Raw genomic sequence first — 114,719 nt, forward strand, 5'->3', positions numbered from 1 at the left:
GCGGGTATCGATCCCCTGGTAGTGACGGCTCAGGTCGATCACGCCGCCCGCATGGGTCGGATTGAGCTGCGGCGCACGCGGAATGGACTGGTACTGGGTCGTTTCACGCTGGCCTGCGTACATCATCACGCTGAGGTCATCCTGCTCGCTCAGCTGGCGCTCATAACGCAGTCCGGCCTGGGTCTGCTTGATAGTTTTGCGGGTGTTGTACTGGTCGGCACGCGGAGCCTGGTGTGGATCCTGTTTCCACTCCTGCTGCGTCAGGCCGCCCGGATCGTCCGCTTTGATATCAACGCTGTTAAAGATCAGGCTCAGCTTGCTAACGTCATCGATGCGCACACCAAGTTTGGCATTGGCCAGGTTCTTACGCGCACCGCTGTGGTCGCGATAGCCGCTGGTAATAAAGCGGGTAGAGGAGACGGTGTAGTCCACGTCACCTGCCTGAGTACCGTCTCCGGTTGCACCGGTGGCTTTCAGGCCGTAGCGCCAGCTACCGTAGCTGCCGTAGTAGCTGCTGGCTTCGATAGTCGTGGGCTGCTGACCGGTTTCGGTAGTGACGTTAACCACGCCGCCGGAGGCGTTACCATACAGGGCAGAGAAGGGGCCGCGCAGCACTTCGACGCTCTCGACGCTGTTGAGATCGATATTGGAGGTCTGTCCCTGGCCGTCCGGCATGGTCGCCGGGATGCCATCGACGTACATGCGGATGCCGCGCACGCCGTAGGTAGAGCGGGAGCCAAAGCCACGCATAGAGAGCTGCAGATCCTGCGCATAGTTCTGGCGATTCTGGATCTGTAGCCCCGGCACGCCGGTCAGCGACTCGGAGAGGTTAACGCGCGGAGCGGCATGACGCATCTCCTCCCCGTTGACTACGCTGACGGCGGCAGGGGTATCCAGCTCGGACACGGTCTGCGGCGTAGCGCTGACGATCAGGGTCTGTTCATCAGCGGCAAAAGCAGAACCGCAGGCCGCGGGCAGCAGCAGAAAAGGGAGGGTCGCGTGCGTGATAGCGATGATTTTCATTAAAGGAACCGGTTAAATAAAAAACGAACCAAATGGAACATGTGTGCACATGTTACTGTTTTTGTAAAAATTATGAAAACGTTAACGGCACGTAGTGTTAAGTGCTGTATCCAAGTGTGTATGGAGAAAGTATGAAGATTATGGACGACCTGGCAAGAAAGGCTCCACATTTTATCAATTAATGATTATTATTCTCATTCGCAACACGCGAATGTATTAATCAAAGGGAGTCGTCATGTTTTTACGTCAATTAAGCTCGCCGCGCCTGCGTGGTTCACTGTTCCTCGGCTCACTGCTGCTGGCGGGGGCGTTTAACGCCAGCGCGGCGGAGGAGATGCTGCGTAAACCGGTGGGTAAGGGCGCATACGAAATGGCGTTCAGCCAGCAGGAGAACGCCCTGTGGGTCGCCACGACCCAGAGCCGCAAGATGGATAAGGGCGGGGTTATCTACCGCCTCGACCCTGTTACCCTGGATATCACCCAGGCCATCCACAACGATCTTAAGCCGTTTGGTGCGACCATCAACCATCAAACCCAGACGCTGTGGTTTGGCAACACCACCAATGGCGCGGTGACTGCCGTTGATGCGAAAACAGGCGAGGTCAAAGGCCGTCTGGTGCTGGACGATCGCAAGCGCTCCGAAACGGTGCGCCCCTTGCAGCCGCGCGAGCTGGTGGTGGATGAAACCACCAATACCGTTTATATCACCGGCATCGGCAAGGAGAGCGTGATCTGGGCCGTGGATGGCGAAACGCTGAAGCTGAAAAACACGATCGCTGACACGGGCACCTTTAGCACCGGGCTGGCTATCGATGCGGCGGCAAAACGTCTCTATACCACCAACGGCGACGGCGAGCTGATTACCATCGATACCGCCAGCAATAAAATCCTCTCCCGTCAGAAGGTGCTTGACGATGGCAAAGAGCACTTCTATCTCAACCTCAGCCTCGATACCGCAGGCCAGCGGGCGTTTATTACCGACTCGAAGCAGGCGGAAGTGCTGGTAGTAAATCTGCGCGACGGCAAGGTGCTGGCGAAGGTTACCGCCCCGGAGTCGCTGGCCGTGCTGTTTAACCCGGCGCGTAACGAAGCCTATGTGACCCATCGCAAGGCGGGCAAGGTGAGCGTTATTGATGCGAAAAGTTATAAGGTGGTGAAGAGCTTTGATACGCCTACCTACCCGAACAGCCTGGCGCTCTCTGCCGATGGTAAAACGCTGTACGTTAGCGTGAAGCAGGCCTCGACCCGCGAGAAAGAGGCGACCGATCAGGATGATGTGATCCGTATTGCGCTGTAAGACTTAATGAAAAATGCCCGACAGAGTTGCCGGGCATTGTTTTAAATAGTTCTTCGGCGGAGATTAGCTGGAGGTTTTCTCAACCAGCACGGCGCTTTCCGCCGTCTCTTCACTATGCACCGGCGCGGTGCTGTGGATCTCCTGCACCCGCTTACGCACGCCATACCAGCCTACGACCAGCAGGAGTGCAATCACCGGAATCGAGGCGATGGTATAGGTCCCGTTCGGATAGTCGAACGCCATCAGCACCAGCACGCTCAACAGGAACAGCAGCGTCAGCCAGGAGGTGACCGGCGCGCCCGGCAGCTTGAAGCTGACGTCAGCCGCTTTGCCCTCTTTAATAGCTTTACGCAGGCGCATCTGGCACACCACGATAAACGCCCACGAAGCGATAATGCCCAGCGCCGCCACGTTCAGCACGATCTCAAACACGCTGGCCGGAACCAGATAGTTCAGCACCACGCCGAAGACGTAAATCGCCAGCGTCGCCAGAATGCCCGCGTAGGGAACATGCTGCTTGCTCATTTTGGACATGAACTTCGGTGCAGAGCCGCCCATCGACATGGAGCGCAGAATACGGCCCGTAGAGTAGAGGCCTGAGTTCAGGCTGGAGAGCGCGGCGGTCAGCACCACCATGTTCATTACGTCGCCAATGTAAGGCACGCCCAGCTTGCTGAAGAAGGTCACGAACGGGCTCTGTCCAGCCTGATAGGCATTCCACGGCAGCAGCAGCACCAGCAGAACCACGGAGCCAACGTAGAAAAGGCCGATACGCCAGATCACGCTATTGATGGCTTTTGGCACCATGGTCTGCGGATCTTTACATTCACCCGCCGCCGTACCCACCAGTTCGATAGAGGCGAAGGCGAAGACCACGCCCTGCACCAGCACCAACGCAGGCAGCAGGCCATGCGGGAAGAAGCCGCCGTTATCGGTAATCAGGTGGAAACCGGTAGTGCCGCCGTCCAGCGGTTTGCCGGTGCCGAGGAAGATAGTCCCCACGACCAGGAAAACCACGATAGCCAGCACCTTCACCAGCGCAAACCAGAACTCCATTTCGGCGAACCATTTCACGCCGATCATGTTCATGGTGCCGACGATAGCCAGCGCGCCAAGGGCGAAGACCCACTGCGGCACGTCGCCAAACGCGCCCCAGTAGTGCATATAGAGCGCAACGGCGGTGATATCCACAATGCCGGTCATGGCCCAGTTGATGAAGTACATCCAGCCGGCAACGAATGCCGCTTTCTCACCCAGGAACTCACGGGCGTAGGAGACGAAGCTGCCGCTGGAGGGGCGGTGCAATACCAGCTCGCCAAGCGCGCGGAGAATAAAGAAAGAGAAGATCCCGCAAACCAGATAGACGATGGCGAGCGAAGGGCCTGCCATCTGCAGGCGTGCGCCCGCACCGAGAAATAACCCTGTACCAATCGCACCGCCGATAGCAATCATCTGCACCTGACGGTTACCCATCGCCTGCTTATACCCCTCTTCATGCGAGTTAAGCCAGCGGCGTTTTGCAGCCTGATGCTCTGCTGCGCTGTTGTTGCTGTTTTTCATTGCGTTACCTGTTGACCTGTCTGAATCATCGAGGATGTTTGCATTCGCCCAGTACGAAACAAACGTTTGCCCTGGCGAATAAACATGCTGTCTTTCCCGCTATTTTGCGCATAGATAAGACGAAACATGGCGCAGCATCCTACCTGCAATTTATAAGCGACGCAAAAGATACCCGGCGAAAATTGAGCGCTGTCGCGTGAATTCGTGTGGTCGGATGAGCAGCTGTGTCGATACGATTCAGCCCGATGAAAAGGGTTAGGGTACAGAGGAGGCAAGAGAGCTGCGACTTAGCCACTTTTTAGCTAATTAAATGTAAATTAATTGTTTCACAGGCGTTTCCTGACCTCTTACTAATAGGGGCATGTTTCCTCATCTGAGCGTACGCATGTCATATCGAATTAGTCTGCTGGATAAAAGTCCCATCGCCGATGGCGAAACGGCAACGGAGGCGCTGGCCCGCACCCTGCACCTGGCGCAGCGAGCCGAGGAGTGGGGCTATCACCGTTTCTGGATCGCTGAGCACCACAACACCCCGCAACTGGCCAGCCCATCACCGGAGCTGGTAATCGCGTGGATCGTCGGCCAGACCCGGCGCATTCGTGTCGGCTCCGGCGGCGTCATGCTGCAACACTACAGTCCCTACAAGGTCGCGGAAAACTTTAACCTTCTCGCCACGCTGGCACCGGGACGTATCGATCTCGGCGTAGGTAAAGCCCCTGGCGGCCTGCCGCTCTCCACCCGCGCGCTTCAGCAGGGGCTGGATCAGGAACGCGCCGGCACCTTTGCAGACAAACTGGCGCAGCTCGACAACTGGCTTTCACTCTCGGTAAACGATCGCCAGCAGGAGAGCCTGCTGGCAACGCCGGTACCGCCTCACCGCGCCGACGGTTTTCTCCTCGGGGCGAGCGTCGAGAGCGCTCGGCTGGCTGCCGCCCTTGACTGGAACTTTGTCTTTGCTGCCCACCTGAACGGGGATAAAGCCCTGCTGCGCGACGTGCTCACGGCCTGGCAGGCGCATAGCCAGCGCAGCACGGTGGTGGCGGTGCAGGCGATTGTGGCCGACAGCGATGCTGACGCGCAGGCGCTGGCCCAGGAGGTTGAGCTGTGGGGCGTGGAGCTGGAGAACGGCCAGCGCGTCACGGTAGCCAGCCAGGAGCAGGCGCAGGCGTTTGCCCGTCAGGCGGGCAGCCCGGCGAAGCAGATTGTTCGCCGGGACTCCTCGGCGCTGGTGGGCACGGCAGAGACGGTGCTGGCCGGGCTGAACGCGCTGCACCATGCATGGGGCATTGACGAATTTATTATCGACACGCCCATTACCGGCGGCGCAGCGCGGATTACCTGCCTGCGCCTGCTGGCAGAGGCGTGGTCGCAGGAGCGGCACGTGATGGAGGCAGCGGAATGCAGTTTTCACAACAGCTGATTGAGTGGCGACGCGAGCTTCATCAGTACCCGGAGCTGTCGCTTCAGGAGTTTGAGACAACGCGGCGGATCCGCCAGTGGCTGGAAAACGCCGGGCTGCGACTGTTGCCTTACGATCTGCCCACCGGCGTGGTGGTAGAGATTGGCAGCGGCGAAAAAATAATTGCTTTGCGCGGTGATATCGATGCTCTGCCTATCGACGAGGCCAGCGGCGTGCCGTTTAGCTCGAAAAACGCTGGGATCATGCATGCCTGCGGCCATGACGTGCACACCACCGTGATGCTTGGCGCGGCGCTGCTGCTCAAGGAGCACGAGCACCGGCTGGCGGGCAGGGTGCGTATCCTGTTCCAGCCTGCCGAAGAGAATTTTGGCGGTGCGAAACGGCTGATTAACGCAGGCGTCCTGAATGGCGTCAGCGCGATCTTCGGCATGCACAACGAACCCGGTCTGCCGGTGGGCGTCTTTGCCACACGCGGCGGCCCGTTCTACGCCAACGTCGATCGCTTTGTCATTGGCGTGAAGGGCAAGGGGGCACATGCCGCCCGCCCGCACGAGGGCAACGACGCCATCCTGCTGGCGAGCCAGCTCGTCAACGCCCTGCAGAGCGTCGCCAGCCGCAACGTTAACACCCTTGACTCGGTGGTGCTCAGCGTGACGCGGATCGCCGGGGGCAATACCTGGAATGTGCTGCCGGAGACGGTAGAGCTGGAGGGCACTCTGCGTACCCACGACGTTGCGGTTCAACAGCAGGTGAAGAGGCGCGTAAACGCCATTGCCGCCGGGCTGGGTCAGGCGTTTGGGGCGGAGATCGCCGTCAGCTGGTACGACGGCCCCACGGCGCTGGTTAACGATGAGCGCTGGGCCGCCTTCGCCCGTGACGTCGCTGACTGGCACGGGTATGAGACGCAGCACGCCGGGCTGCATATGGGCGGGGAGGATTTTGCCGTCTATCTGCAACATATTCCCGGTGCTTTTGTCAGCATCGGCAGCGCCAGCGAGTTTGGCCTGCATCACCCGGCATTTAACCCCGACGAAGCACTGCTTGAAGGCGCGGCGCGCTACTTTGCGCTGCTGGCTGAAAAAGCGTTACTGCAACCTTAAAAGGATCATTTATGGCGACTGAAAAACTGGCGACGACACGACAGTTACGGCTGGGCACGATTTTGCAGGGCGCAGCGGGAAATATGTCTGCCTGGCGCCATCCGGCAGCGGTGGCAGATGCCAGCATCAACTTTGAGTTTGTAAAAGAGACCGCGCGTAAAGCTGAACAGGGGAAGCTGGACTTCCTGTTCGTCGCCGACGGCCTGTACATTAATGAGAGATCAATTCCGCATTTCCTGAACCGCTTCGAGCCGCTAACGGTGCTCTCCGCGCTGGCCAGCCTGACCACCCACCTTGGGCTGGTGGGAACGCTCTCTACTTCCTACAGCGAGCCGTTTACCGTCGCGCGCCAGTTTGCCAGCCTCGATCACCTTAGCAATGGCCGGGCAGGGTGGAACGTTGTGACCTCGCCGCTGGAGGGCTCGGCGAAAAACTTCTCACGGGACAAGCACCCGGAGCACGCGCTGCGCTACCGCATTGCCGATGAGTACCTGCAGGTAGTGAAAGGGCTGTGGGACTCCTGGGAGGAGGACGCCTTTGTGCGTAACAAAGAGAGCGGGCAGTTTTTCGATCCGCAAAAGCTGCATACGCTCAACCACAGCGGGACGTTTTTCCAGGTCGCCGGGCCGCTCAATATTGGTCGTACGCCGCAGCATCGTCCCATTATTTTCCAGGCCGGGGCCTCAGACGATGGCAAAAAGCTTGCCGCCCGCCACGCCGACGCCATTTTTACCCACCATGACAAGCTGGAGGAGGCCAAAGCCTTCTATCGCGACGTTAAGCAGCAGCTGGAGGCTAACCATCGCCAGCCTGACGATCTCAAGATATTCCAGGGAGTGAGCATCATCGTCGGGGATAACGACGCCGACGTCGAGGCGCAGTATCAGACCACCGCCGCGCTGGTATCGATAAACGATGCCCTGAACTACCTTGGCCGCTACTTCGAGCACCATGATTTTAGCCAGTATCCCCTCGATGAGCCTTTCCCGGACGTGGGGGATTTGGGGCAGAACAGCTTTCGCAGCACGACCGATGAGATCAAACGTAACGCCCGGGCGCGGAATCTGACCCTGCGCCAGGTAGCGCTGGAGAGCGCCTCGCCGCGGCCGCGCTTTGCCGGCACCCCGGAGCAGGTGGCCGATGGTCTCCAGCGCTGGTTTGAAGAGCGGGCCGCCGACGGATTTATCATCCAGGGCGGTACGCCGGAGAGCTTTGCCCACGTTGTGGATCGGGTAGTGCCACTCCTTCAGGCGCGGGGAGTGTTCCGCACCGACTATCCGGGCACCACGCTGCGCGAGACGCTGGGTTTATCCGCGCCTGATAATCAATTTATAAAATAATAATTTAATAAGAGAATACGCTATGCAGAAATCAACGCTACTTCTGGCCATTTCGCTTGCCTTTACGCCGCTGGCGTGGGCTGACAGCGTCACCATTAACGGCACCGGCGTGAGTCTTGAGGCCAACAAAGCACCCATTAATACCGCCAAAAATGCCCAGGCGGTGGCGGAGCTGCCAAAGGGCTACCGCTTCGCCCAGCCGGGCAAGTTTACCGTGGCGGTGGCGGCGTTGAATTCTCCTCCGCTAACGGTCTTCTCCGATGACAATAAAACGCTGCTGGGCAGCGAGGTCGATATTGCCCGGCTGGTGGCGGATAGCCTTGGCCTTGAGCTTAACGTCGTGCCGACCTCGTGGGAGGATTGGCCCCTGGGCGTCTCGTCCGGCAAGTATGACGCCGCCATCAGCAATATTACCGTCACCAAGGAGCGTAAAGAGAAGTTCGACTTCGCTACCTACCGCAAAGATTCGCTGGGCTTCTATGTGAAGTCGACCAGTTCGATTAAATCCATTGAGAAAGCCGAAGATATCGCCGGGCTGCGGATCATTGTGGGATCGGGAACCAACCAGGAGGCGATCTTGCTGGCGTGGGACAAGGCCAATCAACAGAAGGGGCTAAAGCCGTTTACGCCGGTCTATACCAAGGATGATGCCGCCCAGACGCTGGCGATCCAGTCCGGCCGTGCCGACGCCTTTTTCGGGCCGAACGTTATCGGCGCGTGGAAGGCTGCGCTAACGAACAGGACCAGGCTGGTGGGAAGCGTTGACGGCGGCTGGCCAAAGGCGGCGCACATTGCGGTAACGCTGAAAAAAGGCAGTGGACTGGTGGAGCCGGTGCAGACCGCGCTTAATGGTGCAATCCAAAGCGGCGACTACGACAAGGTGCTGGCCCGCTGGGGCGAAGGGGTGGAGCGCATCTCCACATCGGAAATTAATCCGGAAGGTCTGGGTGACTGAGGAGAGAGCCATGCGCGAACGCTTTCGTGATGTCCCAATGGATGCCCCCGAGCTGCAACCGATTATCGAGGGGCTGTTTGGTGAATACGCCGCCCGCTATGGGGACTACTTCGCCAAAGACGCGGAGGTGGAGCTCAACGAATGGTATCTGCCGCCGCAGGGACTGTTTTTAGTTCTTGAGCGCGACGGGGAGATTATTGCCACCGGGGCCTACAAGCCATTCGATGCGCAGACGGCGGAGATCAAGCGTATCTGGACCCAGCGCACCCTGCGTCAGCAGGGCCTGGCCGGGCGTATGATGCAGGCCCTGGAGCAGAGGGCCTCTCTCGCTGGCTATCGGCGGATCTTTCTTACCACCGGTTTTCGTCAGCCGGAGGCGGTCAAGCTCTACCTGAGCCTGGGGTATGAAGCCCACTTCGATCTGCACCGCGATCCAGAGGAGTACAGCCTGCCGCCCTATGACGGACGGCTGCGCTTTACCAAAACGCTGGACGTTGCTCTGCGCCACTCAGCCTGAGGAAAAAAGATGACCACACCTGAAACTATTAAAGTGATCCCCGCCCGCTATCCGCTGCGCACCGTAGGCGCGTTTGTCGCGCTGTTTGTGCTGGCGATAGTGGTTCAGTCCGTTGCCTTTAATCCGCGCTGGGAGTGGCACGTGTTTGCCCGCTGGTTTTTCGATCCGACGATCCTGTATGGCGTAGGCCAGACGCTGCTGCTCACCCTGCTGGGGACGGTACTCAGCGTGCTTATCGGTGGTCTGCTGGCGCTGGCGCGTCTGTCATCCTCCTGGCTGTTGAGCAGCCTCGCCTGGGGCTATATCTGGCTGTTCCGCTCCCTGCCGCTGATTGTGGTGCTGATTATTCTCTACAACTTCTCCTATCTCTACGACACGCTGACCATCGGTATTCCCTTTACCGCCATTAGCTGGGGGCAGTTTGAGACCATCAACGTGCTGGGTCAGTTCTCAACGGCGGTGGTGGGGCTGACGCTGGTTCAAAGCGCCTACACCGCTGAGATTATTCGCGGCGGATTTTTGGGCGTCGATCACGGTCAGTACGAGGCCGCTGCCGCCCTCGGTCTACCGGCGTGGCGGCGCACCCTGCGCATCATCTTGCCCCAGGCGCTACGCACCATTCTGCCGTCGGGCTTTAACGAGATCATCAGCCTCGCCAAGGGAACGGCGATGGTCTACGTGCTGGCAATGCCGGAGCTGTTCTACACCATTCAGATGATCTACAACCGTACCCAGGAGGTGATCCCTCTCCTGATGGTCGGCGCGGTCTGGTATCTGGCGATCACCAGCGTGTTGTCAATCATTCAGTACCTCGTCGAGCGCGCCCTGGCCCGCAGCGAGCGCCGTTCGGCCATCAACGCCGCGCCGCGTGTTTCTCGGGTCTCCTCTTCCGCAACCCACGTCACCGCTCAGGAGCCTGTCCATGCCCACCTCTCATAATGGTCATATCTCGATTACCGGCGTCAGCAAATATTTTGGTCGCCACAAGGCGCTGGACGGCATCTCGCTGGAGCTGCCCCCCGGATCGGTAACGGTGATCCTTGGTCCCTCCGGCTCGGGTAAATCGACGCTGCTGCGCGCCATCAACCATCTTGAACGAGTAGACGAAGGCTTTATCCAGATCGACGGAGAGTACATTGGCTATCGTCGGGAAGGCGACCGGCTCTACGAGCTGAAAGAGAAAGAGATCCTGCGCCAGCGCATCAACGTCGGCTACGTCTTCCAGAATTTCAATCTCTTTCCGCATCTGACGGTGCTGGAAAATCTGATTGAAGCGCCCATCGCCCATAAGCAGCTCAGCCGCAAAGCCGCCGTTGAGCGGGCTTACGAACTGCTGGACGTCGTCGGCCTGCGCAATAAGGCCGACGCCTGGTCGCGCCATCTCTCCGGCGGTCAGCAGCAGCGTATCGCCATTGCCCGCGCGTTGGCGCTGCGTCCACGCGTTATGCTGTTCGATGAGCCCACCTCGGCCCTCGATCCTGAGCTGGTGGGCGAGGTGCTTGACGTCATCAAAACCCTGGCCCGTTCCGGCACCACGCTGGTGGTCGTTACCCATGAGATCGGCTTTGCCCGCGAAGTGGCGGACACGGTGGTCTTTATGGTGGATGGTAAGATCGTCGAGCAGGGCAGCAGCGAGGCGGTGTTAAACCGCCCGCAGCATTCCCGCACCCAACAGTTTTTGTCAAAAGTGCTGTAAAAAAACACTATGGCCGCTTGCCAAACTCAACGGTCTGCTGCGTCCAGCGCCGCGCCTGCTCGCTTAACGTAAAGCCAAGGCCATGACGGTCGGAGACGTACATCCGGCCATCCCGCAGCTCAAGCTGCTCGTTAAACAGCGGGTTCAGCCACTCAAAGTGCTCTAGCCACGGCTCCAGCGGGTAGGCCGCCGCGAGGTGGAGATGGACCTCCATCGCGAAGTGCGGAGCCAGCTTGCGCCCGTGCTTCGCTGCCAGATCCATAATCTTCAGGAACGGCGAGATGCCGCCAACCCGTGGCGCATCGGGCTGGACGAAATCGCTGGCGTTGCCGAGGATCAGCTGTTCATGCTCGCGGAAGCTGGTCAGCATCTCGCCAGTCGCAATGGGCGTATCCAGCGCGGCGGCAAGCTGGGCGTGGCCCTCGACGTCATAGGCATCGAGCGGCTCTTCGATCCAGATCAGGTTGAACTGCTCCATTTTACGTCCCATGCGGATGGCGGTTTCGCGATCCCACTGTTGGTTAGCATCCACCATCAGCGGGAAATCGTCTCCCAGCGCCTCGCGTACGGCAGTGAGGCGACGGAGATCCTCGGCTGTATTGGGCTGGCCGACCTTCAGCTTAATGCCGCCAATGCCGTTCTCTCTGGATATGGTCACGTTTTTCAGCACCTGATCCAGCGGGGTGTGCAGGAAGCCGCCGGAGGTGTTGTAGCACTTCACCGAGTCGCGATGGGAGCCAAGCAGCTTCGCCAGCGGCAGGCCCGCGCGTTTGGCTTTCATATCCCACAGGGCGATATCGAAAGGGGAGATGGCCTGCACCGCCATGCCGCTGCGGCCGACAGATGCTCCCGCCCACAGCAGCTTGCTGTAGATCTTATCGATATCGTTAGGATCTTCACCCAGCAGGTTATCGGCAATCTCTTTGGCATGGGCGTAGATCCCCTGGCCGCCGGCGCGCTTGGAGTAGCTAAAGCCCACGCCTTCGAAACCGTCGTGGGAGCGGATCTCCGCCACGATAATCGCCACTTCGGTCAGCGGCTTTTGTCGACCGGTAAGCACTTTGGCATCGCTCACCGGCGTCGCCAGCGGCAGGAAGGCAAGGGAGAGCTTCACCCACTCAATACGATCGCCGGTTTCCGCTGCCGTTTTGACACCTTCTGCTTTGGCATAGGTGACTGAATCAGAATTTGCGCCAGAGGTCATCGCACTCTCCATAGGTTATAAAATGTTTGCGCTAACATTTATAGTGCAACCATCAGGCCGCTGCTAGAGGGGAGTGGATAATTTGTACAGTCGATCACAGTTTCTGCCCGCCTGGGACACAATAGCGTGTGGATTAAGCGCGCCGCTTGATGAATAATGGCAGAAATGCTTTTTAGAACAGGTTGATACTGCGTGACCACGCCTAAGATCTCTCGCCCGCAGCCGCCCCGGGCCCCCACCCTGGATGACGTTGCCCGCGTCGCCGGCTTGTCGTCAATGACCGTCAGCCGGGCAATTAACACGCCAGAGCGGGTACGGCCTGAAACAGTTGAGCGGGTAATGAGTGCCGTTAAGGCTACCGGCTATATTCCCAATGCGCTGGCAGGGGGGCTGGCTACCCGACGCAGCAAACTGGTTGCCGTTGTGGTACCGCAGATCAATAACAGCATGTTCGTCGACACTATTCAGTCCCTTAACGATGCGCTGGCGGCGCGGGGCTACCATATGCTGCTCTGCATGTCGGGCTACACGCCGCAGACCGAAGCCGAACTGGTAGCAGCGCTGCTGTCGCGCCGTCCGGACGGAATGGTATTAACCGGTATTCACCACTCGGCGGAGCTGAAAAAGATCGTGCTTAACGCCAGCGTGCCGGTGGTGGAGATATGGGATTCAACCCCAACGCCGCTCGATATGCTGGTGGGTTTCTCCCATGAAAAAGTGGGCCAGGCGCTGGGGCACTTTTTACAGCGCAAAGGTTACACCCGTCCAGGGCTGATCTGGGCTGAAGATCGCCGCGCCCAGCAGCGTAAGGCAGGGTTATGTGAAGCGCTAACATTGTACGGTTTTCCTGCGCCGTTACAGGTTGATGTGCCGCTTCCCGCCAGGCTAGCGCTGGGCCGGGAAGGGCTAGGGGCATTGCTAACGCAGGGAGAGTGTGACGTGGTGGTGTGCAGCTCCGATACCCTTGCTCAGGGAGCGATTATGGAGGCCGAAAGTCGGGGACTGCGGGTGCCGCAGGATCTGGCCGTCGTCGGTTTCGGCGATCTCGATTTTGCCGCTTCCAATCGACCCGCTATTACCACCGTTAGCGTCGACCGTCACGAGATAGGCCTGCGCGCCGCGACGCTGCTTGCCGATCGCATCGAGGGCATTGAGCCTGATAATGTTATTCTGGACGTTGGCTTTACGCTTATTGAACGCGAGTCGGCTTAAACAGATTACAGGAGGGTAAGTGATAACGTTTCGATCCCCATCCCGGCATGAATTTCAGGCCTTTGTTGACTATTTTATCCCGGATTATGCTGCCGAGATTGTCAGTAACTATCTGCTCTCTGAGGAAGATGCCCTTGCGCAGGCGCGTCGCGAGCTGGAAGCCAGTTTCCCCGACGGCGAGAAGAGTGCGGGGCAGATACTACTGTGTATTGTTCTTAACGACGCTGAGAAAGAAAATCATATTGGCTACCTCTGGTACAAGCCGGATCCGCAGCTGCATTCAGCCTTTATCAATGACTTCTATCTTTTCCCCGCGTTCCGGGGAAAAGGTTTTGGCAGCGCGGCCATGAAGCAGCTTGAACTGCGCCTGGTGGAAGAGGGCTGTAAGCAGATTAAACTGCGGGTGGCTGCTGGAAATCCGCAGGCCAGACGAGTCTATGAGAATAACGGTTTTAACGTAACCGGCATCAATATGAATAAAGTACTGGGCTAACAACCCGGACAGACGCTAAATAAACGAGGAGTTTGCTATGCCGCATATCGATATTAAATGTTTCCCCCGCGATCTGAGCGAAGAGCAGAAAACGGCGCTGGCGGACGATATTACCGCTGCAATTGTCCGTCATCTCAACAGCAAAGACGATTCTGTGAGCGTTGCCCTGAGCCAGGTTCAGCCTGAGGACTGGAAAGCCCAGGTGTGGGACACAGAGATCGCTCCGCAGATGGAAAAACTGATCAAAAAGCCGGGCTACAGCATGTAGTTTGTGCCTCCTGCCCTTCGGGGCAGGGTAAGCATGGGGTGCTGTTGTTTTCCCGCCTAGATTAAATATTATACTTGATGCCGCCCTCCCGGGTACGCCAGATCGTCATCAGTATATTCTTATCAATGCAGTTACTGGGAGGTTCAACATTGGGAAAACAGAGCCGATCTTCTTTACCTTCCTCTTGATACCCTTCACCAAAGGCGTATATCGTTATGAGAAACGGACCTTGAGCGCCAGTAGGAATATGATACTTACTTCTAATTTGATCCTGATTATGCTGCCACCAGTCAATTTTTTTCGCATCTGTGAAGGGCAGAGAATCTACGATAATCCGTGCAGTGCTACCGTCATAATAACCGTTTACTACTGTAACCTTTTGATCGCTAAAAAAATAATAGGAGATGCAACCTAGCATTATCGTCAGAACAGCAATAGTCAGCGCACGCATCAGCGATTCCTGTTTATCTTATTTAAGTTCGGGTTTAATAACTCCATCACCAGAGATAACATAACTTGAGTCTGAGAAAGTAAACCTCTCTAATCCCTCTCTGGTTCGGCTTATAGTCATTAAGATATCTTTGTCGATGCAGTTAGTTTCCGTATCCATGTCATCAAAGCATAGCCGATCTTTCTTTCCTTCTTTTTTATAGCCATCGCCAAATTTATATATTGTTATATAGTCAGGGCCGCCATTTTTGAATGATGCTATACGGTATTTACCCTCAATTTCTTTTCGATTACCCACCCACCACTCTATACGAGACATCTCAGTTAAAGGTAGTCGATCAACAAGTATTGCTGCCGTGTATTTATTTTGGTGAATAGCTATAATATTTACGGCGCTATTTTCATGCCAAAGATAAAAACCTACTAATACAATGCTGATAAGGGACAGGAATATGATTTTTTTCATTGTCTAAAACCTTCTGCGTAGATAAATATTATATCTTGATTATCAATATTTGCAATGGAAAATCCTTAATGGGAGCCTACTGCAAGGGCTGATTTTTCGTTGCTCTGATAACTTACAAATAAGTATAATTTTCGGGTGCGCTTCATGTATACTTGTTGTAAAATATGGAGATTCTTAGCGCGCAGGGGGAAGAGGTTATGAAGGTCAGTGAAGAGGCGCTTTTAAGGGCAGGGTTTACCCATGCAGAACTACAAAAAATTAAAAATAATATTGAAATTTATGGTGGCACACTTGAAGAAGCTATTCATGACTTGAGAAATAGATTTAGAGTTCTTTTATGGATTATTTCAGGGTGCTTTTGCATTTTTCTTTTCCTTTTTTTATTCTCCTCAGAGCCAATGATTGTTGGTGGCGGTTTTTCTCTATTGATAACAATAGCTATAGTTACTTTTATTCAGCCACCAATCCTGGCGTATAAATCTTGGCGTTACTGGCTCCAGAATTAAAAACTAGTGTTACTGCTGTCGACATCAAGTAAATCAAATATGACTTTTGCCTTTACACCATACCCTATTATTTTCATTGTTAATTTTGGGCGGCTTATTGTGTCTATCTCTCTATAGTAATCCATGGGTAACCATCTAAATAGCCTCCATGCTGCGGGTTTCGTTGACAAACCCCAAATGCTATAAATATTTGCGGTTAATGTAATTGTGTTATAAAAAGCAAGTCCAGACTCAGGTTTAAATCCCATGAATTTAGCGGCTACAATTGTACCATCAGCAAATATACCCTCTGTTTTTTGTTGCTCTCCATATAAACGAGGAATAATTTCTTTTGATAGTCCATTAACACCATCTATAACAAGAATGGCACCTGACAATACACCAAGAGGAGTCATGGTCGATATCATTAGCGCGCCACCTACAATAGCAAATCCAGAAATAATAACCTGTACAGCAGAAATGACATAACCCACTACTTTATTATTTTCCCTGACAAACTCTACTTTTGCATAAAGTTTTGCTGTCTTAATACGCAGCATTTTATCTTGTAGTTGAAGGTTCTCATTTTCTGCTCGGAGATTTTTAATGCAAACCATGCACTCTGCATCTGATTTCGCACGGCGAGCCGCTGCAAATTGTAGTTCAATAAAATCTTTTATTTCCTGGACGAACTTTAGCCGGGTTAAACCATCTTTAAGATGGAAAGAGGACAACGTATTGGCTGTATTAATTAGCTTTCTGGCTTCGAGGTTAACCATTGTTTCCGCCCAGTTCCTGTTTCTCCCTGAACGTATCATGTTAAGTAAAGCTGCATCCATTTCCGTGCCCTATATATTAAATTGACAGAAAAACATCATACAACTCTGATGAACTTGCGCAATAGTTCACCATTTAACAGCAACCTGTAATCTTCACTGCGTTCATTTAATGAAAGGGGGCGTTTGTGAGCCTGATTCGTCTTTAAGAAGGCTAAACCTTAAAAATGTAAAAAAATGCAAGAATATAATTCATTGGTGAAAGATTCAGACATGAGGTACGTAAATTAACCCGTAATGAAAAGAGATTAGCATAAAGCCGGACTACAAAACGTTGCCTTATCTCCCCACCGCTAACGGCAGGGAGCACTTCTCTACTTATCGTTAACGCTCATCTGCCTGCCGCTGGTGACAAAGGTTCCGCCGCCCAGGTGGTGCAGGGTATTGAGTTTGTCATCATCAAACTGCCAGCGTCCGTTAATAAATGCGCGTTCGTCGGCCGCAGCGGCGACTACCTCGCCAAACAGGGTATCGTATTTCTCCTGCGCGGCGGTGGCCGGCAGCAGACGACACTCCATCCATGCCAGGCAGCGCTCCTCAACCACCGGCAGGCCTAACACCGGACCTGAGATAGCTGGGATACCGTAACAGTTAAATTTATCTTCATCCCGCCCGGTGACGCTCCCTACCGCATAGGTCCAGTTTTTGGCCGCAACGCCGGGAACCACGATGCCAAACATGCCGCTGCGCTCAATCAGCTCTCGCGACCAGGCGCTCTTATCGATCACGATGGCAATACGCGGCGGGGAGAACTCCACCGGCATCGACCACGCAGCCGCCATAATGTTGCGGCGATCGATCTGGTCGTCCCGACTGGTGATCAGGACGGTTGGGCCGTGGTTTAGCAGACGGCTGGCGTGCTCCAGCGCAACGGGGCGGAAATAGCGCATTGTGACTCCTTCTAGTGACCTTGCTGCATTAAAGGCTGCATGACGGATTAAATCAAGCCGCAATAAATGCGTCATCTCGATGTAACAAAGCCTGCCTATAGTCGCCAGCAACTAAGTCCCAAAGAGGATAACAATATGTTTGCTCCCCTGTCTTTTGTACAGGTGAGTGCGGCCCGTCTGCATTTGGCGACGGGGCGTTGTCGGCTTCCTGTAGCAGGAGGGCGATAATGCACGCACTGACCCGTATTCGTCTCGAAGGTGTTTCGTACGCTTTTGCCGACCATACCGTTCTTCATCAGATCGATCTGCATATTGAACCCGGCAGCATCGTGGCCCTGCTCGGACCCTCTGGCTGCGGAAAAAGCACGCTTTTACGCCTGCTGGCCGGGCTGACGCACCCTGCGGAAGGGGAGATCTGGTTCGGTGAACGACAGGTCGCAAAGGCAGGCTGGGCGCTGCCGCCAGAGGCTCGCGATATCGGCATGGTCTTTCAGGACTATGCGCTGTGGCCACATATGTCCGTGGCGCAGAACGTCGCCTTTCCCCTCAAAATGCGTAACCTGCCGCGTGCCGAACGTGATCTCCGCGTCGCCGAAGCCCTGGCAAGGGTAGGGCTGTCGGACTTTGCCGAACGGAAACCGTCAGGGCTCTCCGGCGGACAGCAGCAGAGGGTGGCCCTCGCACGCGCCATCGTCGCCCAGCCTCGGGTTCTGCTCTTTGATGAGCCGCTCTCCAATCTCGACAGTGAGCTGCGAGAGTCGCTGAGCCTGGAGATGTCACGGATCCTGCGCCAGTCCGGAACCACTGCGGTCTACGTTACCCACGATCGCCGGGAAGCAGAGTTGATTGCCGACCGTATTGTGCATCTCTCCGCCGGTCGCGTGGCGGCATCTGATTTAATTACGAATACTTTAGTTACAACATACAATGGAGCATTATCATAAAAGCAGTGTCGTCTGTAATAAAAGGAGTTGCATTAACTATGGCATTGTCTGCTATCAGCGTCTCAAGCGCGCAGGCGCTGACTGTCTATACCGCAGGTCCTGGGTCGCTGGCTAAAGGCCTCGCGGCAGGCTATGAGAAGAAAACCGGCGTCAAGGTCAACATCTTTCAGGCTACGACCGGGAAGGTAATGGCGCGCCTGGAGGCCGAGCAGGCTAATCCACAGGCCGATATTCTTATCTCTGCGTCATGGGATACGGCGGAAGATCTGCACAATCGTGGTTGGCTGCTGCCGTATCAGAGCCAGAATGCAGAAAAGGTGCCTGCTAACCTCAAAACCAGCGACTATGTTGCTCAGGGTATTTCGGCATTGGGTATCGTCTGGAATAGCAAAAGCGGTACGCCTGAGCCAAAAGAGTGGCAGGATCTCACCGCCACAGACTTTAAAGATAAAATCACCACGCCTGACCCGGCGCTCTCTGGTGCATCTCTCGATCTGCTGATTGGCCTGCAAAACGGCATGGGTGATGCGGCGTGGAAACTGTTTGAGCAGCTGAAGCAGAACGGTATGGTGGTCAGCGGCCCTAACGCCCAGGCGGTAACGCCGGTCATGCAGGGGGCGAAAGCCGCCGTGTTTGGTGCGGTGGACTATGTCTCTTACGGCAATATCGCCCAGGGTGAGTCGCTGAAGGTGATCTTCCCGGCGAGCGGGACGGTGATTGCCCCACGCCCGATGATGATCCTGAAAACCACGCAGCATGCTGACGATGCTAAAGCTTTTGTTGACTATGTGCTCTCGCCAGAAGGGCAGGCGTTGGTCGCCGATGCCTGGCTGATGCCGGCCCGCACTGACGTTACCGCTAAGCGCCCTCTGCTAAACGACCTAAAAATCCTGCCGACCACCAACGACGGCAACAGCGAGCGCAGCGATGTGTTGAAACGCTTTAATACCCTTTTCGCGCAGTAATCACCCGGCGGGGGCAACCCCGCTTTCAGGATAGCCGTTGTGAAACAGAGATTAATTACCCTCACTACCGTGGCGCTGCTGGCGATCCTGGTCGCGCTGCCGTTGCTATTTATTATTCTACAGGCCATTTTTCCGCAGTTTAGCGCCGGCTCGTTGAGCGGGGCGTTAACGGGGATTGCCCCGCAGTTTCAGGATCCGCAGCTGCCCGCTATGCTGGGGGGAACGCTATGGATTGCCGCAGGCGTCGCGCTGTTGAGCGCTCTGATTGGTCTGCCGCTCGGCGTAATGCGCGGATTATTCAATCTTCCCGTACCCAGGCTGTGGGATCTTATCTTTCTCATCCCGTTTCTGACCCCGCCCTATATTGCCGCGCTCTCCTGGATGCTGGTCTTACAGAGCAATGGTTATCTCGATCAGCTGACCGGTATCGACCTTAACAATCTGCTTTTCAGCCGCAGCGGCATTGTGCTGGTCATGACCCTGAATATTTTTCCGGTGGTCTATTTTGCCGTCTCACGCAGCCTGCTCGCTAGCGGACAGCGGCTGGCGCTGGTTGCGCGAGTACATGGCGCGACGGCGTGGCGGGCATTTTGGCATATCACGCTGCCCATGGTCGCGCCCGCCCTGGCAGCGGGGATGCTGTTAGCCCTTACCCTGGCCATTGAGGAGTATGGCGTTCCGGCGGCGCTGGGAACGCGCTCAGGGGTAGTGATGATGACGGTGGGTATCGAGAAGAAACTCGCCGACTGGCCAATTGATCTGCCCGGCGCGTCGCTGCTCTCGATGGTGCTGATTGTCATTGCCTTAACTGGATGGTGGTTACAGCGACGCCTGGTAGGGGATAAAGAGGTGACCAGCGTGACCGGCAAGCCAACGGAGAACATGGGGGCCACGCTGGGCATCGCCGTCGTTCCGGTGGTGACGGTAATGGCCTTAACCGGATTTTTGGCGGTTGGACTGCCGGGATTATCCATGGCGGTGACCGGTGTGATGTCGACGCTGTCAGGCGGACTGGCCTGGAATAACGTGACGCCTCAGCACTATTTAGCGCTCTTCTCCCAGCAGGGGGATGCGCTGTCGGCGTTGGGCACCAGCCTGTCGCTGGCGCTCGGCGCGTCGCTGATCACCGGTCTCCTTGGCCTGCTGATTTCGTGGCTGGTTGTGGTCAGGCAGATAAAAGGCCGCAGCGTGCTGGATGCCCTGTCGCTACTGCCTGCGGCGCTGCCGGGCATTGTCGTTGGTGTAGGGCTGATTCTGCTGTGGAACCGCACCTTCTGGCCGGTTTCGCCCTACAATACCTGGGCGATCCTGCTGCTGTCATACTGCTGCCTGCTGATGCCCTGGCCGGTGCGCTATATCACCAGCGCGCTACGCCAGCTGGGTGGCAATCTGGAGCCGGCCGCGCGGGTTCATGGTGCAAGTGCGCTTCAGGCGCTGCGCTTTATCGTCATGCCGCTGGTCTTTCCAGCTATGCTGGCCGCGATGCTAATGGTATTTGCTATCGCGTCCCGCGAGCTGGTCACCTCGCTGCTGCTCTCACCAGCCGGCACGCAAACCGTGGCGGTCTTTATCTGGCGGCAGTTTGAACAGGGATCGGTCGGGCAGGGAATGGCGATGGCGACCTTAACGCTGCTCACCGGGCTGCTTCTTATGCTTACCGCGCTGGCAATCATGCAGCGTAAGGGACGCGGCTGATAATAAATCACGCAAAAGCGTTCAAATTATCGCCAATCGCAAGGGTGACTATTGCGGAGGAAAGCATTGCCGTCTACGTTTATCGCGGTAAGTATTTTCTCTCGATACGTAGAGAGGCCAGTAACTTAAATTTAAAGGCATATTGATGCACAGCGCAACAACTGAAGACACGCTCAACACCTGGTTTGATCAGGGTAGTCATGCTTTTGAAGCCGAACGTACTCTTATTAGGGGACTCGCTCAGAATCTCAAAAGTAATCGTATTGAGGTGAACAATAAAAATATGATTCTGGCCCTTATCAGGCTGCTTGAAACAGAAGATGATGTAATCAAGCTCGATGTCTATCGCAACGCGCTTGAACTCATCGTCCAGAAAACACCAGACGATTTGTAATGTTATTTAAAACGCCCCGTATCGCTTAGTCAGGATACAGGCGTTGACTTATAAAGGTTTTACCAGACGGGCCCTAAGGTAGCGAATACAGCTTTCCAGAATGCTTAGCTGCTGCTTCTCTTTTACCATCACACTACGGGCGCGTAGTACCATCATAAGATTGTCCGCATTTACCGGCAGACGTGAATTCATCAGCCAGGTTGCCGCCTCACCAATGACCTCTTGAATATTTTCAAGTAAAACGTGTTCATCTTCGTTCAATTGCACTCTCAATGCAGAAGGGGGTTTGTCTTCCAGGCTAAGTCGCCAAGATCAAATTCACAGAGAGCATTTGGGGGAACATGCTTAAAGCAAGTCTGATTAGAAGGGTAAAACAGCAAAAAACCTGTTAACCGTACCGATTAAACAGGTATTACTGACTGAAGCTAATGTTTATAAACAATAGTAGGGTGACTAAGAACAGCGTCGCGTCTGTGGAGCTTTAAGGATCGGGAGGGGCTGGAACCGCTGTCGGGAAGCATTCTGAACTGATGTACCCCATTGATGGCCGTACGAAAAGCTTCACGTCTGCCATGGTCATTTTCATCATGGAGACTCTCCTGCAACTGACTGAGAAGGGCATCGAAAGAGACGTTGTCATCAGCCTCAAGAAGCGACATTACGGCTTCACCCATCACTTTATCTACCAGCCTTTCCTTATCATTTTTGCTCATTGAGCCTCACAGTATTTATTTGGCGCTGGACTTCATATCATTCTAGCAGTATGCCCGCTTATGCCAGAGATAGATAGGTATATTACGCGTTTCGCCCGTCAGAAATGATTATTACGCAGAATCAAACGCATTAAATCGCTGAGATGCGCCTGCATAAGGGGACTATTTTCAGCCTCGATGCGCGCAACCAGTTTCAAACAGATCGTTCTTCTGCTGATAATTTGACCAGCACGCAACAGAGCGATGACGATATCTCCCAGCGTCTCTTCTCGTGAAGGCATATCCTGCATGACTACACACACGCCCGTATTGATATCGTTACTCTGTGTCGCTTTTACATCGTTCTCGCACATGTTGCGTTTCCGGTACCCGTTTAATCACGCACTTGATGAGGGGCTTTATCTGTCCGCCTCAGCCCGTTTATTTTGTTGCCTAATAATATCGATAAGAAACGGTAAAAGAAAAGAAAACTGATATTTTTTTACCCTACTCATACAAGGGGTAAAATGTAAGCTGTTTATTAATATAGGATATATCAAGTTTGTGATTGAACATAAACCTTCCTTAAGTAGAACTCCACATCACTTTTTACAGCATAGGCTATGATTTTATTTACATACGGTCAGGAGAGGTAGCAACCCGAATACCGTTTTACACCCTTTCGTCACGTCTGCGTTTATTGAGGTATCTGCATGGAGTCCAGATCTTTTCTTAAAAGCTGGGGGGCCGAGTTCGTGGCCGCTGACACAGTGCGTTTTCGTGTGTGGGCGAGCGGTCAGGAGAGCATTACGCTCAGGCTTTCAGGCAAGGAATTTAAGATGAACCCGGCCGGGGAAGGCTGGTTCGAATTTTCCGCTACCGATATCTCCCCTGGTACGGAATATCACTACGTTCTGGCTGATGGTACCGCTCTGCCGGACCCGGCGTCCCGGGGGCAAAAGGCCGATGTCAATGGCCCTTCGCTGGTTATCAATCCAGAAAGCTATCGCTGGCAAAACACGCAGTGGCAAGGGCGTCCCTGGGAAGAGACCGTTTTCTATGAGCTGCATGTTGGCACCTTTACCCCAGAAGGGACCTTCCAGGCCGCCATTGAGAAGTTGCCTTACCTGGCGGATATAGGAATTACCGCTGTTGAGATCTTGCCCGTATCGCAGTTTGGTGGCAACCGGGGCTGGGGCTATGACGGCGTGCTGCTTTACGCGCCGCACTCCGCCTACGGTACGCCGGACGATTTCAAAGCCTTTGTCGATGCCGCGCACGGCTACGGCATCTCGGTGGTGCTCGACATTGTGCTGAATCATTTCGGCCCAGAGGGCAACTATTTGCCGCTGCTGTCGCCAGAGTTCTTCCACAAGGAGCGCATGACGCCCTGGGGGCCGGGCATTGCCTATGATGTCGATGCCACTCGTCGCTATATTGCCGAAGCGCCGCTCTACTGGCTGAAAGAGTTTAACCTCGACGGGTTACGCTTTGATGCCATCGATCAGATTGATGACAGCGCTGAGAAGCATATCCTGATGGAGATTGCCGAGCGCATTCGGGCTGAGATTACCGACCGACCTGCACACCTGACGACGGAAGATTGCCGGAACGTCATTTTCCTGCATCCGCGTGATGAAGAGGGTTCGACGCCGCTGTTCAGCGGCGAATGGAACGATGATTTCCACAATGCCGTACACGTTTTTGCTACTGGCGAAACCCACGCCTACTATGAAGATTTTGCCGACCAGCCGGAGAAATATGTCGCACGTGCGCTGGCAGAAGGGTTTGCCTATCAGGGAGAGGTGTCCCCGCACTCAGGAGAGGCTCGCGGCGTGGACAGCACCGGGCAGCCGCCGGTGGCGTTCGTGGACTTTCTGCAGAACCACGACCAGACCGGCAACCGTGCGCACGGTGAGAGACTGATCTCCCTGGCTGGCGTCGAGCGTACCAGGGTGCTGCTCGCCGCGCTGCTTCTGTCTCCGCATATCCCGCTGCTGTTTATGGGAGAGGAGTACGGAGAGAACAATCCATTCCTGTTCTTTACCGATTTCCATGGCGATCTCGCTAAAGCCGTACGTGAAGGGCGCGCGAAAGAGTTTGCCGGGCATAATGGCTACGACGGTGACAGCGTGCCCGATCCGAACGCCGAGAGCACCTTTATGCAGTCGAAGCTGGATTGGCACAAACTCGAAAGCCACGAAGGGCGCGCCTGGCTGGAGCTGACCCGAGCGCTGCTGCGTCTGCGCCAGCAGAAGATCGTGCCGCTGTTGGCTACCGCCGGGGGCAATTCTGGCCGGGTAGTTAAAACAGACGAAGGATTCCTTGCCGTGAGCTGGACATTCCCGCAGGGAACGCTCTCTCTGGCGTTGAATATTGGCGAGCGTCATCAGACGCTGCCGGAATTACCCGGCGAAACCGTTTTTGCCTGGCCGAATGCGGTAGATGAACTGCCGCAGAACTCCATTGTTGTTCGCCTTGCATCAGGAGAAGCAAAGTGAAGATCCCAACCGCGACTTACCGTATCCAATTTCGTAACGGCATGACCTTTGACCGCGCCGCTGCCCTTGTGCCTTATTTGCAGCAGCTGGGCATCAGCCACCTTTATGCCTCACCGATCTTTACCGCCACCGCCGACTCAACCCATGGCTATGACGTCACGGATGCCAACGAGATCGAGCCCGCCATTGGCGGCCGCGAGGGTTTTGACCGCATGGTAGCTGCCTTGAAAGAGGCCGGCCTTGGCCTGATTCTGGATATCGTTCCGAACCATATGGCGGCCTCGCTGGAGAACGCATGGTGGCGCGACGTCATTGAACACGGTGAACAGAGCCGCTATGCCCGCTATTTCGATATCGACTGGTCGCGTCGCCTGACCCTGCCGTTCCTCGGGGATACCTTTGAGGCCGAGCTGGAGAAGGGCGATATTCGTCTGCAGGCCGATCCTAAAACAGGTAAACCTGCCTTTGCCTACTTTGAGAGCTTCTATCCGCTTTGCCCGGAGAGCTATCAGGGGCGTGAAGATGAGGTGCTGAATCTCACGGATAAAGCCGAGCTTATTGCGCTACACGAGCAACAGCCTTATCGATTGATGACGTGGCGAGATGCGCCGCGCGATCTCTCCTATCGTCGCTTTTTTGAAATTACCGGCCTCGTTGGGGTTCGGGTTGAAGATGAAGCCGTCTTTGACGATAGCCACCGCCTGATCCTGGATCTGGTGCGCAGCGGGGCGGTAGATGGCCTGCGGGTTGACCATGTAGATGGCCTTGCCGATCCCAAAGGCTATCTGAGACGCCTGCGCCAGGAGGCCGGCGCTGACTGCTACCTGACCGTTGAGAAGATCCTCGGCAAAGGCGAGCATCTGCCGGACGACTGGCCAGTATCGGGCACTACCGGGTACGAATTTATTGCCGCGCTCTCGGACGCCCTGGTCGATGACGATCGGCTTGCCGCGCTGCGCAAAGCCTACGACAAGACCATGGAGAGGCAAGTGGATATGCGGGCCGAACTGCGTTCGGCCAAGCTGCTGATGGTTGACCGCAACTTCGAGGGTGAATTTACCACCTTGCTGAAGCTGGCGCTCGGCCTTGCGGAAGTGGAGGGGTTTGTAACAGAGCAAGCGACAATGCATGCCGCTTTACGCGAGCTGCTTGTTGCCTTCCCGGTCTATCGTACCTACGGAACACAAGAGGGCCTGCCGCCTGCAGATGCTGAGCTGCTGCATAAAATAGTGACCAAGGTTAAAGCCAGCGACAATGCACCGGATCCCGAGGCGCTCGACTTTATTACCCAAATTCTTGCGGGTTTGCTGTCGAGTGCGGCATCGGATAAAGCATCTCTGTTCCGCACCCGATTCCAACAGCTCACCGGCCCGCTGATGGCAAAATCCGTGGAGGATACGCTCTTCTTCCGCCAGAACATGGGCCTGGCGCTTAATGAGGTCGGTGCCGAGCCGTTGCCGCGCATGTTCTCTCTGGATCGTTTCCACGCTGAGATGAAAACCCGTCTGGAGAAGCAGCCTGATGCGCTTTCCAGCACCTCGACTCATGATACTAAACGCGGGGAAGACACGCGTGCGCGCCTCTATACACTGACGGAAGCCCCGTCGCGCTGGGCGGTATGCGTCGGTCGCTGGCGGGAAATTAACCAGCATAAAGTGGTCGAGCTTGAAGATGGTCCGGCACCGAAGCCCGCTGGGAAGTGGATGCTGTACCAGGCGCTGGCGGGCGTGTGGCCCGTGACGCTGCAGCCCAACGATGCGGCAGGGCTAAAGGCGCTGGAAGATCGCTTCCTGGACTTCGTTGAAAAGGCGTTACGGGAAGCGAAGCTGCGCACCGACTGGGTGGACAATAACGATCCGTTTGAGAAAGCGATGCTCGACTATGCTCGACACCTGCTTTCGCCGGACAATCAGGTCTTCTTACAGGATTTCGTAAGTTCGCTTCAGCCGTTTATTCGCGCCGGACTGGTTAACAGCTTGACCCAGACCGCTATCAAACTTACCGCGCCGGGTGTGCCGGATATCTACCAGGGCAGCGAGGCGCTTAACTTTAGCCTTGTCGATCCCGATAACCGTCGCGAGCCGGATTTCGCCACCCTGACCCAGCAGCTGCCTGAGGATGACCAACCCGTCATCGTTACCGAAGAGAGCTGGCAAAGCGGTTTCCTGAAGCAGCAGGTTATTGCCAAAACCCTGCGCCTGCGTCAGCAAAAACCTGCGCTGTTCCGCTATGGTGATTATCTGCCGCTGACGGTAACGGGCGAGCGAGCGGATCACGTTATCGCTTACGCCCGGGTCAGTACCCGGATCCGCGGCGGCGATGCGCTTATTGTTATCGCTCCGCGTCTGGCGCTGCGGCTGCCTGACGATGCGGAAACAGCATGGTTTACCGATACCACTATTGCGCTCCCTGAATCGCTGGCAGGCCGCCGCTACCGCAACATTCTCAGTGGAGAAACGTTCTCCCTGAATGAACAGATTGATTTAATGCAAATTATCGGCGATGTACCGCAAATCTTGCTGGCTGAATAAGTATTCACCTGAATTTTTGCCGCGCTCAATCGCGCCTGGTTGCCTACTGCCTAAAGGAATGTGCTCTTAGAAGCCCACATTCTATGGAGAAGAATGAATGACACACCATAATACATACCAAATTTTGCCGGGGGATTATCACCTTCTCGGCGCAAACTACGATGGCGAGGGTGTTAACTTTGCCCTTTTCTCGGCGCATGCAGAGCGCGTGGAGCTGTGCCTTTATGACCCGAGCGGCAAGCACGAGATCGGCCGCCTGGACCTGCCGGAGTATACCCACGAGATCTGGCACGGTTACGTGCCCGGCCTGCAACCGGGTGCACTGTATGGTTTCCGCGTGCACGGTCCCTTCGATCCGGAAAACGGTCATCGCTTTAACCCCAACAAGCTGGTTATCGATCCCTACGCCCGTGAGCTGGTAGGCGATGTGGAGTGGAACGAAGCGCATTTCGCTTACGACATGCTGCACGAGGATAAGGACCTGACCTTTGATGAACGCGACAGCGCGCCGTTTATGCCGAAATGCCGGGTCGTTAACCCCAATGAGTTTGACTGGCAGGACAATAACCGCCCGAACATTCCGTGGTCACAGGCAATTATCTATGAAACCCATGTGAAAGGGTTTACCCAGCTTAACTCGGCGCTGCCGCAGGCGCTGCGCGGTAACTTCGAGGGGATGGGCCACAAAGCGACCGTGGACTACATCAAAAACCTCGGCATTACGTCGGTGGAGCTGCTGCCGATTCACTGGTTCCCGGACGATCAGCATCTCCTGGATCGTGGGCTGAAAAACTTCTGGGGCTACAATACGCTTGGCTTCTTTGCGCCAGCCTCTCGCTACTTTGGGCCGAAAGGCATTCAGGGCTTCCGCGATATGGTGCGCGCATTCCATGACGCAGGTATCGAGGTGATCCTCGACGTGGTCTACAACCACACGGCGGAAGGTAACGAGCTGGGGCCAACGCTGTCGTTTAAGGGTATCGATAACTTCTCTTACTATCGCACCATGCCCGATCAGCACCGCTACTACATCAACGACACCGGTACAGGGAATACGGTAAACACCTCCCATCCGCGCGTGCTGCAGATGGTGATGGACTCTCTGCGCTACTGGGCAGAATCGATGCATATCGACGGCTTCCGCTTCGATCTGGGTACCATTCTGGGGCGTGAGCCGGAAGGCTTTGACCAGCGCGGTGGCTTCTTTGATGCCATCACGCAGGATCCGGTGCTCTCTAAACTCAAGCTGATTGGTGAACCCTGGGATATCGGGCCGGGTGGCTATCAGGTAGGTGGGTTCCCGCCGGGCTGGGCAGAGTGGAACGATAAGTATCGTGACACGGTACGTGAGTACTGGAAAGGCGACAACGTCGCCCAGGATTTTGCCTCCCGCCTGCTGGGCTCTGGCGATCTCTACGACATCCGTGGCCGTCGCCCCTGGTCGAGCGTTAACTTCATCACCGCCCACGACGGCTTCACGCTTAACGATCTGGTTTCGTATAACGAGAAGCACAACGAAGAGAACGGCGAGGATAACAACGACGGTCATAACGATAACCGCTCTTACAACTACGGGGCGGAAGGTCCTACCGACGAAGAGAACATTAACGCGGTCCGCGAGCGGCAGAAACGTAACTTCCTCGCCACGCTGTTCTTATCCCATGGTACGCCAATGCTACTGGCCGGGGACGAGTTTGGCCGTAGCCAAATGGGTAACAACAACGGCTACTGTCAGGACAGCGAGATCTCCTGGGTTCACTGGGACGATCTCCCGCCCTCCAGCGAAGCGCTGCGCGAGTTTACCCGCAAACTTATCAAGCTGCGTGCGGAGCAACCCTTGCTACGCCGCGAAAGCTGGCGCGATGGTCTGCTCATCGAGTGGTTCAACGCCGAAGGGGGGATCCAGCAGCCTGAGCACTGGCATGAGGGATCGGCCCTGGTGGTCTACATCAGCCGCCCGGATTTAATACCCGAAGAGGGGATCTGGCACGACGTGCTGATGCTGCTGAACCCGTTTGAAGAGAGCATGCCGTTCCGTATTCCGCAGCCAGGGGAGAGCGGTTGGGTTCTGGAGCTCACGACCTTTGATAAAGAGTCCCACGGTATCGTTATCGATAGTGAAACGGACTTTACTCTGGAAGGGCGCAGCATCGCGCTGTTCAGAAGGCCATAGGGTAAATAGCTAACAGCGCTTACTCAGGCGCGGATCGATAATAAACGGCTCTGCTTTCACACTCAGCAGAGCCGTTTTTGCGTCTGGATGTTCCGGGTTGAACAGGGCGTTCCACTCCCCGGTAATTAATGACGGAAATCGATCACCATACGACCGCGGATCTTGCCTTGCTCCATTTCATGGAAGATGGCGTTGATATCCTCCAGCGGGCGAGAGGCGACTTTCGGCACCACTTTGCCCTCGGCGGCGAACTGGAAGGCTTCGGTCAGATCCTGACGGGTGCCCACCAGCGAACCGACGACCTGAATACCGTCCAGCACCAGGCGCGGGATATCGAGACTCATGGACTCCGGCGGCAGGCCAACGGCAACCACGCGGCCACCGGCCCGCACCGCATCGACGGCGGAGTTGAATGCCGCTTTGGCGACAGCGGTGACCACCGCCGCATGTGCGCCGCCGGTTTTCTGCTGAATGATCTGCGCCGCGTCTTCGTTACGGGAGTTAATGGTCAGGTCAGCACCCATCTCTGACGCCAGGCTGAGCTGCTCATCATTGACGTCGATAGCGATCACTTTGGCGTTAAAGACGTTCTTCGCATACTGCATCGCCAGGTTGCCGAGGCCGCCAAGACCGTAGATTGCAATCCACTGGCCGGGTTTGATATGAGAGATCTTGATCGACTTATAGGTCGTTACGCCGGCGCAGGTAATACTGCTGGCGGCGGCGGGATCGAGACCATCAGGCACTTTCACCGCATAGTCTGCTACGACGATGCAGCCTTCAGCCATACCCCCATCAACGCTATAGCCCGCGTTTTTAACCTCACGACAGAGGGTTTCATTACCGCTGTTACAGTATTCGCAGTGTCCGCAGCCTTCATAGAACCAGGCTACGCTGGCGCGATCGCCTGGCTTCAGCGACGTGACGCCAGGCCCGACTTCCTCTACCACGCCAATGCCTTCATGGCCCAAAATGACGCCGGTTTTGTCACCGAAATCGCCATTCTTTACGTGAAGATCGGTATGGCAAACTCCACAGCACTCCATCTTTAACCGCGCCTCGCCATGGCGAAGCGGGCGTAAGGTCTTTTCGGTGATCTCTACTTGATGATCGTGAGTGACAACAGCTGCTTTCATTGTTATCTCCTGAAGGTATGCAGTTGATTAATGCATAACGTAACGCGTGAGAAGTGAACGAAATTACTCCTTAAGGATTAATGACTTCTGGAAAACTTGCAACCTCGCAGACACATCCTGCAAAGATTTATGAGAATAATTCGCAAATGACTCGTCAGCAAGCACGAGGGAGGGTGAGGGGATGTAGGCCCGGCAAGCGTAGCGCCGCCGGGCAACTGATTAAATAGAAGTGCGACGGTAGCTGCGGTACTCAGGCCGCCAGAAGTTGTCGTCGATCGCCTGCTGCAGCGCCTCGGCGGAGGTTTTCACCGCCACGCCCTCCTGCTGCGCCACCTGGCCCACGGCAAACGCGATAGCGCGGGAGACGTGCTGGATCTGATCGAGGCCCGGCAGCACCATGCCGTTATCATTTGTGCGCAGCGGGGAGTGCTCCGCCAGGGTTTCGCTTGCCGCCATCAGCATCTCGTCGGTGATACGCGACGCGCCAGCGGCGATAACGCCCAGCCCGACGCCCGGGAAGATATAGGCGTTGTTGCACTGGGCAATCGGGTAGACCTTATCTTTCCACTGCACCGGCGGGAACGGGCTACCGGTGGCTACCAGCGCGTTGCCGTCGGTCCAGGTAATGATATCCTGCGGCGTTGCCTCTACCCGGGACGTTGGGTTCGAAAGCGGCATGACGATTGGACGCGGGCAGTACTTATGCATCTCCCGGATAATCTCTTCCGTAAACAGGCCGGTCTGGCCCGAGACGCCAATCAGGATGTCCGGCTTGACGTTGCGCACCACGTCCAGCAGGGAGATAGCGTCGCCGCTGGTCTCCCAGTGATGAATATTCTCCTGCTTCTGCACCAGCTTGCTCTGGAACGGCAGCAGATTCGGCATCTGATCGGTCAGCAGGCCGAAGCGATCGACCATGTACACTTTTTGCCGCGCGGCGGCTTCGCTCAGCCCTTCGCGCTGGGTCTGAGCCACAATCTGCTCGGCGATACCGCACCCGGCAGAACCTGCGCCGAGGAATACAATTTTCTGGTTGCTGAGCTGGCTGCCTGCGGCATGGCTGGCGGCGATAAGCGTGCCCACCGTCACGGCCGCCGTGCCCTGAATATCGTCGTTAAACGAGCAGATCTCGTTGCGGTAGCGGTTGAGCAGCGGCATCGCGTTTTTCTGGGCAAAGTCTTCGAACTGCAGCAGCACGTCCGGCCAGCGCTGTTTCACGGCCTGGATAAACTCATCTACAAACTCATAGTATTCGTCGCCGCTGATACGCGGATGACGCCAGCCCATATAGAGGGGATCGTTAAGCAGCTGCTGATTGTTGGTCCCGACATCCAGCACCACCGGCAGAGTATACGCCGGGCTGATACCGCCGCAGGCGGTGTAGAGCGACAGCTTGCCGATGGGAATGCCCATGCCGCCGATGCCCTGATCGCCGAGACCGAGAATACGTTCACCGTCGGTGACGACGATCACTTTAATATTGTGCGCCGAGACGTTCTGCAGGATGTCATCCATCATGTGGCGGTTTTCGTAGGAGATAAATACGCCACGCGCGCGGCGATAGATCTCAGAGAAACGCTCGCAGGCAGCGCCGACCGTCGGGGTATAGATTACCGGCATCATCTCATCGAGATGGTTTTCTACCAGACGGTAGAAGAGGGTTTCGTTAGTGTCCTGAATGTTACGCAGATAGATGTGCTTATCGATATCCGTTTTGAACCCCTGATACTGCAACCAGGCGCGCTCGGCTTGCTCTTCAATGGTCTCTACCACTTCAGGCAGCAGGCCAAGCAGGTTAAAGTTGCGTCTCTCTTCCAGACTGAAGGCGCTGCCTTTATTCAGCAGAGGAAACTCCAGCAGCACGGGGCCAGCATAGGGGATGTACAGCGAACGGTTTTTCTTATACTTCAGCAACATCTCGAAAACTCCTGGGTAAACAAATCCCGGCGATGGCACGGTTACCTGCGTGCAAACGGGGTAGGTAGTACGGCGGGAGGAAGTATAAAGCATGCGTATTGCAATTACTTGTTACTTTGCTGAAACATATTCATAAATAAAAACGCCACCGGAGCGGTGGCGCAGGAACTGTTTTGGGTAACAATTTGTATAACAATAATGACATTACTGGGCGCGGCGATGACGCCCGTGGCGGTGTGTGACCACTTTTTCGCTGCCGTCGTCGCTACGCACGACCTTTCTCTGATTCGACAGCTTATAGTCCAGACCTAAAATATGACGTGCCTGACGATTCGTTCTCATGCTAACTCCTTAATTCTGTTAATAGTTTCAAGGACCAACCCGCAACGGCGAGCCGGGCAAAGCGTATCCCATAGCTGGGTTAGCATACCGCCGCCAGTGAACGAAAAATGTGCTGCACCGTTGAATTACGTCAATTCCCTCCGCCAAAAACCTGAACGGCGCGTTGCAGACGTGCGGCACGCGTGGAGAGGTCGCCGGCGGCGTCGGTCACCTGCTCAACCATGCTGGTATTGTTGTGGGTCATGACACCGATACGCGACACGGATTCGTTGATAAGCGACAGCGCCTGAGTCTGCTCTTGGGTAGCAGTACCCATCTCTTTAATCATCGTCGACATCTGGATCACGTTATCAATCATCGCCGTCAGGTGCGTCTCGGTGTTCTCCACCATCTTCACGCCGCTGCTGACGTTAGCGACGTTCTGCTCAATCAGGGTTTTGATCTCTTTCGCGGCGGAGGCGGAGTGCTGGGCCAGGTTACGCACCTCGGCGGCGACCACTGCAAAACCTCGGCCGGCCTCCCCGGCGCGCGCGGCTTCAACCGCAGCGTTAAGCGCCAGAATGTTGGTTTGAAACGCGATGCTGTCGATCACGCCGATAATATCCACGATCTGCCGGTTATCCCGGGAGACAGACTGCATCATGGTGATGGTTTGTTTCATGATATTACCGCTGTTCATCGCGTTGCGGCTGGTCTCATCTGCCCGCGTCATTGCTTCAGCGGCGGTTTCTGCCGTCTGCTTCACCGCGCTGGCAATCTCCTCCACCGCGGCCGCCGTTTGGTGCAGGTCCGCTGAGGTCTCTTCAGTACGCTGCTGTAGCGACTCCCCCTCTTCGGAGATGCGATGGCTGATTTTGCGGATCCCCACCAGTTGGGTAGTGACGTCCCCAACCAGAGAGTTAAGATTCAGCCCGGACTGATTCACAAGGCGCAGCAGCATGCCGATCTCATCGACGCGGTTAAATTGAAAATAATCGGCGCGCCGTCCGGATACCACTTTCTGCATTTGCGTTAAGATTAATTTTAACGGATGCGAAACCTGCGCCTGTAAGAAAAGTGCAATAAGTAAAAACAGCATCAGCGCTGTGGCGGATTGCACCGGCGCAGGGAGAGAAATAAAGGGCAGGGCAGCGATCAAAATCGCGGGAATAGCCAGCGCCAGATTAATTCTGCGGGAAATAGCCAGCCACTTAAAAAGAGAGAGAAAAGAGAGCACACCCCGGCGCACCAGTACGCCTTTATAGAAGCGATAGCCTTTTAATTTATTGCTGTTAATTTGCGCGTAGCATTTTTCACTCGCGTCTATCTCCTCCCGATGGGGAATATTTCTGACGGAAATGTAGCCGGTGAGTTTTTCCTGCTGATAAACCGGGGTAACGTTAGCGCGAACCCAGTAGTGATCGCCGTTGCAACGCCGGTTTTTCACCAGTCCCGTCCAGCTCTCTCCCTGCTGGATAGTAAACCACATATCGGCAAAGGCGGCGGGAGGCATGTCAGGATGGCGGATAATATTGTGCGGCTCGCCAACCAGATCCCCCTCATCAAACCCGCTGGCAGCAATAAAGGCGGAGTTAGCGTAGGAAATATGGCTCTGCGTATCGGTTGTCGACATAAGCGTCGTGCCGTCGTTAAGTAAATACTCTTTCTGTGTAACGGGAGTGTTACGCTTCATCAATATCCCCACAATCAAGCGTCTGGCAATAAATAAATAGGAATTGTATTTTTCTTATAGCCCGCGCATTTTCCACGATCAATGCAATAACGGAAAGTAGCTTCAGGAAATATTTTTTTAGCCATACTGAAATATGCCTTTGGCATAAGTTATAAAAATGAAAATAGAACAAGTGGACGTTGTTAATACCTTAGTGCCCGGCAAAACCTTAAGGCAAATAGAGAGGGTATCGTGCTATATCGCGAAAATAATCTACCCTTTACACGTACCGTTAATCGCCGGACAGGCCCAGGAGATGGACATGCATACCCCCACCGCGTCAGGACGTTCGAGCTTTGCCGTAGCGCTGTATGAGCTACTTAACCCCATTCCACTCGGTTTTTTTACCGCCGCCTGGATCTTTGACATTCTCTATATCAAAAGCATGCAGATTATGTGGACCGATGCCGCCAGCTGGCTGATCGTTATCGGGCTGGTGATTGCCATTATTCCACGCCTGATTAACCTGGTGCAGGTCTGGGTAGGGCGTCGCTATACCTTCGGATCCCCCGTAAAGCTGCACTTCTGGCTTAACCTGCTCGCCATTCTGCTGGCGATCGTCAATGCCTTCATCCATAGCCGCGACGCCTGGGCCGTGGTCCCGCTGGGTGCGATCCTGTCGACGTTAGTGGTGATCCTGCTGCTGCTGGCAAATGTTCAACTCGCGCTGCGTCAGCGTAACGCTTAAGGAGAGCTGGTATGAAAAAACATAACCGAGCGTTACTCAGCGTGGCGATTGTCGCCCTACTGAGCGCCTGTGATAACGGCGCAACTGTCGATCCGCAAAAGCAAATGGGCCCCAACCCAGAGCTGCCGCAGGCGCAAAACTTCCTGCTGCCGCCGATGCAGGTCCCGGAAGGGGTGGCGTGGAAAGAGGGCGAGAAGCCCACCGTGCCCGCCGGGCTACAGATTGAAAAAATTGCTGATGGTCTGAAGCATCCGCGTCAGATCTACGTTTTACCGAATAATGATGTGCTGGTGGCTGAGTCAAACAGCACGCCGAAACCTACCACGCGACCCAAGCAGCTGATTATGGGCCTGGTGCAGAGCGCCTCCGGCAAGGCAGGAAAAGGCGGGGACACTATTACCCTGCTGCGCAACGTTAACGGTAAATGGGAGAAGCATACCTTTATTGAAAACCTGCACTCGCCGTTTGGCATTCAGCTGATCGGCAATACGCTGTGGGTGGCCAATGCCGACAGCCTGGTGAAGTTCCCCTATGAAACAGGGCAAACCTCCATCAGCGCCCCTGCTCAGGAGGTCACCGAGCTGCCCGGCGGCCCGATCAACCACCACTGGACTAAATCCCTGCTGGCCAGCCCGGACGGCAGCAAGCTGTACGTGGGCGTGGGATCGAACAGTAATATTACTGAAAACGGCATCGGGGCGGAGTATCGCCGGGCAGCTATTCTCGAAGTTGACGCTGCCAGCGGGGCGAGCCGCATTTACGCCAGCGGCCTGCGTAATCCCACTGGATTAGGATGGGAGCCGCAGAGCGGCAAGCTGTGGGCTATCGTCAACGAACGGGATGAGATCGGCTCCGATCTGGTGCCGGACTACATGACGTCGGTGCAGGAGAACGGTTTCTACGGCTGGCCCTACAGCTACTTTGGTCAGCACGTTGATGAGCGTGCCCAGCCCCAGCGTCCGGATCTGGTGGAGAAGGCTATCAAGCCCGACTACGCCATTAGCTCGCACGTCGCACCGCTCGGCCTGCTGTTCTATACCGGGGACAATATGCCGCAGTATCGCGGTGGCGCGTTCGTCAGCGAACACGGCAGCTGGAACCGTAAGCCGCTCAACGGCTACCAGGTGATGTGGGTGAAGTTTGAGAACGGTCAGCCGGTGGGGTTGCCGCAGCCGGTGGTCACGGGCTTCTTAACTGACGATCAGAAACAGGTCCGCGGCCTGCCGGTCGGGTTGGGGATGGATGCCCAGGGCGGGCTGATTATCGCTGATGATGCCGGCGATGCCGTCTGGCGGGTCAGCGCTGCCCAGTAGAGGAAAAGCAAAAAGGCTGCCAGCGGGCAGCCTTTTTTAACGCTTGCGCTTAGCTACCGAGTCCCTGACGATCAGCGAGCCTTCGTGCAGCGACTGTGGGGCGCTGTCAACGTTGCTATCTGGCGCGAGCAGAATGCGCACCGCATCGCGGATCATCTCATCCATCGGAATATGGACGGTGGTCAAGGTCGGGGTAAAGTAACGGCCAATGATGGAGTCATCGAACCCGGCAACGGAGATATCGTCTGGCACTCGCAGTCCGTGGTCGATCATCGCCTTAGTGACGCCGATGGCCATGTCATCGTTGGCGGCCAGAACACAGCTCATCGGTCGCGCTTTTTTCAGCAGGACGCAGCCCGCCTCATAGCCGCTTTCGGTGCTCCAGCTGCCGCGCACGATAAGCGATTCATCAGGCGTCAGACCCGCAGCGTTAAACGCATCGCGGTAGCCAGCAAGACGACTGTCACCCGTGGGTGACCCTTCGCCGCCAGCGACAAACGCAATATCGCGGTGGCCCTGGGCAAGCAGATATTTCACCATGCGCATGCTGCCCTGGTAGTGATCGACAAACACCGAGCTGCTGCGGTTGCGCTTTAGCTCGCGGTTGATGACCACGATAGGCACGCTGCTCTCATCAATAATGTCATCCAGCTCATCCACGCTGAGATACTTGGGATAGATCATGATCGCCTCGCAGCGCAGCTGCACCAGGAAGTTGATAGCGTTGCGCTCATCCTCCCGGCTGTGCTTGCCGTCGGCCAGCACCAGCTGACGCTGCAGATCTTCGCTGCACGTCGCCGCCTGGTAGATCATGGCAGAGAAGAACGGCCCGTTATACAGGCCGTTAGTGATCACCAGTCCTACCGAGTTGGAGCGGCTGGTCGCCAGGGTGCGCGCCAGCAGGTTAGGGCGATATCCCGTCTCTTCGATGGCTTTGAAGATCCGCGCCTTTACCTCTTCGCTGACCACTACTTTGCCGTTTAGCGCACGGGAGACCGTGGCTTTTGAAACGCCCGCTCGCCTCGCGACATCCAGTATCGTGACCATAACACTCCCCAGTTAGTTAACAGCGTATCAGGAGACGGTCATCAACGGCATCTCCTGACGAATAGTGCCCCCGGACTGGAGCTTCGTCAGTTGAAACTCATCGCTGTTGATCACCAGCACCGGCGTGGTCAGATCGTACCCGGCACGCTCGATGGCCTCTTTATCAAACTCCAGCAGCGGCGTACCGGCTTTAACAACGTCGCCCTCCTTCACCAGCGGACGGAAGTGCTCGCCTTGTAGATTTACGGTATTTAACCCAACGTGGATCAGCAGCTCAGCGCCGTTATCGCAGGCCAGGCCAATAGCATGGCGTGATTCGATCACCGTCTCCACCCGGGCATCGCAGGGCGCTACCACTTTACCTTCGTGGGGACGAATAGCAACGCCGTCGCCCAACACCTTTTGCGAGAAGGCTTCGTCAGCCACCGCTTCCAGGGCAATCACCTCGCCACTGAGCGGGCTGTTCAGCGCCAGGCTGGTCTTCGCCGCTGCGGTTGAGGTGGTGCCGATCGGGGCGGTCTCCGGCGCGTCGGTGAGCGTCTCTTCCGCCACCGGATCGTCAAAACCAACAAACTGCACCAGTATAATAGTCAGGACGATAGCCGTTGCGCTACCGGCAAGTTCACCGATAAAGGACATCGGCGCATCCGGGCTGATGGCGTTGACCAGGGTAAAGAGGCCCGGCAGCGCCGCATAGGCGTAATAAAGAGAGCCAAACAGGCTTGCGACCACCGCACCCACCGCACCGCCAATGCAGCCGCAGATAAAGGGCTTTTTAAAGCGCAGCGTCACACCGTAGATTGCCGGTTCGGTAATGCCGAAGATGGCCGTGACGCCCGCCGACAGGGAGGTGGTTTTCAGCTCGCGGTTGCGGCTTTTCAGGAAGACACCAAATACGGCGGCCATCTGGCCGATGACGGCAATGGTTTGATAGGCCTGGAAGGAGTCATACCCCTGGGTATCGAAGTTGGCCATGATCACTGGGGTGATGCCCCAGTGGACGCCGAAAATAACAATAATCTGCCAGATACCGCCGATGAGCGCAGCGGCGACCGCAGGCGCGGCGGCAAAAAGAGCATTGTAGCCGCTGGCGATGCCCATTGCGGCCCAGGTGGTAATCGGCCCGATGACAATCAGCGTCAGCGGAACAATGATCACAAAGCAGATCAGCGGGGTGAACAGGGCGCTGACCACGTCCGGCAGCGCCTTCTCGACACGCTTCTCAAGCCAGGAGAGCGCCCAGACCAGGAACAGCGGCGGCAGTACCGACGAGGTATAGACCGTTTTCGCCAGCGGAATAAACAGGAAGGTAATCGTCTCCCCGGTAGCAATGCGGCCCGCCATGGCCGACCACTCGGGGTTAATCAGTGCGCAGCAGCAGAGCACGGCGATAAACGGGTTACATTTGAAGTGGCGCGCGGCGGTGATCGCGATAAACACCGGCAGGAAGGCAAACGGCGTCCACGACATAAAGTTGAGGATCGCATAGGTGCCGGTGGTTTTAATGTCAGCATCGATCAGGCCGGCAACAATCAGCAGCCCCTGTAAAATCCCGGCGGCGGCAAGGATGTAGACAATCGGCGCAAACACCGCCGACATGGTGGCGATTACTGCATCCAGCCAGCGGGTTTTCGGTTTATTGCCCGTTCCAGCGTGGTCCTCGCCGATCAGTGCGGAGAGGGCATTAAACACGTCGGCAACGTGGGTGCCGATAACAACCTGGAACTGACCGCCGCTCTCTACAACGGCGATAACGCCAGGCAGGTTTTGGATGCGGCTTTTTGCCTGGGCAGGGGTATCGTTCAAAACCAGGCGTAAACGGGTGGCGCAGCGGGTAAAGCTGCTGATGTTTGCTTCCCCGCCGACCTCCTGAAGGATGTCACTGGCTAACTTATTGTAATCCCTAATAATGGCCATTCTGATGTACCTTTTTTATGGGTTATGAGTGTGTGACTTATATTTGAAACCGGTTTCATGCTAGCAGTGAAGCGCTCCCTTGCAACCGGTTTCATGGCTAAAATGTGGGCTGAATCACAGAGGTAAATGATGCCGATGGTCATAAGATTTTCGTATCGCGCGTGACATCTGTGAGAGTAAAGTGGATAGCTGTCTATCCTCCAACGGTCGGAACATGGGCAATGTGGGTATTGGGTCTGCTGGCAGGAGCAGCCATTGGCTATATGTTGATTAATCCACAACACATTCAGCCGGGCAATGAACCCCGAAGTCTGCAACGCCCAGGGGATTACACCGTCTTACCCATGATGATGATCGCTTTTTTAACCAAGTATGCCTTTGGCGTGCTCACTGCCATTTCGCCTACTGCGATGGCGCAGCCGGGACTCAGCGGGTTGGCGATTGTCTCTGGCGGCGTGTTCGCAGGGACGTTTATGGGGAAATTTATTCACTATGTCCGCTGCTATGCCGCTTTCAAGCAAAACTAATCATCATGCCGAACGGGAAATTCACACCTGTGTGATTTCGCTTGCCGGCAATCCTGACACCAATGAACAGATAAAAAAAGTTGAGCACTTTTGCGGCTTATATAACGCCATGAATCAGGAAGAGAAGAAGAGGGCTATCTATCAACACCTGACCGGCCATCTTCCGCCTGTTTCTGTGAATGAGGCAAAGGCATTAGCCCTGAGCGAGCGCCCCTTGACCGGAAGAGCGCTCGGCGAGGTTGCTCAACGGCAGAATGGTGAGATTGCCGCGTACCGCGCTGCCGTTAACGCCTGGTTTGCCGATTGCGATAATAATTGGGAGCATATTATTCCGCAGGAGACGCTGGTGCTTCACTACCGTGGGCAGAACGAACATGCAGCCCGGTTTGTTGCAAAAGTTAACGGCGTCGTCACCCATACCGCGTTGACCTACTTTGAGAATCAGCGTCGCCACCAGCGTCATACCGGCACCCGCTGGCTCATTATCGATAAGAAAAACCATAGGCACGCGCTCACCCTGCCTGTCGCTGCCAACGTTCATTTCCACGACTCTCTGAATTTTTATTATCAACATCAGGATGGCAATGAGCGCATCTATAACTTCATGGGCCAGCCGCTAATGAAGGTCAACTGCAGCCCGGAGACCTCCCTTGCAGCCATTCTCAGCCATGAAGTTGATCGCAAAGAGTATGAAAAATTGCAGTCAACTTTACTTCGAGAGCAGGGTGATGCGGGTTCGGCTATCGCGCTCAACCAGCGCTGCTATGCTGCCGATGCGCTGTGGCAGCAGGAGCGGCTGAATGGCCAGGTCATTAATAAATCCGATGCCGTCGCGGATGTCTCGTTTTATCACGCCATTGCCATCAGTGACAGTGTCACCTATATCAGCGATGCCAGCGTTGAAGGAGAGGAGAGTTTAACGATAACAAAGATTATTTTAACTCGCGAAGATAAGATTTCGGCGTTCGCTGCCAGACTGACGGCGACGCTGGGAAGAGATCCGACGCAGGATGAAGTGGAAGAGAGAGTGGCACGCTTCGGAATCGATTCGCGTTAACCGGGCAGCGTGAGGGCACTACCCGACGGTTCCAGCAACGCCTGATGGCGTTGCGCTTAACAAGACTACGCTAGCTGCTAATTAAATATCATCCATCGTATGGTCGACGACAATTTCCAGCGTCTTACGAATAATGTCGCTTTTCACCACGTTATCGGTGGTTTCGATCGCCTGGATGAGATGCAGGATAATGGCTTTATTATTGAGATGACCGCCAGAGGCAAGGATCGTTCTCACTACTGCACCCAGAACCGCTGATTCGTCTGCCAGAACGTCACCCGCATTGCGGAAGTAGGCGGAGAGGGCCGTATCGGGCAGCGTTTCGAATAGGTCTGATGATTGCTGAAGCGTAGCCTGAAGCATAGGATTATACCGTTAAAAAGTTAGAAAATGGATGCAGTCAGTGTTTTTTACTGGTGCTCTTTTGCTGGCTAGTGCCGAACAGTTGAAACACATTGTCCTTATGTTCGTTCTCAGAATCCTTCTGTTCACGTCCGGACTGGCGACGCATCGATACTTTTGCATTATTCGTTATTTCCGCAATAACGCGGCCAAGCGTTTCACGTCGTCGAATATCCTTCTCTTTTGCTTCCATAGACTGCAACCTCGTGATAAGTGCCCTGGTGTTGACCGGGCCATTTTCACTGAGGAGAGATAAGACGGCTTCTCCGATTAGCTCATCTGTAAGCTTTTCAATGTCACTTCTATTCATAACTACGTCTCTGATGCCACACTCATCCAAATAATGGAAACGTGGCATGAGTCTGCGCCAGGTTGAGGCCGTGTGTTCTTCCATGAATACCAGCCTACTCCAGGCGACTTTAAAAACTTAACTACCAGTTGCTGTGATTTTGCTAACTCTTAGCGGTCAAACAGCAGGCCAATCAACGTGTGGTAATGGCTCTCTTCTTCAGAGTCAGACGCCATTTCCAGACGGCTAAGCAGTTTGGTGCAAATTGCCTTGCGGTTCAGGCTCTGGCCACTGCTCAGAATTTCAACCACAATCTGACCCAGCGTCTCCTGCTGGCTTGGCAGTGCAGCTTTATTGAAATACCGGGTAATGGCATTAGCTGTGTTCGGAACATAACCGTTCTGCTGCATATGTCACTCCTGTAAAATTCAGTAATTTGTGATAACGAGTACAAAGTTATACAAAACCGGCAAACTTGTACATAGAAACTGTACAAATTTGCGTAATTATTTATAGATATTTCTAACATATCCTTATAATCAATGCCTTACGGAAAATTCCTATCTTGATCTGAGAATACTTGTACAGGTATGGCAAAAAGCTGTACTCTTTATGGAGCAGCATACTTATACACGGGAAAGATTGTCTTTAAAATCAGGCACAATCATTACAAGATCTGGGTGCTGACATTTGTTAATGTGGCTTTTCACACACCGATCCCCGGAATAATTATGCTTACAACCATTATTTACCGCAGCCATCTCTGCGACGACGTGCCGGTTAAAATGCTGGAAGAGATGGTTGCCGCAGCAAACCAAAAAAATGGTCACTCCGAGGTGACAGGCATCCTGCTTTTTAACGGGACCCACTTCTTCCAGCTGCTGGAAGGGCCGGAAGAGAGCGTGTTCAAAATCTACCGCGCTATTTGTCAGGATACTCGCCACTACAACCTCGTTGAGCTGCTGTGTGACTATGCGCCGTCGCGGCGGTTTGGTAAGTCGGGAATGGAGCTCTTCGACTTAAGAGAGTATGACCGGGATGATGTGCTGCAGCGCGTACTGGACAAAGGCACCTCTAAGTACCAGCTGACCTATGACGACCGTGCGCTGCAGTTCTTCCGCACCTTCGTTGAGGAGCGCGAGAAAGAGAACTACTTTGAAATTCCGCCCGCAGATGCATGGGATTTCATTCCGGACGACGGTGCTTCCCGCGCAGAGAGGCGAGAAGTGGATGAAACGGCAGAGTGCAGCTTTGCTTTTCAACCGATGATCGATCCCTTTGCTCGTGAGGTGGTTGCGATTGAAGCCTTGCTGCGTACGCCGGGGGGAGATTTCCCCGAAGCCTGGTTTGCCGGACTGGCCGGAGATGAAACCTACGAGGCCGATCTGCGCAGTAAAAAAGTCGCTTTTGGCATGGCGGCGGAGCTGAATATTGGCGAGCAGACGCTGTCGGTAAATCTGCTGCCGATGACGCTGGTGAAGATACCCGGCGCGGTCAATTTCCTGCTTCAGGAGATCGAGGCCAACGGGCTGATTCCAGAGCAGATCATCGTTGAGTTTACCGAGAGCGAAGTGATTTCACGCCTCGATGAGTTCACCGATGCGGTAAGGCTGTTAAAGGCAGCGGGTATCCGTGTCGCCATCGATCACTTTGGTGCGGGCTTTGCCGGACTGCTGCTGCTGGCGCAGTTTCAGCCGGACAGGATTAAGATCAACCGCGACCTGATCAAAGATGTACATAAGAGTGGCCCACGGCAGGCAATCATCCAGGCCATTATTAAATGCTGTAGCTCGCTGGAGATTCTGGTCTCCGCAGTGGGCGTTGAGCGGCCTGAGGAGTGGATGTGGCTGGAGTCAGCAGGCATATCACAGTTCCAGGGCTACCTGTTTGCCCGTCCCGAATTCGCCGGCATACCTGCTGTAGCGTGGCCAGAAAAGCGGGCGGGTTTATGAGATAATGATAGCGTTTGAATATGAGCATAGCAGCGTTGAGTTTAGGGGAGTTGATGGCTTTTTATAGTATTGGCGATGTAGCAGAAAGATGCGGTATTAACCCGGTCACGCTCCGTGCCTGGCAGCGTCGCTATGGCTTGCTCAAACCCCAACGCAGCGAAGGCGGTCATCGTCAGTTCGACGAGGAAGATATTCAACGCATCAAAGAGATCAAACGCTGGATCGAGAGCGGCGTCCCCGTCAGTAAAGTCAAGGCGCTGCTGGAGGACAACAAGGTGGTTGCCCATGATGACTGGGCAACGCTGCAGGAAGAGATGATGGGCGTGCTGCGTCAGGCCCGTCCGGCCAAGCTGCGCACTGCCATCACAACGCTTGGACGCGACCATACCGTAGATGACCTCATCGACCACATCCTCACGCCCGTGCGTCAGCGTCTGACCCTCGACCAATACACGGCACGCGTCATGTCCAGCCTGCTGGACGGCGTCATTACCGAGCATGCTGTCTTATGCGTAATCACTGCGCGTAAAAAAGCGGGCAGAGAAGCACTGCTCATGGGCTGGGGCAGCGAGGATCGCACCCGGCTGTGGCTGGAGGCGTGGCGGCTGTCGCAGCGGGGCTGGCATATCGATCTGCTGGCTGAGCCGCTGGAGGTGCCGCGTCCCGAGCTTTTCCCCGGCCAGCATATCTTTTTATGGACCGGCAAAGCGCTTACTCGCCGCCAGCAGGAGCAGCTGGAGCACTGGCAGGAGCAGGGGTTTACCATTTCGTTTCATGAGCCGTAACTGACTCGTTCTCGCGTTTTTAAACGCCTGAGTTCACCTATCCACAATTCCTGTACCAGGCTTACAGAGAAGGTAATAGTCATTGTGGAGCATTATGAAAGAGCAAAATCGTACTATCGGTATCAAACCCTATGGTGGTTCAGCTGGCGGTTGGGGAGCACTCAAAGCCGTCGCCGACGCGATACGCGGCCAGATGTCGGTGAAGCAGGACGTCATTGCCCTGTTCAAAGTTAACCAGCCCCAAGGCTTCGACTGTCCAGGCTGTGCATGGCCCGATCCGCAGCATGCCTCCTCGTTTGAGTTCTGTGAAAACGGCGCGAAAGCCGTCTCCTGGGAAGCCACCAGCAAACGTACCACCCCCGAATTTTTTGCCGCCCATACCGTGAGCGAACTGTGGGAGCGCAACGCTTTTGAGCTAGAGGGCGAGGGTAGACTTACCCATCCGATGAAATATGACCCCGCCAGCGATACCTACCAGCCCATTGAGTGGGAAACCGCCTTCCGAGAAATCGGTGAGCATCTGCGCAGCTACGACCACCCCGACAGCGTTGAGTTTTATACGTCCGGCCGCGCCTCCAACGAAGCCGCCTTTCTCTGGCAGCTCTTCGCCCGTGAGTATGGCACCAACAACTTCCCTGACTGCTCGAATATGTGCCATGAGCCCACCAGCGTCGGCCTACCCGAGTCAATCGGCGTCGGCAAGGGTACCGTTGAGCTGGAGGATTTTGACCACTGCGATCTGGTGCTGTGCATCGGTCATAACCCTGGCACCAACCATCCGCGCATGCTCGGCACGCTGCGGGAGGTTTCAAAACGCGGTGCCACTATTGTTGCCATCAACCCGCTGCGCGAGCGTGGTCTGGAGCGCTTTACCTCGCCGCAAAGCCCTATCGAGATGCTCTCCCTGAGTTCCACCGAGCTCGCCTCAACCTACTACAAGGTGCGGGTGGGCGGCGACGCGGCGATGCTGAAAGGGGTAATGAAAATTCTGCTGGCGATGCACGACGAGGCGAAAGCCAAAGGCGAGCCCGGCGTCATTGATGAAGCTTTCATTAGCGAGCACACCCAGGGGTTTGAGGCACTAAAAGCCGATCTTGATGCCACCGACTGGGCGCACATCCTCAAGGTCTCGGGTATGGAGCGCAAAGAGATCCAGAACGTAGCCCGGCTGTACGCCAACGCCGAGCGGACCATCATCTGCTACGGTATGGGGATCACCCAGCACCAGTACGGCACGCAGAATGTTCAGCAGATCGCTAACCTGCTGCTGATGCGCGGCAACATCGGTAAAAAAGGGGCTGGCATCTGTCCGCTGCGCGGCCACTCCAACGTGCAGGGCGATCGCACCGTGGGGATTACCGAGATCCCGCCCCAGTCGCTGCTGGACAATATCGAAAAAGTCTTCGGCTTCACGCCGCCGCAAAAGCACGGCCACGGCGCGGTAGCAGCGATTCAGGCGATGCGCGACGGGCAGGCCAAAGCGCTGCTCTGTCTCGGCGGTAACCTGGCGGAGGCGATCTCCGACCCGCAGGTCACTTTCCCGGCGATGCGCAACCTCGATTTGGTTGTGCATATGGCGACCAAGCTCAACCGCTCCCATCTCCTGCTGGGCAAGCACAACTATCTTCTTCCCGTACTGGGCCGTACCGAACGGGATGTTCAGGCCTCTGGCGAGCAGAGCATAACCGTTGAGGACTCCATGTCGATGGTGCATGCCTCTCACGGTTCGCTGGAGCCCGCCTCGCCGCACCTGAAATCAGAGCCCGCCCTGGTCGCCGGGCTGGCAAAAGCCACGCTGCCCAACACCGTTGTTGACTGGGATAAAATGGTGCGCGACTACAGCTTTATCCGGGATGCCATTGAGGCCACCATTCCAGGCTTCGACAATTTCAATGAACGGGTGAAAAAGCCGGGTGGTTTCCGCCTGCGCAATACCGCCTCAGAGCGAGTCTGGAACACGCCCTCCGGCAAAGCCGAGTTCAAAATCATGCAGGGTATCAATGAAGATCCGCGCTCGCTGAAGTGTCACGATCTGGTGCTGACCACGCTGCGCAGCCATGACCAGTACAACACCACGCTGTACGGCCTGAACGACCGCTATCGCGGGGTGACCGGCAGGCGGGACGTGTTGTTTATCAACGCCGACGAAGCCGAGAAGCGCAATCTGCGGGTAGGGGATCAGGTCAACATTGTGGCGCTCGATAGCGAGGGCAACGCTACCGAACGGCGAATGCACAATCTCACCGTAGTGGTGATCGACATGGCGCCGGGTTCGGTAGGGGCCTACTACCCCGAAGCCAACGTGATGGTGCCGCTGGATAGCCACGACACCAAAAGCGGCATTCCGGCCTATAAGAGCATCCCGATAGCGATGGAGCGCGTGGAGGCGGTGGCCACCTCCGGCGCGCTTCGTTAATCAGCCTTTGTTAATCAACTGCCCCAGCGGCTCCGCAGGTAGTTTACCGCCTGCTGAGCCTGGGGCTGATTGAGGTTGTTCTCCCGGAACAGAATGGTGCCGCCGATCTCAGGTAGCGCATCGTTAAGATCGAGCTGCTTTTTCAGCTCCGGCACGCCGCCGTTGACCGTCCAGTCCGGCTCGGTTTTCGACGGTTCGCCCACCTTATACAGCGCTACGCCAATATAGAGGCGCGTATGGGTGGGTTTCACCACGTCCGCCCACCATTTAGCCAACACATCATAGCGTGCCGCGTCTCTGGAGAAGGGCCAGTAGATCTGCGGGGCGATATAGTCCACCAGCCCTTTTTGCACCCACAGGCGGGTATCGGCGTAGGACTCATCATACGCCGCTGCGCCGCGCGTATCGGATCCGGCCGGATCGTGGGAGCGGTTGCGCCAGACGCCGCAGGGGCTAACGCCAAACTCAACGTTGGGGTTCAGCTGCTTAATGGTGCGCGACACCTGCTCGATCAGCTGCTGCGTGTTGTTACGTCGCCAGTCCGCTTTTGAGGCAAACGCGCTGCCGTATTTCTGGAAAGTTTGATTATCGTTCAGGGTCGAGCCGGGCGCTTCAGCATAGAAGTAGTCGTCAAACTGTACGCCGTCTACCGGATAGTGGGCCACCACCTCGGCGACGATGCTGGTGATCCAGTCCCGGGCTTCTGGAATACCGGGATCAAGCACGTAGCGATCGCTGGCGGTGCGAACCCAGTCTCGATGCAGCACAAAGACGCTGGCGGGATTGAGCGGCAGGGTGCGATTCAGCTCGGCAACGGTGCTGGGTTTGGTATTGGTGGAGACGCGATAGGGGTTGAACCAGGCATGCACCTTCATGCCGCGCTTGTGGGCCTCGTCCAGCATAAACTGCAAAGGATCGTAGCCCGGATCGGCCCCGATGGTGCCGGTAAGCATATCTGACCACGGGAGGATCTTCGACGGCCAGAGGGCAGTTCCGTCAGGCTTCACCTGGAAGAAAACGGTATTCACCCCAAGGCGTTTCAGGTTGTCCAGCTTATCGGTCAACGCCTTCTGCTGCAGGCTGACGCGCAGCGCCGGGCTGGCGGTAACCGACGACGCCGGTGGCCAGTCGAGGCGGGAGACCGTGGTCAGCCAGACCCCGCGCACCGGCTCATTGCTACGCGCAGATTTATCCGGTAGCGGCTGCTTCGCGACGGGCGGAAGCGGGGTGATCAATGATTTCGGTGGTTTAGAAGAGCAGCTGGCAAGTAAAAGCGCGCAGCCAACCAGTGCGCCTAACCGTGTAATGTGTCGCGCCATCTTTGTTTCAGCTCTTATTCAGGCGGCTATTAGCCCATGGGTTTAAAGCAGGCTCGTCCTGTGTTTCCGGGACGGCATCATCCAGTGAATCCAAATAGAGTGCTTCGACCTCCGCGCGCGCCCAGGGCGTGCGGCGTAAAAACTTGAGGCTCGATTTTACGCTGGGATCGTTTTTAAAGCAGTTGATATTAATTAGCTTGCCCAGCTCGCTCCAGCCATAGCGCGCAACAAGGGCATTCACCTGCATCTCAAGGGTTACGCCGTGCAAAGGGTCTTTAGATACGTGTGCAGTCATGACCAGTCCGATGGTTTAGGTTTTGCTGATTAGAATAGCGGGCGCGGAGTAAAAGAAAAGGGGGAAATGCGGCACGCATCTTGCTTTGTCATCGGTATGTTCCTTTTGTGCAGGTACCGATATGCCTCTTTCCGCTCTCGATTTTGTGCTGGCCGCCCGACAAAGTGAAATTATCGGTCTACAGCAGCTGCTGCAAATGAGCAAGCTGGTGGGGGCGGTTAGCCAGCTTATCCATGTTCTGCAGCGCGAGCGGGGCACGGTCAATATCTATCTCTGTTCGCGCGGCGATACGTGGGGCGACCGGCTTGAAGAACGCGCGCAGCAGGTCCAGCTTGCCGCAGATGCTGTAGATAGCCAACTCACGAGCCTGGATCTCAGCGGTCCAATGGCTAACGCACCGCGCCTCTTTAGCCGCATCGCCAACGCCCTGCATAGCATGAGCAATTTGCCTGCGTTGCGTGAGCAGGTTGCAGCTCTGAAGATTGACCAGCCGGAGGCGATGAACCGCTATAGCGAAGTGATACGCGCTCATCTGGCGCTGGTGTTCGAAGCCGCCGATACCTCCGGGGATCCTACGGTGTCACGGGCGCTGCTGGCTATGTTCAGCTTTATGCAGGGCAAGGAGCTGGCCGGGCAGGAGCGCGCCCTGGCGGCGGCGGGTTTTACTTCGCAGCGCTTCGACAATGCTATGCATCAGCAGCTGCTGGAGCTTATAGAGGGGCAGGAGCGCTGCTTTCACGCCTTTATGGAGTTTGCCGATGAGCGCTCTTTGGCGCTGTGGCAGCAACAGCTCCGCACCGACAGCAGCGAGCTGGAGCGCTTTCGGCGTATTGCCTGCACCTGCGTAACGCCTGCAGGCGTTGCGGATGACATCGCGCTGCGCTGGTTTGATATCACTACGGCACGTATCGACGGGATGAAAATCATCGAGGACCGGCTGGAGGAGCGGCTAATGGCCTGCTGCGAACAGAGGATCGGTGATGCACAACGCTGCGACGCTCTGCAACAGCAGGAGATTGCGCAGCTGCCGCTGCAGAACAGCGATTACGCGGCGCTGATCCCACCCCAACTCAGCCGCTCCGTACTTGAGCTTATCGAGCGTCAGTCTCGCCAATTGCAGGCGCAGGATGCCGAGCTGGCCGCGCTGCGTGCGACGCTTGCCGACCGTAAGCTGGTGGAGCGCGCCAAAAGCTTGCTGATGCAGCACCACGGTATGAGCGAGCCGCAGGCCCACAAAATCCTGCGTGACATGGCCATGAAGCAGAATAAGAAGCTCGCGGAGATCGCAGAGGCGATGCTCTCTGTCGCCGCTATTATGGGAACATCAGCGAATAAATCCGCATCGTAATCCTTACGGAGTAGCTGCACCGCCGGTGTGCAAATGGTCAACCGTTGCGGTGCAGACAACGCCATACCCGCCGTTGAGTTTAACGTATTTGACTGAATTTAAAGCGTATCCGCAGATTGGCACACAAGCTGCATTACCCAACGTACAGAAAGACTAAGCCAACGGCGGTTTAGTCAGCGTTTCGGATAAAGGCGTCCGTTAGCGTTCAGGAGACTGAGCGCTAACAGGACGCTTTTTTTTGCGCATTTTTCAGCTAACAGGAAGCCGCAATGAAGCAAGACGACAGCAACACCGTGGTGAGTCTCTCCCGACGCCGATTTCTGGCAGGTAGCGCGCTGCTGGGCGGCAGCATGCTGTTACCGGGTTTTATGAACAGCGTCTGGGCTGCGGGCTCTGATGCGCCAGAGAAGAAAGAGATCCGCGTGGGTTTTATCCCGTTAACGGACTGCGCCTCGGTGGTGATGGCGGCAGTGAAGAAGTTTGATGAGAAGTACGGGATTAAAATCATCCTCAGCAAAGAGTCTAGCTGGGCTTCGGTGCGCGACAAGCTGGTCTCCGGCGAACTGGATGCGGCTCACGTGCTGTACGGCCTGGTGTATGGCCTGCAGCTCGGCGTCTCCGGCCCGCAGCATGATATGGCGATGCTGATGACGCTCAACAACAACGGCCAGGCGATCACCCTGTCGAACCAGCTGAAAGAGGCGGGCGTGTCCGATGCGGCCTCGCTGAAAAAAATTATCGATGGCAGCGCAAAGGGAACCTACACCTTTGCCCAGACGTTTCCCACCGGCACGCATGCCATGTGGCTCTACTACTGGCTCGCCAACGCCGGGATCCACCCCTTTAACGACGTTCGCAACGTTGTGGTGCCGCCGCCGCAGATGGTGATGAACATGAAGATTGGCAACATGAGCGGCTACTGCGTCGGCGAACCCTGGAATCAGCGCGCCATTCTTGACGGGATTGGCTTTACCGCTGCGACGACGCAAGAGATCTGGCCCGATCATCCGGAAAAAATTCTCGGCACCACCTCGGCGTGGGTTGCCGCTAATCCCAATACGGCCCGCGCCCTGACCGCAGCAGTGCTGGAGGCCTCCCGCTGGATCGATACCTCTGACGCTAACCGTATTGAAACGGCGAAAACCATAGCCGGGCGCGCCTACGTCAACACCTCACCCGAGACCATTGAGGGGCGAATGCTTGGCGACTATGACAACGGGCTGGGCAAGAAGTGGAAAGATGCCCACGGCATGCGCTTCTTCAACGACGGCGCGGTGAACTATCCCTATCTCTCAGACGGCATGTGGTTCCTGACTCAGCACAAACGCTGGGGCCTGATCGAGGTCGACCCGGACTATCTGGCGGTCGCGAAGAAGATCAACCGCACCGATCTCTATAAGCAGGCGGCGACGGCGGTAGGCGGCATCACCCTGCCTGCCAGCGATATGCGCAGCAGCACCCTGTTCGATGGCAAGGTCTGGGACGGCAGCAACCCTGCAGACTACGCCAACAGTTTTGCTATGAAACGCTAAGTGAGGCCGACATGTCTATTAACACAAAAACGAATGTGGTTGCGCTGGCCGCCGAGCCGGAGAGCGCTGAGATCCTCCCCCTAAAGACCACTATCCCAACGCCGCCAGCATTAACAACACCGGCACCTGCCAGCCGCCTGCGTAAAGGCGTCCATGGCGCAGTGAAAAAAGCGGTACCCGGCGTGCTGGGGGCGATGGTGCTGATCGTCCTCTGGCAGATCGCCGCCTTGAGCAGCAGCGGCTTTCCAACGCCGCTGAAGACCTGGGAAGCCGCCAAAATCATCTTCGCTGAACCCTTTTATATCGCCGGGCCGAACGATATGGGTATCGGCTGGAACGTGCTGGCATCGCTCAAACGCGTGGCGCTGGGATTTGGTCTGGCGGCGCTGGTGGGGATCCCCCTCGGCTTTCTCATTGGCCGCTTTAGCTTTATTGCCAACATGCTTAACCCGGTTATCGCCTTGCTGCGTCCCGTCAGCCCGCTGGCCTGGCTGCCGATTGGCCTGCTGCTGTTCCAGCGCGCAGAGCCTGCCTCGGCATGGACCATCTTTATCTGCTCTATCTGGCCAATGATCCTCAACACCGCCGAAGGGGTGATGCGCATTCCACAGGATTATCTCAACGTTGCTCGGGTGTTGAAGCTCAGTGAGTTCACCGTGATGCGCAAAATCCTCTTTCCCGCCGTGCTGCCGCACATTCTGACCGGGGTTCGCCTGTCAATCGGTATCGCGTGGCTGGTGATCGTCGCGGCAGAGATGCTGACCGGCGGCGTCGGGATTGGGTTCTGGATCTGGAATGAGTGGAACAACCTCAACGTGGAAAACATCATCATCGCCATCCTCTTGATTGGCGTGGTGGGGATGCTGCTTGAGCAGGGCCTGATGGCCATTGCCCGCCGTTTTAGCTACGGCAGTTAGTCACAAGAACCCTCAGGAGCCTGATATGAAACACGAAAAAGCCATTATTCGCGTAGAAAACGTTACCCAGCGCTTTCACACCGCACAGGGGCCGTTCCTGGCGCTCGACAACGTCAGCTTTGAGCTAGCGCGGGGAGAAACCGTTAGCCTGATTGGCCACTCCGGCTGCGGGAAATCCACGCTATTGAATCTGATCGCCGGGCTGAGTCAACCCACCGAAGGCGTGCTGCTGTGTGATAACCAGGAGATTAACGGTCCAGGCCCAGAGCGCGGCGTGGTGTTTCAAAACCACTCTCTGCTGCCGTGGCTGACCGCCTTTGAGAACGTTGCCCTGGCGGTAGAGCAGGTCTTTAAAGGAAAGATGAGTAAGAGCGAGATGCAGGCGTGGATCGAACATAACCTTGAGCTGGTGCATATGGGGCATGCCATGCACAAGCGTCCTGGAGAGATCTCCGGCGGCATGAAGCAGCGCGTAGGTATTGCGAGGGCGCTGGCGATGAAGCCGAAGGTGCTGCTGATGGACGAACCCTTTGGCGCGCTGGATGCGTTGACCCGCGCCCATCTGCAGGATGCGGTGATGGAGATCCAGTCGCGCCTGAATACCACCATTCTGCTCATCACCCACGACGTTGATGAAGCGGTGCTGCTCTCTGACCGGGTGATGATGATGACCAACGGTCCTGCGGCAAAGGTTGGCGAAGTGTTGCATGTCGAGCTGGAACGCCCGCGTTCGCGGCTGACCCTGGCCAACGACTCACGTTTCCATCATTACCGCCAGCAGGTGCTGCATTTCCTGCATGAAAAACACCGGGCCGTGGCCTGAGAGAGCGGGCGAGGTAAGCAGAATGGATAAACCTGTCCTGGTTGTGATTGGCAATGGCATGGCGGGCGTGCGGCTGGTGGAAAAGCTATGCGAACTGGCCCCCACGCGCTACCGGATAGTGATTATCGGTGATGAAGCGCAGCCCGCCTATAACCGCATCATGCTTACGCCGGTGCTGGCGGGGGAGAAATGCTTTACGGAGATCGTTACCCATGACCAGGCATGGTATGAGCGTTACAACGTCACGCTGATCGGCGGATCCCCGGTGACGACAATTGACCGTCAGGCCCGCACCGTATGGGTTAACGACAGGCCGCTGGGCTACGATCGTCTGGTAATCGCAACCGGCTCGCTGCCTTTTATGCCGCCGATGCCGGGTGGCGATCTGCCGGGTATCTATGGCTTTCGCAACCAGCAAGACGTGGAGAACATTCTGCACGCGCTGGTCGCAGGGCAACCGGCAGTAGTCATTGGTGGCGGGGTACTTGGCGTCGAGGCAGCGGCGGCGCTGGCGCTGCGCGGTATGCGGGTCACGCTTCTCCACCGTGGGCCACATCTGATGGATCAGCACCTGGATCGGCATACGGCAGATCTCCTGCGCGATAAATTGAGTGTCCGCGGTATTGAAACGGTACTGGAGGCGGAGACGATAGCCTATAGCGCCGATGAAAGCGGACATCTTCAGGCTGTGAAGCTCCGCGACGGACGGGCTATTCCTGCCCGACGGGCGATCGTGGCCGCTGGCGTGCGGCCCAATATTACCCTGGCGCAGTCCGCCGGACTGGCGTGCGCCCGCGGCATTCTGGTTAATGACCTACAGCAAACCTCCGATCCGCACATCTCGGCCATTGGCGAATGCTGTCAGAGAGGTGAACAGACCTTTGGGCTGGTGGCCCCGTGCTGGCAGCAGGCGGAGACGCTGGCGGCAACGCTGGCCGGCGTGAGCGTACCGCTTGCCGTTCATGACGTACCGCTGCGCCTCAAGGTTACCGGTATCCATCTCTTCTGCGCCGGAGCGCTGCACGGCGGGCAGGATGCGGAGATCCATTCCACCTTTGATCCCTTTGACGGCCACTATCGGCGTCTGCTTATCCAGAACAATCAGCTAAAGGGCGTACTGCTGTGGGGAGACATTAGCGACGGGCCGGAATACCTCGCCCGTCTGGGTCACTCTCAATCCAGTCTGTTTATGCCTGACGCGCCTGATTCCCTTTCTTTGAAAGATCCGTTATCCGCGACGATAGCGAGGAGCACTATTATGTCAAAACCCGTTTTAGTGATGGCCGGACACGGCATGGTTGGTCACCACCTTCTGCAACAGCTGGTCGAGCGTGAACTGCATCTTCGCTATCAGATTATCGTCTTCGCCGAAGAGAATAGACCGGCCTACGATCGGGTCCATCTCTCGGAATACTTCTCCGGGCGCAGTGCGGCGTCGCTGTCGATGGTAGAGAGCGACTTCTTTGAATCAACCGGTATTGAGCTGCGCCTCGCTAACGGTATTGAGCATATCGATCGCCACCATCGGTATGTCGTGGACAAACAGGGGCGGCAGACCCGCTATGACGCCCTGATTCTGGCGACCGGATCCTATCCCTTTGTGCCGCCAATCCCCGGTAACGACAGACCCGGCTGTCTGGTCTATCGCACTATTGACGATCTGGCGGCGATTCAGGCCTGCGCGGAGAACGGCAGCGTCGGTGTGGTGGTCGGCGGCGGCCTGCTTGGACTGGAAGCCGCTAACGCGCTGAAGCATCTCGGTCTGCAAACCCATGTAGTTGAGTTCGCGCCACGGCTGATGGGCGTGCAGCTCGACGAAGGCGGGGCGGCCATGCTGCGTCGCAAGATCGAGGCGCTGGGCGTGCAGGTGCATACCGGAAAAGAGACGCGGGAGATTGTTCCGGGGGAGACCAGCCATTACCGGATGGTGTTTGCCGACGGCAGCCATCTGGAGACCGATCTGGTGCTCTTCTCCGCCGGGATCCGGCCACGGGATCAGCTCGCCAGGGAGTGCGGGCTGGAGGTTGGACCGCGCGGCGGGATTGTGATCGATAATCAATGCCGCACCTCCGATCCGGCTATCTTTGCCGTCGGGGAGTGCGCCCTGTGGAACGGGCAGATTTTCGGGCTAGTGGCACCGGGTTATCAGATGGCGCGTACCCTGGCGGAGACGCTTGCCGGCAACGAGGCGGCCTTTAAGGGCGCGGATATGAGTACCAAGCTGAAACTGCTTGGCGTCGAGGTGGCCTCGGTAGGCGACGCGCATGGCCGCACGCCGGGGAGTGAAAGCTATAGCTGGGTGGACGGTCCGGCAGAGATCTATAAAAAAATTGTGGTATCTGCAGACCGCAAGCGTCTTCTGGGCGCGGTGCTGGTGGGTGACAGCAACGAATACAGCACGCTGTTACAGATGATGCTCAACGATATGGCGCTGCCCGCCAACCCGGAGGGGCTAATTCTGTCCGCCAGTGCAGGCAGTGCCCCCCAGGCGCTGGGCGTCGCGGCCTTACCGGACGGGGCGCAAATTTGCTCCTGCCATAACGTCAGCAAAGCAGATATCTGCCACGCCGTGAAAGAGGGCTGCGGTGACATGGCCGCGATTAAGTCCTGCACCAAAGCGGCCACCGGCTGTGGCGGCTGTGCGGCGCTGACTAAACAGGTGATGGAGTTCGCGCTGAGCGAAATGGGCGTTGAGGTAAAAAAAGATATCTGCGAACATTTTGCCTGGTCACGGCAGGAGATCTATCACCTGGTGCGCGTAGGCAACATCCGCAGCTTCGATGAGCTGATCGACAAACACGGCCACGGCTACGGGTGTGAGATCTGTAAACCGCTGGTGGCTTCGGTGCTGGCGTCGTGCTGGAATGATTATCTTCTCAAGCCGCAGCATCTCCCGCTCCAGGACACCAACGATCGCTTCTTTGCCAATATCCAGAAAGATGGCACCTATTCGGTGGTGCCGCGCATCCCGGCTGGAGAGATCACGCCTGACGGCCTGATCGCCATCGGCCAGGTGGCCAAACGCTACAACCTCTATACCAAAATCACCGGCGGGCAGCGGGTCGATCTCTTTGGTGCGCGGGTGGAGCAACTGCCGGAGATCTGGCAACAGCTCGTGGATGCGGGATTCGAAACGGGCCACGCCTACGGCAAGTCGCTGAGGACGGTGAAGTCCTGCGTTGGCTCTAACTGGTGCCGCTACGGCGTGCAGAACTCTACTGACCTGGCGCTGCGGCTGGAGAATCGCTACAAGGGGCTGCGCTCGCCGCACAAAATTAAAATGGCCGTTTCGGGCTGCACCCGGGAGTGTGCGGAAGCGCAAAGCAAAGACGTGGGGGTCATCGCCACCGACAAAGGCTGGAACCTCTACGTCTGCGGCAACGGCGGCATGAAACCACGACATGCGGATCTGCTGGCCCAGGACCTGAGCACCGAGGCGCTGATCCGCATCGTGGATCGCTTCCTGATGTTCTATATTCGCACCGCCGACAGGCTGCAACGCACCAGTACCTGGATGGATAATCTTGAGGGAGGCATGGATTACCTGCGTCAGGTGGTACTGGAGGATAGCCTGAGTATCGCCGCCGAACTCGAAAGCGAGATGGAGGCCGTGGTGGCGACCTACCAGTGCGAATGGCAAACCACGCTGGCGGCTCCCGATCGCCTCGCGCTGTTTAAACCCTTTGTTAACCGCGATGAGCCAGTACGGACGGTGCAGGGCTGGGTGGAGATCTGTGACCTGAGTGAGATCCCGGCCAATGCCGGTATGGCAGCTCGGCTAAGCAACCAGCAGATAGCGCTGTTTCATCTGCCGGATCATCCCCAGCAGGTATTTGCCCTCAGTAACCATGAGCCGAACAGCGATGCCAACGTGCTGGCGCGTGGACTGCTGGGGGACGTGAAGGGCGAGCCGGTAGTGATCTCTCCTCTGTATAAGCAGCGGTTCCGCTTGCAGGACGGCCGCAGCGTGGACGACGGGCAAAGCGCACTGAGCGTCTGGCCGGTGAAAGTAGAGGGCGGACGCGTCTGGGTGCAGGAGCAGCCTGTGAGCCACATCGATCGGCCCGCGGCTATGATTGAGACGGTCAGCCTATGAGCAGCGCGACGGTCACAACCACCTGCGCCTACTGCGGCGTCGGCTGCGGGGTAAAGATGCAGCCCCACTCAGACGGGTTTGCCGCCAGCGGCGACGGCGTGCATCCTGCCAACCTCGGGCGGCTATGTGTGAAAGGCAGCGCCCTGGGAGAGACGCTGGATCTGGACGGGCGGCTGCTGCATCCTGAGATTAACCGCCAGCCGGTAAGCTGGTCGCAGGCCTTAGACGCCGTCGCGCAGGGATTACAGGCTATCATTCGCGATCATGGTCCCCAGGCGGTGGCCTTTTACGGCTCGGGCCAACTGCTGACAGAGGACTATTATGTCGCGAACAAGCTCATGAAAGGCTTTATCGGCGCGGGAAATATGGATACCAACTCGCGGCTGTGTATGGCCTCGGCGGTGGTGGGCTATAAACGCGCTTTCGGGGCCGATGCGGTACCGTGCAGCTATCGGGATCTGGAGCTGGCAGACTGCGTGATCCTGACCGGTTCGAATACCGCCTGGGCGCACCCGGTGGTCTATCAGCGGCTGGTTCAGGCTAAAAAAGCGCGGCCGGAGATGCGCATCATCGTCATCGATCCCCGTCAGACTGCCACCTGCGACATTGCCGATCTGCATCTGCCTCTGCGTCCCGGCAGCGACGCCGCCCTGTTTTGCGGCGCGCTGAACGCCATGGCAGAGCATGGCCTGCTGGACAGTAACTTCCTCACGTGTCACACCCAGGGTAGCGATGAAACACTGGCGGCAGCGCGTGACTGGACGGAAGAGCACACCGCTGCGGTCTGTGGATTGCCGCTGGCCCAGCTGCGGACGTTTTATCAGATGATTGCCGACAGCGATCGTCTGGTCACGCTCTACTCAATGGGTATTAACCAGTCCACTTCGGGCGTGGACAAGTGTAACGCTATCATTAACCTGCATTTAGCGACGGGCAAAGTAGGGCGCAAAGGCTGCGGTCCGTTTTCGATAACCGGTCAGCCAAATGCCATGGGCGGTCGGGAAGTCGGCGGGCTGGCGAACCAGCTGGCATCACATATGGGCTTTACTCTGGAAGAGATCGACCGGTTAGGACGCTTCTGGAAGAGTGACAACGTCACAAAAAGCGCAGGCCTTAATGCCGTTGAGCTGTTCCACGCTATTGAAGCGGGGCAGATAAAGGCGGTATGGATCATGGGCACCAATCCGCTGGTTTCACTGCCGGATGCGGATCGGGTTCGCGCCGGACTGGCCCGCTGTCCGCTGGTCATTGTCTCAGACGTCATGCGCGATACCGATACTACCCAGGCAGCGCATATCTCTTTGCCGGCTCTGGCGTGGGGCGAGAAAAATGGCACCGTCACTAACTCTGAACGTTGCATCTCGCGCCAGCGCGCGTTTCTGCCTGCACCGGGCGAGGCGAAGCCGGACTGGTGGATCTTAAGCCAGGTCGCCCAGCGGCTAGGGTTCGACGAGGCGTTTGCGTATCAGCATCCGGCAGAGATATTTCGCGAGCACGCGGCGCTGTCCGGTTTTGAGAATAACGGTTCGCGGGCATTTGATATCAGCGGCCTGGCGCAGCTTACCGATCGGCAGTGGGATGAACTCCGCCCGGTGCAGTGGCCGGTCAACGCGGCAAATCCGCAGGGCAGGGAGCGACTGTTTACCGACGGGCGTTTCTTTCACCCTGATGGCAAAGCGCGGCTCATCGCCATTACGCCCCGGCTGCCGCGCAATCAGCCATCGGCGGTTTATCCCCTGATTATGAACACTGGCAGGATCCGCGATCAGTGGCATACCATGACCCGCACCGGTAAATCCGCGCGTCTGATGCAGCATATCAGCGAGCCGTTTTGTCAGTTTCATCCCGCTGATGCGCCGAACATTAACGACGGCGATCTGGTGCGCGTTTCATCCACCCACGGCTGGCTGCTGCTGCGCGCCAGGCCCGATAATCTGCAACCCCGCGGCAGCGTGTTTGTGCCGATGCACTGGAACAGCCAGTTTAGCCAGCAGGCGAGGGTAGATGCGCTGGTTGAGGCGCATACCGATCCGCTATCAGGGCAGCCGGAGAGTAAACACATGCCGGTCAGCCTGCGGCGCTGGGCTACCGCATGGCAGGGTGAACTGTTTATGCGCGGCAGCCATCTTAAGCCGCCCGCTACGGCATACTGGAGCCGGATCGCTCAACCAGCCGTCTCACACTACCTCATGGCGGACTCCTCTGCGCCGAAGGATTGGCTGGCCTGGCTTAACGAGTACGCGGCTACCGGGGAGTGGATCTGCCAGTCGGCCCACCTCGGCGATAATGGATTTAACCTCCTTGCATGGGCAGACGGCGAACTCCAGCTGGCGTTTTACGCTCACCGGGATCGAACTACTGTGGATCGCCAGGCGGTAGTGGCTGCATTCAGCCAGCCCCCACAGACTGCATCACAGCGTCTGGCGCTACTGTCCGGCACAGCAGGAAAGGGTAAGGCTTCAGCGGGGGCAGCGATCTGCAGCTGTTTTGCGGTAGGCGAACTCACGATTGCTGATGCCGTGCGCCAGGGGTGCACTAGCGTGCAGCAGCTCGGCGCGCAGCTTAAGTGCGGGACCAACTGCGGCTCCTGTATTCCGGAGCTAAAGAAGATCCTCGCTGAACAGATCGCTTTCAATTCAGGTATGTCTTAATCGTGCAAGGCCATTGTTCTGCTAGCTTAATGATTTAGCTGAAGTTGGTAACCGGAGGTTATCTTTGCTGATTAAACTGAAAAGAACACGCTCGCATAATGAGGACCGCAAGCTGGCCCTGTGGCTCGCCACAGCGGCAGGCCTGCTAAACGCCATCGCGCTTGGTGCTTTCGGCTTCTTTCCCTCCCATATGACCGGGAACACGTCGCAGCTCTCCAGCGAAGTGTCTAATACTGACCTACGGGACGTTCTTTTTTTCAGCGCTATTATTGTAGCGTTTGTTTGCGGGGCGGTGCTTGCCCGCATTATTGTGCTGTGGGGGATCGTGCATAACTGCCGGCTGATTTTCTGCCAGATCCTATTCGCCGAGGGGCTCTTTTTAACCGGGATATCACTGTATGAGATCTACTTTCATGCGTTCTCATCGAACCGGGAGATTGTTGTCACTCTTTGCGGCCTGATGGGGTTGCATAACTCGACGTCTACGCAGCTGTCGAGTGGCCGGGTCAGATCGACACATATTACCGGCACCTTAACCGATGCGGGGATCTCGCTGGCGTCAGTGCTGGCAGCCATGCTGCGCCGGGATTACTCCAAAGATAGCGCCGCGCAGAAAAGTCAGCTCAAGACCCATCTCACCACGATTTTCTCGTTTCTGACCGGCGGTATTGCGGGCCTGTTCCTGTTCAGATGGTTTGGTTTTACCGCTATGTCGGCGGTCGGCGTAGTGCTGATGGCGATTGCTGCGCTGTCGATTATTAGCGTTAGCGTACGGGTGAGGAAAGTACGTGCAGCGATGCGTGGGGTATCCTAATAGGTAAATGTCGGGCGGCGTTTCGCTTGCCCGACCTACAGCCAATGCCCGTGCATACCCTTAGTCGAACCAGGTGGGACGCTCGGACATAGCGATTTCCATGCTCACTTCTATCTGTTCAGGAACGATCCTTGTCAGCGACAGCTCCGGCAGCGCGTTAATATCAAAAAAGCCAATGTCGGTAGATTCGTGGCTTAAGGCCAGACTTCCACCGATCTCTTCGCACAGGAAGATAAGCTTGTAAACATGCCAGGGGTAGGGTGGATGGCCATGAAGATTGCGATCCCATACGCCCAGCAGTTTTGTCACGTTTACGCTGAGTCCAGTTTCTTCTTTAACTTCCCGGCTCACGGCCACAGACGGCGTATCGCCGACGTCTGCCCAACCGCCGGGTAAACTCCACAATCCATCGTCAGCTTCGCGAACCATTAGAATTTTCCCCTCGCGGAGGATAAATGCACGAACGTCCGTTTTCGGCGTTGCGTAACCAACTTCAGAAACGTGATTCCAGTTCTTAGCGTCAATGTCGAAGCGGGAGCCGATTAACTCAACGGCCAACTGCTGAAGGGTTTCATAGCGCTCGCGATCGAAAACATCTTTTGCATAAGTGAGGCCGGTCTGGGCGATGGCATTGAGTTTTTTAGCAAGATCGATGATTTCAACAACCTTTAAATCGTCTGGCATCGAGCTTTCCTCTGGTTTGTCGTTATGGTTGTTCGGGGTTAGAAGAAGGAAATGATAGTCGTGTTGTGTTACCGAAGAGAAGGGGAAGAGCGCTGGTTCTTATGTATAAGTCGCCGTAGGTAAGATGGCAGACAGTTTCCTACATCTTATTTAACATAATATACATTATGCGCACTAAGATTGTAGCGGCAAAGTTGTAACGTCCGCCTTGGGCTGAGGGATCCTGATGACGGCTCATGCAGCGGAGTTTTTCACTATTGAGTTAGGCCGTAGGGCTATTGGGTAATGTATCGAGGTCTGGCATTACCCGGATGGCCGGAAAGAGCTCCGGCTTAATGGGACTGCTCTTCCCTACTCCACTTATGATCGCCTTTCAGAAATCGACCAGAGAGCTATCGTCAATAACATGCGCCTCGGACGCACACTCGAATTTATCAAGCTGGTTCAGGATAAACGCGATAACAATCCTTCACAGTCAATCCCAGCCGGTGATGGACCCTCACTTCGGCGCAGAAAACCCACAAAAAAAATCACAACGTTCTCTGAATGGCGACGATATGCCGGAAGCATTGAAAACGCTGCAATCACGTTCTGGAGAAATTTTTGGCCCGAGAAAATGACTTGAATACCATGATAAACAGCAATGCTGTGGTACCTAACGTCCGCTTTGAGCGAGAAGCGGACATTTTGGATATAACTCATAGACATTATGAGCAGCACAGCTTTGATAATCATTTAGAAATTGTGACTAAAAGCTGGCGATTAATGAGTTTTTCCTGATGATAAATATCATCATCGGGCTTTAACGATAGCCATGACGAAACCATCCCATCCTTTTTCACCAACAGTCTGTACTGCTGTCGCTTCAAGGCGCTCATCCTCAGAAATCATTTCGACAAATTCTCGCAGACCTTTAACGTTCGGATCTTCACTACTGGAGTCGATTACACTGCCACCGCGCACAGTGTTATCTCCTACGATAACAGTGCCTTTTTTCGACAGTTTAATAGCCCATTCAAGATAGTGGGGGTTATTCACTTTATCGGCATCGATAAAAATCAGGTCAAAGGGAGCATCAAGTGTGGGTAAGACATCAAGTGCGGCTCCTCTATGCAATGTGACACGCTCAGCCAGCCCCGCTTTGTTTATATTCTGGCGAGCAACCTCTGCATGGTGCTCGTTGAATTCAATTGTCGTTACGCTTCCATGTGGTGGGAGAGCCCGGGCCATCCATAAGGTGCTATAGCCCCCAAGCGTGCCTATTTCAAGAACACGGACGGCACGCGACATTTGAATGAAAATCGCCAGCATTTTTCCCTGTAAAGCAGAGACATCGTGTGTGGGCAATCCCTGTTCTGTGTTATTGGCGAGAGCGTATTTTAAATCTACATCCTCAGGAGCGAGCTTTTCAGAAAACCAGGCATCTACCTGTGCCCACTTATCAGAATCTTGTGAAGGATAATCTGGAATTCGCATATGAAATTTACTCTCCTTAAACACTCTATGTTAGGCCACATTAGACATAATATCTCGGTCAAGAACTGTGGCTCAGAGCTTGTCCCAGTGCATGTTTTGGATAACAACCCTGTATCCATCCATATCCTTGAAGGTAACGCCATCGCGATCCCAGTAGGGATTGAATGATTTAACTCTGGCGAAGCCAGCATCATCCATATTATTACAGGTGGTTAGCCAACTGCCTTTATCAGGAATGTAAAGAACCAGGAGATCTTCATTTGAGGGTGAAGGTCGCACCGGATGATCATGGCACTGGGTAAACTCAAGGTGCCAGGACAAGCCTTCCAGTCCTAACATATAGCCGCTGAATCCATCGTGGTCTGTAAAATCGCCGATTTTATCTAATCCAAGCCCGTTACAGTACATTTCGCAGCTTTCACTGAGTGCGCTGACAGGTCTGGCTATCCTCATGTGCTGCAGAACCATAAACACCTCCATTTTTTATCCTGATTTACCATAACATTTCCTGGCAGCTCCCCGCAGTGCATTTCTGCGGCGAACGGGCCTTTTTCGGCACCTTTTCTTGTCCAAAACCCTTAAAAACGCGCCTGATGATTTTGGCGCATTTGCATTGCTATGCAGTGAGAACTCTTCTCCAAATATTAATGCATGCAGATGTTTGAAATGTCCGCTCCTGGCACAAAGCGGACATTTCAGCTTTGCCCTGCCCCGGACATCTGAACTTAGCTTTGACAAAGGTTTAGGTGCGCATATTTAAAGCTTACCCCACATGACGTGTACTCGACCAATAACGCCTTCTAGAATTCTTTATATCCCATCCCATCGTTTTAAAATAAGGGAGGCATTAACGCCCCCGAATCCAAACCCGTTTGACATGGCATTGTTCATTTTCATATGGCGGGCTGTATGTCTGATAAAATCGATGCCGTCCGCGTCAGGATCCGGACTAAACAGGTTCAGCGTCGGCGGAGCCATCTGGTTAATCAGTGAGAGCACCGTGAAGATCGCTTCTACGCCTCCGGCAGCGCCCAGCATATGACCTGTGGCTGATTTCGTTGAACTGACCGCCACGGATTCGCGCACACCAAACAGACTTTTTATCGCTGCAATTTCACACCGATCGCCGGTTGGTGTTGATGTTGCGTGGGCATTGATATACTGAATTTCGTCTGGTCTGAGTCCGGCCTGAGTCATTGCCTGTGTCATCGCTCTTGCCGCCCCGCTTCCGTCATCCGGACCGGCCGTCAGATGATACGCGTCAGCACTGGTGCCATATCCCGTCAGCTCTGCCAGAGGTATAGCACCCCTGGCTAAAGCATGTTCCAGAGACTCAATGACGAGAATGCCAGCCCCGTCAGCCATGACAAATCCATCTCTGTCTGCGTCGAAAGGACGCGAGGCTGATTGAGGAACTGAGGTAAAGCGCGTCGAAAGTGCTCTTGCAGCGGCAAACCCACCGAGGGTCACCCTGTTCAGGGCGGCTTCAGCTCCACCGCATACGGCAATATCAGCTTCATCGCTTATTATCATCCTTGCGGCGTCACCAATAGCCTGAACGCCCGCTGCACAGGCCGTTACAGGGGCGCCCAATGGCCCCTTAAATCCATAATGGATGGAGATATTGCCCGCTGCCATGTTGGGTAAAAAAGACGGGACGGTAAAAGGCGATAATCTCCTGGGGCCTCTCGAATCAGTGGTCCGTACAGCCTCCATCATCGAACTAAATCCCCCTATTCCCGTGGCGATTACGGTTGCGGTACGAATACGTTGTTGTTCTTCCTGCGGGTACCAGTTTGCCTGAGAGAGAGCCTCCTCTGCCGCCACCAGCGCATATTCAATAAAGCTGTCCATTTTTTTTCGGTCTTTGGCTGAAATTAACGCCGCAGAATTGAGCCCTGCCATATCATTTTCGCCCAACGGTACTAGCCCCCCGACGGCAACCCCGGTACCATCAGTGATATCTTCAGGAAGCAGCCTGATTCCTGAACAGCCGTTTATAAGCCCCTTCCAGACATGGTCTACACCGCATCCGAGTGGGCTAACAATTCCCATACCGGTAACAACGATTCTTTTACGTGTTGATTTTTTCATATACACCTCATGAAGGTACGTGCGGGTCGCTTTATTCAGGGCGGAATCACACCGCCCCGCTTATATCAGGAACGTGGTGCCACTTGCCCGACATTCCCTTCATCAGGACGCGGTTTGATTTTGAACCATATGGAATACATTGCTGGCAGGAAGACCAGCGTCATGACTGTTCCACCAATCGTGCCGCCGATGAGCGTGTAGGCCAGGGTCCCCCAGAACACAGAGTGAGTCAGGGGCATGAAGGCCAGAACGGCTGCAAGTGCTGTCAAAAGTACCGGACGTGAACGCTGCACCGTCGCTTCGATAACCGCATGGTAGGGATCGAGCCCTTCTTTCTCATTATGATGAATTTGCCCGATCAGTATCAGTGTGTTACGCATCAGTATTCCTGATAGCGCGACCAGGCCAACAAGCGCATTGATACCGAATGGCTGATTGAACAGCAGTAACGTTGGCACCACGCCTATCAGACCCAGAGGACTGGTAGCAAAAACCATGATCATGGCGGCAATCGATCTCACCTGCAGGATGATGATGAGCAGCGTCAGCGCAATCATTATCGGGAATAGCGGTACCATGGCATTGCTGGCTTTAGCCGATTCCTCAATGGATCCCGCCATTTCAATCCGGTAGCCGGCAGGAAGCCCCTCTATCACAGGCTGTAGCTTCTTCAGAACCGCGACAGAAACATCCGGGGGCTGAAGCCCTTCGGCAATATCACCGCGAACAGTAATGACAGGCGTTCTGTCACGACGTCGGACCACAGGATCCTCCATCACCACCTCTACTTCTCCGATCTGAGATAACGGAATTCGCTGCCCCTGGGCGCCGGTCAGAGTTAATGATGAAATTTGCGCGGGATCGGTCCGTACGTTACCCAGCGCTCTGCCTGTGATCTGCACTGAACGGATATCTTCCCGTACCTCCGTAATCGGTGCGCCAGAGAGCAGGAACTGCAGTTGTTGAGAAACTGCCGCGGTGCTTAAGCCGACGGCATTGAGCCGGTTCTGGTCAAGAACAAATCGTAATGACGGAACCCGGGTACCCCAGTCGGTATTAACGGTTCTCATCATTGGATTTTTCTCCATGACGCCCTTAACTTTCGCTGAGATATCACGAAGAACTGCAGGATCGGGTCCCATGACCCTGAACGCGACGGGATATGGCGTATAGGGTCCAAATACCAGCTGCGTAACGCGTACCTGCGCTTCAGGAGCAAGACCGTCACTGATAGCCTGTCGTAAACGTAACTTGAGCTCTTCCCGCTCGGTTGGATCTGCTGTCAGGACAACGATTTTAGCAAAGGAAGGATCGGGTAACTCCGGTGCCATAGCCAGATAAAAACGTGGTGCGCCCTGCCCGATGTAAGAGGTCACTTCGCTACTTTCTTTTTGTTCCCTCAGCCAGCTTTCAACTTTTACCGCAGTCCGGGTGGTACTCTCGATAGAGGTGCCGTATGGCATCTGGATTTCAACAAGGACTTCCGGTCGGTCAGATATCGGGAAGAACTGTTTGTTAACAAGCCCCATACCGACTACGGCTAAGGCAAATGAACCTATAACAATCCCAGCGACGACCCATTTTCGGGTAATCACTTTTGCCAGAATATTTCTGAACCGGTTGTAATTTTTGGTGTTATAGATTGCAGCATGTCCCCCTTCTACCTTTTTCAATTCCGGCAAAAGTTTGACACCCAAGTACGGGGTGAACACCACGGCGACAACCCATGATGCAATCAGGGCTATACCGACAATCCAGAACATATTGCTGGTGTACTCACCCGCAGTCGAAGGGGCGAAACCATTTGGCATAAAACCGATGGCGGTTACCAGCGTTCCGGATAACATCGGAGCGGCTGTATGGCTCCAGGCATAGGCAGAGGCTTTTACGCGGCTGTATCCCTCCTCCATTTTTACGACCATCATCTCTATCGCGATGATAGCGTCATCCACCAACAAACCCAGGGCGAGGATAAGCGAGCCCAGAGTAATTCGATCAAAGTTCTTCCCTGTGGACGCCATAATGATGAAAACAACGGCAAGTGTCAGCGGTACTGCAGCAGCAACCACAATGCCGACGCGCCAGCCCATACTGACAAAACACACAACCATCACCACCAGTAACGCTGCGAAAAATTTCAGCATAAACTCATCGACGGCTGCACTGATATTCACTGACTGATCCGTTACCTTTGTGAATGTCATGCCTAACGGGAGCGTTTCGCTCATTTTTTGGGATTCATCATCAAGTGCTTTCCCGAGATCAAGCCCGTTCCAGCCATCTTTCATGATCACGCCCAACAGTAGAGCGGGTTCGCCGTTATTGCGAACCTGGAACGTCGCAGGATCTTCATATCCGCGTTCAACTTCCGCGATATCAGATAATTTGAGCGTTTTACCATTTACGACCACCGGGGTTTCCCGGATTTTAGACAGCTCGTCAAACGCCCCTTCGAGACGTAAAAACACCTGTGAGCCTGACGTATCAATAGAGCCGGAGGGTGTCAGTACGTTCTGGTTATTCAGCGCTGAGAAGATGGTGTCCGGGGATATGCCAAGCGTTGCCAGCCTTTCATGAGAGAAGGAAACAAAAATGCGTTCGGACTGTTCCCCGATGATGTTCACTTTCTTGACGCCGGGAACGTGTAACAGCTGCTGGCGCAGTTTTTCTGCATCACGGACAAGCAGGCGTTCAGGCTCCCCCCTGGCCTTAAACGCGAAGATAGCAAATGTGACATCAGAGAATTCATCATTGACCATCGGCCCAATGACACCGGCAGGAAGATTCCTTGTTTCATCGCCGATCTTCTTACGTGCCTGGTAAAACTCCTCCTGAACAACGGAGGGCGGCGTGCTGTCCTTGAGAGAAACCGTGCTGAATGCCAGGCCTGGTCTGGTATAGGTTTCAGTACGATCGTACCAGTCCAGCTCCTGCATACGCTTTTCAATGGGCTCAGCAACCAGGTTCTGCATTTCCTGTGCTGTCGCCCCTGGCCATGCCGTAATGACCGTGAACTGCTTCACAGTGAACGGGGGATCCTCAGCCCTTCCCAGCTTGAGGAAGGCGATAATGCCGGCAACGGTGATAAGCAGGATCAGGAATAAGGTTACCGACTTTTCACGAACGGCCAGAGCGGAAAGATTAAAGCGGTTTTCACTCATTTGCCGTCTCCTTCACACCCGGCTCTGAAATAATCAGAGGGCGAACCTGTTCACCGTCATGTAAAAGATGAGCCCCCAGCGCAACTATCTGGCTATCGGGTTCCAACGCACCACTCACGACGACCGACTCGCTGCCAAGAGTGACAATTTTTACCGGCGTCCAGGCTACTTTCGCAGGCTTACCCCCTACCCGCCATACGCCCGGCCCGTTGCCTACGTCATGAATAGCCCCGGTTGGAACAGTGATCCCCTGAGCTGAATTCTCTTCATGAATTTTGACAGAGACAGTACTGCCCAGAGGGGCCAGCGAAAGTGGGGAGTCAAGCACATATCGCGCTTCAAAAGTTCGGGTAAGAGGATCTGCTGAATCAGATAACTGTCTGAGAGTGGCTTTCACAGCGGTACGGGGATCGCCATACAGACTGGCCGTGGCTACACTGCCAGTTTTCGGACGCAGCGTTTCCGGTAAACTGATTACCGCTTCCCTTTGACCTGCATGGGCAAGCCTGACGACCGTTTGCCCCGCAGATACCACCTGTCCGGGTTCAGCCAGGGTATCCATCACCGTCCCGTCAGCATCAGCCCTGAGCACCGCGTAGTTTGTAGCATTTCTGGCAACGTTAGCCTGTGCAATCGCCGCTCTTAAGTCAGCCTGTGCCGTTGCCGCCTGAGCTTTGACCTGGCCATACGCTGAAGCTGAGATCGCACCGGTACTTACCAGATTTCTGTAGCGACGTTCATCTTCAGCGGTTTGATTTGCACGCGCTTTAGCTGCAGCAACGGCTTGTTCCTGAGCCCTTGCCTGCAAACCTAAATCTTCAGGATCGATCAGCATAAGCGGCTGTCCCGCTTTGACGTTCTGTCCCTGATTGACAAGACGTTCCTGAATTTTCCCGGCTACACGGAAGCCTAAATCACTTTCAACGCGTGATGCGACAGTACCCGTAAAAGCTAGCGAAGTATTTGAGGCGCTCTGAACACTGGTCACTCTGACGAGTGGTGGCTTTGTTCTGGGATCTTCAGTTTGAGCTGAATCGCCGCAGGCGGTAATGGACAGGCTCATCAGACCCACAGCAACTGGAAGTAACTTTACCCGAAACATAGGTTCCCTTTTAAGAGAGGCAGAAAACCCAATATTCTTTCAAGTGACCAATTTAGTCAATGGTCACATCATGGCATCAGACTTCTTAATATCAGTGACGGGAGCTGTTGTGCAGCTTGAGGCGCGACATCCAGGTTGTACTGCAGTTGAACCGGATTGATGTACGGGAGAAGAACCAGAAAAATAGCATCCACAGTTTCATCGAGTGGTGAACGCCTTTCAAACTCACCGTTTAAGCGCCCTTCATTAATGATATCTGCAACTATTTTCTTTAATTTATTCGTATAGTTAACAGCAGAAGACCACTGCTCCACGCTTGCCGCTGCGGCAATGTCATACAGTTTTCTGTCATAGAAAAACAGGTCGCTGCTTGCATCAATCACCGCTCTGAACAGCACTCTTAATTTTTCTGACGATGAGGTCGAACCGGCAATGTTGGCTTCAACAATATCCATGATCATCCGCAGTCTGTTGGTGCAGATCACTTCTCCAATTGCCTGTTTGGAGTTAAAGAATTTATAGATGTAGGCCTTTGAAAATCCTATTGATTTAGCCAGATCGGCAACGGTGGTTTTTTCATATCCATAGTGGCCAAAATATTCAGTAGCAGCCTGTACAATCTGCTCCCTGACGCTGTGTTCTGCAGGTCCTCTGGTTTCGTCCTGGATCGGCATGAAAATATTCCTCCGTGTAAACAGTAAACTTAATTGATAATCTTGTGACCATTATACAATGTGGTCATAAGTTAGTAAGCGTATTTCTCAAGTCAACAGTACGGAATGGTATCTAAACGAAACATAGCCGGATTAATGAGCTCTCTGCTCATCACTCTCTGCACCGTCGGGCCAGACCATTCCAGACCATCATCATGTCTGCTTTGAACGAGAAGCGGACATCATCGTCATAGTGCTACTTCAGCTTTTCCACCCACGCTGAACAAAAATCCAGATACGCCCGCACAAGGTTTGAGGGATATTTATGACGCGCGTAGACAAGGTGTAGCGGAATTTTCTGCGTGGCTATTCCAGGTAAAAGTTGTATCAGTTCACCGCTTTCCAGCCAGGGTCTGGCTGAAAAATCCAACAGCTGAGTAATGGCCTTACCACTAAGGGCATAATGAATTAAGCCCTGAGAATTATTAGTGGTAAAGATGGGCTCGTATTTAACTTTTTCGGTTCCAGAATCCCATTCAAAAAGACCATGAGTCAGGCTCTCCCAGGCAGCAACCGGCAGACGGGCCATTTCTGCCAGTGTTTCAGGCGTACCGTGACGCGTTAGTAATTCAGGGCTTGCAACAAACAACGTTTCCAGTGGCTTAAGAGGTTTAGCAATGACGTCATCCGTATTCAAGTCACCCATTCTCAGCGCCACGTCCACACCGTCTGCGAACAAATCAACCACCCTTTCGCTGGAATGACAAAATACGGTGATGTCGGGATAGCGTTGCTGAAATTCGATCAGAAAATCCCACCATAGTGAGAAATTAGGTGGCACAGACAGACGCAGTTTGCCCTGTAATGTGTGAACAGAAGTGACGGACTTTTGTGCATCCTCAAGTAGCTCAATACCCAGACGGGCCTGCTCAAAAAATAGTTGCCCTTTATAGGTGGGTTTCACGCCGTGCCGTGAGCGTTCCAGGAGCTGCACGTTTAATGACTGTTCAAGCTCATTGACTTTCCGACTTAAGGTGGAGATCGGTACCCCTGTTCTTTCACTTGCCGCAGAGAGGCTTCCGGCATTCATCACCTCGATGAACAATTTCGTGGCGTTAAAATCCATCATTCTTTCCATTATTGGGAAGTATATTTCAATTTTTAGTGATTCCATTCCATTTTTCAAATGACTAAAATTTTTTCTTTGCTATTTTCTGCGAGTTTAAAAATGAACAACCGAGTTGCCAAAATCTTAAACGTTCGCTATCCCCTTATACAGGCCCCCTTATATTTTCTGACTAATGCAGAGCTGGTTGCTGCGGTTTCAAACTCTGGCGCGCTTGGCACGCTGGGGCCCCACGCCGGTCAGGAAAGCCTGCCTGGATCGCGTTTTGTGGCGCTGGATCGTATGCGGGAGGAGATTCGAAAAGTTAAAAAACTGACGAATAAACCCTTTGCCGCGACCCTGATTAACGGTCCGGATATGAGTTTCTGGCGGCCTACTGCGGAAATGTTGGTTGAAGAAGGCGTGGAAGTGGTGCTTATCAATGAAGTGCTGGACGCTGAAATATTTGCTTTCTTTAAATGCCACAGCATAAAAACGCTTTACCGCGCGCTGACGCCCACGCTCGCTAATTCAAAAGAGGCAGAAAAATTAGGGGCCGACATCATCATCGCCACCGGTTTTGACGAGGGAGGCACTGTCCCCTCCCGGGTGATTGGTACATTCAGCATTGTTCCCATGATCGTTGATAGTGTGAACGTTCCGGTCATTGCAGCAGGCGGTATAGGTGATGTTCGCGGCGTGCGGGCCGCATTGGCTTTGGGGGCCGAAGGAGTATATGCAGGCAGCCTTTTTTTGACTGCTGTCGAAAACCCTGCAGCTGAAAAAGTTAAACGTCTGATTGTCGATTCCACGGCTGAGGATCTGCTGCTGTTCCGTACGCTGCCAGCTTATTACCGTAGCTTACCCACCGATCTGAGTCCGATGCTGGCAGAGTTAGACGCGCAGAATACGGATCGTGAAACCATGTTTAAGGCGATGAACGGTTATCACTCACTGTGGCAGGCCATGAGGCTTGGTAATTTTGACCAGGGCGTTGTTTCAACCGGCACGGGTATTTCCGTGATTAAATCGATTCGTCCGGCAGCAGAAATTGTTTCAGACCTTATGCAGGACTTTTAAAAGAGACACACTATTTATAACACTATGTACGCTTCTGGTTAGGAGGCTATCGACCTGAATGTCCGCTTTGAGCGAGGGGCGGACATTCAGTCAGCATATCTCAGGAGCTGGACACAACTCTTCTGACGAAGCTCTAAGAGCCCAAAACCATCATATCTCATATGAAGTGAAATAGTGCATTATCCTGAGACGTTTCCGTGTTAAAAAGAAGATTACCTTACATGGAGATGTTGTTATTTATGGCTTTTTTTTCCGGAATCACTGGGCGGCTGTTCCTCATAAACGTAATGACCGCCATTTCATACGCCTTCGTATTGCCTGTAATGAGTCTTTTTTTAATAAACGGGTTACATGCCAGCCCGATTTTTATCACTTTCTACAGCCTGGGGTTTGCCCTGTCAGGATTGTTTTTCAGCCAGCTGATGGGATCTCTTGCAGATAAGGGACATCCAGTCAGGCAACTTTTCATGATTTCTGTTACGTCTCTTTTTCTGGCGGGTTTAGCCTTCAGTTTCTGTCGTGAACCTGTCGAGGCTCTGGCCATCGGCATTTTCTTGATGGGGCCAGGCAATGCATCTATCCCGTTACTCCTGTCGATGATCCGAAAGCATTCACTAACGGCAGGGCTTAACGCTACGCGACTCAATACGCAAATGCGTTCAGGCGTGTCAATTGTATGGATTGCCGGACCGGCTCTGGCATTTGTCTTCGCCGACCGATTTGGCTTCACCTTTAATTTTCTGGCCTCAGCCCTGCTTGCAGCCATAACCTTACTTGCAAGCCAGTTTCTGCTTTCGAAGGATAAAAAAACTGTCAGTACAGGCAGAACAGAAACAACTCAAGCCGGTAAAGCCCCTATCACGGGTATGATTTGGGCACTGGGCGCAGTAATGATGCTGGCAAATTTATCCAATAACATGTACCTGACCATTATGCCGCTCTACCTGGTACACGAGCTTAATTTACCCGCTTCGTTTCCGGGCTTTCTGCTGGGTGCAACCGCGATAATGGAGATTCCCGTGATGCTTGCCTCAGCTCATCTGGCAGAGAAAACAGGGAAAGAGCCACTGATTATGGTCGGATTTCTCTTTGCTGCCGTCTATTACAGCCTGCTTCAGCTGGCCACTAACATGACCGAACTGATTGTGCTGCAGCTTTTCAACGGATTATTCTTTGGTATTTTTGTCGGCTTAGGCATTTCTCTTATCCAGGACGCGTTGCCTGAACGTAGCGGCTTCGCATCAGCGTTTCACTCCAATGCCATGCGCACAGGCATGATGTCAGGCAATGGTATTGCCGGTCTGATGGCGCAAGTAGCAGGGTTTAAAATGACGCTGCTTGTTCCATTGTTATCAGTGTGTTGTGCTGCTTTGCTAATGCTCTGCATAAAGAGAAATCACTCTACAAAAAACAGTTCACCAATGGGCTGAGACTGCTCATAAATATACGTACAAACACGATTAACCGGCGCTGTTGTTCCGATTTTATTCTCATTAATTCAATGTCCGCTTCTGGCACAAAGTAGAGACAGTTCGCAGCGGTTGCGGACTGCCTCGCTCCGTTTATGTAACGTCCGCGTTTGGCCGTTGTCATTCATCCTGTGGTCAGTTTGTGGCTTTCAGATAAAAGATCGTGTATTTCCTTTGGGGATAACGGACCGGAGAGAACAATGCTTATCCAGTGCTCTTTGTTCATGTGATAAGCAGGTAAAATGCCCTCTTTTTTTCTAAGAGAACCGATGTGTTCGGGTCTGATCTTGACCTCTAGTACGTCAACGTCCGCTTCTGTTTTAAGACCCAGCTTCGTACCTGGCACGTTCATAACTATTCCGAACCACTTCTTCCCGTCGTGATGCCGGAGAACGGCATAGCCCGGAAGATTGCTCCAAAGATACTCTGGCTCGGCGTGGTAATGCTCACGGGCATGTTTGAACAGCGTCTCTCTTTTCATCAATTTTCTTCTGTTAATTAGGTTTATATATGAGTATGTATATCGGATGAGCTAGATGTGCTCATTATAGGACGATGAGATGACGGATGCCGAGTTAGACATTTTAGTGAAAGATAAAACCGATTTTAATAAACGCCTGCGACTGATCGCGAGTTTATCCCGTTGTGAGGATGAACGCAGCGTATTGGCGCTGAAACATCTTGCACAGCATGACTTCGTCTATGCTGTGCGACTCTCTGCGTGGCAGGCACTACAAGCAAAAGGCATTCTTATACCAGAGCCCGTTGAACGCCCCCGCTATGCAATCCTGTTAGAAAGATCCCTTGCGCGCGCTAAACGCATCTGCCAGAGGGTGTTTGATTTTTGCCAGGGCTGGTATATCTGAACAGCACCGTCATTACCAACAACACTCAACGCCGCAGGATCTCGCCATTAATCGATGCGACACGCGTCTTGCCGCAGAACGCCATCGACAAATCGAACTCATTACGAATGATGTTGAGCGCCATTGTGACGCCCTCCTCGCCCAGCGCCCCTAATCCATACAGCATGCTGCGTCCGATATAGGCTCCTTTTGCGCCCAGCGCAATCGCCTTGAGTACATCCTGCCCGGAACGTATCCCGCCGTCAAAATGCACTTCAATGCGATCGCCTACCGCGGCGACGATCTCCGGCAATACTGTAATCGATGACGATACGCCATCCAGCTGACGCCCGCCGTGATTGGAGACGATCAGCGCATCCGCGCCCGCCTCCACCGCCAGACGTGCATCCTCGGCGTCCATAATGCCTTTTACCACAAGCTTGCCGCCCCAGCGCTGCTTTATCCACTCAATATCCTGCCAGGAGAGCCGCGGGTCGAACTGCCGGGCCGTCCACTCCACCATCGCGTCGATATTATCAACGCCGCTGGCGTGGCCAATGATATTGCCGAAGTTACGGTTACGCGTGGCGAGCATACTGCGACACCAGCGCGGTTTACCGGCAATATTAAGCAGGTTGCGCAGCGTCATTTTCGGCGGCGTCGACAGGCCATTTTTAATGTCTTTATGGCGCTGACCAAACACCTGTAAATCCATGGTGACGACCAGCGCGCCGCAATTTGCCGCTTTTGCGCGGTCGATAAGGTTCGCGACGAACTGGCGATCGCGCATGACGTAAAGCTGGAACCAGAATGGATGGTAATCCGTTGCCTGCGCCACCGCTTCAATAGAACAAATACTCATCGTGGAGAGTGTAAAAGGAACGCCAAATTTTTTAGCCGCGCGCGCCGCAAGAATTTCACCATCAGGATGGATCATGCCGGTTAAGCCAGTGGGCGCAATCGCCACCGGCATCGCCACGGCCTGGCCGAGCATCTCGCTGGCGGTGCTGCGTTCAGTAATATCGACCGCCACGCGCTGGCGAAATTCAAGACGTCCTAAATCAGCTTCGTTGGCGCGATAGCTATATTCGGTCCACGAACCTGCATCCACATAGTCGTAAAACATTTTTGGCACCCGCTTACGCGCCAGCTGCCGTAACTCTTCGATGCAGGTTATGGTCATAGCCGTTATCCCATAAAAAAGCTAAATATCAGTGATTACGATTTAACATAATCGGTATAGGCGTTCTGCAACGCAATGTGATCGGCAATATATTTAGCGTCGTGCCATACGCCGTAAATAAACGATGAGGCGCGATTGACCAGGTTCGGCAGGCCGATGAAATAGATGCCCCGCTCTGCAGAAATACCGCGTTTATGAAACGGCAGCCCTTTTTCGTCGAATGCATCAACCTGCAGCCAGCTGAAATCAAATTTAAAACCGGTCGCCCAGATAATGGTCGTAATGCCCGCGGCGGCCATATCCAGTTGAGTAAGCGGAGTGAGCAGGCACGCCGGATCGGGCAACAGCTCCCACGCCTGCGGCTCCGGCGGCAGATCCAGTCCGTTGCGTTCAATGTAGGCATCGGCATCGCGTAGTACGTCGAAGTAAGCTTTATCGCCCTCGGCGATATTCTCAGCCAGGCCTTCAGCGAAGTGCAGCACGCCGTTATCCCAGCTTTTGGTAATACCGACAAGCGTAATGCCCATATGCGCCAGGCGGCGAAAATCCACGGTTTTGCCCCCTTCATAGCCGCTCACCGCAAAGGCCACGTGCTCTTTCTTCGGCTTGATTTTAACTTCATCCCACAGGCCGAGCGCGCCGAGCCACCAGCAGTAATCACGGTTGCGATAAGCACGCGGCGGACGGTAATGTTCGCCAACCGACAGATAAACCTCTCGCCCCGCTTTACGCAGCTCTTCGGCGATTTGCGTACCGGATGCCCCTGCCCCTACCACCATCACGCCGCCTGCGGGCAACTGCTGCGGGTTTTTATAAACGGAAGAGTGGATCTGCTGCACCCCGGCGCTCTCCGGCACAATCTGCGGGAATGAGGGCTTCTGGAACGGGCCCGTTGCGGCAACCACGTTGTCGGCTTCGAATTCACCCGCTGACGTCACCACGCTGAAGCCGCTGCGCCCTGTCAGACGCACCACTTGATGAACCTCTACGCCGGTGCGTACGGGCGCCTTAAGCATCTTCACATAGTCTTCGAAGTACTGCGCCATACGCTCTTTCGGCGGAAAGGCTTCCTGAGAAATATTGTCGAATTTAAGCGAGGGGAACCGGTCGTGCCAGGCCGGTCCGTTCGCCACCAGCGAATCCCAGCGCTCGGAGCGCCAGCGTTCAGCGATACGGCTGCGCTCAAGAACAACATGCGGCACGCCCATCAGCGACAGATGTTCACTCATGGCAATACCGGCCTGCCCGGCGCCAACAATAACAGTATTGATCTTTTCTACTGACATAATAGATCCCTGGAAATGAATAGTTTATTAATGTCTGGTTTCGACGTTTAATACTTTGCCAAGCCCTAAAAACTTATTAGCAATAATTAACAGCGTGGCGGTAACGGTAATATAAATAACTGACAGGGCCGCCAACGTCGGGTCGGCAAATTCACGCACATAGTTGTACATCGCCACCGGTAAGGTCTGCGTCGCTTGGGTGGTAATGAACAGCGATGCGGTAAACTCATTAAAGGAGAGAATGGCGGCAAACAGCCAGCCGCCGAACAGGCCCGGCAAAATCAGCGGCACGGTGATGGTCAATACCACGCGCAGCGGCGATGCGCCAAGGCTTGCCGCCGCCAGCTCAATACGCTGCTCGAGGTTTTTTAGCGACACATACACGCTGCGCAGCACAAACGGCAGCACCAGCACGACGTGGCAGAAGATCACCAGCGGATAGCCGCGCCCGAGGTTGAGCTGTGACACCAGCATCAGCAGACCCAGACCTATAGTGAAATGCGGGATAAACAGCGGCGACAGCAGAATGCCTTCCAGCACCTGCTTGCACGGGAATGAATAGCGCTCAATGGCAATCGCCAGCGCGGCCCCCACGATCACCGCCAGCGACGATGCCCATGCGGTAACAATCAACCCGGACCAGAAGCCATGACGAAAGTCATCGTAACTCACCGCACGTTCGAACCAGCGCAGCGACCAGCCTTTCGGCGGGAAGAACAGCACCGAGGTGCTGCTGAACGCGGAGATAAACACCACGATGGTCGGCAGCAGCACAAAGATAAGAATAGCGGCGACCAGCAGGCGGCCCGTCAGCGTCATCAGTTTGTCGTTCATCGAACGGGTCATATTAATGCTCTCCCATCGCGTGCAGGAATCGGGTCATGCGTTTCAGTGCCATCAATAACAGGATGGTAAGGATCAAACCGGCAATGCTTAACGCGGCGGCAAATGGGAAGTTCATCGACGAGAAACCCAGTTGATAGACCAGGGTTGCCACGGTGCTGACGCGTCCGCCGCCAATCAGCTGCGGCGTGGCAAAGGCGCTAAAGGTCCAGGCGAACGCGGTGGTCAGGCTGGAGACAATACCGGGGATAGAGAGCGGAATGGTCACCGTCAGCAACGTGCGGAGCGGCCCTGCGCCAAGGCTGGTGGCGGCTTTCTCATAATCGGGGTTAATGTGCGACAGCGCGGTGGCCAACATCAGCACCATGATCGGCATGGTGACATGCACCAGCGCCACAACTACCCCCGTTTGCGTAAACATAAACTGAATAGGTGTTGAGATGACGCCCACGGCCAGCAACAGGCTATTCAGGAAACCGCTGTTGCCCAACACGATGATCCACGAATAGGTGCGCACCACTTCGCCAAGAAACAGCGGCGTAATCGCGATAATCAGAATAGTGGATTTGATCCACGTGGTGCGGGTGCGCACCAGTGCGTACGCCAGCGGATAACTCATCAGCAGGCCAAAAATAGCCGTTTTGGCGCTAAGCATGACGGTGTTGATAAAGGCATCGGCATAGATGCCTTTAAGCAGGCCGTTGAAGTTCGCCAGCGTAAATCCGCCCACGTCGAGCGAACCGGGAATATAGGCGCGCACGCTATATTGCATTACCGCAAACATCGCGATAACCAGCCCAAACGCGGTCAGCGTGGCGGGAATAATGAACCAGGGTAAAAATGTCGGTTTTCTCGTCATAGACGTCGCAGCCTGAGTAGTGTGTTGCCGGTAGAAACGGGGCGGCCCGCAGGCCGCCAGGTCAGTCAATGAGACATGATGTTTTCAGAGAACCACTGACGCCACTCTGCGGTCTTCTCGGCGCGCAGCTGCGGATCGGTGTTGATGGTGGCGTTCCACTGCTCGGGGGTGGTCAACATGCCCGGCAGTTTCGCCAGCGCCGGGTCGATATGGGCGTTAGTCACCGTTGGGCTGCCGTGATAAATCTTCGCCACCTGCTGCTGAGTTTCCGGCTTCAGGGCGATATTGATGAACTTATACGCGAGGTCGGCCTTGCTAGTGCCTTTGTTAATGCCAATCGTATCGACGCCCAGAACCGCGCCCTCTTTCGGCATCACCAGCTTGATGTTTACCCCTTCGGCAATCATGTGGTAGGCGTTCATCGACAGCATCACCTGCACGGGCGTTTCGCCGGTGGAGATCAGCTGCTGGCTGTTGGCGTCATCGGTATAGAAAGATTTGATGTTCGGGATAAGCGCTTTCAACTTCGCCTGGCCCTGCTCCCAGTGCGCCGCGTCGGTGCCGGAGAGTTTGGCGGAAACCGCAATGATATGGCTCGGATCCCAGTCAGGCAGCGCCAGCGTCCCTTTCAGCTCAGGCTTCCACAGGTCGTTCCAGCTCTCAAAGGTTTCGCCCTTCGCCACCATATCCGGACGATAGCCGATTGTGTAAACGTAGCCCCACACGCCGAGGTGATAAGGGCTGACTTTCGCCTGCTGCACCAGGTTCGCCGCGTTCGGGATTTTGCTCATATCGAGCTTTTCAAACAGGCTGGAGTTGGCGTACAGATAGCCGACATGTGCCGTCGTAAAGGTCACGTCCGTTTCCGGCGAGCCCCCCGCCAGTTTGGCTTTGTTCAGACGATCGATAGTGCCGCCCGTGACAAACTGCACTTCCACACCGGTCTCTTTGGTAAATTCTTTGGCAATGGTCTCATCAATCAGATCTTTAAAACCGCCGCCCCAGGTGCTGACAATCAGCTTGTCAGCGGCCATCGCATTACCTGCGGACAACACACTTGTGGTCAACAACGTTAAGGCACAAATCTTACGCAACATATTCTCATCCCCAATGCATGAAATGACTGTGGTAGCAATCTGAAACCCGGCGCGCCAACACGGTGCGAACGGTGTTCCCTGGTGTGAAATCACTATGCCGTTGCGAGCCGATTCGGTAAAACAGCCTTTTCCTCGTCGTTGCGTCAGGATTTCTGACGCAAAAAAAATGTCCCTGTTTTGGCATGAGAAATGCAAGAAACCTGCACTATTAGAATGACTGGCGCTACATGATGGCGTCGGCGATCTCAGGAGAACCTGCATGCTCAGTCGCATCACCCAGCGTCAGCTGGAATATTTTGTCGCTTCCGGAGAGGCTGGCAGCATCATCGGCGCATCCGAGCGTATCCACGTTTCATCGCCGTCGATCTCTGCCGCGATCACCCACATTGAATCTGAACTGGGCGTACAGCTGTTCGTGCGGCACCACGCCCAGGGGGTGTCGCTGACCGCCATCGGTCATCAGGTACTGAAGGAGGCGAAGCTCATTCTGGAGCAGATGATGAACCTCTATACCATTGCGTCAGAATCCATGAACAATGTGCGCGGCCCGCTGCGCGTGGGCTGTCTGGATACGCTGGCGCCCATGCTGACGCCGGAACTGGTGTTCGGTTTTGGCCGCGCGTTTCCGGGCGTGCGCATTACGCTGGTGGAAGGCCACCATGAACAGCTGCTGAAACAGTTGCGCGCTGCCGATATCGACATCGCCCTGACTTATGATTTAGTCCCCGCTAACGACATTGCCTTCACCTCCCTGGCGCAGCTGCCGCCGTATGTGATGGTGGGGGAACATCATCCGCTGGCGACACAGTCGGCGGTGACGATTCAGGATCTGGCGACAATGCCGATGGTGCTGCTGGATATGCCGTGGAGCCGCGAATACTTCCTTGGGCTGTTTAGCGAGGCGGGCGTTACGCCGAATGTGGTCATGCGCTCCGGCAACATGGAGGTAGTACGCGCCATGGTGGCCAACGGCGTGGGGTTTGGTATCGCTAACGTGCGGCCGAAAGCGCATCTCTCTCAGGATGGCAAACGCCTGATCCGCGTGCGGCTGGCGGGGGTGAACAGGCCGATGCAGCTGGGTTACGCCACCGTGGCCCACACGCAGCACTCTATGGTGGTGAACGCTTTCGCCGAGCGCTGCCGCATGTTTATCTCCGACCAGTACATCCCTGGCATGGCGGCCCCCAGCTATTTCGACCCGCAGGTGGTGCGCGTGGCGTGACGGTGTCACATATCATCCCGGCGTGGGTATGAATGTTAGTACCCGCGCGCCGGGAACACTTGATGAGTTACCGGTTCGCCGCGTGCGGCGCGTTGGATGTTCTCTGCAACCTGCTGCGCGGCGCTGGCGGGAATGGCGACAGACGCCAGATGCGGCGTAATCAACACATTTTCCATGCGCCACAGCGGATCGCCCGGCGGCAACGGTTCGCGGTCAAACACATCCAGCGTGGCTTCCGCAATTCGCCCGGTGCGTAACGCATCCGTCAGCGCCGCCTGGTCGACAATTGCCCCGCGCGAGACATTGATAAACGCCGCGCCAGGCGGCAGTCGTGCCAGCCGTTCGGCGCTAAGCAGGCCCGCCGTGTGCGGCGTGAGAGGGAGCATTACTACCAAAATGTCGCTCTGGCTGAGAAAGTCATTCAGTGACTCCAGTCCGCTGCTACAGCGAACACCCGCAATCGCTTTTTGCGAACGCGACCAGCCGCGTACATCGAATCCCTGTCGTGCCAGCTCCTGCGCCGCATACCCGCCCAACTCCCCCAGGCCCAGCACGCCGACACGGACGCTGGAGGGCGTACGCGGATGCAAATAGCGCCAGCGCTGTTCACGCTGCGCGCGCTCAAACGCCGGAATATCGCGCGCGTAGCGCAGCACCGCGAAAAGCACATAACCGGCCATCATGCGCGCCATATCCGGGTCGGACAGTCGTATAATCGGGATATCTGGCAGATCGTCGCGCCCGACCAGGGAGTCGACGCCCGCGCCGAGATTCACCAGCAGTTTGAGATTGCGGTATGGTGCAAAGAAACCACCCGGCGGTTGCCATGCCAGCGCATAGTGCACGTCATCAGGTTTTTGCACCGTTTCGGCGCGGCATATCGTCACGCCGGGTAAATACGGTGCAAGTAAAGCTGACCACTCGTCGAAGCTGTCAAATTCGCTGTAAAACACAAGGGTGCTCATGCGACGCGCCCCTCCATCAGGTTAACCACCGCATCAATCGCCAGCTCGTAACCCATTGCGCCCAGCCCGGCGATCACGCCGGTTGCCGCTTTCGACACCATGGAGTAGTGTCGGAACGGCTCGCGCTTCCAGATGTTGCTCATATGCGCTTCGATAATCGGGCCGTCAAACATCAGCAGCGCATCAAGGATCGGCACGGACGTGTAGGTCAACCCCGCCGCGTTGATAATCAATCCAGCCGCGTTCTGTCGCGCTTCCTGGATCCAGTCAACCAGCACGCCTTCATGATTGCTCTGGCGAAAGTGCACTATTACCCCGTGCGATTGGGCGCGACGCTGACAGCGCTCGCCAATGCTGACAAAACTTTCGCTACCATACGTGCCGTTTTTATCCAGCCCATACAAATTGGCGTTCGGCCCGTTGAGAAAATAGATCTGCTGTGACATGCAAGCTCCTGATTAAACGTGCGGACGCGTAGCGACCATAGCCGAATGCGCATCGAAAACGGCGAACCACGCGGCGGTCAGCGGGTGGCCAGTGCGCCAGTTAAGTTCGGCAAAGCGGAAGTCGAGATAACCCAGCGCGCAACCAATGGCAATCAGCCCGATATCGTGGGGACGATCGCTAAAATAGCTGGCCTGACGTTCAACTTCCGCCAGTGCGGCGGCAACTTTTTGCAGCTGCGCGTTGGCCCAGCTCTGCCACTGTTTCTCAGGCGGACGAGCGCTGAATTCATAGCGCGCCAGCAACGCGGCGTCGATAATGCCATCGCCCAACGCCTGGCGCGCAAGGCTTAGCCAGCGCGCATCACCGTCCTGCGGGAATAAACCGCCCTGCGCGCGAGCGTTGAGGTATTCGCAAATGACCCGGCTATCGTAGAGACAGATCCCGTTTTCGGTACGTAGCGCCGGGACTTTGGCTAGCGGATTAAACGCGGCGATACGTTCGTCGCGCTGAATGGGATGCGCAGCGGAATCCAGCCGGTGTATCTCCTCTGCAAGGCCCAATACCGTCGCGCACACCATCACTTTACGTACGTAAGCGGACGTCGAGGCGAAATAGAGTTGCATCATGACGCCACCGCCAGCAGCACTTTGCCGATGTTGGCGTTGGCCTCAAGAATGCGATGCGCGTCCGCGGCCTGCGCTAACGGCAGGGTTTGATAAACCATCGGCGCGATTTTACCGGCGGCGATCGGCGGCAGCAGATGTGTACGGATGCACTGCGCCAGCCGCGCCTTCTCGGCATCACTCTTCGGACGCAGGGTTGAGGAGGTCAGATGCAGCCCCTTACGCATCACCTGTTGCAGGTCGAGTTCAATCTTCGCGCCCTGCATAAACGACAGGCTGACATGACGTCCGCCCGATGCTAACACGCTCAGGTTGCGCGCCACGTAATCGCCGCCAACGTTATCCAGCACCACATCCACGCCGCGCCCCTGGGTTTCCTCAAGGATAACCGCGACGAAATCTTCGCTGTGGCGGTCAATGGCGCGCCAGACGCCAAGCTGTCGCAGCGCTGCTACCTTTTCAGCACCGCCTGCCGTCGCCACTACCCGCGCCCCGCACGCCTGTGCGCACTGAATGGCGAACGTTCCCACGCCGCTGGCCGCCCCGTGGATCAGTACGGTTTCGCCGGGCTGCAAACGCCCCCGTTCAAACAGGTTGTGCCACACGGTAAAGGCCGCTTCCGGCACCCCCGCCGCCTGGGCGAGCGGCAGGTTTTCCGGCACGGGTAAACAGAGTTCGGCGCGCGCCACGCAATACCCGGCATAGCCGCCACCGGAGAGCAGCGCCATTACCGGCGCGCCAGGAGCGAGAGAGTCAACGCCCGCGCCCAGCGCCGCAACGGTGCCGGAAACTTCCAGCCCCAGTACATCGGTGACGCCCGGCGGCAACGGCATGCCGTTGCGCTGTAAGATATCGGGACGGTTCACGCCCGCACTGACGACACGAATCACTACTTCACCCGGACCAGGCTGCGGCACGTTACGCTGTACCAGGGCTAACACCTCAGGGCCGCCCGGCTCACGGGCGACTATTGCGTTCATCATTTCAGGTATCATCGGCGCTTATCCCTGTTTCGCCGCGCTAAACGCGCATACGCCTTCGTCATCTACGCTCACGCCCACCAGGCTGCCGATGGGCCAGCGCGTCAGTGAACTCAACCCGGACTGGCGCGCAAACAGCGAGGCGCTGCCCAGCGCCGGGACATCGAGATGGACATCCACATGATCGCCCTGAAAGACATGGGCGATCACCGTGGCGCTGAACAGCGAATGTGGGCCAAGCGGTGCCAGCTGCAGGTTTTCCGGACGCACGTAGACATCCAGGCGCTCGCCCATCATGGCGTGCACGCGTTCCGCCGGCAGGCGCAGCGTATTGCCGCCCACCTCCAGCATCGCCGCACCGTCACGACCGACATAGCGCCCCGGCAGAATATTCACATCGCCCACAAAACCTGCGACAAACGGATCCTGCGGACGACGATAGATCTCATCCGGCGTGCCGATCTGGCGCACGTGCCCTGCCGACATCACTACCACGCGGTCGCTCATGCTCAGCGCTTCACCCTGATCGTGCGTTACAAAAACAGTGGTGACGCCAAGTTTGCGTTGAATCGCCTTGAGCTCAACCTGCATCGACAGACGCAGGTTTTTATCCAGCGCCGAGAAAGGCTCATCCAGCAACAATACTTTGGGGCGGATCACCAGCGCTCGCGCCAGCGCCACCCGCTGCTGCTGACCGCCTGAAAGTTCCCGCGGCTTGCGATGGCCGTAACCGGCCAGCTTCACCAGCGCCAGCGCCTGCTCAACGCGCTCTGCGATTTCAGCTTTGGGCACACCGCGCATACGCAGGCCGTAGCCGACGTTTTTCTCGACCGTCATATGGGGGAACAGCGCGTAGTTCTGAAACACAATACCGATTTCACGCTGGTACGGCGGTATCTCGGTAACCAGATCGCCATCAATAAAAATTTCGCCGCCATCCGCCTCGGCGAAACCCGCCATCAGGTTCAGCAGCGTAGTTTTGCCGCAGCCAGAGGGGCCGAGCAGCGTAATAAATTCCCCTTCCTCTATGGTCAGGGAGATTTTGTGTAGGGCGATAGCGTCGCCAAAGCGTTTCAGTACGCCGTCAAGCTGTACGGCGACATGGGCTTTGTTGGCGACGGGATGCAGCGCTTCGGGCTGCGGGAATGTGGTGACTTCGGCACTTACCATGGACTCTCCAGATACGGGCTATCAAATGCGTGTCACCAGCATACGGGTTAAGCGCGTATCACGCGGTTAGTGCTTCCTGAAGCTGGCGTTTGGAAAAGGGAAAGCAGAGAAAAAGGTGACAACGTCACCTTTACTGGCACATCCATGCAGCAAGACGGCGCAGCATGGCATCGCAGGCGGCTAGCTGTTCAACAGTGATAAACTCATCGGGCTTATGGCCCTGCGCCATACTGCCCGGCCCGCAGATCACGCTGGGGATACCAGCCTGATGGAACAGCCCGCCTTCCGTACCGAATGCCACGGTGCTAAAGGCGTCGGTACCGGTGAGATGAGCAATCAGCTGTGCGGCGTTGCTGTGCGCTGCGGTATATAAACCGGGATAGCCGCTGATGGGATAAAAGCGAATAGCGGCGTCGGCATTGACGGCGTGCATGTGCGGCAGCAGTTCCCGCTGCGCATAGCGTTCCAGCGCCTGCACCACCTGCTGCGCGTCATCCTGCGGCAACGTGCGCACTTCGAAGTCAAACGTACAGTCGGCAGGCACGATATTCAGTGCCCGACCGCCCTGAATTACGCCGGTTTGCACCGTAGTAAACGGCGGATCGAAACGCGCATCCTGACGTTCCGGCGCGGCCAGCCGCTGGCCTATCACCGTAAGGCGGTGAATAAGTTTTGCGGCGTATTCAATGGCATTGACGCCCTGGGGGGCATAGGCCGAGTGGCAGGCCGCGCCCTGCACTTCGCAACGAACGCCGAGCTTGCCTTTGTGGCCGAGCACCGGCTGTAGCCCGGTGGGCTCGCCAATGAGGCAGATGTCGGGTTTGTCCGGGCGGCTCGCCAGGGCGTCCAGCAAGGTGCGCACGCCCAGGCACCCGACCTCTTCGTCATAGGAAATTGCCAGATGCAGCGGTTGCGCCAGCGGCTCGGCAAGAAAGTGCGGCACCGCCGCCAGCATGCAGGCGATAAAGCCTTTCATGTCTGCCGTGCCGCGGCCGTACAGCTTGCCGTCTCGCTCAGTCAGCGCAAACGGCGGTACGCTCCAGTTCTGCCCGTCCACCGGCACCACATCGCTGTGGCCGGAGAGCATTACGCCGCCGCTGCCTGCCGGACCAAGCCGCGCATACAGATTGGCTTTGCTGCGTTCGGGATTGTGAATCAGCTCACAGTGGACGCCGAGATCGGTTAAATAGCGCCAGACAAAGTCGATCAGCGCCAGGTTGGATTCGCGGCTGGTGGTATCAAACGCCACCAGCTGCTCCAGCAGTTTGCGACTGGTTATCATCGCCTCTCCTTGCGTCATTCGTCGCCCGGCACGCCGTAGCCAGGTGCGCTGCGGGGATCGAGCGCGCGCGTTATATAGTCCTGCATCTGCGGCTTATACGCCTGCCAGAGCTGATTGAGCTCAGCGATGGGATCGCCGTCCGTCCAGTCGACACGTAAATCGACAACCGGCCAGACGGGCGCATCTACAATCGACAGTGCCGCTGAATGCACCGGCCCTGCCTCTCCGCCCGCTTTCATGCCCGCCTGCATCGCGGCAATGAGCCTGTCGGCAAGATCGCCTGAGCGTTGTTCGAAGGCGTTGACCATCGCGATAATCACGTTCGGATCTGCCAGCAGATTACCCGCCGCCACGCAGTTTTCGCCGCTCAGGGCGTTGTTAACACCGAGCGTCTTCTCGCCGCTATAAAACGCGCTTTCTCCCTCAGCTGTCAGCACCGTAACTTGCCGATAGATGGCGTAATCATCAGTGCCGAGCCCGGCTTTTAGCGCGGTGTCGACAGCATCGCCCTGCTCCAGCCTGTCAAGAATGCGCGGCCCGAGCGCCGGTAAGGTGATGTTTTGGGTTGATACCGCGCCGACCTGACTGCGCAGCCAGGGACAACGCGCCCCCACCGCGATGCTGGACGAGCTGATGGCGATGCCTGTCTGGCCGGTTTGCGCGCAGCGGCCAATAATCGATAAGGTCATGATTTATGCTCCCGCCTGCGGCTGCCAGTCATCAGGGATCACGGCGATCACATCAATCTCCATCAGCCACTGCGGCTGACCCAGCCCGGAAATAACCAGCCCGGTTGAGATGGGAAATACGCCTTTCAGCCATTTGCCGACCACCTGATAGACCGGCTCGCGATAACGGGGATCGATGATATAGGTGGTAGTTTTAACGATATGCGACAGATCGCTGCCCGCTTCTTCCAGCAGCTGTTTCACGTTCTTCATCGCCTGTTCGGCCTGCGCGGCCGGGTCGCCAAGCCCCACCAGATTGCCGTCGAAGTCGGTACCAATCTGACCACGAACGTAAACGGTATTGCCTGCGCGAACGGCCTGGCAAAGATCGTTGTCCAGGGACTGGTTCGGGTAGGTCTCTTTGGTATTGAATTTGCGAATGCGGGTATGTGTGCTCATGTTTGCCTGCTGAGAAAATGGATTCCCAGCAAGGTATACGTCCTCAGGCGTCACAAGCAAAACAGCATATTCCGAGGCATTAGTTTAGAAAATCCGATCTCTGTGAAAAAGGGTCAGTTTTGTGATGGAAACTGACCAAGCTGCTGGAACAGGCCAAGCCAGTCCTCCAGGTGCCAGGTGGTGGTAATCAGACCGTTGGCCACCGTGTGAAACTCGTGCAGCCTGAAACTCACCTCTTTACCGGTTGGTGCGATGCCAAACAGCTCACCCAGATGGGTGCCACCGATCTCGGCGCGTACGCCGACCTTGCCGGGTTCCTGAATCGTGTCATGAATGGTGATGTGCACATCCGGAAAGGCGGCGACGACCATGTTGATGATGGTCTTGATCCCTGCCAGACCGGGAGCCTGACCCGGTGCCAGCGGAATATCATCCCACTCCGGGGCAAGTACGGTATCCACAAGATCGGGATTCTGTTCGCTGAATGCGCGATAGAGTGTTTCTACAGCGGCCAATTCGGTGCGTAATTGCTGGGTCAACTCTGTCGATGGGATGTTCATGATAAGCGCTACTCCGTAGTTAAGGAGGTGGCAGAATAAAACGTGCGTTATAATCAATCCAACAAATAACCGATATAGACCATTATTCGAAATATGGATTTTCACGGTATCGATCTGAACCTGTTGGTGGCTTTCAATGCGCTCATGAACGAACGCAATGTCACGCGTGCTGCAATCCAGACAGGCGTAAGCCAGCCGGCGATGAGCGCAGCCCTATCCCGGCTGCGGATCTTGCTGGGGGATCCCCTCTTTCAGCGCAGCAATGCGGGGTTAATTCCCACCCCACGCGCCCGGGACCTGGCGTCCCCTATTGCTGCGGCCCTGCAGCAGATCGAGCAGGCCATGATTACCCGGCCTGTTTTTCAGCCTGAAACCGCGCAGGTCACGTTCAAAATAGGCTTGCAGGATTACCCGACTGTGGTTTTGCTTCCGACGCTTATGCAAGCGCTGGAGCAGACCTGGCCCGGTGTCTCCTTGAATGTCGTTGCATTTAATGACCGCAATGCTGCTGTCGAGCTGCTCGATGCCGGTGCGATCGATGTGGCCATCGGCGTGCCGCCGACAAATATGGATGCACGTATTCTGACCCGGCCGCTGCTGCGTGATGAATTTGTCACCATCGTATCAAGCGACCATCAGGCGGCAAGAGAACCGATGAGTTTAGAGACCTATCTGGATCTGCAGCATGTGCTGGTCTCACCTGAAGGAGAGCTGTACGGCCTCGTCGATCGGACTCTCGCGCAGCAGGGTAAGCAGCGTAGGCTCGTATTAACCGTGCCGAACATTTTTGCCGTGCCTGCGGTCATCGCGCGCACCCATATGGCCGCCACGATACTCAAACGCGTGGCACTTCATTCGCAGACCCGCCATCAGTTGACGCTATTTTCGCCTCCTCTGACGCTGCCGGAGATCGAATTCTGTCTGATATGGCATCGACGCAGCGATAACTCTCCCGCTCAGGTGTGGTTCAGAGAGCTGATTGCAAAGCACGCAACTACCTTGTAGCACGTTGTTCACTGCCCTCTTCGCGTCTACCCTTGAAGTTCTTTTATTGTCAGGGGAAATCATGTCATCAGAAAAAGCGGCAAAAAACATAAGCGCCAGGTCTCACGCTATCAGCCCTGGCGTAAGCGTACTCGGAGCCAGAACGCATAACCTCAAGGACGTCTCCTTTACCTTTCCCCGCGATGCCATGGTGGTGTTTACCGGCATATCGGGATCGGGGAAATCTTCCCTGGCGTTTGACACGATCTATGCCGAGGCGCAGCGACGCTTTATGGAGTCTATCGCACCGCACGCGCGGCGTCTGATTGAGCAAGCGGCTGCGCCGGACGTGGATGGTATCGACGGTTTGCCACCCGCTGTTGCCCTGCAGCAGAGCCGTGCCGGTGCGCAGGAGCGCTCAACGGTCGGGAGCCTGACGCGGATCTCCGTTACCCTGAGGCTGCTGTTTTCCCGCGCCGGCAGCCACCCTGCCAACGTCCCGTTCCTGGCAGCGGAATCTTTCTCGCCCAATAACCCGCAGGGCGCCTGTCCGGCCTGCCAGGGCCTGGGCATGGTACATGAAGTTAAAGCCGACGCGCTGGTGCCGGACGATTCGCTGAGCATTCGCGAAGGGGCGATAGCCTCCTGGCCCCCTGGCTGGCAGGCAAAAAATCTGCGTTCAATTCTGGAAACGCTGGGCTACGACATTGATGCGCCGTGGAGGACGCTGGCTAAGAAAGATCGCGAGTGGATCATCTTCACCGACGAACAGCCCTCGGTACCGATCTTTTTGGGACTCAATGCGCAGCAGCGCCAGGAGGCAATCGCCGCCGGTACCGAGCCCGCCTATACCGGAACCTACACCAGCGTCAGAAAATACCTGCTGCAGAGCTACTCTGGCGGTAAGGAGTCGGTGAAAAAACGACTCTCCCGCTTCATTACCGTGGCACCCTGCACCGAATGTCACGGCAAGCGGCTTAATCAGAGTGCGCTGGCCTACCGGTTTGCGGGCCTTGATATTGCTGAGATGGGCGATCTGACGATTACGCAGCTGAAGGCGCTGCTTTTACCCTATGCCGAAGGCCATCCTCAGCAACTGCCTGCCGAGGCCGCGCTGCGGGAAGCCGTCGTCAGGATGACGACCGATATCTGCGGCCGCCTCGACCAGCTGGAAAAACTGGGGCTCGGGCATTTGTCTCTCAGCCGTCGGACTACCATGCTCTCCTCGGGAGAACTACAGCGGATCCGGCTGGCTACGCAGCTTATTTCCCGGCTCTTTGGCGTGATTTACGTGCTCGATGAGCCTGCGGCTGGCCTGCATCCGGAAGATGTACGCGCCCTGCTCAAGTCCCTGCGTTTGCTTCTCGATGCGGGAAACTCGCTGGTCATCGTCGAGCACAATCTGGACGTGATCGCCGAAGCCGACTGGCTGACGGAGGTGGGACCGGGCCCAGGGCATTTGGGCGGTGAGATCGTGTATAACGGTACGCCATCAGGTCTTAAACAGGTATCCAGCTCCCTTACCGCAGGCTACCTGTTCGACAGGCATCGTCCGGGGCTGCGTCAGCGGCGGCTTCCAGAACGCTGGCTAAAGCTAGAGCAGATCACCTGCAATAACATTCACGACATGGATGTCTGCATCCCCCTTGAACGGATGACCGCCATCACCGGCGTGTCTGGCTCGGGCAAGTCCACGCTTCTCGCCCGGGTGCTCCCCGCGCTGCTTCAACGGCTCGACAAAACCCCCGAAGAGGAAGGTGCCGAGGAGGAGAGCGTGGTTCCGGATGTGCAGGGTAAAATCACGGCGGGCGGAACATCTCTTAAACGTCTGGTTCGCATCGATCAGCGGCCCATCGGGCGGACGCCGCGATCCAATCTGGCGACCTATACCGGCTTTTTTGACACCGTACGCAAGCTTTTTGCCGAAACGGACGAGGCGAAAAAGCGCGGCTTTAACGCCAGCCGGTTTTCCTTCAACCTGCCCGCCGGTCGCTGTCCCGCCTGCGAGGGCCAGGGGCAGATCACCATTGAGTTGCTGTTTATGCCCGAGGCAAGCGCACCGTGCTCTGCCTGCGGCGGACGTCGCTACAATGATGAAACCCTTGAGGTGCGGTGGCATGACAGAACAATAGCGGACGTGCTGGATCTCACCGTCGACGAAGCTATCTCGGTATTTGAGGGCAATGACGCTATCCAGCGCTCTCTTACGGCGCTTGCCGCGCTCGGTCTCGGCTACCTGACGCTGGGCCAGCCTGCGACCGAACTGTCCGGCGGTGAATGCCAGCGCATTAAGCTTGCCTGGGAGCTGCAGCGCGTGCAGCGGGGTAAAACGCTCTATCTGCTGGACGAACCCTCTACCGGGCTGCATCCGGCGGATATGGATAAGCTGATGCTGGTTCTTGACAGGCTGGTGCAGCGTGGCGATACGGTGGTTATGGCAGAGCACGATATGCGCATCGCCGCCGAAGCCGACTGGGTTATCGACCTCGGACCTGGGTCTGGCGAAAACGGCGGACAACTTGTTGCGACCGGTACGCCGGAAGAGGTAAGCCGATCACCGGACAGCCTCACTGCTCCCTACCTGGGGTCAGCTTTGAAAACGGAAAACATCCTACGCTAAGCCTGTTTTTTGTACAGGCTGCTATCTACTGAGCGTAATGAACGGTATTTCCCCTGTCCCAGCTTGAGGTTTGTTCTCCAGACGTAATCTCCACTCAGGTTGATGTGTCCCCATCCCAGCGGGGACACATGAGAAATCAACAGGTCATTGAATGGGATCCCTTTTCGCTTCAGAGAATCTATGGCTCTTTCTATATATACCGATTAGTACGTGACTTTTACGCACTGAGAGCCACAAAGAAAAGCATCATGCAAAAACACATCTTCAGCATCCTTGTCGGTAGACGATGCGCCAGAGCAACACCCGAGGCAACGGTGAACATGGCCCCCATGGCCATCGGTAAGCCGACGGACCAGGCAACGTGCCCTGCAAAAGCGTAGGATATCAGTGCGGTGAATGCGCCTGGCAGAACCAGCGCCAGCGCCGTACCCTGTGCTCTGGTTTGAGAGTAAGAAAAGAGTGCGACCAGCAGCGGAACGATAACCATACCCCCGCCCACGGTAAAAAGGCCAGACATCAATCCGCACACCGCGCCTGTCACAGGGAGCCAGGATTCAGACAAGGTATAGTTACGGGATGCACCCCGCTTCAAAACAGCGTACAGATAATAAAATGCAAGCAGCAAAATGAAAGCACAAAAAAACAAATTTAACGTTTTCGCGTTAAGATGGATCGCCAGCGTCGATGAAATAGCAGAAAATATGCTGGACAAAATACACACTGGAATAATTTTCTTTAATCTTATGTCGTTTCTTCGCCGATAATGGATGACACTCATAATAAGATTCGGGATGATCATAACCAATACTGTCCCCTGAGCGAGTTGCTGATCCATTTGAAACAGCCAGGCCAGTATCGGTATGGCAATAATCCCACCACCTATGCCTAACAACCCACCTAAATAACCCAGCCCACCGCCTATACAAAAACACTCTATAAATAATATTAACATTGAATAGTTATTCATCGTGATATCGTTTCTGACAAAGCACTATAGCATCTGAAATCAGGAGTTAAAAATGGAAGAAACACCCTGAAAAATACATTTAAGATATTGTTTATTATGATTAAATATCAGTTTTTACGATTTGGAAAAAAAGTTTTTACTTTTAATTTTTTCTGTACGGCTATACACATTACCCATGGGAATTATAATGGAAAAAACCAAAACCGGGAGTACCTCATGATGACGATAAAAATAGCAAAAACACTCTATGACAAACATATTGACTCACATACTGTAAGAAAACTTGATGACGAAGGTAATGTGTTGTTGTATATCGACCGTTCCATTCTGAATGAATATACCAGCCCTCAGGCATTCAGTGGCTTACGTGAGCAAAAGCGAAAAGTCTGGAATCCGCAATCTATTTTGCTCAACGTTGATCATGTCAACCCGACCCGGCCGAAACGCGATCCAGAAATGACCGATTCCGGTGGTGCAATTCAGGTGAAATATTTCACCGAAAACAGCCAGCACTTTAATATCGAATTGTTCGATGTGATGGATAAGCGTCAGGGTATTGAGCATGTTGTGGCTCATGAGCAGGGGTTAGCGATGCCAGGTATGGTTATCGCTGCCGGAGATAGCCATACCACCACCTATGGCGCTCTCGGTGCTTTCGGCTTTGGTATCGGCACATCGGAAATCGAGCATTTTCTGGCCACTCAAACGCTGGTTTATAAAAAACTACGCAATATGCGCGTCACACTGGAAGGAGAGCTCTGTGCAGGCGTGACCTCCAAAGACATTATTATGGCCCTGATAGCCCGTATCGGCGCTGATGGTGCCACGGGGTATGCTATTGAGTTCTGCGGAGGCGTTATTGATAGTCTTAGCGTTGAGGCGCGCATGACTATCTGCAACATGGCGGTAGAAGCGGGTGCGCGCGGCGCAATTATGGCTCCAGATGAAAAGGTTTTTGCTTACCTGAAAGAGACACCGCGGGCACCGAAAGGGGAGATGTGGGACCGGGCAGTAGAGAGCTGGCGGACACTGAAAACCGATACCGACGCGAGATTCGATAAAGAAGTGTATATCGACTGTGGACAGCTCGAACCTTTTATTACCTGGGGGATCAGCCCCGATCAGGCTGGCCCTATCAATGAGGTCATTCCCGACCCGCAAACCATTTCTGACGTGCAAAAAAGACACGATTACCTGACAGCGCTGAAGTATATGGAGCTGAAACCCGGTACACCATTTACTGAAATCCGTATCTCTCATGCCTTCATCGGTTCCTGTACCAATAGCCGCATTGAGGATTTACGTGAAGTGGCGAAGGTGCTGGCAGGTAAAAAAATAGCCCCACATGTAAGGGGAATGATTGTGCCTGGCTCAACCCAGGTGCGTGAGCGGGCAGAACAGGAAGGCCTGGCGAAAATCTTTATCGATGCGGGTTTTGAATGGCGGCAATCCGGCTGCTCAATGTGTCTGGCCATGAATGAAGACGTTCTGTCGCCAGGCGATCGCTGTGCCTCAAGTACGAATCGTAATTTTGCAGGCCGTCAGGGCGCGGGTTCGCGCACCCATTTAATGAGCCCGGCGATGGTGGCTGCTGCAGCCGTCGCAGGTCACCTAACCGATGTCAGATATTTCACCGAGGCTTAATAATGGAAGCATTTAATTGTGTAACTGGTATTGCTGCCCCCATGATGGCAGCAAATATTGATACTGATGTGATTATGCCGAAGCAGTTTCTTAAAGGTATCGACCGCAGCGGTCTTGATAAAGGATTGTTCTTTGACCTTCGTTTTAATAAAGACGGCAGCCTTAACAGCGATTTCATTTTAAATCAGCCAGGGTGGCAGGGAGCAACATTTTTGGTTGTTGGGCCTAATTTCGGCTGTGGTTCCAGTCGGGAACATGCAGTATGGGGTTTGAAACAATTAGGCATTAAAGCCTTAATAGGTACTTCGTTTGCTGGAATTTTCAATGACAACTGTCTGAGAAATGGAATATTAACCATTTGTCTTAATGAAACGGATTTGCAGCAAATCGCCGGATGTATTCAGCATCGTAACACTAATACACTGACAGTAGATCTTGCGCAGCAGTCACTTACGACCGTTGAACAGGTTTATTCATTCCATGTGGATCAAATTAAAAAGGACATGCTATTACAAGGACTGGATGCTATTGGTTTTACTTTATCCTTTACCCATGAAATTAAGCAATTCGAAACACAATACTTTGACCGTAATCCATGGCACAGAACCGGTCAGAATTAACAGGAATAAACACCATGAAAATTGTCAATTTTAAAATTAATGGTCAAAATAAGTTCGGCATCTTAAATGATAAAGGAATTATTGATGCCAGTGCGATTTATGGTAATCGCTATTCATCATTAAAAGCTTTTCTGGAGCATGAAGATGTTGCTAGTCTGGAAGCGATCGCGAGCTTATCCGCTGATTATTCGATTGAGGAACTCGAGTTTATTCCGGTAATTGATAACCCTAACAAAATTATTTGTGTAGGGATGAATTACAGTGAAAAACGCCTGGAATTTAATGAGCTGAATCCAGAGCCTACGCTGTTTGTACGCTTTGCCGACTCCCAAACTGGGCATCTTAGCTTTGTCAACAAACCGGCTGAATCCCGGGAGTTTGATTACGAGGGAGAGCTGGCGGTAATTATCGGTAAAAAATGCTCACATGTCAGCGAACATGATGCGCTGAAATACGTTGCAGGCTATAGCTGTTATATGGATGGTTCAGCACGTGACTGGCAACACACCTGGTATACCGCCGGTAAAAACTGGCCACGCACTGGCGCATTTGGCCCCTACTTAACCTGCAGTGACGAAATTCCAGATCCACATAACTTACAAATCCGGACATTTCTGAACTCACAGGAGGTGCAGTGTGATAATACCAAAAATATGATACACAAAATTCCTTATCTTATTTCTTATATCAGTACCTTTACCCCATTAAGTGCTGGCGACGTAATTATTACTGGCTCTCCTGGCGGAGTAGGCAAAAAAAGAACACCACCACTTTTTTTGAAAGATGGTGATTGTATTGAAGTGGAAATAGAAGGACTGGGACGCTTAAAAAATCATATCAAAGAATCTGTCACGTCATAATAAAAACAATATTAAATCATCTTCACCTCTTAAGGAAGTCATGCATCCTATTACAATTAAGGCGGACTTATGAATCACGTTGAAAGTAATACCCTACAACAAAGTAAAAAACTGGCTGAGACGCGTTCGCTGAGCGCTCTGTCGGGAAAAGAAATTTGTTCAGTACCTGTCTGGTTTTTGGGGGTTATGTGTATTGTTATCGGCGCAGCAGCATGGTTTGGTACGCTACCCAAAAACATGATTGGCGGACTGGCGATAATCATGTCTTTAGGATTTATTTTATCCACTATTGGTAAAAATATCCCGGTGATTAAGGATATCGGAGGGCCCGCGATATTTTGCCTTATGATCCCCTCTATTTTAGTCTTTTATCATGTCATCCCTCAGAACGTACTGGACTCCGTTCATGTATTAATGAAGGATGCCAATTTCCTGTACTTTGTTATCGCGACGCTGGTTGTCGGCAGTATCCTTGGCATGAACCGCATCATTCTGGTTCAGGGGATGATCAGAATGTTCTTTCCGTTAGTGGTGGGAACCATCACCGCGGTAGGTGTCGGTCTGTTGGTCGGAAAAGCGGTGGGTTACACTTTTTATCATACATTTTTCTTTATCATTGTTCCTATTATTGGTGGCGGTATTGGGGAAGGCATTTTACCACTATCTCTCGCTTACTCCTCAATCCTTGGCACCACCCCGGATATCTATGTCGCACAGCTGGTCCCTGCTGCTGTCGTCGGGAATATTTTTGCTATCGTATGCGCGGGCTTCCTCTCCAAGCTGGGGAAGATGAAACACGAACTCAGTGGCAACGGCATGCTGATCCGTACCGCTGAGGATAACGCAATATTCAATAATATTGCTGAAGATGGTAATGGTAAAACTGATTATTCCCTGATGGGGGCCGGATTATTGATGATTTGCTGCTTCTTCATTTTTGGGGGGCTGCTGGAACGGATTGTACATATTCCTGGTCCGGTACTGATGATTGTCATGGCCGTTATTTGTAAATACGCAGGTGTTATCCCCGGAAAAATGGAGGTGGGCTCGAAGTCTTGCTACAAGCTGATTTCCACTTCGCTGATTTGGCCGACGATGATTGGTCTCGGTATGCTGTATGTCCCGCTTGAAAGTGTGGTATCTGTATTTTCTGTTGCGTATGTGACGGTTTGTGCCTCAGTGGTGCTTTCAATGGCCCTGGTGAGCTTTTTCCTTGCCCGATTCCTGAATATGTATCCTGTCGAAGCCTCTATCGTGACCGTTTGCCATAGCGGACTCGGTGGCACTGGTGACGTTGCCATTCTCTCTGCCTGCGACCGTATGGGACTTATGCCTTTCGCGCAAATATCTACCCGTATTGGTGGCGCCTCTACTGTTATTCTTGCAACAATGCTGCTGGCCGCTTTTGCCTGATATTTTTGCCGCCCCGTTAAAAGGGGCGGCTGTCAGAAAAAAATGTCACTAAAATAGCTTTCGAGAAAAGTAATACACTTTTGGGTTTTAATCGATTCGTCCAGTTTGTTCGGGTACAACGCCCACACCGAAGCCTTTTCATAATAGTCAGGTAAAACCTGAATGAGATCGCCAGATTCAATATAACGCTTTGCATCCCATTCGCTTCTAAGCACAATACCATGATCGTCAAGCGCCCAGTGCAGAATCACTTCACCATTATTCGATGACAAATTGCCTTCCACCCGTACCGTCTCTTGCTTTTGACCATTGGTAAGATGCCAAAGGCCGAAGGTTAACCCTTTTTCCTGCAAAAAAAGGCATTTATGGTGAGCTAAATCTGTCGGTGACTCAGGTAAATTCTGTTGATTCAGGTAACCTGACGATGCGCAAAGAATGCGCCTGTTATCGGCGATTTTTTTCGCATAGTAGCGTTCGTGAACCTCCTCTCCGACCATAATTTCCAAATCAATATTTTCTTTAATTAAATCCAGTTTTGTATCTGTTAAAGTGAGTTTTATCTTTAAGTTAGGGTTTAGTTTCGAAAACATGGAGAGTGGTGTGGTAAGATGATTTTTGCCAAAGCCAAATGAACTACAAATATGAAGATTGCCCTTAATATCTTTTTTTGTATTGACGATTAAATCCATCGCCACATTATTTTTTCTGATGATTTCTTCGGCCTGAATGAGGGCCACTTCCCCCGCTGCTGTCAGGCGCATTTCTCGGGTATTACGGTGCAGCAGCTTGGTATTCAATGTTTGCTCAAGTGCGGCAATCCGCTTGGTCACCCAGGCATTTGAAAAACCGAGTTCTACTGCTGCATCTGTAAAGCTGTTATGGCGTACCACCGCCAGAAAAACTTCCAGGTCTTCCACATGAGGCCATTTCCTCTTCATCAGCGATGATCCTTGTTGTGTATTCACAGAGTTAATAGCTTATGGGAAATGCGAGCCATAAAACAGAGGAGATTGCTTCAAGGATAAGCAGTGTATTACTAACATTTAAATCCAGGCCTTTATTTGGATACGGTTCATCCATTTAATACCGCCTGCTTTCCAGAGGCTGACGGATTTCTTACGCCGGACAGGTTGCGAACGTGAAAGCCGGGTGCAGCGCCGTATAGCGCTACACCCTCCCCTCAGTTACTCCAGCGCCAGCAATGCGAAACTCGCCAGCCAGTGTCCGCCGCTGTAGTGGCTTCCCACCACATGCTCGACGCTGGCAGCAAGATGACGCTCAACCGCCTCGCTCAGCGCCTGCTGCCCCGGGTGATCTGTCGGCAACGCTTTCGCAATATGCTTCATGCACCAGGCGCGGCTGAGGTTTAAACCATCAAGGTGCGCAATTTTGGGATCGGTACGGTCGCTCACCTCCGCCGGGTTCATCAGCGCCGACACCGCGCCCACCGCAGGAAGAAACGCATCGAACCATGCGGGGAAACGATCCGTCACCTTGCTCATTAGCAGTGCCTCGGTGAGCGCCCCAGAAATATACTCGTCCCCTCCTGGCTCATAGTGCGCCGGATAGTCCGTGTCAGCGAGATAGAAGCGGTTTGCCGCCGTTACGATCGATTGCTCAAGTGCGTTATCCTCGACAGCGCGGGCATAGTCCAGACCCAGCGCCAGCGCAAAGGCGGTGTTGTAATGGGTACCGACCCGAATCGGGTACGTTAGCTTGCTGAGATAATCCATCAGCCTGCCGCGAATATCCTGCGTTAAAGGCTGCAGCGTCTGATACCAGCCTGCGGCCTGAGGTAAGGCGGACTGCTTTAGCTCCTGAGCCAGCGCCAGCAACCAGCCATAGCCGTAAGGCCGCTCAAACGAGGCCCGAAACGGCGCGTTAAAATAGGCCAGCTCCTGGGCCACCTTCTCTTCCGTCATGTGCTCATCAAATAGCGCAACGATCTCCTCCCGGCACGGCAGATCAGGATAGCGGCGCACGCAACGCAGCAGCAGCCAGTAGCCATGCACCGCCGAGTGCCAGTCAAAACAGCCGTAGAAAATAGGGTGCAGTTCGCTGGGCGGCAATACGTCTCCATCGTCATTAAGCAGATGCATAATGTGGTTCGGATATTCCTGACGCAAATAGGTTAATGGCATTCTGGCAAACGCATCAGCCTGATGTTGAGTAAGTTCCATAACAGCTCCTTAAGTCATTGCTACGCTTAGCGAAATACGAGGAAATACATTAAGAACACGTTAACTACCAGCAGGGTTAGCGCGGTCGGGATCTGGATTTTGATCACCTGGTACTTATCTTTAAGCTCTAGCAGAGCCGCAGGAACGATATTGAAATTGGCAGCCATCGGCGTCATCAGTGTGCCGCAATAGCCTGCGTACATGCCAATCGCCAGCAGCGGTGCCGGGTTACCGTGATGTACGTTGATCAGGAAGGGTAAGGCGATGCCTGCACTCAGCACCGGGAACGCGGCGAAGGCGTTGCCCATGATCATGGTGAAGAGCGCCATACCCACGCAGTAGATCACCACCAGCATGAAACGACTATTCGGGTTCACAAACAGGCTGACTACCTTTTGCACCGATTCGCCGGTATTTGCCACCACAAACACACCACCCAGCATGGCAAGCATCTGCGGCAGGATCACCGCCCAGCCGATGGTATCAACCAGGCGACGAGACTGGCGGACCGCATGCAGCGGTGTCCCCTTCGTCAGCCACCAGCCGGTGAGGATCGCGGCAACGCACGCCACGCACAGAGCCGCGAGCGTAAGCTGTTTCTGATCAAGCAGGTAGACGCCACCCACAGACACGCCTTTCAGGAACAGCGTGCCGATCACGGTAACCACCGGGATCATCAGTGCTGGCAGGAACAGCCAGTTTTTCAGTCGATTTGCCGAGGCGACGCGTTCGGACTCGGTGGACATCTTATAGTGCCCTTTACCCACCAGCCCAAAACCTGCCAGCAAGGCAATGAGAATGACGCAGCCGCCAATGATCCGGTACGCCAGAGACTTGCCCAGCTCCTGCACCATAAGATCGCCAAACAGGAAGATGCCGCCAAACAAAAACCAGAACAGCGCGGTGGTAAAGCGTTTAGGGTTGGCGCGGTCGCGAAGGGTCATCACAACGAGCAGCATCACAACAAAACCAATCAGGTAGTACACGCGGTTAATAGTGATTAACGTCATCATGGGGCGATCTCCTGTGTACCCTGCTCTGCTCTCCAGGCCATCACGTCGCGACGGATGCTCGCATCCAGGCGCAGCAGGCGCGTCATATGAATTACCAATGCCGCGATGGCGGTCGGAATGGCCCACAGGCCAATATGCAGCGGTTCAATTCCCTCAATGCCGCTCTCTTTCAGGAAGGCATCAATCAGCAGCACTGCGCCAAAGGCGATAAAGATATCCTCGCCAAAGAAGACCGCAATGTTGTCGCACGCGGCGGCATGCGCTTTGATTTTGTCGCGGATATGCTGCGGCAGCTCGCCGTATTCATTCAGCGCCGCCCCTTCGGCCATCGGCGCAAGCAGGGGACGCACCGTTTGAGCATGACCGCCAAGCGACATCAGTCCCAGCGCCGCCGTTCCTTCACGCGCCACAAAGTAGAGCATCAGAATACGTGCCGAGGTGGCGCTGGCGATCTTCGCGACCCAGGCCTGCGCCCGCTCTTTCAGCCCGTAATACTCCAGCAGACCAATAACAGGCAGGATCAGGATAAAGGTTGCCAGCGATCGGCTATTCACGAACTTTTCACCAAACGTCTCCAGCAACATCCCAAAATCCATGCCCACCAGCAGCCCGGTAGCCAGCCCCGCCACCACGACCACCAGCAGCGGGTTGAAGCGTAGTGCAAAGCCGATAACCACGATGGGTATCCCAATCAGCGGCAGTAATGTCGAACCGTCCATAAACGTTTACCCTATCCAAAGTGAGTGTTGCGCGCCGACGGCTATTTTTTTAATACTTCGTATCAGGACGAAGCGTGATGCATTCCGGCGAGCGATGTTGTGTTTTGCGCCCGGCTCCACAGAACCAGTACTAAAAAGCTATATCTGAACCACAAAAACATGTAAACAATTTATCAATAAAATGTTCTTATTTTATCGATGTAAGTTTACATTTTTGGCTAAGAGTCACACTCCGGTAAGGACCGTTATGACCTTAAAAACACAAGCTACATCAAACCACGACGATATAACGGATGGCCGGATCGTCTCTTCTCGCCATCTGGTGTCTGAGCGCTGTGCTGAGTTATCGGAGCTGGAATACGCGCTGATCATGACCAGCAATGCGTTCAATAAATGGATGGTGCGCTGCATGACCGCAGCCGGGGAGCCTGATATGGCGGCCTTTGATGTCTCCCTTCTGCATCATGTGAACCATCGCAACCGTAAGAAGAAGCTGGCCGATATCTGTTTCGTCCTCAACGTTGAAGATACCCATGTGGTGACCTACGCCCTGAAAAAGCTGGTCAAAGCGGGCTACGTGACGAGTGAGAAAGTGGGGAAAGAGCTCTATTTCTCAACCACAGAGGAGGGTAAAGCGCTATGCATGAAATACCGCGATGTGCGTGAAGCCTGCCTGATCAATATTCATGCGGAAAGCGGCATTTCAGGGGCATCTATCGGTGATACCGCGCAGCTGTTGCGCACGATATCGTCTCTGTATGACACCGCCGCCCGGGCGGCGGCATCGTTGTGAGATAACTGAACAGGCGTTAAGGCGTAGGGAGAGCGGTTTCGTGGAGATGTCGCCAGCGGACCGTGCCATCCGGCTCGGATACAAACACTACGGTTGAGAAACGTAACGTCGCGTTTTGACCGGGCAGCTGCTGGCGCTCCTGATAGGTCACGGTTGCGCCACCTGTGCTCTCTGCAACGAGCTGCATATTCTCGATGTCGATGCGCAACCCCCTCTTCGCGCCGCGCTGGGCGCAGAAGAATGCGTTCAATGCCGTAAAATCAAGCATGGCACCACCCGGGGTCACCATCGAGTACGCCGGGCTGAAGCGCGCCAACAGCGCTTCGCACACCTCGATTGCAGCGGTTTCGTCACCCAGCCAGTGGCTAATCAGCGCGTGGGCATCGACGACTTCCTGAAAATAACGATTCATCTCTTCTCCTGTTTGAGCGTTAAGACAAGACTTTGGTTCGGCAGCCGTAGGCAGTAGATCAACGGAATAATTACGCTACCTGCAGCCATTAAAAAACAGAGATGGAAGGCCTGGCTTATTGGCAAACCTGCGCTGAGCATGAGGTTCAACAGTAAACCCAGCACGGCGATGCCTAAACAAAAACTCAGTTGGCGATTAATGTTCCATAGCGCGCTGGCATCCGCTAACTCACCCTCCGCGATGTCAATAAATGCCGAGCTTTGCGCCGTACTACTACACAGGCTGCTGCCGAAACCCATCAAAAGGTAAGCCAGTGCGGCAATGGTAATGTCTTCGACATGACCAATAAGCGTCAGCAACGCAATGCCTGCTCCTTGCCCCAGGCAACCGATAATAAACAGCGGACGAGGGCCAATATGATTGAATATTTTCCCGGTAAGCGTGATAGCCACACAGGAAGCCAGCGCCCACGGGATCATCATTGACCCTACAAGCGTTGCGCTCATACCCAACTGCTCCTGTAGATAGATCATGGTAATTAGACTCACACCGGTAAATACGCCAGGAATAAAGTGATACACCAGCATTGCGGTTTGCAGCAGCGGCGCGTTCAGCAGTCGTAAGTTGAGCAAGGGCGTCGCTTTTCTCAGGGTGTGCCGGGCGAACAACCCCATCAGCATAATGCCGACCACCAGCACTAACCCGCCTCGCCAGATATGTCCCGCCTCTCCCAGATACGTCAGCCCCAGCAGAATCAGCGTGAGCGCCGAGCAGGCCATGATTAACCCTGAAAGATCTAACGGCTCAGACAGTGTCGAACCGACGTCCGGCTTAAGCCAAAGAGCAGAGAGGATGAGCGTGACACCCGCTAGCGGCAAACTTGCTAAAAAGACATAGCGCCAGCTGATGTTATCGACAATCAGCCCGCCAAGGGTGGGTGACAGTGCCGGGGCCAGTAACGCCACCAGCATAATCGCTGAAGAGAGCTTTGCACGCTCATGACTGTGATAGAGCGCATAGGTCATCGTCTGCCCGACGGGAATTAATAATCCTCCGCCTATCCCCTGTAACCATCGGCAGGCGATGAGCTGAGATAGCGAAGAGGCAAGGCCCGCACCGGTCGCGCCCGCCATAAACACAATCAGAGACAGCATCAGCAGGCGCCTGGTGCCGATACGCTGGGATAACCAGCGGCTTAGCGGTATCACCAGGGTGAGGCCCAGGATATACCCGTTGCTCACCCAGGCTAACAGGCTCACCGAGGCATCAAAGCGTCGGCCAATATCGGGATACGCTACGTTGCCGATAAACATGTTAATTAGATCAATGAAGAATCCCAGCAGATAGATACTGGCAACGCGTACTCGATAACTCATTTTCTTCCCTTAAAACAGCAAAGTGCGCGCAGTATAGGCACTGAACAGGATAGGATAAACACCACGTTCGGCGTTATAGTGTCAAATTCATTTTGACAATAAGCGGGTTGACGGAGGGATGAATGCTCGACATGCAGCGGCTTGAGATATTTGTTGCGGTAGTGGAAGCCGGTAGCTTTACGAGAGCAGCGCAAACGTTGGGGCTGACTAAGGCAGTCGTCAGCTTTAACATCAAAAAGCTGGAAGAAAAACTTGGCGTGTCGTTACTTACACGTAGTACCAGGCAGGTCGCCGTTACCGATTCGGGAGAACGCTTCTACCATCGTTGCCTGCGGCTTCTGCAGGAGGCTGAAAGCGTATTTAATGACGTGCGTAGCGATCATTCCGGCTTAAGCGGTGTGCTTCGCATCACGACTACCCAGGAATACGGTGCTCATGTGGTTGTTCCGGCGCTTGCGGCTTTTTCAGCTGAGCATCCTCAGCTCAGAATTCAGCATGTTTCCTCTTCGAAAAACGACGATCTGATTGCCGGGCGATTTGACGTTGCCATCCGGCTTGGTCAGCTAACGGACTCAAGCCATCATGCCAAACTGATCGACCGGTTCGAGATCCTCCCCGTTGCGTCACCTGCTTACCTGAAGCGCGACGGAGGAGTGCACTCTCTCAGTCTGGAACAGCTTGCCGAGGCGAGCTGGCTGGCCCACACCCGACTTGCTACCCCGCTTAACTGGCAGGTTCTGACTCCAGAAGGCGAGAGCGTACTTTTTCGGGCGCATCTCCCCCCGGTAATCATGGCCGACAGCGCGGCCTCACTCCTGGCGTTTGCCAGATGCGGGGCCGGTATTGCGCTGCTGCCGGCCTGGCTGGTTCAGGACGATGTGAATAACGGCCAGCTTGTCCATCTGCTTCCCAATCACCGCTTTCCTCGTCAGGGGATCTATGCGCTGTATCCCAATACGCGCCATGTTCCAGAGAAAGTGCGAATGTTCATCGACTTTTTACAAAACTGGGTGACAGGTGACTAACGCCCTCTGACAGCCGCTCCGCCGGTGATGAGCTGCTGCGCCATCGGCCGGGAGATAAAGCGCGCCGGGAAGATAGGATCAATCGCGCTGGCCTGCTCCAGACGCTGGAGCTGCTCATCACTGAGCACGACATCCAGCGCAGCAAAATTGTCCTCGGCCTGAGCGACGGTACGTGCCCCCATAATGGTGGAAGCAACGGCAGGGTTACGTAATGTCCACGCCAGCGCAATTTGTGACGATGACGCCCCGCTCTCATGGGCGATGTCGCTTACCACCTCGGCAATGGCCAGCGCACGCTCGTTAAGATGGCCGGTCGAGGCGATGATCCCCTTACGCGTCGCTGCCACGTCGGCACCGTTCTCATCCGAGAGATCGGCCCGGCTGTATTTGCCGGTCAGGATCCCCCCGCCGAGGGGTGACCACGGCAGGACGCCAAGGCCCATCGCCTGCGCCATCGGGATCAGCTCATGCTCCACCGTACGCTCCACCAGGCTGTACTCAATTTGCAACGCTACAAACGGCGACCAGCCGCGCAGATCGGCCAGGGTCTGCATCTGGGCGATACGCCATGCCGGTGTGTTACAGATACCCAGGTAGAGAATTTTGCCATCACGAACGAGATCGTCGAGGGCACGCATCACCTCATCCGGCGAGGTAGTGAAATCCCATGCGTGCAGATAGAGCAGATCGATGCGGTCTGTATCAAGCTGCCGCAGGCTGGTCTCAACGGAGCGGACGAGATTGTAGCGGTGATTCCCGCCCGCATTGGGGTTACCCGCTTCCCGCGACATAGTGAACTTGGTGGCCAGCACGATGCGGTCGCGTTTCGCCTTGATCATCCGTCCAAGAATTTTTTCCGCGCTGCCGTTGGTATAGTTAACTGCGGTATCGATAAAGTTGCCGCCACGTTCGACATAGCCATCAAAGATGCGTTGCGCTTCCGCGTCATCCGCGCCCCATCCCCAGTCAGAGCCAAAGGTCATGGTCCCCAGCGAAAGAGGTGAAACACGTAATCCGGAACGGCCCAGCAGGCGGTATTGGTCAAGAGCTGATGAGGTAGTCATGATGTCCGATCTCCTAAAAGTGTTGGTTCGGTTATCATCCTCTATCAGAACGCGGGTCAGCGGATAGACATGAGATCCGCAATAATTGCACGATCGTCCTGGCTGAACGATGCTCTCTATGCGGGGACTTTTTTCAGGGATACTATGCCTGCCTATGAACAACCTTAATGCTCTTGTAGATATTATTGGACGCCATGTGCCGGACGATGGCACATACCGCTGCGCCCTGCCTGGCGTGACGCTGATCCGTGCGTCGTCACCAACCATGCCGATGCCGGTGATCTATACGCCAACGCTCTGTCTTGTGGCACAGGGAACCAAGGAGGCGCGCCTCGGGGAGACAGCCTACCGTTATGATGCAGCCAACTACCTGATTGCCTCCGTGGAGCTGCCTGTCATGGGGTCGGTTATCGAGGCCACGGCGGAACGGCCCTACCTCTGTCTGCAGCTTGATTTTGATATGACCGCGTTGTCAGAGCTGGCCATCCGCTACCCCTCTCCGTTGACCGATGCGCAGGCTTCCCCCTCAGGGATTATGTTAAATAAGACCCCCCCGGAACTGCTTGATGCGGCCATACGCCTCGCCAGCCTGCTGGATACGCCACAGGATATTGATGCGCTCGCCCCGCTGACGCTTCAGGAGATCCTTTATCGTCTGCTGACGGGGCCGCAAGGCGACATTATTCGCCATATGGCCCAGGGCGAGAGCCGGCTTAATCAGATTGCCCGGTCTATTATCTGGATCCGAACCCACTTTCGGGAAGCGTGCCGCATTGAACAGGCGGCCAGCGTTGCCGGGATGAGCCGTTCGGCCTTCCATCACCACTTCAAAGCCGTTACTACCATGAGCCCTATTGCGTTCCGCACGCATCTGCGCATGCAGGAGGCGCGACGGCTTATGGTGAGCGATGCAATAGACGCCGCCAGCGCGGGCTTTCATGTCGGGTATGAGAGTCCGTCCCAGTTTAGTCGCGACTATGTGCGGATCTTCGGTATCTCCCCTGCCAGGCATGCCAGCCAGCTGCGTAATACGTCGTGAGGGGAATTGCCGGGACGAACCCGGCGCGATGAGCGTTAATTGCGGGGGGTATTATGCCAGTGCTGCTCGCACCGCTCTTTCGCCTCGGTGACCAGGTCGCGCAGGTCCGGGAGGGGATCGCCAGAGCCATAGTCCAGCGTACTGGTTGCTTCTTCCTGTTCCTCTTTCGCGGCGAAGCTCAGGGTGTCATCCAGCTTTTGCCAGCTGCCATCCCGCTGTTGGTATATCAACGCATAGGTTGGCGTCTTTTCGTCATCGCCATAGATCTCGTATTTTTGCGTTGGTGCATCTTCAGGGCCAAATTGCAGCGTATCGATCAGGGTTGAATCAGCCATCGTTTTCTCCTCTTTGTTAAGGAGTAAGGTTAGCTTATAAATAGCGAGGCTGCGGGCTTGCCTGCGGGATCGTTATCTTTACCCCTTCACCACCGATACGCCCTGCTCTTCCACCGACCGGATCCAGCCTTCATCGGTCCCCTCCTCGACCACCAGCGTATTGATAAGCGACAGGCTACCGATCGCAAAGGGTGATGCGGCGTTAATCTTTTCCGGCGATGCCAGCACCACTGTCTCAGCGGCTCTGCCGGAAAATGCACGTTTGATGCACGCCTCTTCGTAATCCCCGGTGGTCAACCCCGCTTCCGGGTGAATACCGGTCACGCCCATAAAGAAGAGATCGGCATGAATGTTTCCGATACCCTCTATGGCCGCCGCACCGACGGTAACAATGGAGTGTTTATACAGGCGGCCACCGATCAGAATAACCTCAATGGCGGGATGATCAATCAGGCCCAGAGCAATGCCTGGACTATGTGTTACCACCGTAATGCGGAGATCCACAGGCAGCTGCTTAACAAGCTCCGAGGTTGTCGTTCCGCCATCGATAATCACCACCTGCCCGTCTGAAATCAGCTCAACGCCTTTGCGGGCCACGCGCTGTTTTGCATCTATTTTAAGCGATTTGCGCGCTGAGAAGGTGCCGGTGGCCGATGAGGCTGGCAGCGCGCCGCCGTGCACCCGTTGCAGGTGCCCTTCTGCCGCAAGCTCGCGTAGGTCACGGCGGATGGTATCTTCCGACACCGCAAAATGTGCGCTCAGATCCTTTGACAGAACCTGACCCTCGGCGGCCAGCTTTTCACGTATCAGCTGTTTGCGTTGACTGGTTAGCATCGTTTTCTCACCTGCACGAATTAACTTGATCTTGCACGAAAGTGCTGTTTATGATAGTTACTCTACGTATTGGAGCGCTATCATGCAATCAAAACATGCAGAAGTACGGATCATCAACACACAAACTCTTTCCGATGACTGGTATACGCTAAAGAAATATACCTTTGCGCTGCAGCGCCAGAACGGCGAGTGGCAGCAGCAAAACCGGGAAGTATATGACCGAGGCAACGGCGCAACTATCCTGCTCTATAACCGCCAACAGCGAACCGTGATCCTCACGCGTCAGTTCCGCTTCCCTGTCTATGTGAACGGACACGACGGTATGCTGATCGAAGCGGCGGCTGGCCTGCTGGATAATATGGATCCGGAAAACCGCATTAAAGCTGAGGCGGAAGAAGAGACTGGATTTCGTATTTCGCACGTTGAGAAGGTATTCGAAGCCTATATGAGTCCCGGCTCGGTAACGGAGAAGCTCTATTTCTATATCGCAGAGTACCAGGCTGAGGATCGAACCGGCGCGGGTGGCGGTATCGAAGCAGAAGGAGAGGATATTGAGGTGCTGGAGATGACGCTGGAGGAGGCATTAGCCGCCATCGAAAGCGGCCTGATTGTGGATGGCAAAACCATTATGCTGCTCTATCACGTTGCCCTGAAGGGGGTTTTATAATGTTTACCCTATATCATTATTCTTAAAGGCTCAGGAGATAAAATGAAAGACAACGCGCACACTATACCTGCCGGATACTCCAGTATTGCTCCGGGTCATATCGCCTCGGTCGTCACCTGTCTTGAAATGCGCGAGAAGCCCGCTGGTGCGCCGGTCCCTCTACCGGAAGGGTTTACGCTGCAGCCTTTGACGCATCGCGATCCTGATGCTTACCGTAGCCTGTTCCGCAAGGTAGGCGCAGACTGGCTCTGGTTTTCGCGTCTCATGATGAGCGATGAGACGCTGATTAGCGTGCTGCAAAATTCTAGCCGGGAGATCTACGTTATCCATCATAACGATCGGGATGCAGGGCTGATGGAGCTGGACTTCAGCGAACCCGGCGAGGTCGAACTGGTCTTTCTCGGACTGACACCCGACGTCACCGGCAAGGGCATTGGCCGGGCGGTAATGAGCGCGGCAACGGAGCTCGCCTGGGCGAAGCCCGTTCAGCGTTTTTGGGTGCATACCTGCACCTTCGATCACCCTTCCGCGCTTGGGTTCTATATCCGCTCAGGGTTTAAACCCTACGCCCGACGGGTAGAGGTGCAGGCCGATCCGCGCCTCAGCGGCCATCTGCCGCTGGACGCCGCGCCGCATGTGCCGCTGCTCTCTGCTTGAAGATTAGGTGGCGGGTATCGGTTCGCGCGCAAAGACGCGATCGAAAAGCCAGGTAAAGATAAAAGCGTAAACAAAGAAGAAGGTGATGAGGCCGATCTCCATCATGAACGCCTTCACCAGACCAACATCGTAGTACCACATAAAGAACGGCACGATCAGAATAATAAACATCGTTTCGAAAAGCAGAGTATGCACAATCCTGATCGGAAGCGTGCGTTTCTGAATGTTGTTTCGCTTTTCCCACCGTTCAAAAAGGGTGTTGTAGATGTAGTTCCAGACAACGGCCACGACGGAGGTGGTCACGGCCACCGGTAGGGAGCTGGCCGCGTCACCGTGGCTCATGCCTGAAAGCAGCAGGGATGAGAAGAAGATGGCAATCACCTCAAAGGCGGTAACGTAGGCGATCCGGCGCGGAACCGGTTTAAGATAGAACATGGTAAACCTCATGTGCGATGATATGGCCGAAATTGCGTTGATTTCAGCCCTGTGATTAACTGGCAGGAAAGTTAACATACGACCGTATTTAAATCAATGGTGGAGAGAGGCCCGTGGCAAGACCAAAAACGATAGATCGGGAAAGCCTGCTGGATGCAGCGGAGAGTGTGCTGGGCCGCGAAGGTGCCGCCGCCCTCTCCTTTGGCGCTATCGCCACGGAGGCTGGTATCTCAAAGGCCAGCGTGCAGTCGGTTTTTGGCTCACGTGAAAAGGTGCTGGATGCCCTGCTGGATCGCTGGCTGAATAAAGAGCAGGAGCGCTACCGCACGCTGCTGCCAGCAAACGCCGATGCCAAAGCGCGACTGCTGACCCACATCAGCGCAACCCAGCAGGAGACCTCGGAGGCCGGGATCAGAACCCTGACCCTGCTGGCCGCCCAGGCCGGGACGCAAAGCGAAAGCATGGTTAACTGGTATAAAGAGAGATTTGGCAATCTTGAGGCCACGGACGAGGCGTCACGAAAACGGCGAATACTCTATCTGGCCACCGAGGGGGCTTTTATGATGCGGAACATGGTCGGCTTTGAGAGCGAATCGGCGCTCTGGAGTGAGGTGTTTAACGATCTCAAGGAATTTGCGGGTTAATATGCCGGTTCGTCTGATTACCCCCAGACTGGGGAACTACGCCTGCTTTTATGGAGAGTGGTGATCGCTTGAGCGATCACCATTTAACGCCCATGCCAACTATTTTACAGTTTCATCCACATTTTGTATTTATGCGATTCCGAATGTGTAACTTTGATATTTTTAAGTAATCCACCGCCTATAATTATTTCTCTGCCCCCATCGGTATCATGAGGAGCATTGAATGCAATTCCAATCCTGCTAAGCGTTGGCATTAAAGGTTTCTCCTGATTAATTTCCTTTATCTTTTCATCATCTAAAAAGTCGGATTTATCAATCAGAAAATGTTTAATCGCCGCTGCTTTCTCGTCGCCAGAAAACGCATCACTGCCATGAGCATGGGCTATATTATTAAGAATCGGAATCTCTTCTGTTACCTCAAACGTATGCAGCCAGGCAATACCATTGCCGGTGATTTCATCGAGATAATCTGTTTCATACCCTTCAGATATCTCTTTATCCAGGGCAAAATATTGGCCTTCCCATTCGTCTTTATTTGCTTGCCCAGATATGGCCAGCTCCACATCAAAACTAGCGTATCTCATAGCCTTATAGAGCGTTGTGCCAACCGGTAGTTTCTCCAGGGCCAATTCACCCAGGGTAATTTTGAGCTCATCAGGAAAAGCGATTTTTTTTACAGGCGCTGGATCTACAGCCTCCTCAGTATCTGATGAGTCACTTATTGGATCAGCTATCGTTAACTTTTTAAGTTCCATAATATTATCTTTTTCATCATCTTTGGTGGGAGCAAGTCCGTTATCATCCCTTAATGTTTCCGGATTATTTCTCACCATCCTGAAAAGGTTCAGTCCATCCACGGCACCGGCTGGGTCCGCACTCAGCCATCTACCTGCCCACGGCTGGTAGTAGCGGTAACCGTAGTAGTACAGCCCCGTCGCATCCCGCTCTTTGCCCGAGTAACGCACGACCTTATCGTCTGCCTCGGCCTGGCTCCGCACCGTCCACACAGACGTCCCGCCGTATGGATAGTACTCTTCCATGCTGATGACGTTGCCACTGCCGTCCAGCTCAAGCTGACTGCTGTGCGTCAGGTTGTCATAGCTGTAACGTAGCTGGTCATTTTCCAGGCCGTCCGGCTTACCGCTATCCCAGTGCAGCACCCTGACCTGCGCACGTCCGGCTTCGCCCACGGTAATTGCCTGCAGGCTTTCGGTTTGCTTATCGCCATTTTTTTTGCTGCGCAGCTCCAGCCCCGGCAGGTAGTGCACTCGCTGTGTCTGCGTGCCGCCGCTGATTTTCTGCACGCTGACTTTCAGCAGGCGCTGGCTGCTGCCGTCATAACGGTAGCTTTCATTGTCGTCTTCCGTGCCCCCACGCACCACCGGCATCACCTTTCGCAGCTCGTTACGCGGCGTCCAGACCATGCTCTGCCCCGGCTGCAGCTGCATCTGCTGCCCGCCCGCTGTAAACAGCGCTTCCACGTCTGAGGGATTTTCCGTCAGCGTGCTTAGCACGCCGCGGTTGCTGCGGTCGCTGATGGTAATGTCCGTGGTGTAACTGTTTCCTGTGGCCGGGGCACTGTGACTGATTTGCGTCAGGTTACCCGCTTCATCGTAGAGGTAGGAACGGCTGTAGTTTGTAAAGGCAGAACCGTCTGAAGGAAGAGGGATGGCGGGAGTGGGTAAGCTACTGCTCTGCTGGCCGGCATTCGCCATCTCACGTCCACTCGCGGTGGCCAGCTGGTACAGGCTGTCGTAGGTGTACGTGTTCGCTGGCACCACTTTTTGGTTGCGCCAGAAACGCGTCTCTTCTGCGTCGTTGCTGATAGTCAGTACGTTGCCTACCGGGTCGTACTCATAGCGCAGATCCTGTAGCACTCTCGCCCCAGAGGGGTGCCCGGTCGGGCGCTCCGTCTTAATCCCGGTCAGGCGCTGCGTCTCTGCTTCGTACGTATAGGTGGTCACCACCCCGTTACCGTGCTCTTCACACAGCTTCAGCCCCGCTGCCGAGTACGTCAGAGACTTCACGATAATCTGCTTGGTTTTCCCCGTCAGGACTAACCAGCTTCCTGACAGTAGGCCCGCTACGTCGTATGCTACACCCTGCAGGTTGCCCTTCGCATCGGTGGTCGTTAGCACCGCGCCGGTGGCATCCAGGGTGGTCAGGGTGGTGAAGGCCTCCGGGGCCAGCAGTTCATTCCAGGCGGATGCATCTGCGCCCTGCCAGTCGGCCACGGTATCCGGGTTATCCGCATCCTTCAGCAGGCGTCGGGTGACGGAGAGCGGTACGCCGGTTAGGGAAATGCTGTTGGTCTGTACCTGGCCTGCCGTGTCGTAGTGGCTGACGCATTGCCCGGCCAGATTCAGGCCTTTCTCCGCATCCGTATTGCCAGCATACACAAAGCGCTCCGTGAAATGTGATGTTCCGTCCGGCGTCTTTTCCTGGATGCTCAGAGGACGGCCGGGTAACGATGCATCCTCATATTGCCAGATATGGGCCACGGCCTGGCTGTTGTCATCCGTGCCGTCGGTGGCAGTACGAATGCTGCTGACGGTGATAGACGGTCGTCCGGCGGCATCGTTTAGAACAACGGTCGTGCCGTTATCGACGCCCTGCGTGCGCAAGACGTTGCCAGACAGGTCAGTGATATAGGTGAAGTTCACCTTACCGGCATGGTTCAGACGTGGGTCGGCACTCTGTGTCAGAAAGCCGCGTACATCGTACTGATAGCGGGTGATACGCGTATCCGTAACATCCGGCGAGTCAGGATGGCGGTAGTAGGCAATGTCGCGTACGGTCAGGCCTTGGTTATCAATGACCTTGACCGTGGGGGTATTGCTGAATAGCGATATGCTCATGGTATTCTCCTGTGCAGGTTACGCAGCCGGTCTTGCTACGCAGAAAATAGCAGAGCACTATCACTTGATGTATACCAGTGGCATGTTTCATTTGCAGTCAATGTGGGCCAAAATCTGCACTGATTGCGAGCAGTTGGAGTTTCGGTTGCAAGCGTAGCGCCGCCGGTTTTTTTTCCTGTTATTAGATCACTTCAACCACGTCAAACTCTTCGGCAACCAGCTCCATCTCTTCCGAGAAGCTCCCTGTCCGCGTAAAGAAGCGCTGATGCTCCGTGCGCCAGTATTCAAGGCTCAGGTCACCTTCCCCCTCTTTACGCGCAAAGGCGGCGTCGACGTCGCAGAATTTCACCAGCCGCAGCGACGTAATGCGAATAACGCACACCGGTTCCTGCTGGCCGTTAAGAATAATATGGTAGCTGCCTACTGCCGGTGATGCGCTTTCCGCCTGGTATGACGCTAACGAGCCGCACGATGCCGTCTTTTTTCCCTTCACAACCAGGTCGGCTAACTGGTTTGCCAGCTCGACGCTGTCGCCAATGGACCACGCGGGGGCATTGGGATATTTTGCCTGTAAACTTTCGACTGAAGTCATGCGTTGTCCTTTATTATTAATTAGATTTTTTAAAGCGTTAAGGCAGTCCTTTTTCCTTCACAGACTGCCTTCCCGTTTAAATTAACTCACTATACGCAGCAGGTAGTCAAGGATCAGCGACGGCAGCGTAAAGTCAGGATCGGCAAAGGTCACCCCCTGCGCGCCCAGCTGCGAGAAGATCGGCAGCGTCAAGGCTGGCAGCACGCACAGCAGTAAACCGTTGATACTGCTGGCAATTACCGCACCACGGAAACCGCCGGTTGCATTCCCGAAGATCGCCGCCGCGCCGCCGGTGATAAAGCTGGCCATAATTCCCGGAACGATAATTGGTAGGCCAATGAACGGGAAAAGAAAAATACAGACCAGTTCAATAGAGAAGCTAATTAAAAAGCCGATCAGCGTGGCGTTGGGCGCTTTGGTAAACAGAACCATAACGTCGACTGCCGGTACTGAGCCTGGGGCAAAGACGCGCGCAAAGCCTTTGAATGCCGGGACGATCTCGGCGGTGAACAGGTTTACCCCCGCCTTCGCCAGATAGAGGCCGCAGGCAAACGTAGCTGACTGTTCCAGAATAAAGATCACCACGTTCTTGTCACCGGCACCCGCACCATAGACCACGGTCATCGCGTCTTTAATTTGCGGCTGGGTAGCAAAAATGCAGGAGATGAGCAGCAGAACCAGCATGGTCAACAGCGTGGCAATATTGGGTTCACGAATAAAATCAAACTTGCTGCTGATATTAAGGTGTTCGGTATCGTTCTGCTTATTACCAAACCATTTCCCCATATAGGAACCCATCACATAAGATGAGATCGCCGCATGAGAAATAGCATACTCATTTGAGCCAATAATTTCCCGGCTAAAACGGCTGAGAATAAACGGTGATACGGCCATATAGGTTCCAATCAGCAGCGAGGCGATGACAATCATCATCGTGTGGCTGAAACCAAACTGTAGCAGCACGGCAGTGATGGCAAAGGCCATAAACAATACCAGGTGCAGCGAGAGATAGATAAATTTAAAACGGGTGAAGCGAGCTAAGATAATATTTAAAATCATAGCAAACAACAGGATAAGCGCCGCAATAGAGCCCAGCTTATCAATGGTGGCCGCCATAATCGCTTCATTACTTGGCACGACCCCAACTATATTAAATGCCTTGGAAAACAGCGAGCTAAAGGCTGTCAGCACCTTCATTAAAATGCTGCCGCCCACTTTAATCATTGTAAATCCGATAAACGATAAGAATGTACC

105 protein-coding genes and 3 pseudogenes (2 of these 108 only partly in view) are annotated in these 114,719 nt (G+C 54.9%); 49 read left to right on the plus strand and 59 right to left on the minus strand.

Annotation, left to right across the window (positions count from 1 at the left end; all coding sequences use genetic code 11):
* A protein-coding gene (gene pqqU, locus WFN61_RS14225) for a TonB-dependent receptor PqqU (RefSeq protein ID WP_337038830.1) crosses the window boundary here: on the minus strand, positions 1-1,023 show its 5' portion. It extends 1,086 nt beyond the left edge of the window; only the first 1,023 of its 2,109 coding nucleotides appear in the window; the start codon lies at positions 1,021-1,023; its stop codon lies beyond the left edge, outside the window.
* Between the two features lie 235 nt (positions 1,024-1,258).
* Here pqqU and yncE point away from each other — a divergent pair, with 235 nt between their 5' ends.
* Positions 1,259-2,320, plus strand: coding sequence for a 7-bladed beta-propeller protein YncE (gene yncE, locus WFN61_RS14230; protein ID WP_337038831.1), 1,062 nt, complete (start codon positions 1,259-1,261; stop codon positions 2,318-2,320).
* A 63-nt stretch (positions 2,321-2,383) separates the two neighbouring features.
* Here the strand turns inward: yncE and ansP are convergent, their stop codons facing one another.
* Positions 2,384-3,880 carry an L-asparagine permease gene (gene ansP, locus WFN61_RS14235; RefSeq protein ID WP_144815624.1) on the minus strand — a complete coding sequence of 499 codons (1,497 nt, stop codon included), beginning with the start codon at positions 3,878-3,880 and terminating at the stop codon, positions 2,384-2,386.
* A 385-nt stretch (positions 3,881-4,265) separates the two neighbouring features.
* On the opposite strand from ansP, the gene WFN61_RS14240 reads away from it, so the two are divergent.
* The 6 genes and pseudogenes from WFN61_RS14240 to WFN61_RS14265 all read left to right on the plus strand — a co-directional run bounded on the left by WFN61_RS14240 (position 4,266) and on the right by WFN61_RS14265 (position 10,908).
* The gene (locus WFN61_RS14240; protein ID WP_337038832.1) at positions 4,266-5,300 is read left to right on the plus strand and encodes an LLM class flavin-dependent oxidoreductase; all 1,035 of its coding nucleotides are present in this window, start codon (positions 4,266-4,268) and stop codon (positions 5,298-5,300) included.
* Positions 5,279-6,400, plus strand: a complete 1,122-nt coding sequence (locus tag WFN61_RS14245) for an amidohydrolase (protein ID WP_312632958.1) — start codon at positions 5,279-5,281, stop codon at positions 6,398-6,400. The genes WFN61_RS14240 and WFN61_RS14245 overlap by 22 nt, the downstream gene beginning before the upstream one ends.
* A 26-nt stretch (positions 6,401-6,426) precedes the next feature.
* A pseudogene (locus WFN61_RS14250) lies at positions 6,427-8,695 on the plus strand (NtaA/DmoA family FMN-dependent monooxygenase).
* 10 nt (positions 8,696-8,705) lie between these two features.
* On the plus strand, positions 8,706-9,212 hold the full coding sequence (locus WFN61_RS14255; RefSeq protein ID WP_257757606.1) for a GNAT family N-acetyltransferase: 507 nt from the start codon (positions 8,706-8,708) through the stop codon (positions 9,210-9,212).
* A 9-nt stretch (positions 9,213-9,221) separates the two neighbouring features.
* Positions 9,222-10,151 carry an amino acid ABC transporter permease gene (locus WFN61_RS14260; RefSeq protein ID WP_337038833.1) on the plus strand — a complete coding sequence of 310 codons (930 nt, stop codon included), beginning with the start codon at positions 9,222-9,224 and terminating at the stop codon, positions 10,149-10,151.
* Entirely contained in the window at positions 10,135-10,908 is a 774-nt protein-coding gene (locus tag WFN61_RS14265; protein ID WP_337038834.1) for an amino acid ABC transporter ATP-binding protein, read from the plus strand. The genes WFN61_RS14260 and WFN61_RS14265 overlap by 17 nt, the downstream gene beginning before the upstream one ends.
* A 7-nt stretch (positions 10,909-10,915) precedes the next feature.
* Here the strand turns inward: WFN61_RS14265 and WFN61_RS14270 are convergent, their stop codons facing one another.
* Positions 10,916-12,112 carry an L-talarate/galactarate dehydratase gene (locus WFN61_RS14270; RefSeq protein ID WP_337038835.1) on the minus strand — a complete coding sequence of 399 codons (1,197 nt, stop codon included), beginning with the start codon at positions 12,110-12,112 and terminating at the stop codon, positions 10,916-10,918.
* Positions 12,113-12,304: 192 nt separating this feature from the next.
* Here WFN61_RS14270 and WFN61_RS14275 point away from each other — a divergent pair, with 192 nt between their 5' ends.
* From WFN61_RS14275 to pptA, 3 genes are read left to right on the plus strand one after another with little or no spacing between them, the layout of a single operon-like run.
* Positions 12,305-13,324, plus strand: a complete 1,020-nt coding sequence (locus tag WFN61_RS14275; protein ID WP_436880898.1) for a LacI family DNA-binding transcriptional regulator — start codon at positions 12,305-12,307, stop codon at positions 13,322-13,324.
* Positions 13,325-13,343: 19 nt separating this feature from the next.
* Positions 13,344-13,817, plus strand: a complete 474-nt coding sequence (locus WFN61_RS14280) for a GNAT family N-acetyltransferase (protein WP_222887671.1) — start codon at positions 13,344-13,346, stop codon at positions 13,815-13,817.
* 37 nt (positions 13,818-13,854) lie between these two features.
* Entirely contained in the window at positions 13,855-14,085 is a 231-nt protein-coding gene (gene pptA / locus WFN61_RS14285) for a tautomerase PptA (protein WP_312235770.1), read from the plus strand.
* Between the two features lie 61 nt (positions 14,086-14,146).
* Here the strand turns inward: pptA and WFN61_RS14290 are convergent, their stop codons facing one another.
* Together WFN61_RS14290 and WFN61_RS14295 are read right to left on the minus strand one after the other, a co-directional pair.
* Positions 14,147-14,536 carry a DUF943 family protein gene (locus WFN61_RS14290; protein WP_312282315.1) on the minus strand — a complete coding sequence of 130 codons (390 nt, stop codon included), beginning with the start codon at positions 14,534-14,536 and terminating at the stop codon, positions 14,147-14,149.
* Positions 14,537-14,554: 18 nt separating this feature from the next.
* Positions 14,555-15,001 carry a DUF943 family protein gene (locus WFN61_RS14295; protein ID WP_337038836.1) on the minus strand — a complete coding sequence of 149 codons (447 nt, stop codon included), beginning with the start codon at positions 14,999-15,001 and terminating at the stop codon, positions 14,555-14,557.
* A gap of 197 nt (positions 15,002-15,198) precedes the next feature.
* Here WFN61_RS14295 and WFN61_RS14300 point away from each other — a divergent pair, with 197 nt between their 5' ends.
* Positions 15,199-15,507 (plus strand): hypothetical protein, encoded by a 309-nt coding sequence (locus WFN61_RS14300; protein ID WP_337038837.1) that lies wholly within the window; start codon positions 15,199-15,201, stop codon positions 15,505-15,507.
* On the opposite strand, the gene WFN61_RS14305 is transcribed toward WFN61_RS14300, so the two are convergent.
* Together WFN61_RS14305 and WFN61_RS14310 are read right to left on the minus strand one after the other, a co-directional pair.
* Positions 15,504-16,325 carry a DUF4225 domain-containing protein gene (locus WFN61_RS14305; RefSeq protein WP_337038838.1) on the minus strand — a complete coding sequence of 274 codons (822 nt, stop codon included), beginning with the start codon at positions 16,323-16,325 and terminating at the stop codon, positions 15,504-15,506. The two genes, WFN61_RS14300 and WFN61_RS14305, sit on opposite strands and share 4 nt — an antisense overlap.
* A gap of 311 nt (positions 16,326-16,636) precedes the next feature.
* Positions 16,637-17,212 carry a flavin reductase family protein gene (locus tag WFN61_RS14310; RefSeq protein WP_222887658.1) on the minus strand — a complete coding sequence of 192 codons (576 nt, stop codon included), beginning with the start codon at positions 17,210-17,212 and terminating at the stop codon, positions 16,637-16,639.
* A gap of 227 nt (positions 17,213-17,439) precedes the next feature.
* Between WFN61_RS14310 and WFN61_RS14315 the strand changes: the two genes are divergently transcribed.
* The 4 genes from WFN61_RS14315 (at position 17,440) to WFN61_RS14330 (ending at position 21,210) form a co-directional block, all read left to right on the plus strand.
* Positions 17,440-18,156, plus strand: a complete 717-nt coding sequence (locus WFN61_RS14315) for an ABC transporter ATP-binding protein (RefSeq protein WP_337038839.1) — start codon at positions 17,440-17,442, stop codon at positions 18,154-18,156.
* 38 nt (positions 18,157-18,194) lie between these two features.
* Positions 18,195-19,121, plus strand: coding sequence for an ABC transporter substrate-binding protein (locus WFN61_RS14320; RefSeq protein WP_436880899.1), 927 nt, complete (start codon positions 18,195-18,197; stop codon positions 19,119-19,121).
* Between the two features lie 39 nt (positions 19,122-19,160).
* Positions 19,161-20,816 carry an ABC transporter permease gene (locus WFN61_RS14325; protein WP_337038840.1) on the plus strand — a complete coding sequence of 552 codons (1,656 nt, stop codon included), beginning with the start codon at positions 19,161-19,163 and terminating at the stop codon, positions 20,814-20,816.
* Positions 20,817-20,961: 145 nt separating this feature from the next.
* Positions 20,962-21,210 (plus strand): biofilm development regulator YmgB/AriR family protein, encoded by a 249-nt coding sequence (locus WFN61_RS14330; RefSeq protein ID WP_257757593.1) that lies wholly within the window; start codon positions 20,962-20,964, stop codon positions 21,208-21,210.
* A 48-nt stretch (positions 21,211-21,258) separates the two neighbouring features.
* Here the strand turns inward: WFN61_RS14330 and WFN61_RS14335 are convergent, their stop codons facing one another.
* The 3 genes from WFN61_RS14335 to WFN61_RS14345 all read right to left on the minus strand — a co-directional run bounded on the left by WFN61_RS14335 (position 21,259) and on the right by WFN61_RS14345 (position 22,276).
* Entirely contained in the window at positions 21,259-21,471 is a 213-nt protein-coding gene (locus WFN61_RS14335) for a hypothetical protein (protein ID WP_257757592.1), read from the minus strand.
* 164 nt (positions 21,472-21,635) lie between these two features.
* A complete protein-coding gene (locus WFN61_RS14340; protein ID WP_337038841.1) occupies positions 21,636-21,923 on the minus strand; it encodes a hypothetical protein in 288 nt (95 codons plus the stop codon).
* Between the two features lie 98 nt (positions 21,924-22,021).
* The gene (locus WFN61_RS14345; RefSeq protein WP_337038842.1) at positions 22,022-22,276 is read right to left on the minus strand and encodes a hypothetical protein; all 255 of its coding nucleotides are present in this window, start codon (positions 22,274-22,276) and stop codon (positions 22,022-22,024) included.
* A 339-nt stretch (positions 22,277-22,615) separates the two neighbouring features.
* Between WFN61_RS14345 and treZ the strand changes: the two genes are divergently transcribed.
* From treZ to glgX, 3 genes are all read left to right on the plus strand, one after another.
* Positions 22,616-24,403 (plus strand): malto-oligosyltrehalose trehalohydrolase, encoded by a 1,788-nt coding sequence (gene treZ, locus WFN61_RS14350; protein WP_337038843.1) that lies wholly within the window; start codon positions 22,616-22,618, stop codon positions 24,401-24,403.
* Positions 24,400-26,934: a malto-oligosyltrehalose synthase gene (treY, locus tag WFN61_RS14355; RefSeq protein WP_337038844.1), complete on the plus strand. Its 2,535-nt coding sequence runs from the start codon at positions 24,400-24,402 to the stop codon at positions 26,932-26,934. Before treZ ends, treY begins: the two co-directional genes overlap by 4 nt.
* Before the next feature lie 97 nt (positions 26,935-27,031).
* Positions 27,032-29,107 carry a glycogen debranching protein GlgX gene (gene glgX / locus WFN61_RS14360; protein ID WP_337038845.1) on the plus strand — a complete coding sequence of 692 codons (2,076 nt, stop codon included), beginning with the start codon at positions 27,032-27,034 and terminating at the stop codon, positions 29,105-29,107.
* 125 nt (positions 29,108-29,232) lie between these two features.
* Here the strand turns inward: glgX and adhP are convergent, their stop codons facing one another.
* The 4 genes from adhP to WFN61_RS14380 form a co-directional block, all read right to left on the minus strand.
* A complete protein-coding gene (gene adhP / locus WFN61_RS14365) occupies positions 29,233-30,243 on the minus strand; it encodes an alcohol dehydrogenase AdhP (protein ID WP_144815695.1) in 1,011 nt (336 codons plus the stop codon).
* A gap of 219 nt (positions 30,244-30,462) precedes the next feature.
* Positions 30,463-32,160, minus strand: coding sequence for an NAD-dependent malic enzyme (locus WFN61_RS14370; protein ID WP_144815698.1), 1,698 nt, complete (start codon positions 32,158-32,160; stop codon positions 30,463-30,465).
* A 204-nt stretch (positions 32,161-32,364) separates the two neighbouring features.
* Positions 32,365-32,502, minus strand: a complete 138-nt coding sequence (gene sra / locus WFN61_RS14375) for a stationary-phase-induced ribosome-associated protein (RefSeq protein ID WP_072015219.1) — start codon at positions 32,500-32,502, stop codon at positions 32,365-32,367.
* A gap of 130 nt (positions 32,503-32,632) precedes the next feature.
* A complete protein-coding gene (locus WFN61_RS14380; protein ID WP_144815701.1) occupies positions 32,633-34,174 on the minus strand; it encodes a methyl-accepting chemotaxis protein in 1,542 nt (513 codons plus the stop codon).
* Between the two features lie 301 nt (positions 34,175-34,475).
* Here WFN61_RS14380 and WFN61_RS14385 point away from each other — a divergent pair, with 301 nt between their 5' ends.
* Positions 34,476-34,901, plus strand: coding sequence for a DUF2231 domain-containing protein (locus WFN61_RS14385; RefSeq protein WP_144815704.1), 426 nt, complete (start codon positions 34,476-34,478; stop codon positions 34,899-34,901).
* An 11-nt stretch (positions 34,902-34,912) separates the two neighbouring features.
* Positions 34,913-36,214, plus strand: a complete 1,302-nt coding sequence (locus WFN61_RS14390) for a PQQ-dependent sugar dehydrogenase (RefSeq protein WP_337038846.1) — start codon at positions 34,913-34,915, stop codon at positions 36,212-36,214.
* 36 nt (positions 36,215-36,250) lie between these two features.
* Here WFN61_RS14390 and WFN61_RS14395 read toward each other — a convergent pair whose 3' ends face one another.
* Positions 36,251-37,261, minus strand: coding sequence for a LacI family DNA-binding transcriptional regulator (locus WFN61_RS14395; RefSeq protein ID WP_144815709.1), 1,011 nt, complete (start codon positions 37,259-37,261; stop codon positions 36,251-36,253).
* A 27-nt stretch (positions 37,262-37,288) separates the two neighbouring features.
* On the minus strand, positions 37,289-39,178 hold the full coding sequence (locus WFN61_RS14400) for a beta-glucoside-specific PTS transporter subunit IIABC (RefSeq protein WP_337038847.1): 1,890 nt from the start codon (positions 39,176-39,178) through the stop codon (positions 37,289-37,291).
* A gap of 221 nt (positions 39,179-39,399) precedes the next feature.
* Between WFN61_RS14400 and WFN61_RS14405 the strand changes: the two genes are divergently transcribed.
* Together WFN61_RS14405 and WFN61_RS14410 are read left to right on the plus strand one after the other, a co-directional pair.
* The gene (locus WFN61_RS14405; protein ID WP_337038848.1) at positions 39,400-39,705 is read left to right on the plus strand and encodes a hypothetical protein; all 306 of its coding nucleotides are present in this window, start codon (positions 39,400-39,402) and stop codon (positions 39,703-39,705) included.
* Entirely contained in the window at positions 39,671-40,762 is a 1,092-nt protein-coding gene (locus WFN61_RS14410) for a hypothetical protein (RefSeq protein WP_337038849.1), read from the plus strand. The genes WFN61_RS14405 and WFN61_RS14410 overlap by 35 nt, the downstream gene beginning before the upstream one ends.
* Positions 40,763-40,843: 81 nt before the next feature.
* Here the strand turns inward: WFN61_RS14410 and WFN61_RS14415 are convergent, their stop codons facing one another.
* The 3 genes from WFN61_RS14415 to ycgZ form a co-directional block, all read right to left on the minus strand.
* Positions 40,844-41,125, minus strand: coding sequence for a biofilm development regulator YmgB/AriR family protein (locus WFN61_RS14415; RefSeq protein WP_144815720.1), 282 nt, complete (start codon positions 41,123-41,125; stop codon positions 40,844-40,846).
* Between the two features lie 37 nt (positions 41,126-41,162).
* On the minus strand, positions 41,163-41,558 hold the full coding sequence (locus WFN61_RS14420) for a hypothetical protein (RefSeq protein WP_409455835.1): 396 nt from the start codon (positions 41,556-41,558) through the stop codon (positions 41,163-41,165).
* A 65-nt stretch (positions 41,559-41,623) separates the two neighbouring features.
* Positions 41,624-41,863 (minus strand): regulatory protein YcgZ, encoded by a 240-nt coding sequence (ycgZ, locus tag WFN61_RS14425; RefSeq protein ID WP_144815726.1) that lies wholly within the window; start codon positions 41,861-41,863, stop codon positions 41,624-41,626.
* A gap of 321 nt (positions 41,864-42,184) precedes the next feature.
* Here ycgZ and WFN61_RS14430 point away from each other — a divergent pair, with 321 nt between their 5' ends.
* The 3 genes from WFN61_RS14430 (at position 42,185) to WFN61_RS14440 (ending at position 46,606) form a co-directional block, all read left to right on the plus strand.
* Positions 42,185-43,405, plus strand: coding sequence for a diguanylate phosphodiesterase (locus WFN61_RS14430; RefSeq protein ID WP_337038850.1), 1,221 nt, complete (start codon positions 42,185-42,187; stop codon positions 43,403-43,405).
* A 53-nt stretch (positions 43,406-43,458) separates the two neighbouring features.
* A complete protein-coding gene (locus tag WFN61_RS14435; protein ID WP_337038851.1) occupies positions 43,459-44,190 on the plus strand; it encodes a MerR family transcriptional regulator in 732 nt (243 codons plus the stop codon).
* Between the two features lie 94 nt (positions 44,191-44,284).
* Positions 44,285-46,606, plus strand: coding sequence for an FdhF/YdeP family oxidoreductase (locus WFN61_RS14440; protein ID WP_312178217.1), 2,322 nt, complete (start codon positions 44,285-44,287; stop codon positions 46,604-46,606).
* Positions 46,607-46,620: 14 nt separating this feature from the next.
* Here the strand turns inward: WFN61_RS14440 and WFN61_RS14445 are convergent, their stop codons facing one another.
* Positions 46,621-47,925 carry a glycoside hydrolase family 10 protein gene (locus WFN61_RS14445; protein WP_144815737.1) on the minus strand — a complete coding sequence of 435 codons (1,305 nt, stop codon included), beginning with the start codon at positions 47,923-47,925 and terminating at the stop codon, positions 46,621-46,623.
* A 7-nt stretch (positions 47,926-47,932) separates the two neighbouring features.
* Entirely contained in the window at positions 47,933-48,220 is a 288-nt protein-coding gene (locus WFN61_RS14450; RefSeq protein WP_222890539.1) for a VF530 family DNA-binding protein, read from the minus strand.
* A 121-nt stretch (positions 48,221-48,341) separates the two neighbouring features.
* Here WFN61_RS14450 and WFN61_RS14455 point away from each other — a divergent pair, with 121 nt between their 5' ends.
* The 7 genes from WFN61_RS14455 (at position 48,342) to WFN61_RS14485 (ending at position 60,401) form a co-directional block, all read left to right on the plus strand.
* Positions 48,342-49,568, plus strand: a complete 1,227-nt coding sequence (locus tag WFN61_RS14455; protein ID WP_337038852.1) for a nitrate- and nitrite sensing domain-containing protein — start codon at positions 48,342-48,344, stop codon at positions 49,566-49,568.
* A 269-nt stretch (positions 49,569-49,837) separates the two neighbouring features.
* The gene (locus tag WFN61_RS14460; protein WP_337038853.1) at positions 49,838-51,100 is read left to right on the plus strand and encodes a CmpA/NrtA family ABC transporter substrate-binding protein; all 1,263 of its coding nucleotides are present in this window, start codon (positions 49,838-49,840) and stop codon (positions 51,098-51,100) included.
* Between the two features lie 11 nt (positions 51,101-51,111).
* Positions 51,112-52,017, plus strand: coding sequence for a nitrate ABC transporter permease (gene ntrB / locus WFN61_RS14465; RefSeq protein ID WP_312632981.1), 906 nt, complete (start codon positions 51,112-51,114; stop codon positions 52,015-52,017).
* Positions 52,018-52,042: 25 nt separating this feature from the next.
* The gene (locus tag WFN61_RS14470) at positions 52,043-52,840 is read left to right on the plus strand and encodes an ABC transporter ATP-binding protein (RefSeq protein WP_144815752.1); all 798 of its coding nucleotides are present in this window, start codon (positions 52,043-52,045) and stop codon (positions 52,838-52,840) included.
* Positions 52,841-52,862: 22 nt separating this feature from the next.
* Positions 52,863-56,936 carry a nitrite reductase large subunit NirB gene (gene nirB, locus WFN61_RS14475; protein ID WP_337038854.1) on the plus strand — a complete coding sequence of 1,358 codons (4,074 nt, stop codon included), beginning with the start codon at positions 52,863-52,865 and terminating at the stop codon, positions 56,934-56,936.
* The gene (locus WFN61_RS14480; protein ID WP_337038855.1) at positions 56,933-59,587 is read left to right on the plus strand and encodes a nitrate reductase; all 2,655 of its coding nucleotides are present in this window, start codon (positions 56,933-56,935) and stop codon (positions 59,585-59,587) included. The genes nirB and WFN61_RS14480 overlap by 4 nt, the downstream gene beginning before the upstream one ends.
* A 64-nt stretch (positions 59,588-59,651) precedes the next feature.
* The gene (locus tag WFN61_RS14485) at positions 59,652-60,401 is read left to right on the plus strand and encodes a YoaK family protein (RefSeq protein WP_144815761.1); all 750 of its coding nucleotides are present in this window, start codon (positions 59,652-59,654) and stop codon (positions 60,399-60,401) included.
* Positions 60,402-60,461: 60 nt separating this feature from the next.
* Here the strand turns inward: WFN61_RS14485 and WFN61_RS14490 are convergent, their stop codons facing one another.
* Positions 60,462-61,085: an NUDIX hydrolase gene (locus WFN61_RS14490; protein ID WP_337038856.1), complete on the minus strand. Its 624-nt coding sequence runs from the start codon at positions 61,083-61,085 to the stop codon at positions 60,462-60,464.
* 259 nt (positions 61,086-61,344) lie between these two features.
* Between WFN61_RS14490 and WFN61_RS14495 the strand changes: the two are divergent.
* Positions 61,345-61,705 (plus strand): annotated as a pseudogene (locus WFN61_RS14495) (ISNCY family transposase); the annotation flags it as partial.
* Between the two features lie 172 nt (positions 61,706-61,877).
* Here WFN61_RS14495 and WFN61_RS14500 read toward each other — a convergent pair.
* The 7 genes from WFN61_RS14500 to WFN61_RS14530 form a co-directional block, all read right to left on the minus strand.
* Positions 61,878-62,561 (minus strand): O-methyltransferase, encoded by a 684-nt coding sequence (locus WFN61_RS14500; RefSeq protein WP_312778701.1) that lies wholly within the window; start codon positions 62,559-62,561, stop codon positions 61,878-61,880.
* A 72-nt stretch (positions 62,562-62,633) separates the two neighbouring features.
* Positions 62,634-63,029 carry a VOC family protein gene (locus WFN61_RS14505; RefSeq protein WP_337038890.1) on the minus strand — a complete coding sequence of 132 codons (396 nt, stop codon included), beginning with the start codon at positions 63,027-63,029 and terminating at the stop codon, positions 62,634-62,636.
* 342 nt (positions 63,030-63,371) lie between these two features.
* Complete coding sequence (fabF, locus tag WFN61_RS14510; protein ID WP_312778700.1) at positions 63,372-64,655, minus strand: beta-ketoacyl-ACP synthase II; 1,284 nt, start codon at positions 64,653-64,655, stop codon at positions 63,372-63,374.
* A 65-nt stretch (positions 64,656-64,720) separates the two neighbouring features.
* Positions 64,721-67,816 (minus strand): efflux RND transporter permease subunit, encoded by a 3,096-nt coding sequence (locus tag WFN61_RS14515; RefSeq protein ID WP_337038857.1) that lies wholly within the window; start codon positions 67,814-67,816, stop codon positions 64,721-64,723.
* Positions 67,809-68,918 (minus strand): efflux RND transporter periplasmic adaptor subunit, encoded by a 1,110-nt coding sequence (locus WFN61_RS14520; protein ID WP_337038858.1) that lies wholly within the window; start codon positions 68,916-68,918, stop codon positions 67,809-67,811. The genes WFN61_RS14515 and WFN61_RS14520 overlap by 8 nt, the downstream gene beginning before the upstream one ends.
* 68 nt (positions 68,919-68,986) lie before the next feature.
* A complete protein-coding gene (locus tag WFN61_RS14525; RefSeq protein WP_312632986.1) occupies positions 68,987-69,592 on the minus strand; it encodes a TetR/AcrR family transcriptional regulator in 606 nt (201 codons plus the stop codon).
* A 235-nt stretch (positions 69,593-69,827) separates the two neighbouring features.
* The gene (locus WFN61_RS14530) at positions 69,828-70,745 is read right to left on the minus strand and encodes a LysR family transcriptional regulator (RefSeq protein WP_337038859.1); all 918 of its coding nucleotides are present in this window, start codon (positions 70,743-70,745) and stop codon (positions 69,828-69,830) included.
* 12 nt (positions 70,746-70,757) lie between these two features.
* On the opposite strand from WFN61_RS14530, the gene WFN61_RS14535 reads away from it, so the two are divergent.
* On the plus strand, positions 70,758-71,756 hold the full coding sequence (locus WFN61_RS14535) for an NAD(P)H-dependent flavin oxidoreductase (protein WP_337038860.1): 999 nt from the start codon (positions 70,758-70,760) through the stop codon (positions 71,754-71,756).
* Positions 71,757-71,977: 221 nt separating this feature from the next.
* Positions 71,978-73,186: a sugar efflux transporter gene (locus WFN61_RS14540; protein ID WP_337038861.1), complete on the plus strand. Its 1,209-nt coding sequence runs from the start codon at positions 71,978-71,980 to the stop codon at positions 73,184-73,186.
* A 163-nt stretch (positions 73,187-73,349) separates the two neighbouring features.
* Here WFN61_RS14540 and WFN61_RS14545 read toward each other — a convergent pair whose 3' ends face one another.
* A complete protein-coding gene (locus WFN61_RS14545; RefSeq protein WP_144815784.1) occupies positions 73,350-73,706 on the minus strand; it encodes an MmcQ/YjbR family DNA-binding protein in 357 nt (118 codons plus the stop codon).
* A gap of 79 nt (positions 73,707-73,785) precedes the next feature.
* On the opposite strand from WFN61_RS14545, the gene WFN61_RS14550 reads away from it, so the two are divergent.
* Complete coding sequence (locus WFN61_RS14550) at positions 73,786-74,091, plus strand: hypothetical protein (RefSeq protein WP_312282284.1); 306 nt, start codon at positions 73,786-73,788, stop codon at positions 74,089-74,091.
* Between the two features lie 25 nt (positions 74,092-74,116).
* On the opposite strand, the gene WFN61_RS14555 is transcribed toward WFN61_RS14550, so the two are convergent.
* From WFN61_RS14555 to WFN61_RS14575, 5 genes are all read right to left on the minus strand, one after another.
* Positions 74,117-75,253: an alpha-hydroxy acid oxidase gene (locus WFN61_RS14555; protein WP_312926821.1), complete on the minus strand. Its 1,137-nt coding sequence runs from the start codon at positions 75,251-75,253 to the stop codon at positions 74,117-74,119.
* Between the two features lie 35 nt (positions 75,254-75,288).
* The gene (locus WFN61_RS14560; protein WP_337038862.1) at positions 75,289-76,539 is read right to left on the minus strand and encodes a flavin-containing monooxygenase; all 1,251 of its coding nucleotides are present in this window, start codon (positions 76,537-76,539) and stop codon (positions 75,289-75,291) included.
* 27 nt (positions 76,540-76,566) lie between these two features.
* Positions 76,567-77,385, minus strand: a complete 819-nt coding sequence (locus WFN61_RS14565) for an ABC transporter permease (protein ID WP_144815796.1) — start codon at positions 77,383-77,385, stop codon at positions 76,567-76,569.
* A gap of 1 nt (position 77,386) precedes the next feature.
* Positions 77,387-78,241, minus strand: coding sequence for an ABC transporter permease (locus tag WFN61_RS14570; RefSeq protein WP_222890524.1), 855 nt, complete (start codon positions 78,239-78,241; stop codon positions 77,387-77,389).
* A gap of 65 nt (positions 78,242-78,306) precedes the next feature.
* Entirely contained in the window at positions 78,307-79,338 is a 1,032-nt protein-coding gene (locus tag WFN61_RS14575) for an ABC transporter substrate-binding protein (RefSeq protein WP_337038863.1), read from the minus strand.
* A 259-nt stretch (positions 79,339-79,597) separates the two neighbouring features.
* Between WFN61_RS14575 and WFN61_RS14580 the strand changes: the two genes are divergently transcribed.
* A complete protein-coding gene (locus WFN61_RS14580) occupies positions 79,598-80,560 on the plus strand; it encodes a LysR family transcriptional regulator (RefSeq protein WP_103821027.1) in 963 nt (320 codons plus the stop codon).
* 35 nt (positions 80,561-80,595) lie between these two features.
* On the opposite strand, the gene WFN61_RS14585 is transcribed toward WFN61_RS14580, so the two are convergent.
* The 9 genes from WFN61_RS14585 to WFN61_RS14625 all read right to left on the minus strand — a co-directional run bounded on the left by WFN61_RS14585 (position 80,596) and on the right by WFN61_RS14625 (position 87,714).
* On the minus strand, positions 80,596-81,525 hold the full coding sequence (locus WFN61_RS14585; protein WP_337038864.1) for a 2-hydroxyacid dehydrogenase: 930 nt from the start codon (positions 81,523-81,525) through the stop codon (positions 80,596-80,598).
* Complete coding sequence (locus WFN61_RS14590; protein ID WP_312282281.1) at positions 81,522-81,971, minus strand: type II 3-dehydroquinate dehydratase; 450 nt, start codon at positions 81,969-81,971, stop codon at positions 81,522-81,524. The genes WFN61_RS14585 and WFN61_RS14590 overlap by 4 nt, the downstream gene beginning before the upstream one ends.
* 12 nt (positions 81,972-81,983) lie before the next feature.
* Entirely contained in the window at positions 81,984-82,598 is a 615-nt protein-coding gene (locus tag WFN61_RS14595) for a glutathione S-transferase (protein ID WP_312282280.1), read from the minus strand.
* Positions 82,595-83,578 (minus strand): NAD(P)H-quinone oxidoreductase, encoded by a 984-nt coding sequence (locus WFN61_RS14600; RefSeq protein ID WP_337038865.1) that lies wholly within the window; start codon positions 83,576-83,578, stop codon positions 82,595-82,597. The genes WFN61_RS14595 and WFN61_RS14600 overlap by 4 nt, the downstream gene beginning before the upstream one ends.
* 18 nt (positions 83,579-83,596) lie before the next feature.
* On the minus strand, positions 83,597-84,745 hold the full coding sequence (locus WFN61_RS14605; RefSeq protein WP_144815816.1) for an ABC transporter ATP-binding protein: 1,149 nt from the start codon (positions 84,743-84,745) through the stop codon (positions 83,597-83,599).
* A 130-nt stretch (positions 84,746-84,875) separates the two neighbouring features.
* Positions 84,876-86,027: an acetylornithine deacetylase gene (gene argE, locus WFN61_RS14610; protein ID WP_337038866.1), complete on the minus strand. Its 1,152-nt coding sequence runs from the start codon at positions 86,025-86,027 to the stop codon at positions 84,876-84,878.
* Positions 86,028-86,041: 14 nt separating this feature from the next.
* Entirely contained in the window at positions 86,042-86,716 is a 675-nt protein-coding gene (locus tag WFN61_RS14615) for a DUF1028 domain-containing protein (RefSeq protein WP_337038867.1), read from the minus strand.
* A 3-nt stretch (positions 86,717-86,719) separates the two neighbouring features.
* Positions 86,720-87,154 (minus strand): RidA family protein, encoded by a 435-nt coding sequence (locus tag WFN61_RS14620; RefSeq protein WP_042391122.1) that lies wholly within the window; start codon positions 87,152-87,154, stop codon positions 86,720-86,722.
* 113 nt (positions 87,155-87,267) lie between these two features.
* Complete coding sequence (locus WFN61_RS14625; protein WP_337038868.1) at positions 87,268-87,714, minus strand: ester cyclase; 447 nt, start codon at positions 87,712-87,714, stop codon at positions 87,268-87,270.
* A gap of 93 nt (positions 87,715-87,807) precedes the next feature.
* Here WFN61_RS14625 and WFN61_RS14630 point away from each other — a divergent pair, with 93 nt between their 5' ends.
* Both WFN61_RS14630 and WFN61_RS14635 read left to right on the plus strand, forming a co-directional pair.
* Entirely contained in the window at positions 87,808-88,719 is a 912-nt protein-coding gene (locus WFN61_RS14630; RefSeq protein ID WP_337038869.1) for a LysR family transcriptional regulator, read from the plus strand.
* Positions 88,720-88,780: 61 nt separating this feature from the next.
* A complete protein-coding gene (locus WFN61_RS14635) occupies positions 88,781-91,318 on the plus strand; it encodes an excinuclease ABC subunit UvrA (RefSeq protein ID WP_337038870.1) in 2,538 nt (845 codons plus the stop codon).
* On the opposite strand, the pseudogene WFN61_RS14640 reads toward WFN61_RS14635, so the two are convergent.
* Both WFN61_RS14640 and WFN61_RS14645 read right to left on the minus strand, forming a co-directional pair.
* Positions 91,315-91,521: pseudogene (locus tag WFN61_RS14640) on the minus strand (Tn3 family transposase); the annotation flags it as partial. The gene WFN61_RS14635 and the pseudogene WFN61_RS14640 sit on opposite strands and share 4 nt — an antisense overlap.
* Positions 91,522-91,535: 14 nt before the next feature.
* Entirely contained in the window at positions 91,536-92,285 is a 750-nt protein-coding gene (locus tag WFN61_RS14645; RefSeq protein WP_257757551.1) for a sulfite exporter TauE/SafE family protein, read from the minus strand.
* Between the two features lie 216 nt (positions 92,286-92,501).
* Here WFN61_RS14645 and leuC point away from each other — a divergent pair, with 216 nt between their 5' ends.
* The 4 genes from leuC (at position 92,502) to WFN61_RS14665 (ending at position 96,822) form a co-directional block, all read left to right on the plus strand.
* Positions 92,502-93,929, plus strand: a complete 1,428-nt coding sequence (gene leuC / locus WFN61_RS14650) for a 3-isopropylmalate dehydratase large subunit (RefSeq protein ID WP_257757549.1) — start codon at positions 92,502-92,504, stop codon at positions 93,927-93,929.
* A 2-nt stretch (positions 93,930-93,931) separates the two neighbouring features.
* Positions 93,932-94,549, plus strand: coding sequence for a 3-isopropylmalate dehydratase small subunit (gene leuD, locus WFN61_RS14655; protein WP_257757548.1), 618 nt, complete (start codon positions 93,932-93,934; stop codon positions 94,547-94,549).
* 14 nt (positions 94,550-94,563) lie between these two features.
* Positions 94,564-95,409: a fumarylacetoacetate hydrolase family protein gene (locus WFN61_RS14660; protein ID WP_257757547.1), complete on the plus strand. Its 846-nt coding sequence runs from the start codon at positions 94,564-94,566 to the stop codon at positions 95,407-95,409.
* A 69-nt stretch (positions 95,410-95,478) separates the two neighbouring features.
* Positions 95,479-96,822 carry a 2-hydroxycarboxylate transporter family protein gene (locus WFN61_RS14665; RefSeq protein WP_257757546.1) on the plus strand — a complete coding sequence of 448 codons (1,344 nt, stop codon included), beginning with the start codon at positions 95,479-95,481 and terminating at the stop codon, positions 96,820-96,822.
* Positions 96,823-96,854: 32 nt separating this feature from the next.
* Here WFN61_RS14665 and WFN61_RS14670 read toward each other — a convergent pair whose 3' ends face one another.
* The 4 genes from WFN61_RS14670 to WFN61_RS14685 all read right to left on the minus strand — a co-directional run bounded on the left by WFN61_RS14670 (position 96,855) and on the right by WFN61_RS14685 (position 100,734).
* Positions 96,855-97,760, minus strand: coding sequence for a LysR family transcriptional regulator (locus WFN61_RS14670; protein WP_337038871.1), 906 nt, complete (start codon positions 97,758-97,760; stop codon positions 96,855-96,857).
* Between the two features lie 246 nt (positions 97,761-98,006).
* A complete protein-coding gene (locus WFN61_RS14675) occupies positions 98,007-99,002 on the minus strand; it encodes a DUF2891 domain-containing protein (RefSeq protein ID WP_312282274.1) in 996 nt (331 codons plus the stop codon).
* Positions 99,003-99,028: 26 nt separating this feature from the next.
* Complete coding sequence (locus WFN61_RS14680) at positions 99,029-100,015, minus strand: DUF979 domain-containing protein (RefSeq protein WP_312282273.1); 987 nt, start codon at positions 100,013-100,015, stop codon at positions 99,029-99,031.
* The gene (locus tag WFN61_RS14685) at positions 100,012-100,734 is read right to left on the minus strand and encodes a DUF969 domain-containing protein (protein ID WP_042395176.1); all 723 of its coding nucleotides are present in this window, start codon (positions 100,732-100,734) and stop codon (positions 100,012-100,014) included. Before WFN61_RS14685 ends, WFN61_RS14680 begins: the two co-directional genes overlap by 4 nt.
* Before the next feature lie 247 nt (positions 100,735-100,981).
* Between WFN61_RS14685 and WFN61_RS14690 the strand changes: the two genes are divergently transcribed.
* Positions 100,982-101,527 carry a winged helix DNA-binding protein gene (locus WFN61_RS14690; RefSeq protein WP_144815835.1) on the plus strand — a complete coding sequence of 182 codons (546 nt, stop codon included), beginning with the start codon at positions 100,982-100,984 and terminating at the stop codon, positions 101,525-101,527.
* Between the two features lie 16 nt (positions 101,528-101,543).
* On the opposite strand, the gene WFN61_RS14695 is transcribed toward WFN61_RS14690, so the two are convergent.
* Positions 101,544-101,939, minus strand: a complete 396-nt coding sequence (locus tag WFN61_RS14695; RefSeq protein ID WP_337038872.1) for a DUF4440 domain-containing protein — start codon at positions 101,937-101,939, stop codon at positions 101,544-101,546.
* On the minus strand, positions 101,936-103,315 hold the full coding sequence (locus WFN61_RS14700) for an MFS transporter (protein WP_337038873.1): 1,380 nt from the start codon (positions 103,313-103,315) through the stop codon (positions 101,936-101,938). Before WFN61_RS14700 ends, WFN61_RS14695 begins: the two co-directional genes overlap by 4 nt.
* A gap of 122 nt (positions 103,316-103,437) precedes the next feature.
* Between WFN61_RS14700 and WFN61_RS14705 the strand changes: the two genes are divergently transcribed.
* Positions 103,438-104,340, plus strand: coding sequence for a LysR family transcriptional regulator (locus tag WFN61_RS14705; RefSeq protein WP_144815844.1), 903 nt, complete (start codon positions 103,438-103,440; stop codon positions 104,338-104,340).
* Here the strand turns inward: WFN61_RS14705 and WFN61_RS14710 are convergent.
* Positions 104,337-105,404, minus strand: a complete 1,068-nt coding sequence (locus WFN61_RS14710; protein WP_337038874.1) for an aldo/keto reductase — start codon at positions 105,402-105,404, stop codon at positions 104,337-104,339. The genes WFN61_RS14705 and WFN61_RS14710 overlap by 4 nt on opposite strands.
* A 154-nt stretch (positions 105,405-105,558) precedes the next feature.
* Between WFN61_RS14710 and WFN61_RS14715 the strand changes: the two genes are divergently transcribed.
* The gene (locus WFN61_RS14715) at positions 105,559-106,443 is read left to right on the plus strand and encodes an AraC family transcriptional regulator (RefSeq protein WP_312177718.1); all 885 of its coding nucleotides are present in this window, start codon (positions 105,559-105,561) and stop codon (positions 106,441-106,443) included.
* A gap of 35 nt (positions 106,444-106,478) precedes the next feature.
* Here WFN61_RS14715 and WFN61_RS14720 read toward each other — a convergent pair whose 3' ends face one another.
* Both WFN61_RS14720 and WFN61_RS14725 read right to left on the minus strand, forming a co-directional pair.
* Positions 106,479-106,778 carry a hypothetical protein gene (locus tag WFN61_RS14720; protein ID WP_144815852.1) on the minus strand — a complete coding sequence of 100 codons (300 nt, stop codon included), beginning with the start codon at positions 106,776-106,778 and terminating at the stop codon, positions 106,479-106,481.
* A gap of 78 nt (positions 106,779-106,856) precedes the next feature.
* On the minus strand, positions 106,857-107,612 hold the full coding sequence (locus WFN61_RS14725) for a DeoR/GlpR family DNA-binding transcription regulator (protein ID WP_144815854.1): 756 nt from the start codon (positions 107,610-107,612) through the stop codon (positions 106,857-106,859).
* A gap of 82 nt (positions 107,613-107,694) precedes the next feature.
* On the opposite strand from WFN61_RS14725, the gene WFN61_RS14730 reads away from it, so the two are divergent.
* Positions 107,695-108,279: an NUDIX domain-containing protein gene (locus WFN61_RS14730; RefSeq protein ID WP_312272959.1), complete on the plus strand. Its 585-nt coding sequence runs from the start codon at positions 107,695-107,697 to the stop codon at positions 108,277-108,279.
* 42 nt (positions 108,280-108,321) lie between these two features.
* Positions 108,322-108,936: a GNAT family N-acetyltransferase gene (locus WFN61_RS14735; protein WP_144815860.1), complete on the plus strand. Its 615-nt coding sequence runs from the start codon at positions 108,322-108,324 to the stop codon at positions 108,934-108,936.
* Positions 108,937-108,939: 3 nt separating this feature from the next.
* Here the strand turns inward: WFN61_RS14735 and WFN61_RS14740 are convergent, their stop codons facing one another.
* Entirely contained in the window at positions 108,940-109,371 is a 432-nt protein-coding gene (locus WFN61_RS14740; protein WP_257757533.1) for a PACE efflux transporter, read from the minus strand.
* Positions 109,372-109,484: 113 nt separating this feature from the next.
* Between WFN61_RS14740 and WFN61_RS14745 the strand changes: the two genes are divergently transcribed.
* Positions 109,485-110,015, plus strand: a complete 531-nt coding sequence (locus WFN61_RS14745; protein ID WP_186370533.1) for a TetR/AcrR family transcriptional regulator — start codon at positions 109,485-109,487, stop codon at positions 110,013-110,015.
* 104 nt (positions 110,016-110,119) lie between these two features.
* On the opposite strand, the gene WFN61_RS14750 is transcribed toward WFN61_RS14745, so the two are convergent.
* From WFN61_RS14750 to WFN61_RS14760, 3 genes are all read right to left on the minus strand, one after another.
* Complete coding sequence (locus tag WFN61_RS14750; RefSeq protein WP_337038875.1) at positions 110,120-112,873, minus strand: RHS repeat protein; 2,754 nt, start codon at positions 112,871-112,873, stop codon at positions 110,120-110,122.
* A 181-nt stretch (positions 112,874-113,054) separates the two neighbouring features.
* On the minus strand, positions 113,055-113,465 hold the full coding sequence (locus WFN61_RS14755; protein ID WP_257757531.1) for an ASCH domain-containing protein: 411 nt from the start codon (positions 113,463-113,465) through the stop codon (positions 113,055-113,057).
* An 81-nt stretch (positions 113,466-113,546) separates the two neighbouring features.
* Positions 113,547-114,719 carry the 3' portion of a PTS ascorbate transporter subunit IIC gene (locus WFN61_RS14760; protein ID WP_312235335.1) on the minus strand. The gene runs 108 nt beyond the window's last position, so only the last 1,173 of its 1,281 coding nucleotides appear in the window; its start codon lies off the right edge, out of view; the stop codon is at positions 113,547-113,549.

Source organism: Pseudescherichia sp. AS216, assembly GCF_037152055.1.
GTDB lineage: Bacteria > Pseudomonadota > Gammaproteobacteria > Enterobacterales > Enterobacteriaceae > Pseudescherichia.

Coding starts and splice junctions, on each gene's coding strand:
- yncE (WP_337038831.1), top strand. CDS start 1,259: ATGTTTTTACGTCAATTAAGCTCGCCGCGCCTGCGTGGTTCACTGTTC.
- ansP (WP_144815624.1), bottom strand. CDS start 3,880: ATGAAAAACAGCAACAACAGCGCAGCAGAGCATCAGGCTGCAAAACGC.
- WFN61_RS14240 (WP_337038832.1), top strand. CDS start 4,266: ATGTCATATCGAATTAGTCTGCTGGATAAAAGTCCCATCGCCGATGGC.
- WFN61_RS14245 (WP_312632958.1), top strand. CDS start 5,279: ATGCAGTTTTCACAACAGCTGATTGAGTGGCGACGCGAGCTTCATCAG.
- WFN61_RS14255 (WP_257757606.1), top strand. CDS start 8,706: ATGCGCGAACGCTTTCGTGATGTCCCAATGGATGCCCCCGAGCTGCAA.
- WFN61_RS14260 (WP_337038833.1), top strand. CDS start 9,222: ATGACCACACCTGAAACTATTAAAGTGATCCCCGCCCGCTATCCGCTG.
- WFN61_RS14265 (WP_337038834.1), top strand. CDS start 10,135: ATGCCCACCTCTCATAATGGTCATATCTCGATTACCGGCGTCAGCAAA.
- WFN61_RS14270 (WP_337038835.1), bottom strand. CDS start 12,112: ATGACCTCTGGCGCAAATTCTGATTCAGTCACCTATGCCAAAGCAGAA.
- pptA (WP_312235770.1), top strand. CDS start 13,855: ATGCCGCATATCGATATTAAATGTTTCCCCCGCGATCTGAGCGAAGAG.
- WFN61_RS14290 (WP_312282315.1), bottom strand. CDS start 14,536: ATGCGTGCGCTGACTATTGCTGTTCTGACGATAATGCTAGGTTGCATC.
- WFN61_RS14295 (WP_337038836.1), bottom strand. CDS start 15,001: ATGAAAAAAATCATATTCCTGTCCCTTATCAGCATTGTATTAGTAGGT.
- WFN61_RS14300 (WP_337038837.1), top strand. CDS start 15,199: ATGAAGGTCAGTGAAGAGGCGCTTTTAAGGGCAGGGTTTACCCATGCA.
- WFN61_RS14305 (WP_337038838.1), bottom strand. CDS start 16,325: ATGGATGCAGCTTTACTTAACATGATACGTTCAGGGAGAAACAGGAAC.
- WFN61_RS14310 (WP_222887658.1), bottom strand. CDS start 17,212: ATGCGCTATTTCCGCCCCGTTGCGCTGGAGCACGCCAGCCGTCTGCTA.
- WFN61_RS14315 (WP_337038839.1), top strand. CDS start 17,440: ATGCACGCACTGACCCGTATTCGTCTCGAAGGTGTTTCGTACGCTTTT.
- WFN61_RS14320 (WP_436880899.1), top strand. CDS start 18,195: ATGGCATTGTCTGCTATCAGCGTCTCAAGCGCGCAGGCGCTGACTGTC.
- WFN61_RS14330 (WP_257757593.1), top strand. CDS start 20,962: ATGCACAGCGCAACAACTGAAGACACGCTCAACACCTGGTTTGATCAG.
- WFN61_RS14340 (WP_337038841.1), bottom strand. CDS start 21,923: ATGAGCAAAAATGATAAGGAAAGGCTGGTAGATAAAGTGATGGGTGAA.
- WFN61_RS14345 (WP_337038842.1), bottom strand. CDS start 22,276: ATGTGCGAGAACGATGTAAAAGCGACACAGAGTAACGATATCAATACG.
- treZ (WP_337038843.1), top strand. CDS start 22,616: ATGGAGTCCAGATCTTTTCTTAAAAGCTGGGGGGCCGAGTTCGTGGCC.
- glgX (WP_337038845.1), top strand. CDS start 27,032: ATGACACACCATAATACATACCAAATTTTGCCGGGGGATTATCACCTT.
- adhP (WP_144815695.1), bottom strand. CDS start 30,243: ATGAAAGCAGCTGTTGTCACTCACGATCATCAAGTAGAGATCACCGAA.
- WFN61_RS14370 (WP_144815698.1), bottom strand. CDS start 32,160: ATGTTGCTGAAGTATAAGAAAAACCGTTCGCTGTACATCCCCTATGCT.
- sra (WP_072015219.1), bottom strand. CDS start 32,502: ATGAGAACGAATCGTCAGGCACGTCATATTTTAGGTCTGGACTATAAG.
- WFN61_RS14380 (WP_144815701.1), bottom strand. CDS start 34,174: ATGAAGCGTAACACTCCCGTTACACAGAAAGAGTATTTACTTAACGAC.
- WFN61_RS14385 (WP_144815704.1), top strand. CDS start 34,476: ATGCATACCCCCACCGCGTCAGGACGTTCGAGCTTTGCCGTAGCGCTG.
- WFN61_RS14390 (WP_337038846.1), top strand. CDS start 34,913: ATGAAAAAACATAACCGAGCGTTACTCAGCGTGGCGATTGTCGCCCTA.
- WFN61_RS14395 (WP_144815709.1), bottom strand. CDS start 37,261: ATGGTCACGATACTGGATGTCGCGAGGCGAGCGGGCGTTTCAAAAGCC.
- WFN61_RS14400 (WP_337038847.1), bottom strand. CDS start 39,178: ATGGCCATTATTAGGGATTACAATAAGTTAGCCAGTGACATCCTTCAG.
- WFN61_RS14405 (WP_337038848.1), top strand. CDS start 39,400: ATGTGGGTATTGGGTCTGCTGGCAGGAGCAGCCATTGGCTATATGTTG.
- WFN61_RS14410 (WP_337038849.1), top strand. CDS start 39,671: ATGTCCGCTGCTATGCCGCTTTCAAGCAAAACTAATCATCATGCCGAA.
- WFN61_RS14415 (WP_144815720.1), bottom strand. CDS start 41,125: ATGCTTCAGGCTACGCTTCAGCAATCATCAGACCTATTCGAAACGCTG.
- WFN61_RS14420 (WP_409455835.1), bottom strand. CDS start 41,558: ATGGAAGAACACACGGCCTCAACCTGGCGCAGACTCATGCCACGTTTC.
- ycgZ (WP_144815726.1), bottom strand. CDS start 41,863: ATGCAGCAGAACGGTTATGTTCCGAACACAGCTAATGCCATTACCCGG.
- WFN61_RS14430 (WP_337038850.1), top strand. CDS start 42,185: ATGCTTACAACCATTATTTACCGCAGCCATCTCTGCGACGACGTGCCG.
- WFN61_RS14435 (WP_337038851.1), top strand. CDS start 43,459: ATGGCTTTTTATAGTATTGGCGATGTAGCAGAAAGATGCGGTATTAAC.
- WFN61_RS14440 (WP_312178217.1), top strand. CDS start 44,285: ATGAAAGAGCAAAATCGTACTATCGGTATCAAACCCTATGGTGGTTCA.
- WFN61_RS14445 (WP_144815737.1), bottom strand. CDS start 47,925: ATGGCGCGACACATTACACGGTTAGGCGCACTGGTTGGCTGCGCGCTT.
- WFN61_RS14450 (WP_222890539.1), bottom strand. CDS start 48,220: ATGACTGCACACGTATCTAAAGACCCTTTGCACGGCGTAACCCTTGAG.
- WFN61_RS14455 (WP_337038852.1), top strand. CDS start 48,342: ATGCCTCTTTCCGCTCTCGATTTTGTGCTGGCCGCCCGACAAAGTGAA.
- WFN61_RS14460 (WP_337038853.1), top strand. CDS start 49,838: ATGAAGCAAGACGACAGCAACACCGTGGTGAGTCTCTCCCGACGCCGA.
- ntrB (WP_312632981.1), top strand. CDS start 51,112: ATGTCTATTAACACAAAAACGAATGTGGTTGCGCTGGCCGCCGAGCCG.
- WFN61_RS14470 (WP_144815752.1), top strand. CDS start 52,043: ATGAAACACGAAAAAGCCATTATTCGCGTAGAAAACGTTACCCAGCGC.
- nirB (WP_337038854.1), top strand. CDS start 52,863: ATGGATAAACCTGTCCTGGTTGTGATTGGCAATGGCATGGCGGGCGTG.
- WFN61_RS14480 (WP_337038855.1), top strand. CDS start 56,933: ATGAGCAGCGCGACGGTCACAACCACCTGCGCCTACTGCGGCGTCGGC.
- WFN61_RS14490 (WP_337038856.1), bottom strand. CDS start 61,085: ATGCCAGACGATTTAAAGGTTGTTGAAATCATCGATCTTGCTAAAAAA.
- WFN61_RS14500 (WP_312778701.1), bottom strand. CDS start 62,561: ATGCGAATTCCAGATTATCCTTCACAAGATTCTGATAAGTGGGCACAG.
- WFN61_RS14505 (WP_337038890.1), bottom strand. CDS start 63,029: ATGGTTCTGCAGCACATGAGGATAGCCAGACCTGTCAGCGCACTCAGT.
- fabF (WP_312778700.1), bottom strand. CDS start 64,655: ATGAAAAAATCAACACGTAAAAGAATCGTTGTTACCGGTATGGGAATT.
- WFN61_RS14515 (WP_337038857.1), bottom strand. CDS start 67,816: ATGAGTGAAAACCGCTTTAATCTTTCCGCTCTGGCCGTTCGTGAAAAG.
- WFN61_RS14520 (WP_337038858.1), bottom strand. CDS start 68,918: ATGTTTCGGGTAAAGTTACTTCCAGTTGCTGTGGGTCTGATGAGCCTG.
- WFN61_RS14525 (WP_312632986.1), bottom strand. CDS start 69,592: ATGCCGATCCAGGACGAAACCAGAGGACCTGCAGAACACAGCGTCAGG.
- WFN61_RS14530 (WP_337038859.1), bottom strand. CDS start 70,745: ATGGAATCACTAAAAATTGAAATATACTTCCCAATAATGGAAAGAATG.
- WFN61_RS14535 (WP_337038860.1), top strand. CDS start 70,758: ATGACTAAAATTTTTTCTTTGCTATTTTCTGCGAGTTTAAAAATGAAC.
- WFN61_RS14540 (WP_337038861.1), top strand. CDS start 71,978: ATGGAGATGTTGTTATTTATGGCTTTTTTTTCCGGAATCACTGGGCGG.
- WFN61_RS14545 (WP_144815784.1), bottom strand. CDS start 73,706: ATGAAAAGAGAGACGCTGTTCAAACATGCCCGTGAGCATTACCACGCC.
- WFN61_RS14550 (WP_312282284.1), top strand. CDS start 73,786: ATGACGGATGCCGAGTTAGACATTTTAGTGAAAGATAAAACCGATTTT.
- WFN61_RS14555 (WP_312926821.1), bottom strand. CDS start 75,253: ATGACCATAACCTGCATCGAAGAGTTACGGCAGCTGGCGCGTAAGCGG.
- WFN61_RS14560 (WP_337038862.1), bottom strand. CDS start 76,539: ATGTCAGTAGAAAAGATCAATACTGTTATTGTTGGCGCCGGGCAGGCC.
- WFN61_RS14565 (WP_144815796.1), bottom strand. CDS start 77,385: ATGACCCGTTCGATGAACGACAAACTGATGACGCTGACGGGCCGCCTG.
- WFN61_RS14570 (WP_222890524.1), bottom strand. CDS start 78,241: ATGACGAGAAAACCGACATTTTTACCCTGGTTCATTATTCCCGCCACG.
- WFN61_RS14575 (WP_337038863.1), bottom strand. CDS start 79,338: ATGTTGCGTAAGATTTGTGCCTTAACGTTGTTGACCACAAGTGTGTTG.
- WFN61_RS14580 (WP_103821027.1), top strand. CDS start 79,598: ATGCTCAGTCGCATCACCCAGCGTCAGCTGGAATATTTTGTCGCTTCC.
- WFN61_RS14585 (WP_337038864.1), bottom strand. CDS start 81,525: ATGAGCACCCTTGTGTTTTACAGCGAATTTGACAGCTTCGACGAGTGG.
- WFN61_RS14590 (WP_312282281.1), bottom strand. CDS start 81,971: ATGTCACAGCAGATCTATTTTCTCAACGGGCCGAACGCCAATTTGTAT.
- WFN61_RS14595 (WP_312282280.1), bottom strand. CDS start 82,598: ATGATGCAACTCTATTTCGCCTCGACGTCCGCTTACGTACGTAAAGTG.
- WFN61_RS14600 (WP_337038865.1), bottom strand. CDS start 83,578: ATGATGAACGCAATAGTCGCCCGTGAGCCGGGCGGCCCTGAGGTGTTA.
- WFN61_RS14605 (WP_144815816.1), bottom strand. CDS start 84,745: ATGGTAAGTGCCGAAGTCACCACATTCCCGCAGCCCGAAGCGCTGCAT.
- argE (WP_337038866.1), bottom strand. CDS start 86,027: ATGATAACCAGTCGCAAACTGCTGGAGCAGCTGGTGGCGTTTGATACC.
- WFN61_RS14615 (WP_337038867.1), bottom strand. CDS start 86,716: ATGACCTTATCGATTATTGGCCGCTGCGCGCAAACCGGCCAGACAGGC.
- WFN61_RS14620 (WP_042391122.1), bottom strand. CDS start 87,154: ATGAGCACACATACCCGCATTCGCAAATTCAATACCAAAGAGACCTAC.
- WFN61_RS14625 (WP_337038868.1), bottom strand. CDS start 87,714: ATGAACATCCCATCGACAGAGTTGACCCAGCAATTACGCACCGAATTG.
- WFN61_RS14630 (WP_337038869.1), top strand. CDS start 87,808: ATGGATTTTCACGGTATCGATCTGAACCTGTTGGTGGCTTTCAATGCG.
- WFN61_RS14635 (WP_337038870.1), top strand. CDS start 88,781: ATGTCATCAGAAAAAGCGGCAAAAAACATAAGCGCCAGGTCTCACGCT.
- WFN61_RS14645 (WP_257757551.1), bottom strand. CDS start 92,285: ATGAATAACTATTCAATGTTAATATTATTTATAGAGTGTTTTTGTATA.
- leuC (WP_257757549.1), top strand. CDS start 92,502: ATGATGACGATAAAAATAGCAAAAACACTCTATGACAAACATATTGAC.
- leuD (WP_257757548.1), top strand. CDS start 93,932: ATGGAAGCATTTAATTGTGTAACTGGTATTGCTGCCCCCATGATGGCA.
- WFN61_RS14660 (WP_257757547.1), top strand. CDS start 94,564: ATGAAAATTGTCAATTTTAAAATTAATGGTCAAAATAAGTTCGGCATC.
- WFN61_RS14665 (WP_257757546.1), top strand. CDS start 95,479: ATGAATCACGTTGAAAGTAATACCCTACAACAAAGTAAAAAACTGGCT.
- WFN61_RS14670 (WP_337038871.1), bottom strand. CDS start 97,760: ATGAAGAGGAAATGGCCTCATGTGGAAGACCTGGAAGTTTTTCTGGCG.
- WFN61_RS14675 (WP_312282274.1), bottom strand. CDS start 99,002: ATGGAACTTACTCAACATCAGGCTGATGCGTTTGCCAGAATGCCATTA.
- WFN61_RS14680 (WP_312282273.1), bottom strand. CDS start 100,015: ATGATGACGTTAATCACTATTAACCGCGTGTACTACCTGATTGGTTTT.
- WFN61_RS14685 (WP_042395176.1), bottom strand. CDS start 100,734: ATGGACGGTTCGACATTACTGCCGCTGATTGGGATACCCATCGTGGTT.
- WFN61_RS14690 (WP_144815835.1), top strand. CDS start 100,982: ATGACCTTAAAAACACAAGCTACATCAAACCACGACGATATAACGGAT.
- WFN61_RS14695 (WP_337038872.1), bottom strand. CDS start 101,939: ATGAATCGTTATTTTCAGGAAGTCGTCGATGCCCACGCGCTGATTAGC.
- WFN61_RS14700 (WP_337038873.1), bottom strand. CDS start 103,315: ATGAGTTATCGAGTACGCGTTGCCAGTATCTATCTGCTGGGATTCTTC.
- WFN61_RS14705 (WP_144815844.1), top strand. CDS start 103,438: ATGCTCGACATGCAGCGGCTTGAGATATTTGTTGCGGTAGTGGAAGCC.
- WFN61_RS14710 (WP_337038874.1), bottom strand. CDS start 105,404: ATGACTACCTCATCAGCTCTTGACCAATACCGCCTGCTGGGCCGTTCC.
- WFN61_RS14715 (WP_312177718.1), top strand. CDS start 105,559: ATGAACAACCTTAATGCTCTTGTAGATATTATTGGACGCCATGTGCCG.
- WFN61_RS14720 (WP_144815852.1), bottom strand. CDS start 106,778: ATGGCTGATTCAACCCTGATCGATACGCTGCAATTTGGCCCTGAAGAT.
- WFN61_RS14725 (WP_144815854.1), bottom strand. CDS start 107,612: ATGCTAACCAGTCAACGCAAACAGCTGATACGTGAAAAGCTGGCCGCC.
- WFN61_RS14730 (WP_312272959.1), top strand. CDS start 107,695: ATGCAATCAAAACATGCAGAAGTACGGATCATCAACACACAAACTCTT.
- WFN61_RS14735 (WP_144815860.1), top strand. CDS start 108,322: ATGAAAGACAACGCGCACACTATACCTGCCGGATACTCCAGTATTGCT.
- WFN61_RS14740 (WP_257757533.1), bottom strand. CDS start 109,371: ATGTTCTATCTTAAACCGGTTCCGCGCCGGATCGCCTACGTTACCGCC.
- WFN61_RS14750 (WP_337038875.1), bottom strand. CDS start 112,873: ATGAGCATATCGCTATTCAGCAATACCCCCACGGTCAAGGTCATTGAT.
- WFN61_RS14755 (WP_257757531.1), bottom strand. CDS start 113,465: ATGACTTCAGTCGAAAGTTTACAGGCAAAATATCCCAATGCCCCCGCG.